This is a genomic window from Lysobacter soli (genome assembly GCF_009755585.1).
GTDB classification, from domain to species: Bacteria; Pseudomonadota; Gammaproteobacteria; order Xanthomonadales; family Xanthomonadaceae; genus Lysobacter_J; species Lysobacter_J soli.
Genome location: NZ_CP046603.1, coordinates 170944 through 286286 on the forward strand (window position 1 = coordinate 170944; position 115343 = coordinate 286286).

Consider the following 115343-nt stretch of genomic DNA (forward strand, 5'->3'; position numbering starts at 1 on the left):
CGCACGCAGCGGCGATCGCTGGGCGCAGGCGTCCGGCTGCGTGCAGTCGAACTGCGCCGAACGTGCCTGCACCACGCGTTCGGTGGCCGCGTCGCGTTGGGCGTTGGACAGCGATGCGCACGCGCCGAGCGCGAGCGACAGCACGGCCACGCAGAGTCGCACGACCGGCTTCACTGTGCGGTCTCGACCAGGCGGACGCGCAGCATGAAGCGCACGCGATCGGCCAGCGCGAACTGCCAGCCGTCCAAGCCGTAGTCCTCGCGGCTGATGCTGCCGGTGGCGAGCACGTCGCAATCGCGGCCGGGCCGTTCGCAGTCGGCCTGGGACAGCATGAAGGTTTCCATGCGCGTCACGCCGTGCATCGACAAGCGGCCGCGCATGCGTCCGCCGGTGCGGACGAGCGTGTCCGGATGCGGCTCGGAAACGAATTCGATGTAGGGATAGTGCTGTGCATCGAAGAAATTCGGCCCGCGCGCGAGCGCGGTGTAGCGATCGGAGCCGGAGACGACCACGCCGCCGGTGCGCAACACGATGCGCACGCGATGGCGGCCGTCGGCCAGGGTGGAGACTTCACCTTCGTACTGCGGGAACTGCCCCGACACGCGCTGGCCCCAGCGGGTGCGCAGCTCGAAGCCGAAGCGGGTGTGGTGCGGATCGAAGGTGCGGGAAGACGTGGTGGGTACGGGCTCGGGAAGCGCGACCGTTTCCTGCGCCCATGCCGGCCAGATGGCCAGCAGGCACGGCAGCAGGAAGCGGGCGAGGCGCGGTCGGCGTTCCCTCACGGCCACCAGAAGGCGCTGAGCTGCGCCACGCCGGGCTCCAGCCCGGCGTCGGCGGGCACTGACAGCACCGCGATGCCGCCCGGCGGCATCCCGCGGTAATCGCCCGACTGCCCGCTGTGCAGCAGCGCCGCCAGCCGCTCCAGCCCCGGGTTGTGGCCGACCAGCATCAGCCGTTCGGCTTCGCGGTGGGTGTCGGCCAGCGAGATCAGCGTGCCGGGCGTGGCTTCGTAGATCGACGGCTCGATGCGCTGGTCGACGTAGCCGATGGCGGCGAGCACCGCTTCCAGCGTCTCGCGCGTGCGGCGCGAGGGCGAGCAGAGGATGCAGTCGGGGACCAGCTTGTTTTCTGCCAGCCAGCGACCGGCGGCTTCGGCCTCGGCGAGGCCTTCGGCCGAGAGCGGGCGGTCCAGGTCGGCCTGTCCGGTGGCGGCGGGCTCCGCGTGGGCGTGGCGTAGCAGGATCAGTTCACGCATGCGCGGGCGACTCCGGTTTGGCGAGGGCGGGCAGGATCATGGGCGCCATTATCACGTAACGACGTGATGGCTCAGGCTTTCCTCAGCCATTTGAGCAAAGGCTGCCAATCGTCCTGGTGGTCGCGCACCTGCGCGGAGTGGTAGTCGAACAGGCTCTTCCCCAGCCCGGTCAGCACCACGTAGGCCTGGCTGTCGCGCAGTTGCGCCACCACGGGATACGGCCAGGCGGCGAGCAGCTCCAGCGCCTGCTGTGACGCGTTCGTCCACGGCTTGAGCTTGTTGCCGACCAGCCCGACGCGCAGCTGGCCCTTGCGCACGCGCGGGTGCCTGGCGAGCGAATCGAGGAACGGCACCGTCGCCTCGATGTCCAGCGCCGACGGCTGGACCGGCACGACGACGGCGTCGGCTTCCTCGAGGAAGGCGTCGAGGTCGTCGGCCATCGCGCCCGCGGCGGCGTCGATCACCAGCCGCTGCGCGTCGTCGGGCAATTGCTTGCGCCATGCCTTTCGACGGGTGCCGTCGAGCGGAAGGACGGCGCTGTCCAGCCCGGCCCGGCGCTGCGCCCAGCGGGTGGAGGATTCCTGCGGATCGGCATCGACCAGCGCGGTGCGCAGGCCGTCGAGCGCCGACTGTGCGGCGAGGTGCGTGGCGATCGTGGTCTTGCCCACGCCGCCCTTGGAACTGGCCACCAGCACGGTCTTCATGCGGACTCCCTGTGGATGGAAGCCGCAGCGTACACGGGGCCGGGCGACGGAACCATGCGCCCGGCGCTTGCGTCGCGATGGCCGGTTGCCGCGTCCGCCCGTCGGCGAAACCCGGCTCGCGGGGTCAGCTTCCGCCGCCCCAGGCGGCCCAGAGCGGCAGGGTCGCCAGCGACAGCAGCAACCCGTAGCCGACCATCGCCGCCGCCAGCCGCGGCGCCAGCCCGTGGGCGATGGCGAGTGCGCCAGCCGTGACCATCGAGGGCATCGCGGCTTCGAGCACGGTGACGCGCGCCATTGGCCCGTGCAGGTTCAATACCGGCACCAGCAGCAGGGCCAGCGCGGGCATCACGGCGAGCTTCAGCACCAGCCCGGCGGCCAGCGGCTTGAGTTCGTCGCGCGGCAGGGCGAAACGCACCGACAGGCCGATGGTCAGCATCGCCAGCGGCAGCAGGGCGTCGGACAGTCGCTGCAGTCCTCCGTCGATCCAGGCCGGCGGATCGGCCGGCATCAGCGTGAACCCCGCCACCAGCGCCCACAGCGGCGGAAACTTCGCCGCGCGCAGCGCCATCTCACGCGCGGACGGCGCGTGTTCGCCCCCGTAGCGCGCCAGCGCCCACAGGCCGAACGTCGACAGGATCAGGAACGTACCGAACTGGTCGTAGACCACCGCGTACGGCAGCGCGTCATCGCCGACGAGCGCGCGCGTCAGCGGATAGCCGAGGAAGCTGGTGTTGCCGAGCGCGACGGTCAGCATCAACACGGCGGTCTCGTCGCGCCGGAACTTCAGCCAGCGCGACAGCGCGCCGACCAGCACGACCGTCGCGCCGAGCAGCAGCCACGGAACGGCGATCACGCCCAGCAGCGCGGCTTCAAGATGCAGTCGCGGCACGTAACGCAGCACCGCCGCCGGCAGGCAGACGTACAGCACGACGAGGTTGAGCGTGCGCGCCGCGTCGCCGGGCAGCACGCGCAGCCGCTGGAAAAGATAGCCCAGCGCCAGCATCGCCAGCACGAGGGCGAAGGCGTCGAAAGCCATGCGTGATCCCGTGTTCGAACCGCCATGGTGGCCACTGCACGGCGGCGGCTCAAGCTCGACCATTGGGTATGATCGCCGCTCCGACACGGACGCCGCCGAGCACGATGACCGACCTGCAGGACCTCACCGCGCTCATCCGCGCCAACACCCCGCTCATCGTCATCGAAACGCGCGACGAAGGCCGCGTCGTCGAACTCTTCCGCCAGGCGCTGATGCACGTGTGGCGCGCGCTGCATCGATGGTCGATCACCGAAGGCCTGCGCCGCATCGACCTGGACCGCGAGGATCCGGCCGAAATCGCACCCGATGCGTCCAACACGCTGCAGGCGATCCGCAACGCCGAGCAGCGCGGCATCTACCTGCTGCTCGATTTCCATCCCTACCTCGGCTACGCCGGCACGCAGCGGCAGCTGCGCGACATCCTGCAGCGCCGCGACTGCGAACCGCACGTGCTGGTGCTGGTCGGCCACAAGGTCGAACTGCCGGCCGAACTCGAATCGCTCGCAGTGCGTTACACGCCGCGCCTGCCGGACGCGAATGCGCTGCTCAAGCTGGTACGCGAGGAAGCGGCGAACTACGCGAAGGAGCACGGCGGTCGTCGCGTCGAAGCCGACGGCGAGGCGGTGCAGCAGATCGTGCGCAACCTGCGCGGGCTCGATCCGATCGACGCGCGTCGCATCGCCCGCCAGCTGATCTTCAACGACGGTGCGCTTGGCCCGGGCGATCTGCCGGAGCTGGCCAAGCTCAAGTTCGAACTGCTCAACCGCAGCGGGCATCTTCATTACGAGTACGACACCGCACGCATGGACGACGTCGCCGGCGCGTCGCGCTTCAAACGCTGGGTGCAGCAGCGGCGCGACGTGTTCGTCAGCGGCGAGGCGCCGGTGGGGCTCGATCCGCCGAAGGGCGTGCTGCTGCTCGGCGTGCAGGGTTGCGGAAAGTCCATGCTCGCCAAGGCGGTCGCGGCCGGCTTCGGCGTGCCGCTGGTGCGACTGGATTTCGGCACGCTGTACGACAAGTTCCATGGCGAGACCGAGAAGAACCTGCGTGACGCGTTGTCGTCGGCAGAACAGCTCGAGCCGTGCGTGCTGTGGATCGACGAGATCGAGAAGGGCCTGGCGAGCGACGGCGGCGACAGCGATGGCGGCGTGTCGCGTCGCGTGCTCGGCTACCTGCTGACGTGGATGGCCGAACGCAAGTCGCGCGTGTTCCTGGTCGCCACCGCGAACCAGATCGACGCGCTGCCGCCGGAGCTGTTGCGCAAGGGCAGGTTCGACGAGATCTTCTTCGTCGACCTGCCCGGTGCTGGCACGCGCGAGGCGCTGTTCGCGTTGCACCTGCGCCGTCGCCAGCTCGATCCGGCGACGTTCGACCTTGCCGGTCTTTCGGCCGCGAGCGACGGCTTCTCCGGCGCCGAAATCGAGCAGGCCATCGTCGCCGCGCTGTACGCCGCGCATGCAGCGAAGGCGCCGCTCAACGATTTCATGCTGCGCGCCGAGCTGAAGCAGACGCGCCCGCTCTCGGTGCTGATGGCCGAACGCGTGCAGGGCCTGCGCGAATGGGCGCAGGGGCGCACGGTCCCGGCGGACTGACGCGATCGCCGCAAGCGTGACCTCCGGGCCACGCGCGCGGCACGCACTGGCAGGAACATGCGGCGAACTCCCGCGGAGCTTCGCCATGGCGCGCGTCGTCCATCGTGTCCTCGTCGCCGTGCTGGCGGTCTGCATCGGCCTGTCCGCTGTCGCGCGAGGCAGCGAACCCGCGCCGCTGCCGACGCTGCAGGACGGCTACTTCCAGACCATCACGCGAGTCGTCGACGGCGTATGGCTGATCGCGCAGCCGCAGCCGTTCCAGGTGCAACCCATCGGCAACGTGGTCGTGATCGAGCAGTCCGACGGCCTCGTCCTCATCGACGGCGGCGGTTCGCCCGGCGCGGGACGTCGCATCGTCGAACTCGTGCGTTCGGCCAGCGGCAAGCCGGTGAAGGCCGTCGCGATCACGCACTGGCATGGCGACCACGTGCTCGGCCTGTCGGCGATCGTGCAGGCGTGGCCGGCGGCGGAGATCATCGCGACCGACATCACCGACGCGCATCTACGCGGGCGTTCGATGAAGGCGTATCCGAAAGGCGCGCCGGACGCGACGCTGCAGACCGCGTTCGACCAGCGCCTCGATGGTGCGGATGGATTCGTGCACGATTCGCTCGCAAAGAGCGATCTCTCCGCGCGCGAACGCGAAGGCTTCGAGGCAGCGCAGCGACTCTTCGCGCAATACCGCAAGGACACGCGCGACATCGTGCTCGCGCTGCCCACGCGCACGTTCGTCGATGCGTTGAAGCTCGACGATGCGACGCGTCCGGTCGAACTTCGCCACTTCGGTCGTGGCAACACCGACGGCGACCTCGTAGCGTGGCTGCCGCGCCAGCGCGTGATGGCGACGGGCGACCTGCTCGTCGCGCCGATCCCGTTCGGCTTCAATGCGTATCCGGCGGACTGGCAACGCACGTTGCGCGCGATGCAGGCGCTGCGTCCGGCTGTGTGGCTTCCCGGTCACGGCGCGGCGATGCGGGGCGACGCCTACGTGTCGCGCGTGATCGACCTCATCGGCCACATGCGCGAGGCGGTCGCGCCGCTGGTGAAGCAGGGCGTCACGCTGGACGAAGCGAAGAAACGCGTCGACCTGTCCGCCGATCGCGCGCGCTTCGTCGGCGACGATCCGTGGCTGGTGCGCTGGTTCGATCGCTACTGGACGCAGCCTTTCACCGACGCCGCCTGGCGCGAAACGAAGGGCGAGCCGATCGAACAGGGCGAGGGTTGATCAGATCGCCGCGAGGTCGAAGGAAATGCTGATGCGCTCGCCCGCGCCCGCGTACGGCAGCGTGCGATGGAACAGGTACGACGGGAACAGCAACAGGGTGCCGACCTTCGGGCACACGCGACGCAATGCGGCGTCCGGTGGCTGCGGCAGGCTCGCGAAGGGACGTCCGAATTCGATCCAGCCGGCATGCGTGTCGTCGTCGTCGCGGATCGCGGGTGGAAGTTCGACGTAATACGCGCCGGACAACCACGAGTCCTCGTGGATGTGTGTGTCGATGAAACCGCGCTCCGCGGCCTGCGTCGCCCACACGTGCACGCGATAGCGCTCGGGCACGTTGCGGAGGAAGACATCGCCCGAGAGCGCGTCGTCGTCGAGCGACGCTTCGGCAACATGCGCATCGCGCGCTTGTGCGAGGAAGGCGTCGATCGCCTCGCGCAGACGCTGCTCGAAGCCGACGATGGCCAGCGTGCGATCGGCCAGCAGGTCGCCACTGAGGTACGCATTGCGCGCCGCCAGCCCGGCCGGTTCCCAGCGTTGCTGGCTGTGGCGGCGGATGTCGTCGGCGAGTGCGGCATTGAACGCATGCGCATCGGCGAAGCCGTCCGGCGTCGGCAGATCGATTGCGTGCACGTGTCGATGCAGGCCAAGCCACTGCGTCGCGCGGTCGGCATCATGTTGCGCGACCGCGACGCCGAGGTGCGCGATGGTCCGCTGGTCGCCCGGCGCGCGTCGCAATGCATCACGCAGCTCGTCGCGTGCGGCGGCGACCCGGTCGTCGTGCAACAGCGCGATGCCGTGCTGTCGATGCAGCGTCGGCGATTCCACGCCAGCGGCTAGCGCTCGCGCGTAAACGTCGACCGCTTCGTGTGGCTTTCGATTGAGCTGCAATTGCTCGCCGAGCGTATCGATGATGTCGATGTCGCGCGGCGCGAGTTCCAGCGCACGCCGCGCATGCGCTTCAGCACCGGCGTGGTCGTCGAGCTTGCGCGACAGGATCGCCGCATCGCGATGCGCCTGGGCGAGCGACGGATCCAGCTGCAACGCGCGCAGCGCGTGTTGCAGGCCTTCCTGCAGCGAGGCGCGATCGAACAGGTTCGACAGCAAGGCTGCCAACGCCTGGTGCGCGTGCGCATCGGGATTGAGCTGCAACGCGTTGCGTGCGGCCGCGATCGCGGCGACGTAGTCCTGTTGCTTGCCGTGCGCGGCGGCGAGGTTGTTCCAGGCCTCTGCCCAGTCGGGTTTCAGGCGCGCGGCGGTATCGAAACCCGACGCCGCCTGCACATAGTCGCCCGCGTTGAAGGCAGCGGTGCCGTAGCGAAACGCGGCGCGGGGCTCCTGCGGCAGGCGCTGCATCGCCAGCGCCAGCGACGCGAGCGCGGCGTCGAACTCGCCCGCGTTCAACTGCATGGTGCCGAGGTCCAGCGCGGTCGCGCCGTCGTCCGGACGTAGCGCCAGCGCTTGCTGCAAGGCGTGGCGCGATGCCGCCGGATCACCCAGCGCCTGCAGCGTCATCGCGTACAGGCGCCACGCGTCGAACGATTGCGGCGCCTGTTGCAGCGCGGCTTCGCAATCGGCCCTGGCGGGCGCCGGTTGTCCCTGCTGCAACGCCGCCCATGCGCGGCGCAGCAAGGGGACGACGTCGGCGCCGCTCATCTCAGTAACCTGCGGCCTGGCCGTCCTTGCGCGACTCGCTGGCGCCCACGTAGCCGCCGTTCGGATTGACCATGATCGCCTGGTAGCCGCCGTACGGGCCGTCGGCGAAACGCACGCTGTGGCCCTTGCGCATCAGTGCGCGGACGGTTTCGTACGGGAAGCCCGATTCCAGATCGAGCTCGCCGCCGTCGTTCATGGCGGTGACCTGACCGGTCGGCTCGGTGCTGCCGTCGTGCTGGATGCGCGGCGCGTCGCCGGCTTCCTGCAGGTTCATGCCGAAATCGACCAGGTTCATGATGATCTGCGCGTGGCCCTGCGGCTGCATCGCGCCGCCCATCACGCCGAAGCTCAGCCACGGCTTGCCGTCCTTCGTCGCGAAGGCCGGAATGATGGTGTGGAACGGACGCTTGCCCGGCGCGAACGAGTTCGGGTGGCCTTCCTTCAGCACGAACTGCTCGCCGCGGTCCTGGAAGATGAAGCCCAGGCCCGGAGGCGCCATGCCGCTGCCCATGCCGCGGTAGTTCGACTGGATGAGCGAGACCATCATCCCGTCCGCATCGGCCACGGTCATGTAGATCGTGTCGCCTTCGTTGAGCTGCGTGATCACGCCCGGCTCGACGGCCTTGGCGGCCTTGTCCATCGAGATCAGCTTGCCGCGCTCGCGCGCGTAGGGCTTGGAGATGAGCTTGGCCGTCGGCGTCCTGTAGAAATCCGGGTCGGCGTACGACGCGGCGCGGTCGGCGAAGGCGAGCTTCTTGGCCTCGGTGAACAGGTGCACGTGCTCGGGGCTGCCGAAGCCGTAGGACTTCAGGTCGTAGGGTTCGAGCAGGTTGAGGATCTGCAGCGCGGCGATGCCCTGGCCGTTGGGCGGCAGTTCCCACACGTCGACGCCGCGATAGTTGGTGCTGACCGGCTCGACCCAGTCGCCGTGGTGCGAGGCGAGGTCGTCGTAGCTCAGGAAGCCGCCGTTCGCCTTGAAGTACGCGTCGATCGTGCGTGCGATGTCGCCCTTGTAGAACGCGTCGCGGCCGCCGTTGGCGATCATCGAAAGCGTGTTGGCGAGGTTGGGGTTCTTCCACATCTCGCCGGTGCGCGGACCACGCCTTTGCCCAGGCACGTCGCCGGCGACGGTGAACTGCTCGGCGAACCCCGGCCACTTCGACAGCGTCGGCACGCTGCGGCCCCAGTAGTAAGCGATCACCTCATGCACCGGATGGCCTTCGCGCGCGTAGCGGATGGCCGGCGCCAGGTCGTCCTTCATCGGTTTGCGGCCGAAGCGCTCGTGCAGCGCGAACCACGCATCGACCGTGCCCGGCACCGTCACCGGCAGCGGGCCGTGCGAGGGAACGTCCTTCAGGCCGCGGCGCTGGAATTCGGCCAGCGTCAGCGACTTCGGCGAACGGCCCGAGCCGTTGTAGCCGTAGAGCTTCTTCGTCTTCGGATCCCAGACGATGGCGAACAGGTCGCCGCCGATGCCGTTGCCCGTCGGCTCCATCAGGCCCAGCGCCGCGTTGGCGGCAATGGCCGCGTCCACCGCGCTGCCGCCCTGTTTCATCACGTCCAGCGCGATCTGCGTCGTCAGCGGATGCGAGGTTGCGGCGATCGCGTGCGGGGCGTAGACCTCGCTGCGGGTGGCGAAGGGCAGGCCGGTGATGCGGTCGGCGCACATGGCGGTGAAAGGCAGGCTCAGCAGGACGGAGGCGAACAGCAGGCGCATGAGGTACGGACATCCCCGGGACGAAGTCGCATCCTATCGCGACCGCCCGTGCGGGATTTGCCGGTTCGGCACCGGTGGCCCGGTGCGATACGCGTGCTGGTAGCCGGTGTCCGGCGACGGCCTGGACCGGGACCATCACGGCATCCGCGCGAATGCGCGGATGCGTGGTCGTGCAGCGAAGGGGCCCTCCCGCTGCGAGAGGGCGGATCGCTTACGGCCAGGCGGGCGGGTTCGCTGCCCAGGCGGCCTGCACTTCGGCCAGCGCCGAGCGCTCGGCGTCGGTCCAGTCGGGCAGCAGGCTGGCGAACTTCGATGCGGAGTTCCACTGCTGCGGCTCGGTACGCACGGCGGCCGAGTACCACACCACCGCCTCTTCCTTGCGACCCAGCGACCACAGCGACAGCGCCAGGGTCGGCGGCATCCACGAGGCGGTCACCGCACGTGCTTCGACCAGCGAGCGCCACTGCGCGAATGCGCCTTCGAAATCCCCGGTGCGATACAGATCCCAGCCGTAGTTCCATACGACCGAGCGCCACAATGCGTCGCTGCGATCAATTGCACCGAGCGCGCGCGCATAGAGCTGCTTGCCGAGGTCCGTGCGGCCGGCGGCCATCGCGAGGTGCGCGAGCTGGGCGACTTCGCCCTTCGCGCGCGGATTGCGCTCGATGGCCTTGACCAGTTTCTCGGTGGCGGCGTCCCCGGTTTCGCGCACGGCGACAACCGGTCGGACGGTGTTGGCGTCGGCGTCGAAGTAGAACTCCGCCGGACGCGGCAGGCTTTGCGCCGACACGGCGCTGGAGACGGCCAGAAGGGCCGTCGCGAAAAGAGTGCGACCAAGCATGTGTGAATCCCCCTGTGCAACGCAGCAATCCTAACCCGTACTGGGCCGGGATCGCGGCGTTCTGGCGTCCCAGACCGGGTTATCGGCAGGGCGAGGGCAAGCCGGAGCGCCATTTCGGCAAGATGGGACGGCCGTCGCCCTGGTCCACCCCTCTCCCGTCGGCGGGAGAGGGGCTTCACGGCACCGCTCAGTGCGCCGCGGGCAGCAGCGCGACCTCGTCCACGACCCACATCGGGTTGTACTCGCCCGAGGCGAAGGTGAAGCACAGGTCGTGACGACCGGCCTGCGCCGGCAGCGGTGCGGTCAGCGTGGTCAGGCCGTCGGACTTGCGCGCCGGGGCCAGCGGCAGCACGGCGATGGGCTCGCCTTCGCAGCTGCCGAGCCGGACTTCGAGCGCGCCGCCGGGGATCTTCGCCGGGCGCGTCACGACCTTGCTGGCGTCCTTCCACAGGGCGTAGTTGTGCGGCAGCTGGCCGACGCGGACCTCCACCGTGGCGATACCGTCCAGCTGCGCGGCGTCGTAGATCCAGCACGGATCGAACACGTCGGCGAGCAGCAGCCGGCGATCGCCATCCTTGCCGTCGGACGGTGCGTCGTCCTCCATGCGCAGCATCAGGTCGGTCTTGCACGAACGCAGCGCGTTGCTGCTGCGCGCACGCAGGCTGTGCAGGTTCAGTTCGAACGCGCGCGTCGCGGCCAGCGCGTGATCGTCGGCGAACGCGTTGGCCTTCACCGTCGTCGGCAGCGGCAGTTCGAGCGGATGCACGTACGCCTGCGACGTTGCCGTCGGTTCCGTGCCATCCAGCGTGTAGCGGATCGTGCCGAAGCCGCTCTGGTTGTTCAGCGCCAGCGACGTCTTGCCGCCTTCCAGCGCCTGCGGCGTGAAGCGCACGGCGAACGCGCTGTCGGCGGCATCGAAGCCGGTCAGGCGATAGCGTTCCATCTGGAATGCCATGCGCTGCAGGAAGTCGTTCCAGTCCAGGCGCGATTCCGGCGACCACGTGACTTCGGCCAGCGCCGCGCCGCGCGGGAACAGCGAACGCTGCATGCGCTCGAAGGTGCGCTGGTGTTCGGTCCACAGGTTGGCCTGCACGCCGAGCACATGCTTTGCCTGATCGGCATTCAACTGCACCGGCACGGCCTTGAAGTCGTACACGTCCTTCAGCGAGATCACCTTCAACCGCCCCGGCGTTTCATCCGGGCCATCGCTCTGCACGTGGTCGAGGTAGAGGTCGGGCGAGGGCGCCATCACGACGTCGTGTCCGGCGCGCGCGGCCTCGATCGCGCCGTCCGTACCGCGCCACGACATCACCGTCGCGTCGGCCGGCGGGCCGCCTTCGAGGATCTCGTCCCAGCCGATCAGCCGCTTGCCGTGCGCCTCGATGTACTTGCCCAGCCGGCCCATGAACCAGCTCTGCAGCTGCATCTCGTCCTTGAGGCCGAGTTCCTTCTTCTTCGCCTGCACCGCCGCCGACTGCTCCCACTGATCCTTCGCGGCCTCGTCGCCGCCCAGGTGGAAGTACTGCCCCGGGAACAGCGGCATCATTTCGTCGAGCACGTTTTCCAGGAACGTGAACGTCTTGTCGTCCACGTTGAACAGCCACGTGTTGACGCCCCAGTCGGGCGACACGGGAGGCTTGGTGCCGGGAACGCCGAATTCGGGATAGGAGGCGATCGCGGCCTGCGCATGGCCGGGCAGATCGAACTCGGGCACGACCGTGATGTAACGCTCTGCGGCGTACTTCACGATGTCGCGGATTTCGTCCTGCGTGTAGAAGCCGCAATACGGCTTCGGCTTGCCCTTCGCATCGCGACCGGCCGCGCCGGCGGGAATGCGGCAGCCGCCGACTTCGGTCAGCTTCGGGTACTGCTTGATCTCGACACGCCAGCCCTGGTCGTCGGTGAGATGCCAGTGGAAGGTGTTGAGCTTGTGGAGCGCCATCTGGTCCAGCAGCGCCTTCACTTCGTCGGGCGTGCGGAAGTGGCGTGCGACGTCGAGCATCAGCCCGCGCCAGCCGAAACGCGGCGCGTCCTCGATGCGCTGCGTCGCGATCGACGCCTCGCCCTGCGCGCCGTCGGCCAGCAATTGCCACAGCGTCACCGCGCCGTAGAACAGGCCGGCCGGCTTGCGCGCGCTGATCTTCGCGCCCTGCGGCGTGATGTCGACGACGTAGGCCTCGTCGCCGGCGGGCGCGATGTTCGCGTCGATCGCGAACACAACCGCTGCACCGTCGGCAGCGCCACCGACCTGCGGCGCGAAGCCGCGCGCCTTCTGCACGCGCGAGGCGAAATCCTGAGCGATGCGCGTGGCTTCGGCGTCGTTGCCGATCAAAGCTACGCGCGACTGCGGGCCGAACGCGAAGCGGCCATCGCGCAACTCCACCTTCGCGGGGCGCGGTATCACCGGCGTGGCGGCCGCGCTGGCGGAAATGAGCGTGGTCGCGGTCGTCGTTTCCGCCGGCTTAGCGGCAGTGGTACCTGCTGCGTCAGCCTTCGGCGCGTCCTCGCGCTGGCAGGCCGACAGCCCCATCGCCAGCGCCACGGCGGCGATGCTCGTTACGAAATGCCGTTTCATCGTTCCCTCACTCTCCTGTCGCGTGCGCCACGCGGGCGCCGGAAACAAGCGGGCCCGGCATGACCGGGCCCGCTGTCTTGCTTACACCCTGGACCAGCGGCGTATCAGTACTTGAAGCGGAAGTTCAGATAGTACTGGCGACCGTTGTTGTAGAACGCCTGCGGGTGGCCGTCGGCCACGTAGTAGCTGAGCGTGGGGTCGTTGAGGTTGAGCGCGTCGAGCGTGATCGACATCCAGTCCGTCGCCTTCCAGCCGAACGACGCCGACAGCGTGCCGAAGTCGTCCTGGAAGTACTCGTTCGCACGCAGCATGCCGTGGTAGAACGAGGAGCGGTACGTGTAGGCCACGCGCGCGTTGAAGCGGTCGTTCTCGAAGAACGCCGACAGGTTCCAGGTGTCCTTCGACGTGCCCACCAGTGCGTCGGTGGCATCGTCGCCCGCCGGGACGTCGGCCTCGCCATCGGCGTAGGTGTAGTTGGCCGAGATGCCGAAGTAGTCGCCGATCGGCTGCTCGTACGTCAGCTCGATGCCGCGCACCTTGCCGTCGCTGTTGATCGGCAGCGTGACCTCATACGGTTCGACCTGGCCGTTCTGGTCGTTCACGTAGTTGCGGGTCTCGGTGGCGTAGCGGACGTAGTTGTCCAGGTCCATCGAGAACAGGCTCGCGGCCAGCAGGCCACGTTCGGTGAAGTACCACTCCAGCGACGCGTCGAAGTTGGTCGAGATGATCGGCTCGAGGTCCGGGTTGCCCGCCGTACCCGTGTGCGTCAGGTTCGACAGCGACACGGCGCCGGCCAGCGCGGAGTAATCCGGCAGTGTCATCGTCTGCGACGCGGCCAGGCGCAGGATCAGGTCGTCGGCGAAGTTGTAGCGGAAGTTGACGCTCGGCAGGACGCGGTCGTGCTTGTTGTTCTGGCGTACGTTGACGAAGTTGCCGAACAGGCTCGACACGTCCGGCGTGATCGTCGCGTCGCTACCCAGTCCGCGCCAGAACTGGATGTCCTGCTGGATGTCGACGTAACGCAGGCCGGCGTTGCCGCTCCACTTGTCGCCCGAGAAGTTCGCCTGCACGTAGAGCGCGGTGTTCTCCTCGTTGATGTTGAACTCGCTGCCGTAGTTGTGGCGGGCGCCGTCCTTGCGGACGGTGGAGTTGTTCTTGACCGCCTGCTCGAGCGCGCTCTGCGTGAAGTACCACACGCCCGGGCCCGGGAACGAGCCGCCGAGGCCGCTGCCGAAGTCGCCCGGATAGAAGCCCGGCGAAGTGCCCTCCAGCGCGCCGGCGATGTCGCCCGGGTCGGAACCGTACGGGCTGTTCACTTCGCGGGTGTGGTCGGCGTAGCGCACGCCGAAGTCCACCGACGACAGCACGCCGTTGTTGCTGAACCAGGTCGCGTCGGAGGTGATCCAGGTTTCCTTGTCGATCACGTCGTAGTACTGGATGCCCCACGTGCCGAAGCCGTCGGTGGTCGGGCCGGACGGATTGTTGAGGTACCAGTTGACGGTGTTGTCGGTGCCGCGAACCTGCCAGCCGCCGCCGCTGCGGCCGGTGACGACCTCGGCAATGTTCTGCGTCGGCGTCTCGCCCTGGCCCTTCGTGTAGCCGATCTGGGTCTTCAGCGAGAAGGACTCGTTGATGTCCCATGCGGCGTCGAAGGTGGTGTAGCCGGTCTTAGCGGCCGATTCCGGACGCGAGATCATGTCGTAGATGCCGTAGCCCGGCGCCGACGGATCGGCGGCGTAGTCGGCCTTCACCAGCGTGCCGTTCTCGATCACGTAACCCGGCAGCGGTGCCTGGTTCGGCACGAAGTTGCCGGTCCACAACATGTAGTTGCGGTTGTAGTTCTTCGCGTCCATGTCGGAGTAGAACGCGCTCAGGCCCAGCGTCAGATCGTCGCTCGGCTTGGCCTGCAGTTCGATCAGGCCACCCATGCGCTCGCGCGTCTGGGTGAAGTAGGCCGAACCCGGAAGGTTCGGGTACATCACGCCGGCGAGGTCCGGGTTGGTCGCCACGACCGGCGCGTCCGGCGCGATCGTCGAGAAGCCGCCGACGATTTCCTGGCCGTCGCGACGCAGCTCGCGTTCCTGGTAGAACGCCTGCGCCATGAAGCCGAAGGTGTTGGCGTCGTTCTTGTAGTTGAACAGGCCGCTGACCTGCGGCTTGGTGCTGCTCGGCAGGTCGGAGTAGACGTCACCGATCGAGCCTTCGGCCGAGATCTGGTTCGCGAAGTCCAGCGGCTTGCGGGTGATCACGTTCACCGAGCCGGCGGCGCCGCCTTCGACGAACTTGGCCTGCGAGGTCTTGTTCACCACCGCCTGGCTGACGATTTCGGACGGCAGCAGCGAATAGCTGACGCTGCGGCCCACGGTTTCGGTCTGGCTGAGGATGAACCAGTCGGCGCTGCCGATTGTGTGGCCGTTGACCAGCGTCTGGGTCAGGCTCGGGCTGGTGCCGCGCAGGCTGACGCGGTCGTTCTCGTCGAAGCCGCCTTCGTTCGCACTGGAGGAGCTGATGCTCACGCCCGGCAGGCGCTGCAGGGTGTCGGCGACGTTGTGCGCCGGCAGCTTGCCGACGTCTTCGGCCGTGACCACTTCGATGTGCGACTGCGCGTCGCGCTTGGTGTCCAGCGACTTTTCCTGGGCGCCGCGGATGCCGGTGACGACCACCGTGTCCAGGTCGGTCGCTTCCTGGCTGGAAGCCGGCGCGGTCTGCGCGGCCACGTTGCCGCCGATGCTCAGCGCGAAGACGATGCTGGCCGATAGTGCTGTTTTGCGAAGCTTCATTGCTCTCCCTCCCACGGGTTGATGTACGACCCCGCAGTGCCGGTTCTTGCTTGCCGACGTCTGCGGAGCCCGTTTCCTGACCGACGCGCACGGACGCGTGGCCGTATTCCTGCGTGCTTCGCGGTGGCGCTCGCGCGCCGCCGCACATGGACGAATCGCGTTACGACTGGCTGCTTTGAGACAGATGTTCCAGGTACCAGCTGGCGGCGCCGATGACGCCCAGCCGGTCGTTCTCGATCAATCGCACCGGCACGCGTTCCAGCGCGGCGTGCATCACGCCCTTGTCCAGCAATCGCGCATGGAACTGGCTGTGCGGCAGGAAATCCTTCAGCTGCGGCAGGATGCCGCCGGCGATGAACACCGACTTGGCGCTGCTGACGGTGATGAGGTCGCCGATCGTGCTGCCCAGCAGTGCGCAGAAGGTCAGCACGGCTTCGCGCGCGGGTGCGTCCAGGCGGCGGGCGGCTTCGGTGATGGCGGCGGGCGCGCGCAGCTCCGGCTCGATGCCGTCGATCGCGCAGATCGCCTCGTACAGGTTCACAAGGCCGGGACCCGAAACGAAACGCTCGGTCGGCACATGCGAGAAACCGCGCTGGCGGGTCCATTCGAGGATCGCCGTCTCGCGCGCGTTGCCCGGCGCGAAAGCGATGTGGCCGGCTTCGGTCGGCAGCACGACGGTGCCGCCGCGATGCGGGATGCGCACCGCCGCGCCCAGGCCGGTGCCGGGGCCGACGACCAGCACGGGACCGGTCGCCGCCGCGCTCACGCCGGGCGTGAGCAGCAGCGAATCGGCCGGGTCCATGCATTGCGCGGCATGCGCGGCGGCCTGGAAATCGTTGATGTAGTGCAACTCGCTCAGGCGCAGCTGGCTGCGCAGCTCCGACAGCGAGATGCGCCAGGGCAGGTTGGCGTTGATGACCACGTCGTCCAGCACGACGCCGGCGGAAGCGATCGTGACGCGGTCGATGCCCGCACACGCGCTGTGGCTGGAAATGAACTCGGCGAGGATCGCGCCCAGGCTTGGGTAATCGGCGCACACGTACTTGTGGTGTGCCAGGACGACGACGTCGGACTCGTCCGCTCCGCCCGGACGGACCAGGCCGACGCGGGTGTGCGTACCGCCGACATCGGCGGCGAGGAAGCGGGGTTCGACCTGCGTCAGCGGCGGCACGGCGCTCATCCGCGAACGGCGCGCAGGCGCTGCGCGTTCGCGTGGCATGACCGGGCTCGTGCTTCCTTCGTATCCCACCGCATGGTTCCTCCGCTCGCACCGGCTCCCAGCCGGCGCGGCCGAGATTGGCGCGGCCCTGACAACGTTGTCAACCGGAAGTTACGAAATTGTCAGAAACACCGGTGTCAGATCCGACGAACGGCCATTTTTGCTGCGTCGCAGCAGGTCGAAACGCCTTCCGCGCCGCACCAACAGGACTTTGTAGGGGTTCTCTGGCTTGCGGACAGAACTTGTGACAACGTTGCGCCACCGGATGTCGTCCAGGTCAACCGGCGCCATCCTCGAACGCATTCCTTGGGAGGGGAATCCGCATGTCCACGTCCACGCCCACCGCGTCGCGCAGCCACTACGGGTCCATCGCGATCATCGGCGCGCTGTTCTTCATCTTCGGCTTCGTCACCTGGCTCAACGGCCCGCTGATCACCTTCGCCAAGCTCGCGTTCAACGTGAGCGAGTCGGCGGCGTTCCTGATTCCGTTCGCGTTCTACATCTCGTACTTCGTGCTCGCGTTGCCCTCGTCGGTGATCTTGAAATTCACCGGCATGAAGAAGGGCATGGCGCTCGGCCTGTTCCTGATGGCGATCGGCGCAGCGGTGTTCGGCCAGTACACGACGGCGCGCGTCTACGGCGGCGCGATCACCGGCATCTTCGTGATCGGCGCGGGCCTGGCGATCCTGCAGACGGCGTCGAACCCGTACATCAGCATCCTCGGGCCGATCGAAGGCGCGGCGCAGCGCATCGCGGTGATGGGCATCTGCAACAAGGTCGCCGGCATCCTCGCGCCGCTGGTGATCGGCACGCTGGTGATGCACGGCATGGGCGACCTGTCCGCGCAGGTGGCCAACGCCGATGCCGCGACGAAGGAGCAGCTGCTCAACGAGTTCGCCGCGCGCATCCACGATCCGTACATGGTGATGGCGGGCCTGCTCGCGCTGCTGGCGGTGGGCATCGTGTTTTCGCCGCTGCCGGAGATCAAGGCCGAAGACGTCAACGCCGATGGCGACACCGGCGCCACGCGCAAGACGAGCCTGTTCCAGTTCCCGCACGTGTGGCTGGGCGCGCTGTGCATCTTCGTGTACGTCGGCGTGGAAGTGATGGCGGGCGATGCCATCGGCACCTACGGACAGGGCTTCGGCCTGCCCGTGGACGCGACCAAGTTCTTCACCTCGTTCACCCTGTTCGGCATGTTGCTGGGCTACGTGGTGGGTTTGATCGCGATCCCGCGCTTCGTCTCGCAGGAACGATATCTCACCTTCTCGGCGGTGCTGGGCGCGCTGCTGGCGATCGGCGCGTTCCTGACGAAGGGTTACGTGTCGGTCGGCTTCGTCGCCGCGCTCGGCTTCGCGCACGCGATGATGTGGCCGGCGATCTTCCCGCTGGCGATCCAGGGCCTGGGCCGTTTCACCGAATACGGTTCGGCGCTGCTGATCATGGGCATCGCCGGCGGCGCGGTGATCCCGCAGCTGTTCGTGCACCTCAAGCAGGCCTACGACTTCCAGCTGGTGTTCGTCGTGCTGATGGTGCCGTGCTACCTGTACATCCTGTACTTCGCACTGCGCGGCCACAAAGCCGGTCAGCGGCACGACGTGGTGAACGGCGCGACGGCCTCGCAGCACGGCTGATCGTTCGATCAACGAATGACGCCACGTACCAGACGCCACCGCACGTGATTCACATCACCGGTGGCGCTGGTTAGGCTAGTCGTTCTCATTGGACCGCCATGAAGACGGGACCACGCGAGGCTACGGTGCGCAGACCCACGATCAAAGACGTTGCAGAGCGCGCCGAGGTGTCGCTCAAGACGGTCTCTCGCGTCATCAACGACGAACCCAGCGTGCAGGCGCGCACGCGCGAACGCGTGCGGCAGGCCATCGCCGAACTCGGCTACCAGCCCGATCCGTCGGCGCGCAGCCTGCGCAGCGCGCAGCCGTACGCGCTGGGCCTTGTGTACGACAACCCCAATCCCTACTACGTCATCGCCGTGCAGAACGGCGTGCTGTCGGTGTGCCGCGAAACCGGCTACGGCCTGCAGATCCATCCCTGCGATTCGTCGTCGCCGAACCTGGCGAACGAGCTCATCGAACTGGTGCAGCATTCGCGCCTGGCCGGCCTGGTGCTCGCGCCGCCGATGTCAGAGCGCAACGAGCTGGTGACCGAACTCATCGCGCACGGCGTGAACCTGGTGCGCATCGTGTCGGCGGCCGCCGATCCGCAGGACGGCAGCGCCTGCGTCTACGTCGACGACCGCGACGCGGCGTACGACATCACCGAGCACTTGATCCAGCTCGGCCACAGCCGCATCGGCTTCCTGTGGGGCGGCAAGTCGCACGGTTCGTCGTGGGAGCGCTACAAGGGCTACGAGGACGCGCTGCGCGAGTACGGCATCCCGCTCGATGCGGAGCTGGTGGTCGAAGGCGACTACTCCTTCGATGACGGCTTCCGCGGCGCGCGCCGCCTGCTCGCGCTGCCCGATCGCCCGACCGCGATCTTCGGCAGCAACGACGAGATCGCCGCCGGCGTGCTGGCAGCCGCCAAGTCCAGCGGCATGAACGTGCCCTACGACCTGTCCATCGCCGGCTTCGAGGACAGCCCGTTCTCCAAGCAGAGCTGGCCGGCGCTGACGACGGCGAAGCAGGCAACGCAGGACATCGCGCGGCACGCCGCGCACCGGCTGCTGCAGGAAATCCGCGAACACGCTCCCAAGGCGTCGCCGAACGAAGGCTTCAGCCCGGAGCTGGTCGTGCGCGGTTCGACGGCCCCGCCGCGGCCGAAGGCGTAAAACGTCCCCGCAATGCTTGAGCCCCTCTCCCATCGGGAGGGGGGTGGGGTGCCCCAAAGCCCTAGCCGAAAGATGCCCGAATCTCACGGCCGCGAAACGATCCCGGTGCTCTGCTACGCAGCTGGGCGCATCGATCGGGGTCGACCATGAATGCGAGTCTGAAGCCTTCCGTGCTGGACGAGCCGGGGATCGCCCGGTTGCTGGAACAGGACCGTGCGCTGGTCGCGCTGGGGCGCCAGGTCTGCGTGCTCAAGGCGATCGGCTGGCCGGCCTCGCTGGAGACGAAGTTCCTCGAACAATGGCGCCGCGGCCAGCCCGAACTGCCGCAGCCGCCGACGGTGCCCGTCGACCTGTCCTCCACGATCGAGGGCCTGCGCGCGCTGATGCGCGAGATCGACCGCCGCCATCCCGTCGGCCGCTGGCTCTACAAAACCGCGTGGAGCTACAACGTCGCCGCGCAGATGCTCGGCGCGATCGGCTCGCCGGAATTCACGCGCTGCTCGGCGCTGCTCTACGGGCGGCCGGATTTCCGCTATCGCAGCCAGGACATCACCAACGTCGACAGCGCACGCGAGGTGCTGGCGATCACCGACGAACTCATCGCCGACCGCCTGCTGCCCGACGTGCCGGCCGACATCCCGGCCGAGGACTTCGCGCGCCTGCTGCGCGGGCACATCGATCCGTTCTTCCACCACGACAAGGTCGAGGTGGTGCTCGATCCGGAACTGCCGTCGAAGGCGACCGCCGGCAGCCGCCGCATCAAGCTGCGTTCCAGCGCGATGTTCTCCGAACGCGACCTGCACCAGCTCGTCGAGCACGAAGCCTTCATCCATACCGCGACGCTGCTCAACGGCATCCACCAGCCGTACGTGCATTCGCTCGGCATCGGCGCGCCGCGCACCACGCGCGTGCAGGAAGGCCTGGCGACGTTCTCCGAGATCATTACCGGCGCGCTCGACATCGCGCGCCTGCGTCGCATCGCGCTGCGCGTGGTGATGGTAAAGCAGGCGCTGGATGGTGCGGATTTCATCGAGGTGTTCAAGGGCTTCCTCGACGCCGGGCAGAGCGAGAAGGAAAGCTTCTGCAGCGCCGCACGCGTGTTCCGCGGGGGCGACGTGCGCGGGCGCGTGGCCTTCACCAAGGACGGCGCGTACCTGGAAGGCGTGATGCTGGTGCACGTGTTCGTGCGCAAGGCGTTGCAGGAAGGTCGCGGCGAACTGCTGCCGATGCTGTTTGCCGGCCGGCTCACGACGGCGGATGTGATCGAACTGGCGCCGTACCGCGAGAACGGCCTGATCGCGCCACCGTTGTACGTGCCGGCCTGGGCGCGCGACCCGCAGCGCGTGCTGGCGACGATGGCGTTCTCCACCGCGACGCAGCGCCTGCGCCTGGACCGGCTGGACCTGCAGCGGTTCGTGGCGTTCGAGGACGAGCTGATCGAGGAATCCGGAATCGAGTGATCGACGTGGCCGGTTACGCAGGCCACGCGCGTTTGCATCGAAGCCCGTGCGGCCACCCGACCCGCGCGGGGATCCTTTCGTCGGGCCTTATGGCGAGCGCCCGACGGCCGAGCTTGCGACACATGCTCCCCGACATGCCCCGCGACATGCCCTGAAGCCGGACGCCCCGCTCGCCATGAGCAGGGAGGTTCCATCATGAAACGCCTTACCCCGCCGTGCATCGCGCTGTGCGCGCTGCTGTTGCCGGCCTTCGCCCCCGCGCAGGACCTGGTGCAGTCCGCCGGCAAGCACGCCAAGGTCGTGCTGGACAACGCCGACGTCCGCGTCATCGAGTTGAACATGCCGCCGGGTGCGAGCACCGGCATGCATGAGCACACCACCGATCAGCTGGTCGTCTTCCTCACTGGCGGTACCGCCAAGCAGGTGGGTGCCGACGGCGCGACGAAGGAACTCACGCGCAAGGCGGGCGACGTCGCCTGGAGCGCGCCGGTGAAACACGACACGACGAACGAGAGCAAGACGCCGGTGCGGACGCTCGTGATCGAGTTGAAGAAGAAGTAGGGACGATGTTGTGCGTGAAGCATGAAAAGCCCCTCTCCCGACGGGAGAGGGGTTGGGGTGAGGGGTGACGGAGCGATAGTGGAAAACCCGCAGTGCAGTACCGCACTACGGTTCTGCCTTGCCGCTCCGTTGCCCCTCATCCGCCCTTCGGGCACCTTCTCCCGAAGGGAGAAGGAAGCGCAGCAGAGCGCTTACGCCCGAAGCAGCGTCGCCGCGCGCGCCAGCGCTTCGATCGCGCCCCATTCCCCCGCCGCGACCAGGCGCGACGGCGTCAGCCACGAGCCGCCGACGCAGGCGACGTTCGGGGTGGCCAGGTAATCGCGCGCGTTGTGCGCGCCGATGCCGCCGGTGGCGCAGAAGCGGATCTCCGGAAGCGGGCCGTGCAGCGAGCGCAGCGCGGGCGCGCCACCGGCGGCTTCGGCCGGGAAGAATTTCTGGAAGATGAAACCGTGTTCGGACAGCGTCATCGCCTCGCTTGCCGTGCCCGCACCCGGCAGCCACGGCAGCGCGGAATCCTTCGCGGCGGCGATCAGGTCCGGCGTCGAACCAGGCGAGACCGCGAAGCGCGCGCCGGCGGCCTCGGCGTCCCTCAGATCCTGCGGCTTGCGCACGGTGCCGACGCCGACGATCGCGCCGTCGACTTCATTGGCGATCGCGCGCACCGCGTCGAGTGCGGCGCGGGTGCGCAGCGTGATCTCGATGGCGGGAATGCCGCCGGCCACGAGTGCGCGCGCAAGCGACACCGCGTGCTTGGCATCTTCGATCACCACCACCGGCATCACCGGCGCAACGTGCAGTACGGATTCGAGCAGGCCCATCTTGTTCTCCGAATGAAACTGTTTCTGTAGCCAGGGCGTCAGGCGACCGGGTTGAAGATCCCGCCGCCCATGTGCGCCGGCGCCGCCGCGTTGCGGAACACCGCGAACAGCTCGCGCCCCATGCCGAAGTGGCTGGGCGTGAGGTCCGTCGTCGCGTTCTCGCGCGTATCCCATTCCTCTGCCGGCACGTGCACCCGCAGCGTTCCCGCCACGGCATCCACACGGACGATGTCGCCATCGCGCACCTTCGCCAGCGGGCCGCCCACCGCCGCTTCGGGGCTGACGTGGATCGCCGCCGGCACCTGACCCGATGCGCCCGACATGCGGCCGTCGGTCACCAGTGCGACGCGATGGCCGCGCTTCTGCAGCACGGTGAGCGTCGGCGTGAGCTGGTGCAGCTCCGGCATGCCGTTCGCGTGCGGGCCCTGGAATCGCACCACCACGACGACATCGCGATCGAGTTCGCCGCGATCGAACGCGCCCTTCACCTGCGTCTGGTCGGAGAACACGCGCGCCGGCGCTTCGATGACCCAGCGATCTTCCGGCACCGCGGAGACCTTGATTGCCGCCGTGCCGAGCGGGCCGTGCAGCACGCGCAGGCCGCCGTCGGGGCGGAACGGCTCGGCCACCGGACGCAGGACCGTGGGATCGCCACTGCGTCCGGTAGCCGGCACGTATTCGATGCGCTGTTCCGGCGCCAGGCGCGCTTCGACGCGATAACGCGCAAGGCCCGGGCCGGCGATGGTTTCGACGTCGCCATGCAGCAGGCCTGCGTCGAGCAGTTCGCCGATCATGAAACCCAGGCCGCCGGCCGCGTGGAAATGGTTCACGTCGGCGCTGCCGTTGGGATACACGCGCGCCAGCAGCGGGACGATCGACGACAGCGCGTCGAAGTCCTCAAGCCGCAGTTCGATCCCGGCGGCCGCGGCGATCGCGATGAGATGCAGCAGGTGGTTCGTCGAACCGCCCGTTGCATGCAGGCCGACGACGCCGTTGACGATCGCGCGCTCGTCGATGATGCGGCCGACGGGGCGGTAATCGTCACCGAGTGCGGTGATCTCCGCGGCGCGTCGCGCGGCCTCGGCGGTGAGCGCATCGCGCAGCGGGTTGTCGGGATTGACGAAGCTCGAACCCGGCAGGTGCAGGCCCATCAGCTCCATCAGCATCTGGTTGGAATTGGCCGTGCCGTAGAACGTGCACGTGCCCGGGCCGTGGTAGCTCTGCGCCTCGGCTTCCAGCAGTTCCTCGCGCGTGGCTTCGCCCACCGCATAGCGCTGGCGGACGCGGGATTTCTCGTCGTTCGGCAGCCCCGACGTCATCGGCCCGGCCGGCACGAAGATCGCCGGCAGATGCCCGAAGCTCAGTGCGCCGATCAGCAGGCCCGGCACGATCTTGTCGCACACGCCCAGGTAGAGCGCGGCGTCGAACATGTCGTGCGACAGCGAAACGGCGGTGGACAGCGCGATCACCTCGCGCGAGAACAGCGACAGCTCCATGCCCGCGCGGCCCTGCGTCACGCCGTCGCACATCGCGGGCACGCCGCCCGCAACCTGCGCGGTCGCGCCGACGTTGCGCGCGGCGTTCTTGATCAGGAACGGAAAGCGCTCCAGCGGCTGGTGCGCGGACAGCATGTCGTTGTACGCGTTGACGATCGCGATGTTCGGCGACACGCCGCCGCGCAGCGCGGCCTTGTCGGTACCGCACGCGGCGAAACCGTGGGCGAGGTTGCCGCACGACAGCGTCGCGCGGTGCGGGCCGCGACCGCAGGCGGCGTCGATGCGCGCCAGGTACGCGGCGCGTCGGTCGGCGCTGCGCGAGCGGATGCGCTGCGTGACCTCGGCGAGGACGGGATGCAGGTTCGACATGATCGTGTCTACGGACTCCAGTACAGCATCGGTGCGGCCGGCGCGCCGGACAGCACCGAACGGATCGGCAACGTCGAACGCGGGTCGCGCGCGGCGTTGTCGAGGACTTCGCGCTTCTTCGCGCCTTCGATATGCAGGTACAGCGACGGTGCGGTGAAGATCGCGCTGAGCGTGAGCGTCATGCGCGGCTCGGGCTGCGACGCCGTGCGGATGGCGAGCACCGGCGCGCGACCGCGCGGTTGCAGGCCGATGTCGCGACGCACGAGGTCGGGGAACAGCGACGCGACGTGGCCGTCATCGCCCATGCCGAGCACGACGACGTCCAGCGGCAGCGCTTCGTTCGCCACCTGCGTGAGCACCGGCAGCAGCGCGGCTTCCGGCGTCGCGGTCGGACGACGCAGCGGCAGCAGCGTTGCCTGCGCCGCAGCGCCCTGGAAGAGCGTTTCGCGCAGCAGCCGCTCGTTCGAACGCGGATGGTCCGGTGCGACCCAGCGATCGTCCACCGGCACCACCGTGACGTGCGCCCAGTCGAGCGTCTGCTTCGACAGTTCGGTCAGGAACGCGCGCGGCGTGGTGCCGCCGGACACGGCCAGCCGCGCCGCACCACGGCGCGCGATCGCGCCGCGCAGATCGGCGGCGACCGCTTTCGCGAGCGCGGTGGCGAGCTGCGCCTTGTCGTCGAACAGATGCTCGCGCACGGGCAACGGATCGGGTGTCAGCACGGTCAATCGCTCCGTAAGTGCGGATTTGAAGGGCATGGTGTTAGACCGCATCCTCATGCCACGTCCTTCCGTCGCGTTCGATCAGGGCCACGGCCGCGCTGGGACCCCAGCTGCCCGCGGTGTATGCCTTGGGTGATTCGTTGCTCGACTGCCACGCCGCCAGGATCGGATCGATCCACGACCACGCCGCTTCCACTTCGTCGCGACGCATGAACAGCATCGGATTGCCGCGCACGACGTCCATCAGCAGGCGCTCGTACGCTTCGGGCTGACGCCCGCCGAAGGTCTCGGCGAAGCTCAGGTCCATCGGCACGCGGCGCAGCCGCAGCCCGCCGGGGCCGGGGATCTTGTTGACGATCCACAGCTTCACGCCCTCGTCGGGCTGCAGGCGGATCACCAGCTGGTTCTGCGCGACCGGCTCATCGCCGAAGATCGAATGCGGCACCTTGCGGAAGGTCAGCACGATTTCCGACATGCGATCGGCCAGCCGCTTGCCCGTGCGCAGGTAGAACGGCACGCCGGCCCAGCGCCAGTTGCTGACTTCGGCCTTCAGCGCGACGAAGGTTTCGGTGCGCGAGGTGTTGGTGCCGAGCTCTTCGAGATAACCCGGCACCGGGCGGCCTTCGACCGCACCGGCGCGGTACTGGCCGCGCACGGTGAGGTGCGAGGTCGCGCCGTCGGCGATGGGCTTGAGCGAATGCAGCACCTTGAGCTTCTCGTCGCGGATCGCGTCGGCGGCGAGCGAGGACGGCGGTTCCATCGCGACCAGGCACAGCAGCTGCAACATGTGGTTCTGCACCATGTCGCGCAGCGCGCCCGACTTGTCGTAGTAGCTCGCGCGGCGTTCCAGGCCGACGGTCTCGGCCACGGTGATCTGCACGTGGTCGATGTGCTCGGCGCGCCACAGCGGCTCGAACAGCGCGTTGCCGAAGCGCAGCGCCGTGAGGTTCTGGACCGTTTCCTTGCCCAGGTAATGGTCGATTCGATAGATCTGCGATTCGGCGAACACCTGGCCGAGCGCATCGTTGATTGCCGCGGCGCTGGCGCGATCGTGGCCGATGGGCTTTTCGACGACCACGCGCGTGTTGGCGCCGGTCAGCCCGTGCGCCTGCAGCTTCGCGCCGACGCTGCCGAACAGGTCCGGACCGACGGCGAGGTAGAACACGCGGACGCGCGATTCGTCAGCCAGCTCGGCGGCGAGTTCGCCCCAGCCATCTTCCGCCTGCAGGTCGATGCGGCGGTACGACAACAACTGGAGGAAAGGCTCCAGCATCGACGGCGCACGCATGTCGAAGGCGAGGTGCTTCTGCAGCGCCTCGCGGACGCGCTCGCGGTAGGCCTCGTCGGTCTGGCTGTCGCGCGCGAGGCCGAAGATGCGCGTGCCGGCGACGATCTGGCCGTCGACGTAGCGATGGAACAGGGCCGGCAGCAGTTTGCGCAGGGCCAGGTCGCCCGTGCCGCCGAAGATGATCAGGTCGAAAGGCGCCATCGGCGCGATGGGGGCGGTCACGGAGCGCTCCAGCGGAATGAGGTTTTGAAGACCACAGGCATACCAGTGAAGATACCAGTCAGATACCACTGGTGCAAACCCGCCCGACAAGGCCGGACGCAGGCCCGGGCGGGCGCCGTTTTCCCGCTCCTGTCCAACAATTTCAGCGACTTGGGGTTACGCGAGCGCGAAATCGGGCGCTTGACCCCCGATTCGGACGGGTGATGCGACTTTCGTCGTAGACGGGGCGGCCATGCCGGGCCATCGCCACCCGGCCCGGTTTGCCCGAACTGGTATCTGACTGGTATTCTCGCCCGATGCAGGACTATCTGGTCAACGAGTTCCGCCGCCAGGCCGACGCGCGACGCGCCCCGGCCTATCAGCACCTGCGCCGGACGCTCCAGCACGCCATCGAGAACGGCGAACTCACGCCGGGCCAGGCGCTGCCCAGCGAGCGCGAGCTGACCAAGCTGCTGGACCTGTCGCGCGTGACGGTCCGCAAGGCCATTTCCGGCCTCGTCGCCGACGGCCTGCTGATGCAGCGCCAGGGCTCGGGCACGTTCGTTTCCGAACGCATCGTCAAGTCGTTCTCCAAGCTCACCAGCTTCACCGACGACCTGCGCGCGCGCGGGCTGGATCCGAAATCGCGCTTCATCGAACGCGGCGTCGGCGAGGTCACGCCGGACGAGGCGATGGCGCTGAACCTGTCGCCTGGCGCGCAGGTCGTGCGCTATTACCGGCTGCGCATCGCCGACGACATGGCGCTCGCGCTGGAGCGCACCGTGGTGCCGCAGGCCGTGCTGGCCGATCCGTCGCTGGTCGAGAATTCGCTGTACGAAACCTTCCAGAAAATGGGCCTGCGCCCGACCCGCGCGCTGCAGCGATTGCGCGCGATCGCATTCGATGCCGAACAGGCACGGCTGATGAACCTGCCCGAAGGCAGCCCCGGCCTGTTCATCGAACGCCGCACCTTCCTCGACGACGGCCGCGTCGTCGAATACACCCGATCCTTCTACCGCGGCGATGCGTACGACTTCGTCGCCGAACTCCAGAGCGAGTAATCCCTTGAGCGATCCGAACCAGAGCGCACTCGTCGCCACCGACACGCGGATGCACGCCGAAGCGGCCGAAACCGCCGACGCCGTCGCGCGGCAGTTCGAAGCGAACGCGCCGATCATCGACGCGCTGGTGCAGCGCCTGAAGGCGCAGCCGCCCGCGTTCATCGTCACCTGCGCGCGCGGCAGTTCCGATCACGCCGCGACCTACGGCAAGTACCTGTTCGAAACCACGCTCGGCCTGGTGACCGCGTCCGCGTCGCCGTCGGTGGGCTCGGTGTACGCGGTGCGTCCGCACCTGAAGGGCGCGCTGTTCGTGGCGATCTCGCAGTCGGGCAAGAGCCCGGATCTGGTGCGCAACGCGGAAATCGCGCGCGCGGCCGGTGCGCTGGTAGTCGCGCTGGTGAACGTCGAGGATTCGCCGCTGGCGCAGATCGCCGACACCGTGATCCCGCTGCGCGCCGGCCCCGAAAAGAGCGTCGCGGCGACGAAGAGCTACCTGTGCTCGCTGGCCGCGCTGCTGCAGCTGGCCGCGCGCTGGAGCGGCGACGCGAAGCTGCTCGCCGCCGTCGACGCGCTGCCCGCCGCGCTGCGCGAGGCGTGGAAGATGGACTGGTCGCCGGTCGTGGATGGTTTGAAGGACGCGCGCAACCTCTTCGTCGTCGGTCGCGGCCTCGGCCTCGGCGCGGCGCAGGAAGCGGCGTTGAAGTTCAAGGAAACCTGCGGCCTGCACGCCGAAGCGTTCTCGTCGGCCGAGGTGAAGCACGGACCGATGGCGATCGTGGGCCCGGGCTTCCCGGTACTCGCCTTCGCGCAGGACGACGACACGTGCAGCAGCACGATGTCGGTCGCCGAGGAATTCCACCAGCGCGGCGCGCCGGTGTGGATCGCGCTGCCCGGCGCGCAGGGTCCGGACGTGCTGCCGATGCCGGCCTCGCCGCATCCGGCGTGCACGCCGCTGCTCACCGTGCAGTGTTTCTACAAGGCGGTGAACGCGCTGGCCGTCGCGCGCGGCCACAACCCGGACGTGCCACCGCATCTGAACAAGGTCACCGAGACGGTTTGACGATCACCATGACCACCATCGCCTTCACCAACGGCCGCATCCTCACCGACAACGGGTTCGAGACGAACGTCAGCGTGCTCGTCGAGGACGGCCACATCGTCGCCGTCGTGCCGGGCGAGCCGCCGAAGGGCGCGCAGGTGGTCGACCTCGCCGGACGTTATCTCGTGCCCGGTTTCATCGACACGCAGGTGAACGGTGGCGGCGACGTGCTGTTCAACGACGAACCCACCGCCGACGGACTGCGCCGCATCGCCAGCGCGCACCGCAAGTACGGCACGACCGGCATGCTGCCGACGCTGATCAGCGACGACGTCGACGTGATGCGTCGCGCGATCGACGCCACGCGCGAGGCGATCGCGCAGCGCGTGCCGGGCGTGCTCGGCGTGCATCTGGAAGGTCCGTATCTCAATGCCGCGCGCAAGGGCGTGCACGATCCGTCGAAGTTCCACACGCCCGACGCGGCCGAGCTTGACCTCGTCGCCTCGCTGGGCAAGGACGGCGTGACGCTCGTGACGCTCGCACCAGAGCGTTTCGAAGCGGCCACGCTGCGCGCGCTGGCCGAACGCGGCGTCATCATCGCCGCCGGCCATACCGCCGCGACGTACGAACAACTGCGCGACGGTTTCGCCAACGGCATCACCGGCATCACGCACCTGTTCAACGCGATGACGCCGATGAATTCGCGCGAGCCCGGCGCGGTCGGTGCGGCGCTGGAAAACCCCGACGCGTGGTGCGGACTCATCGTCGACGGCTACCACGTGCACGACGCATCGCTGCGCGTGGCGATCAACGCACGCCCTCGCGGGAAGATGATGCTGGTCACCGACGCCATGCCGCCGGTCGGCGGCGAGCGCGAGGCGTTCTCGCTCTACGGCGTGGAGATGATCTGCCGCGACGGGCAATGCACCACGGCGGACGGCACGCTGGCAGGTTCGGCGCTCGACATGGCCTCGGCCGTGCGCAACACCGTGCAGCGCCTCGGCCTGCCGCTCGACGAAGCCTGCCGCATGGCCTCGCAGTACCCGGCGCAGTTCATCGGCCTGGGCGGCGAGCTCGGGCGCATCGCACCGGGTTATCGCGCCGACCTCGTGGTGCTGGACGACGCCCTGGACGTGCAGGGCACCTGGATCGCCGGCGAATAGGCGAAAGCGGGAGCGGCGTTAAGCCTGAACGGGGCGCCCCGCGTCACCTCCGGACCCTTCCCGGCACCCGCCGGGCGGTCGAAGCGTGCCCAACTGCTACAATTCCGAGTCTTTGCTCGGGATTCCGACCTCGCGGCCACGTGCCGTGAGGCGTGATGCCGGGCGTCCGCAGCCACCCCCGCGACCCCCATCGCGCCGGAGCCACGCATGACCAGCACCGCCGAACTCAGCTCGCCGTCCTCGGCGAACACCGCGCTCACCAACTCGGTGCTCGACACCGACTACTCGCTGGAGCACAAGTACAGCCGCGAGAAGGGACGCATCTACCTGTCCGGCGTGCAGGCGCTGGTGCGCCTGCCGCTGATGCAGCGCCTGCGCGACGAAGCCGCGGGCCTGAACACCGGCGGTTTCATCTCCGGCTATCGCGGCTCGCCCTTGGGCGGTTTCGACCTGGAGCTGTGGCGCGCGCGCAAGTTCCTCGAGAACGCCGGCGTGAAGTTCACCCCGGGCCTCAACGAGGACCTCGGCGCGACGATGGTCTGGGGCACGCAGCAGACCAACCTGTTCCCCGGCGCGAAAGTGCAGGGCGTGTACGGCATGTGGTACGGCAAGGGCCCGGGCGTGGATCGCACCGGCGACGTGTTCAAGCACGCCAATGCCGCCGGCACCTCGCAGTACGGCGGCGTGCTCGCGCTCGCGGCCGACGACCATGCCTGCCGTTCCTCGACGCTGCCGCACGGTTCGGAAGACGAATTCGTCAGCGCGATGATGCCGATCCTCAACCCGGCCGGCGTGCAGGACATCCTCGACATGGGCCTGGTCGGCTGGGCGATGTCGCGTTACACCGGCCGCTGGGTGGGCTTCAAGACGATCGCCGAAACGGTGGAATCGTCGGCCTCCGTCGACGTCGATCCGATGGCCACGCGCATCGTGCTGCCGGAAGACTTCGAGATGCCGGAAGGCGGGCTCAACATCCGCTGGCCGGATCCGCCGATGAACCAGGAAATGCGCCTGCACAAGTACGCGGTGAAGGCCGCGCAGGCGTTCGCGCGCGCCAACGGCATCGACCGCGTCGTCATCGACTCGCCGCGTGCGCGCCTGGGCATCGTCACCACCGGCAAGTCCTACCTCGACGTGCTGCAGGCGCTGGAATACCTCGGCCTGGACGAGCAGGCCTGCGCCGACCTCGGCATCCGCGTCTACAAGGTCGGCATGACCTGGCCGCTGGAGCCGGTGGGCATCACGCGTTTCGCGCAGGGCCTGGAGGACATCGTCGTCGTCGAGGAAAAGCGCGCCTTCATCGAGCGCCAGATGAAGGAGTACATGTACAACTGGAGCGGCCAGCGCCCGTCCATCGTCGGCAAGTACGACGAGAACGGCGAATGGATCCTGCCTTCGACCGGCGAACTCACGCCGGCGACCATCGCCGGCGTCATCGGCCGCCGCATCCAGCGCTTCCACGATTCCGAGCACATCCGCAACGTCATGGCGTGGATGGCCGAGAAGGAATCCGAACTCGCCCTGCCGCGCGCCGTGTTCCCGCGCGTGCCGCACTACTGCTCGGGCTGCCCGCACAACACCTCGACCGTCGTGCCGGAAGGTTCGCGCGCGCTGGGCGGCATCGGCTGCCACTACATGGTCACGTGGATGGACCGCAGCACCGACACCTTCACGCACATGGGCGGCGAAGGCGTGACGTGGTCGGGGCAGGCGCCGTTCACCGATACGCCGCACGTGTTCCAGAACCTGGGCGACGGCACGTACTTCCACTCCGGTTCGCTGGCGATCCGCCAGTCGGTCGCCACCGGCGTGAACATCACCTACAAGATCCTCTACAACGACGCCGTCGCGATGACCGGCGGCCAGCCCGTCGACGGCACGCTGTCGGTGCCGCAGATCGCGCACCAGGTGCGCAGCGAAGGCGTGCAGACGATCATCCTGGTGTCCGACGACATCGCGAAGTGGAGCAAGCGCGAGATCTTCCCCGGCGACATGGAATTCCATGACCGCAAGGAACTCGACGCCATCCAGAAGCGCCTGCGCGAGACCAAAGGCACGTCGGTCCTCATCTACGACCAGACCTGCGCGACCGAGAAGCGTCGTCGCCGCAAGCGCGGCAAGATGGTCGATCCGCAGAAGCGCGTGATGGTCAATTCGCTCGTGTGCGAAGGCTGCGGCGATTGCGGCAAGAAGTCGTTCTGCGTCTCGGTGCTGCCGAAGGAAACCGAGTTCGGCCGCAAGCGCGAGATCGACCAGAGCAACTGCAACAAGGACTACAGCTGCGTCAACGGCTTCTGCCCGAGCTTCGTGACGGTGGAAGGCGGCGGCCTGCGCAAGAAGAAGGGTTCGAGCGCGAAGGATCGCCTTGCTGATCTTCCGATGCCGAAGATCGCCAGCGACCTCTCGCAGCCCTGGAACATCCTCATCACCGGCGTCGGCGGCACGGGCGTGGTGACGATCGGCGCGCTGCTCGGCATGGCCGGCCACCTGGAAGGCAAGGGTGCGACGGTGCTCGACCAGACGGGCCTGGCGCAGAAGGGCGGCGCGGTGACCACGCACATCCGCATCGCGCGCACGCCGGACGACATCCACGCCGTGCGCATCGCCGCGGGCGAAGCCGACCTCGTGCTCGGCTGCGACATGGTGGTCGTCAACGATTACTGGGCGCTGTCGAAGGTGCGCGCGGGCCGCTCGAACGTCGTGCTCAACAGTTATGAAGCGATGCCCGGCACGTTCACCACTCGTCCGGACATGCAGTTCCCCGCGGCCGACATCATCTCGGCGGTGAAGGTCGCGCTCGGCGGCAACGACCCGCACGTCGTCGATGCGACGCAGCTGGCCACCGCGCTGATGGGCGACGCGATCGCGACGAACCTGTTCATCCTCGGCTACGCGTGGCAGCACGGCCTGGTGCCGCTGTCGATGGAGTCGCTGATGCGCGCCATCGAGCTCAACGGCGCCGCCATCGAAATGAACAAGACCGCGTTCGCGTGGGGCCGCCTGGCGGTGATCGATCCCAACGCCGTGATGGAAGCGGCGGGCCTGATCCGCAACGCGCCGACGCTCGCCGAAGCGACGCCGGGCGCGCTGCCGATGCTGTCCCCGGGTGCGTGGGAAGGCAACGAGTGGGGTGCCACCTCCGCACCGCGCACGACGCGTCGCGAGGACGAACTGCGCCACGTGCCGGCCCATGGCGGCGACAACGTGGCCTTCATGCCGCTGGACGACGAGCGCCTGTCGCGTTCGCTGGACGAAATCGTCGAGCGTCGCGTGAAGTTCCTCACCGACTACCAGGACGCGGCCTACGCCAAGCGCTACAACGACCTCGTCGCGCGAGTGCACGCCGCCGAGCGCAACGTCGCCGGCACGACCGACCTGACCGAAGCCGTCGCGCGTTATGCGTTCAAGCTGATGGCCTACAAGGACGAGTACGAAGTCGCGCGCCTGTACACCAGCGGCGAGTTCCAGCGCCGCCTGGAGCAGCAGTTCGATGGCGACTACAAGCTGAAGTTCCACCTCGCCCCGCCGCTGCTGGCGAAGAAGGACGCGCAGGGCCGCCTGATCAAGCAGGAATTCGGCCCGTGGGTGTTCACCGCGTTCAAGTGGCTCGCGAAGCTGCGCTTCCTGCGCGGCGGCACGTTCGACATCTTCGGCAAGACCGAGGAGCGCAAGATGGAGCGCCAGCTGATCGAGGACTACTTCCGCACGGTGGAAGGCCTGCTCGGCAAGCTGGATCGTTCGAACGTGGACCTCGCGGCGGAAATCGCGAGCATCCCGGAACACATCCGCGGCTACGGCCACGTCAAGGAAGCGCACCTGCACAAGGCCAAGGAGCGCGAGGCGGAGCTGCTGAAGGAATGGAGCAACCCACTGCGGATCGTGAAGGTGGCTTGATCGCCGGCACGATCGTGCAAGTGTGAAGCGACGAACCCCGCTCCGGCGGGGTTTTTCGTGAGTGCGTCCTCTGCTGACAACGCGCTGTCAGCAGAGCGCGCGACAATGCGCGGATGGATACCGCGCGCCTCAAACGCTACTGCGCTTCCTTCCCCGCGGCGAAGGACGTGCTGCATGGCGAACCGTCGAACATCCTCGTCTATTCGGTCGGCGGAAAGACCTTCGCGTACTTCAAGACGAGCGAGCCGGAGCGCTGGCGTTTCAGCATCCGCGTCACGCCTGAACGCTTTGTCGAACTCACCGACCAGCCCGGCATCAAGCCGGCGCGCTGGATGGGGCGCTGGTACTGGGTGACGGTCGTCGACGTACGCCGCATGCCGGAGGATTACCTGCGCGAACTGGTGACGTGGTCGTACGGGCGCGCGCTGGGTTCGTTGAGCGGGAAGCGGCGGCGGGAGCTGGTTGGCGAATGACGCTGCGGGGCTCAACGAGTGCAGCGCGTTTTTCCTGCCGTCATTCCTGCGAAGGCGGGAATCCAACTATCCGATGTATCACGCCTTCCGGAAGTTGATGCTTCTGCGAGATGGATTCCCGCCTTCGCGGGAATGACAGCAACAAGCGAAGCGCAATCAAGCTGCAATCACCACAAACAACAACGCCGGCACAAGGCCGGCGTTGTCGCATCACCAAGTCACGCCTGCATCAGTCGTACTGCGTGATGTCCACGTCCTTCGTCTCGCGCAGGAACAGCGAGCCGATCACGAAGGTCATCAGCGCGATGATGATCGGATACCACAGGCCGTAGTACATATTGCCCGTGGCCGCGACCAGCGCGAAGGCGATCGTCGGCAGGAAACCGCCGAACCAGCCGTTGCCGATGTGGTACGGCAGCGACATCGAGGTGTAGCGGATGCGCGTGGGGAACAGCTCGACCAGCCATGCGGCGATCGGGCCGTAGACCATCGTCACGTAGAGCACCAGGATCACGAGGATCAACAACACCATCGGCTTGTTGATGCGTTCCGGGTCGGCCTTCTCGGGATAGCCACCAGCCGTCAGCGCCTTCTTCAGCTCACCCGTGAACGCCTCGCCCTTGGCCTTGCTGTCGTCCTTCGACAGCCCCGCGCCTTCGAAGCTCTGCACTTCGACGTCGCCCACCGTCACGCGCGCCAGGCTGCCCGCGGGCGCCGCCTGGATCGTGTACGGAATGCCCGCCTTGGCCAGCGCGGCGGTGGCGATGTCGCACGAGTTGGTGAAGACCTTCTTGCCCACCGGGTCGAACTGGAACGAACACGTGCGCGGATCGGCGTGCACAACGGCCGGCGCGTTGGCGCTGGCTTCGGCGATGGCCGGGTTGGCGTAGTGCGTGAGCGCCTTGAACAGCGGGAAGTAGGTGAGCGCCGCGATGAGGCAGCCGGCCATGATGATCTTCTTGCGGCCGATCCTGTCGCTGAGCCAGCCGAACACGATGAAGAACGGCGTGCCGATCGCCAGTGCCGCGGCGATGAGCAGCCAGGTCGTCGTCGCATCGACCTTCAGCGATTGCGTCAGGAAGTACATCGCGTAGAACTGGCCCGCATACCAGACGACGGCCTGGCCGGCGGTGGCGCCCAGCAGCGCGAGCAGCACGATCTTGCCGTTCTTCGTGAAGAAGCTTTCGGTGATCGGCGCCTTGGACTGCTTGCCCTCGGCCTTCATCTGCTGGAACAGCGGCGACTCGTTGAGCTGCATGCGGATCCACACCGACACGCCGAGCAGCACGATCGACAGCAGGAACGGAATGCGCCAGCCCCACGCCTCGAACGCTTCGGTGCCCAGGTACGTGCGCACGCCCAGGATCACCAGCAGCGACAGGAACAGGCCGATCGTCGCGGTGGTCTGGATGAAGCTGGTGTACAGACCGCGCTTTCCGTGCGGTGCGTGTTCGGCCACGTACGTCGCCGCGCCGCCGTACTCGCCACCCAGCGCCAGGCCCTGCAGCAATCGCAGGATGATCAGGATCGCCGGTGCGGCGAAACCGATCGACGCGTAGTTGGGCAGGATGCCGACCAGGAACGTCGACAGGCCCATGATCACGATGGTGACCAGGAACGTGTACTTGCGACCGATCATGTCGCCCAGGCGCCCGAACACGATCGCGCCGAACGGACGCACCGCGAAGCCGGCGGCGAAGGCGAGCAGCGCGAAGATGAAGGCGCTGGTTTCGTTCAACCCGCTGAAGAACTGCTTGGCGATGATCGCCGCGAGCGATCCGTACAGATAGAAGTCGTACCACTCGAACACGGTGCCCAGGCTGGAGGCGAAGATGACCTTCTTGTGCCCCTGGCTGAGGGTGCCCTCTTTCGTATTTGCGGTGATGGTGGACACGATCTGGCCCCTTAGAAGTTGTACTTCACATGCGTCTGCAGGCGGTTGAGCTCGCCGCGGTCGCCGTTTTCGAGTTCACGCTGGCCCCAGATCAGCTCCGCGCCGAGGTCGAGCTTCGGAAGCGGCGTATAGATCAGGTTCAAGTGCGCCGACTGCGCGCCCTTGGTGATGCCAAGGCCGGTGAAGTCCGTGTTCTGGTCGTAATCGGCGCGCGAGTAGAACAGGTTCGTGCGCAGCTTCGGACTGAACACGTGGCGCCAGCCGACGAAGCCGGCGATGACGTCGATGTTGTCCAGGTCGCCCGTCGAATCGAGCACGGCGTCGTTGTTCAACGCCAGGCCGATGTAGCGGCCGATGCCGCTGCCGCCGGTGACCATGTAGCGGATATCGTCGTTCTTGCCGAGGTTGAACTTGCCCGACACGCTGATGCCGTAACCGGTGGTGTCGTCTTCCACCGCCGGACGCGCCGGCGCGGTCGGCGTCGCCGCGACGCCCGCGGTCTGGTATTTCAGCTGCCGCACCAGGCCGGCGATGCCGAAGTGGCCCCAGTCGCCCTTCATCGTGTAGCGCGCGGTGAGGTCGGGCATCGGGCCGTCGTCGCCGGCGATCTGCGCCATGTTGCCGTTGAACGGCGTGTAGACCGTTTCCGGGTTCTCCATCGAGAACGACCACGGGCCGTTGGTGTAGCGCAACTGCGCCTGGCGCACGAACACCGTGCCTTCGGTCGGGCCGAGGAAGTCGACAGTGTCCGGCAGCGCCGCGGTGTCCTGGAAGTTCGTCCAGGCCTGGCCGGCCAGCCAGTTGTTCCACTGCACGTACGCCTGTCGCAGCGTCAGCGCGTAGGTGTTGGTGGCGATCTCGTTGCCGGTGAAGGCCGTGCTGCCGCCGCCGAACAGGTCGAACTCCAGGTACGCCTTCAGCTTGTCGCCGTTGTCGGTGTCGCTGTCCACGCCGAACCAGAAGCGCGAGAAGTTGGCGCCCATGTCGGTGTCGGTGCCGCCTTCGCGAAGATGGCCCTGGCCGACCGGGATCGCCTTGGGTACGTAGAACAGGCGGCCGACGGTGCCGTCGGGAATGTCGCCGTCGTTGGTCGAAGTGACCGATGCATCGAGCTTGATGAAGCCGCCGTAGTAGAACTTCGAGTTCGGATTGGCGGTCGGCGTGATCGTCGTGCCCTGGATCGGCGAGACCTTCGGCGCGCCGGCTGTGGCCGTGGCGGGCGCCGTGGCCGCAGCGGGTGCGGCAGGCGCGGTCGCCTGGGCCGTCTTCACTTCGCTGATCTGGGTCTGTTGCTGCTGCTGTTGAGCCACCAATTGCTGGACCATCGCTTCGAGCTGGGCGACGCGCGCTTCCAGCTCCTTCTCCTTCGCGGTCTGCGCGAAGGCTACCCCCGGCAGCGCGAGCGCGATGAGCAATGCGGCGGCGAGCGGGCGGCGACGCACGGTCGCGGCCTTCGACGTCGAGGCAATGCTTGCGGACATGATTCCCTCCCACGGAAAACGCCGGACCGGATGCCCGACATGTCCCGAGCCTGCGGCGCCATCGCGCTGCACAACCATTCCCCATTGGTCGTAAGCGGACGCGACTACGACCATCGTCTAAACCGGCTCGGATGAGGCCCGACACCTTATGCGGCACACTGGCGGTTCCGGCCGTCCTCGACGGCCGAATGCCTTCCGCCAAGCCGTTCCGGAGCCCGCCATGAACCACCCCGCCGCCGTCTATCCGATCGATCCGGACTTCGCCGCGAACGCGCGCGTGACGCGCGAGGACTACGAGCGCCAGTACGCCGAATCGGTGAACGATCCGGCGGGTTTCTGGGGCAAGGTCGCCGACCGGCTCGACTGGTTCACCAAGCCGACGAAGATCAAGGACGTCAGCTACGACCTCGCCGATTTCCGCATCCGCTGGTACGAGGACGGCGAGCTCAACGCGAGCGTGAACTGCCTCGACCGCCACCTGGACGAGCGCGGCGACAAGACCGCGCTGATCTTCGAGCACGACGATCCGTCGCAGCCGGCCGAACGCATCACCTATCGCGAACTGCATGCGCGCGTGTGCAAGCTCGCCAACGCGCTGCGCTCCCTCGGCGTGCGCAAGGGCGATCGCGTCACGATCTACCTGCCGATGATCCCGGAAGCCGTCGTCGCGATGCTTGCCTGTGCGCGCGTCGGCGCGATCCATTCGGTGGTCTTCGGTGGCTTCGCGCCGCAGTCCATCGCCGATCGCGTGGCCGACTGCCAGAGCAAGCTCATCATCACCGCCGACGAAGGCCTGCGCGGCGGCAAGAAGGTGCTGCTGAAGGCGAACGTCGATGCCGCGCTGAAGCTCGGCGGCACCAACACCGTCGAGACCGTGCTCGTCGTGCGTCACACCGGTTCGGCGGTGGACATGCAGATGCCGCGCGACCGCTGGTACGACGCCGTCGTCGACGAGCAACCGACGCAATGCGCGCCCGAGCGCATGAACGCGGAGGATCCGCTCTTCATCCTCTACACCTCCGGTTCGACCGGCAAACCGAAGGGCGTGCTGCACACGACCGGCGGTTACCTCGTCTACGCGAGCTACACGCACGAAGTCGTGTTCGACCTGCGCGAGGACGACGTCTACTGGTGCACCGCCGACGTCGGATGGGTCACCGGGCACAGCTACATCGTCTACGGCCCGCTCGCCAACGGCGCGACCGCGCTGGTGTTCGAAGGCGTGCCGAACTACCCGACCGTGTCGCGCTTCTGGGAAGTGATCGACAAGCACCAGGTCACGCTGTTCTACACCGCGCCGACCGCGATCCGCGCGTTGATGCGCGATGGCGACGAACCGGTGAAGAAGACTTCGCGCGCGTCGCTTCGACTGCTGGGCACCGTCGGCGAACCGATCAATCCCGAGGCGTGGCGCTGGTACTACGAAGTCGTCGGCGACTCGCGTTCGCCCATCGTCGACACGTGGTGGCAGACCGAAACCGGCGGCATCCTCATCACGCCGCTCGCGGGTGCGATCGACCTCAAGCCCGGGTCGGCGACCAAGCCCTTCTTCGGCATCCAGCCGGCGCTGGTCGATGCGAACGGCGGCCGGCTCGAAGGCGAGGCCGAAGGCAACCTGGTGCTGCTCGACTCCTGGCCCGGCCAGATGCGCACCGTGTACGGCGACCACGCGCGTTTCATCGACACGTACTTCCGCACGTATCCGGGCACGTACTTCACCGGCGACGGCTGCCGCCGCGACGCCGACGGCTATTACTGGATCACCGGCCGCGTGGACGACGTCATCAACGTCTCGGGCCATCGCATCGGCACGGCGGAAGTCGAGAGCGCGCTGGTCTCGCATCCGAAGGTCGCCGAGGCCGCGGTCGTCGGCTTCCCGCACGACATCAAGGGTCAGGGCATCTACGCCTACGTGACGCTGATCGCCGGAGAGGCGCCGACCGACGAATTGCACAAGGAACTCGTCGCGCACGTGCGCAAGGAGATCGGGCCGATCGCCACGCCCGACCACCTGCAATGGGCGCCGGGCCTGCCGAAGACGCGTTCGGGCAAGATCATGCGCCGCATCCTGCGCAAGATCGCCGAGAACGCGCCGGACCAGCTCGGCGACACGAGCACGCTCGCCGACCCGGCGGTGGTCGAGTCGCTCGTGCGCGAGCGGCGTGTGCCGTAGAAGGCGATCCGCGAACCTTCACCTGCTCCACTGCACCATGCGTCATCCCCGCGAAGGCGGGGATCCAGCTCAACCCGCGGTCACTCCCGCCGAAGGGCGGAATCGCATCTGATACTTGGATTCCCGCCTCGCGGGAATGACGAGCCCCAGTCCTCATGCCCACGCTCCTCATCGCCGACGACCACCCGCTCTTCCGCGAAGCCCTGCGCGGAGCGGTCGCGCGCGTGCTGCCGGACGCGCAGCTGCGCGAGGCCGACAGCGTCGAGGCGCTGTACACGCTCGTGGAAGCCGAGCCCGACGCCGACCTGCTGCTGCTCGACCTCAACATGCCGGGCGCGCAAGGCTTCAGCGCGCTGGTGCACCTGCGCGCGTTGCATCCGCAGCTGCCCATCGTCGTCGTCTCCGCGCGCGAGGAACCCACGGTGATGCGGCGCGCGCTCGATCACGGCGCGGTCGGCTTCATTCCCAAATCCGCCGATGCCGCGACGCTGGGCGAGGCGATCACGCGCGTGCTCGATGGTGATCGCTGGGCGCCTTCGAGCGCGTTGTCCGCACCGGCCGCGCACGCTGACGAGCATGATGCCGCGCAGCGCCTGCGCGATCTCACGCCTCAGCAGTTCCGCGTGTTGCAGATGCTTGGCGCTGGCCTGCTCAACAAGCAGATCGGCTACGAGCTCGGCGTCTCCGAAGCGACCGTGAAGGCGCACGTCACCGCGATCCTCCGCAAGCTCGGCGCGAGCAACCGCACGCAGGCGGTGCTCATCGCCGGCCGTCTCGCGCTGGATCCCGGCGCGATCGTGCCGCCGCCCGAAGAGGCTGACTGACGGCCGCAGACGGACCGCCGAACGCACCGGACTGAACGGTGGGTTCACCGATCACGCCTGTTCCACGCCGCCCGGCGTACTGCTGCGTGCATTCCGCAGCGGAGCCGGCCTTGTGAATGTCGCGTCCAGATCGATCGTCATCGCAGTCGCCGTCGCGCTGTGCGCCTGCGGCGGCCAGGCGAAACTGCGCGAAGGACAGGACACCGGCGCGAAGCCGGAGATCGTGCCGCCCGAGACGTCCGCCATTCCCGTGCTGAAGATCGCGCCCGCGGTCGGCTGGAATGGCGTCGATACGCCCACGCCCGCGGCCGGACTCGCGGTGAAGGCATTCGCTACTGGCCTGGATCATCCGCGCTGGCTGTACGTGCTGCCCAACGGCGACGTGCTCGTCGCCGAGAGCAACGCACCGCCGGGCAAGCGCGGCATCAAGGGCATCAAGGGCAAGATCATGGGCGCGGTGATGAAGAAGGCCGGCTCCGGCGTGCCCAGCGCCAACCGCATCACGCTGCTGCGCGATGCCGACGGCGATGGCGTCGCCGAAGTGCGCAGCGTGTTCGCGCAGAACCTCACCTCGCCCTTGGGCATGGCGCTGGTCGGCGACACGCTGTTCGTCGCGAATGCCGATTCGATCGTGAAATTCCCCTATGTCGCGGGCGAGCTGAAGGCGGGCGCGGCACCGCAGAAAGTCGTCGATCTGCCCGGCGCGGGGGACCAGCTCAACCATCACTGGACCAAGAGCCTGGTCGCGTCGCCCGATGGAAAGCGCCTGTTCGTCGGCGTGGGCTCCAACAGCAACATCGCCGACAACGGCATGGAGGCCGAGGTCAATCGCGCCAACATCCTCGAGATCGATCCGGCAACCGGCGCGCAACGCGTGTTCGCGAGCGGATTGCGCAACCCGGTCGGCATCGCGTGGGAACCGGGCAGCGGTTCGCTGTGGGCGGTCGTCAACGAGCGCGACGAACTCGGCAACGACCTGGTTCCGGATTACCTCACGCGCGTGGACGCCGGCGCGTTCTACGGCTGGCCGTACAGTTACTGGGGCCAGCACGTCGACACGCGCGTGAAGCCGCAGAAGCCCGAGCTCGTCGCCACCACGCGCGTGCCGGATTTCGCGCTGGGTTCGCACGTCGCGCCGCTCGGGCTGACGTTCGCGAGCGGGCAGAGGCTCGGCGACGGTTACGCCGACGGCGCGTTCGTCGGCCTGCACGGGTCATGGAACCGCGAGCCGCTGTCGGGTTACAAGGTCGTGTTCGTGCCGTTCCGTGGCGGCCGTCCGACGGGTTCGATGGTGGACGTGCTCGGCGGCTTCCTCGACGCCGACCGCAACGCACGCGGCCGTCCTGTCGGCGTCACCATCGCGCGCGATGGCGCGCTGCTGGTCGCCGACGACGTCGGCAACACCGTGTGGCGCGTCAGCGCCGCAGCGCCTGCGCCCTGACGTTCACGCGTGCGCGGCCTGCCGCTGCGCCGCGAGGAAAGCACGCAGCGACGCCGGCTTCACCGGCTTGGTGAGCACGCGGCAATCGTGTTCGCGCGCGGCCAGCTTCAGTGCGTCGCTGCCATCGCCCGTCAACAGGGCGGCCGGCAATGGGCGCGCGTAGTGCGCACGCAACTCGTCGATCACGCCGAGGCCGTCGAGTCGATCGTGCAGGTGGTAATCGACCAGCGCGACGTCGGGCATTTCATCCAGCAACGCGAGCGCCTCATCGGCATTGGCCGCGGTGAGCGGCACCACGCCCCAGCGCTGCAGCAGGCTGCGCATGCCGTCCAGGATCTCGCGGTCGTTGTCCACGCACAGCACGCGCAGGCCGGCGAGCGAATCGCCGCCCATCATCAGGTGTGGCGCCGGCAACGGCGCGGCGTACATCGCGCGTCCGAAGGGCACGGTGATCGAGAACACGCTGCCGACGTTCACGCGCGAACGCACGCGTAGCGGATGTTCCAGCGTGCGCGCGATGCGCTGGCAGATCGACAGGCCGAGGCCGAGGCCACGTTCGCCCGCGCTCGCGGACGTATCGAAGCGGCGGAACTCGTCGAAGATCTGCTCGAGGTGGTGCTTCGAGATGCCGGGCCCGGTGTCCCACACCTGCAGTTCGACCGCGCCGTCACGCACGCGCGCCGCGATCAGCACGCCGCCTTCGCGCGTGTAGCGAAGCGCGTTGGCGAGGAAGTTCTGCAACGCACGACGCAGCAGGCGGCGGTCGCTGCGCACGGGGCGCGGCGTGTCGGGCGCGCGCACGCGCAGCTGCAACCCGCGCGCGGCGGCGACCGGCGCGTACTGCGCGACGAGTTCGCGCAGCAGTTCGTTGACGTCGAAGTCGATGATCGCGATGCGCAGCGCGCCCGCGTCGAGGCGCGAGATGTCGAGCAGCCCGTCGAGCAGGTCTTCCGCCGCGCGCAGCGACGCGTCGACGCGTTCGGCCAGACGCGCCTGCTCGGTCGTGTCGCTGGTCTCGCGCAACGCGCTCGCGAACAGGCGCGCGGCATTGAGCGGTTGCAGCACGTCGTGGCTGATCGCCGCGAGGAAGCGCGTCTTCGACTGTTGCGCGGCCTCGGCTTCACGCGTGCGCAGTTCGACGCGCTGCTCCAGCGTTTCGTTCACTTCGCGCAGGCCCTGTTCCGCGCGCTTGTAATCGGTCACGTCCGAATAGGTCGTGACGTAGCCGCCCGGCAGCGGCCGGCCGCGCATTTCGATCACCTGTCCGTTCGCGCGCACGCGTTCGAACACGTGCGGCGCGCCGGCGCGAAGGTGCGCGAGTCGGCGGCTCACCTGCTCCTCGACCTCCGCTTCGCTCAGCGGGCCGGAACCCATCTCACCGCGCTCGGCGTTCCAGCGGATCAGGTCGCTCACCGGCCGGCCGACGTAGAGCATGCCGTCGGGGTACTCGAACAGTTCCTGGTAGCGGCGATTCCACGCGACCAGGCGCATCTCCGCATCGACGACGCTGACGCCCTGGCTGATGTTCTCCAGCGTGGTGGAGAGAATCTGGCGGTTGAAGCGCAGCTCCTGGTTCGCCTCGTCGAGCAGCGCCACCACTTCGCCCAGTTCCATGCCCGAGCCGCGCAGCGCGGTGGTGAGCGTGAGGCGCGCCGACGCGGCGCCGATCGCCGACGCAAGCAGGCGTTCGGTGAACTGCGCGAGTGCGCGGTCGGCGGGCTGCTCTGGCTGCCACGTACGGCCCTGCTGTTGTGCGTATTCCTCGAAGGCGCGACGGGCATGGCGTTCGCCGACGATGCGTTCGGCCAGCGCCAGCAGTTCGCCGCCGCGAACGCTGCCGGCCCAGCCGCCGGGACCGAGCGCGGGACGCTGCACGTAGGGATCGAGGAACGGCGCGGCGAGCAGTTGTTCCTGCAAACGCGGCCGCTGCCGCACCGAGACGAACAGGAACACGCCGACGTTGAACAGCAGCGCCCAGAAGGTGCCGTGCGTGAGCGGGTCCCAGCCGTGCAGGCCGAACAGCTGTTCCGGTCGCAACCAGTCCACGCCGAGCGGCCCGCGCTCGATCCACCCGGTCGCAAGCCAGCCGCCGCGCGCGAGCGCCGGCAGCAGCAAGGTGTACAGCCACAGCACCGTGCCGGCGAACAGCCCCGCGAAGGCGCCGGCGCGGCTCGCGCCACGCCAGTAGAGGCCGCCGATCAACGCCGGCGCGAACTGCGCGACCGCCGCGAACGCGAGCAGGCCGTGCTGCGCGAGCGTGTCCTCGCCGGCGCCGTAGTACGCCGAGCCGCGGTGGTAGCCGTAGGCCATCATCGCCAGCACGAAGATGGTGATGCGGCGCACCCATAGCACCTGCTTGTCGATGCCTTGGCTTTCGTGCAGCGCGCCGCTGCGCAGCAGCAGCGGCATGATCAGGTCGTTGCTGACCATGGTCGACAACGCGACGCTGGCGACGATCACCATGCCCGTCGCGGCGGAGAACCCGCCGATGTACACGATCAATGCGAGCGTTTCGTGCTGCAGCGCCAGCGGCAGCGCGAGCACGTAGGTGTCCGGCGACGCGCCGGTGCCGGCGAGCAGCGACTGCCCCGCCAGCGTGATCGGGACCACCAGCAGCGAGATCAGCACGAGATACCCGCCGAAGAACCAGCGTGCCGATCGCAGGTCGGCCGGGTCCTGGCATTCGACGACGGCGACGTGAAACTGGCGCGGGAGGCAGACGATCGCCGTGAACGCCAGCAGCGTCTGCGCGACGAAGCCCGTCGGCACGCCCTGCGCGGTGACCACCGGCGCCGCCTGCACCATGCGCTCGACCAGGTTGCCGGTGCCGGGCAGGTGCGCCAGCGCAAACAGGCCGATCGCGACGAAGGCGAGCAGCTTCACCAGCGATTCCAGCGCGATGGCGAGCACCATGCCGCGATGGTGTTCGGTGGCGTCGATCTGTCGCGTGCCGAACAGGATCGCGAACGCGGCCAGCATCATCGCCACGTAGAACGCCGGGTCCGACAGCATCCCGGCGTCGCCGCGCACGTCGGCCAGCACCTCCACGCTCATCGCCACCGCCTTGAACTGCAGTGCGACGTATGGGACGGCCGCGGTCAGGGCGACCGCCGCCACCAGCGCCGCCAGGCCCGGTGCGCGCCCGTAGCGCGAGGAGAGGAAGTCGGCGATGGAGACGATGCGGTGCTCGCCGGAAATCAACACCAGCCGTTCGAGGATGCGCCAGCCGAAGACGAGCATCAGCAGCGGGCCGAGGTAGATCGGCAGGAAGCCCAGTCCCGTGCGTGCCGCCGTGCCGACCGCGCCGTAGAACGTCCACGACGAGCAGTACACGGCCAGCGCCAGCGAATACACCGCCGGCCGCAGCCAGCGCGCGCGGGGCGTGGTTTCGCGCTGGTCGCCGAAATAGGCCACTGCGAACAGCACGCCGACGTAGGCCGCCGACACCAGCAGCAGGATCCAGCCTGGGATCACGTGACGCCTCGCCTTCGGAACATGGGTCGAGTGTAAATCGCGACCGGCCGCGCGGCTCGGCCGGCCCCGGTGCGACCGGCTGAACGGGCAGGGCTACATCAGCGAATCGGCCAGCCGCGCCATGCCCTCCACGCTTCGGTGCCAGCGCGGGCGGCGGCGCCATTGGTGCAGTTCGAGCTGCTGCGAATCGCGGAGGTAATCGGACTCGACCTCGTGCAGCGGCGCTACCACGGCTGGATCGAAACACACCAGTCCGGCTTCGGCGTTGAGCGCGAAGGAGCGGATGTCGAGATTGATCGAGCCGATCAGCGCGACCTCGTCGTCCACGCTCAGGTGCTTGGCGTGCAGGAAGTGTGGCCGGTACAGCGCGATGCGAACGCCGGCCTTCAGCAGCTCGTCGTAATAGGAGCGCTGCGCCCAGCGCGTGAGCCGCTGGTTGTTGCTCATCGACAGCACGAGCTGCACGTCGACGCCCGACAGCGCGGCCACGCGCAGCGCGCCGAGCGTCATGTCGTCGGGAACGAAGTAGGGCGTGACCAGCACCACGCGACGCCGCGCGCGCTGCACCAGCGCGACGACGAGGTTGCGCGCATTCTCGAACGGATATGCCGGCCCGCTTGGCAGCATCTGCGCGGGTGTGCTGCCTTCGGCGTTCGTCGGGAACTCGCCGATGACCAGGCGCTCGCCGGTCTCGATGAGCCAGTCGCTGGCGAACAGCGCGGCGATCTGCCGCACCACCGGGCCGCGCACGCGCGCAACGAGCTCGCGATTCGGATAGCCCGGAACGAACGCGGCATCGGCGAGATTCTGCGAGCCGACGTAGCCGATGCGCCGGTCGATCAGCGCGAGCTTGCGGTGGTTGCGAAGGTCCATGCGCGAGAGGCTGCGCCACTTCAAACCGCCGGCAAGCATCGCGTGCACTTCCACGCCCGCGTCGCGGAGTGGTCTGGAGAACGCGCGCAGTCCTGGTTTTGCGCCGACCGCATCGAGCAGCAACCGGCATCGCACGCCACGCGCGCTCGCACGTTGCAGCGCGTCGCAGACGGCGCGACCGACCGCGTCGTCGAACATCAGGTAGTACAGCAGGTGCACTTCCTCGCGCGCCGCATCGATGTCGGCGACAAGCGCGGCGATGGAATCGTCGTAGTCGTCCAGCAGTTCGACTGCGTTGCCGTGCACCGGCATGAAATCGCCCAAGCGCTCGGCCAGCCGCGTGATATCGGCGGACATGCCGTGCGCGGTTGGCGTCCAGCGCAGCATGGCGAGGTTCGCCTGGCGATCGCGAATGAGCTGCGACGCCAGCGCCTGCCGCTGCCGGCGCTGTTTCGCGAGCCAAGGGTGCCCAAGCAGCAGATAGAGCGGCAGTCCGAACAAGGGGACGAACCCGACCAGCAGCAACCAGCTGCGTGCGGCGGCAGGCGGACAACGCACCGGGATCCACGCCAGCGCCGCAAGACGTATCAGCCAGTCGAACAGGAACAGCAGGTAGCCAAGATGGGTTTCGGCATTCATCGAAACGCTCCTTGCGGATCCCGACACGTGCCTGAGGAACCTCCGGCACCAACAGTCAACGGCGAATCAATCCTATAGAGGCGCACGCGACCGTCCTCATAGCCTGCCTTCACCAGACATTGGAATGAACAATCATGGATAAGGCAAAGTGGGCCGACCGGGGACAACTATTGCGCATCGGGTCGGCGCAAGGACAGTGGGCACGATGCATCGGTACCTCCCGGCTGGGCAGCGTCGAATTCCACGGGCAGGAGCTTTCCATCTGGATCCAGATGCGCGGTGGCGCATGGATCGAGGCCAAGGAGGGGCGGTTCTACCTCCGCGCCGGCGACTGGATCGCCTTCGCCCGCGATTCAGCGCCGCTGGTGCAGGCCGATGCGCAGGGCCTCTGCATCGGCATGGGGATTTCCGACGAAGCGCTGAAGGCCATGACGCGCTTCGGCACCTTCGACCTGCACGTCGGGCTGGGCCGGATCGCACCGGACAAGGCGCGCGACATCGCACGGCAGTGGTATCGCATCGCCTGCCAGCATGAGGGTGCGATGGGGACGGGGCACCAGGCGCGCGTCCGTTCGCTGCTGCTGAAGCTGGAAGACATGCAGGCCGATGATCGCAGCCGCATCCCGCTGTGCCCGGGGGCATCGCTCGCGCGCAAGCGGCAGGTGTTCGAACGCATGCAGCGCGCACGGCTGTTCATGGAGGGCAATTGCGATCGGATCATCCGCATCGCCGAACTCGCCGATCGCACGCAGTTCTCGATGTGGTACTTCTCGAAGGTATTCCACCGCCTTTATGGCGAAAGCCCGCAGGCCGCGTGCGCGAACCTCCGGTTGAAACACGCCGCGAACCTGCTCTCGACCACGCCGATGACCATTGGCGAGGTCGCCATCGCGAGCGGTTTCGACAACAACTGCAGCTTCGCGCGAAGCTTCCGCGCGCATTTCGGCATGACCGCGTCCGACTACCGAAGCGGTGCGCCGCGCGATGAAGGACAAAGCGCGCAAATGTGCGCTCCCACTCGCGCAAACCACATTGCCGCAGGCCGCGAATCTCTCCGCATCGACCGGGAAACAGGCTCGGCGCACCCGGGCCATAAGGTTTTGCAGCGCTCTTAACGCGCTCATAACAGATATCTGGAGAGAGAAATGAAGCATCGCAACATGCGCACGGCCGTGCGCGTCGGCCTGCTGCCGGCGGGCATCGCCGTTGCGCTCGCGCCGGCATTCGCCTTCGCGCAGGATTCCGGCAAGGACGCGACCACGCTGGACAAGATCGAGGTGACGGGCTCGCGTATCCGCAGTTCCGACATCGAAACGCAGCAGCCTGTGATCAGCCTGTCCCGCGCGGATATCCAGCGCCAGGGTTTCACGAGCGTCGCGGATATCGTCCAGAACATCAGCGCTGCCGGCTCTCCCGCGATCAGCCGCGCCGACGCGCTATCGTCGGGTGAGGAAACCGGCGGCCAGTACGTGGATCTGCGCAACCTTGGGCCGGAGCGCACGCTGGTGCTCATCGACGGCAAGCGCATGGGCATCACGTCGGGCGGCTACTCCGACCTGGCCTCGATCCCGACCTCGATCGTCGAGCGCGTCGAGGTGCTTACGGACGGCGCATCGGCCATCTACGGTTCCGATGCGATCGCGGGCGTGATCAACATCATCACCCGCAAGAACTTCGAGGGCGCCGAGGCGAGCGCATACCTGGGTCAGTACGGCCAGGGCGATGGCACCAAGCAGGTCTACAACTTCCTGCTCGGCAGTGCAGGCGATCGCAGCGCGGTGGCGCTGGGCGTCGAGTACAGCAAGGAAGATCCGGTGCTCGCCAAGGACCGGCCGTTCAGTGCATCCGGCATGGGCCCGAGCCATCCGGTGCCGGACGTCTACCAGGGGCGATACCGCGCCAATGGCTGGAGCGCGACGACGCAGAAGGGTCGGCTGATCGACGGCGATGCCGTCAGCTGGACGGTGAACCCGGATGGCGATCCGAGGAACTTCGCGGACTTCCACGTCACCGATCCGCTAAATGACTACGCCAACACGAACCAGCAGATGTTCGTCCAGACGGGCCTGGAGCGCACGTCGCTGTTCGCGAATGGCCGCTTCGACCTGACCGACTCGGTGCACTTCAAGGCCGATGCGCTCTATACGCACCGGGAGACGCTGCAACAGATCGCAGGCTACCCGTTCCAGTCCGCGGCGTACGGCACGCCCCTCGCAGCTGACAGCTACTTCAACCCGATCGGCGAGGACGCCGATTTCCTGCGTCGCACGTGGGAAGTGCCGCGCCAGACGCTTTCGGAGCTCACCACGTTCCGGTTCACGGGCGGATTCGAAGGCTCCTTCGATATCGCGGACAAGCCGTGGGACTGGGACGTCGGCTATCTCTACAACCAGAACAAGGGCGTGAAGACGGGCACGGGCAACCTGTTCCTTCCTCGCGTCGCCGATGCCGTGGGCCCGTCCTTCCTCGGTTCCGATGGCGTGGTCCATTGCGGCACCCCGGGCGCGGTGATCGATGGCTGCATTCCGTGGAATCCGCTCGCCGCTTACGGCATGAGCGCGCCCGGTTCGCTCACCTCCGACGCCGCGTTGCGCGACTATCTGTTCCCGACGAGCCATGGCACGTCGGATACGGACACCACGGTGTACTCGGCGAACCTGTCGGGCGTGCTTGCAACGCTGCCGGCCGGCGACCTGAGTCTGGCGACCGGCTTCGAGCATCGTCGCGAACGCGCACTCTACTCACCGGATGCGATGGATCAGTCGGGCCTGACGACCGATCTGGCCGGCGCGTCCACGAGCGGCTCGTACTCGCTGGATGAGGTCTATCTCGAGTTCCTGGTGCCGGTGCTGTCCGATCTTCCGGGTGCGAAGGAGCTGACGTTCGACGTCGCGGGTCGGTATTCGGACTACAGCACCTTCGGCGACACGGTGAACGGCAAGTTCGGCCTGAAGTGGAAGCCCACCGACGACCTGCTGGTCCGTGGCACCTACGCGACCGGATTCCGCGCACCAACCGTGTCGGATCTGTACGGCGGCACGTCCGACACGTTCGACAACCTGACCGATCCGTGCGACAGCAGCTTCGGTTCGGCGAAGTCGAACGCGGACGTGGCTGCGCGCTGTGCCGCCGATGGCATCCCGTCGACGTTCCGCCAGGAAGCATCGGGCGGCGTCCCGGCGACGGGCCCGGGTACCCAGACGAACTACACGTATCTCTCCGGCTCCAATCCGAACCTCATGCCTGAAACGTCCCAGAGCTACACGTTCGGCGTGGTGTGGAGCCCCAGCTTCGTCGAAGGGCTGAACATGAGCCTGGACTGGTGGAAGATCCGCATCGATGATGTCATCGCCGCGGAAACCGTCACCTCGATCCTCAACCAGTGCTACGTGCTGGGTATCGACGCATCCTGTGATCGATTCGAACGCGCGGGTGGCACGAGCAAGAACGTCCTGAAGCGCTACCAGGTCATCGATGCGACGCGCACGCTGATCAACGGTGGTTATCAGGAAACGGCGGGTTACGACTTCGCCGTCAGCTATCGTCTGCCGGAAACTTCGATCGGTCAGTTCAAGATCGACTGGAAGTCGACGTACGTCGACTACCTCGAGTACAAGCGTGACAACGAGGCGGTGACGCCGGTCGAACAGCTCAATGGCTGGGCGGACGACGACGGTGCGAACTTCCGTCTTCGGTCGAATCTCGGCCTGGCATGGACGTACGGCGATTGGAGCGCGAACTGGAACATGCGCTACTACTCCGGCGTGAAGGAGGCCTGCGCCTATGACGAGTCCTGCGACGAGCCGGATTTCGTCTCGCCGTACACGCGCGCGCTGGAAGTACGCAACGTCGGATCGAACACCTTCCACGACATGCAGGTGGCCTATCGCACGCCGTGGAATGCCACGGTGGCCGTCGGCGCGAACAACGTGTTCGACCATGAAGGCCCGATCATGTACAGCAAGCCGGACAGCAGCTTCGTGTACAACGGTGGTTTCGACATCGGGCGCTTCTGGTACCTGAAGTACCAGCAGAGTTTCTGAGTCCGATTGCGCGTTGCAACTACGGCCCCGAAAGGGGCCGTAGTTTTTTGATGCTGTTCCGAGGGTTGCCGAGCCGCGCGCAAGCGACCGCAGCGCTTGCCACTCGCCTGGTATAGAAGCAGGCAAACAAAAACCCCGCCTTTCGGCGGGGTTTCTGTTTGTTGCTTCGAACAAGCGGAAGGCGCTGGATCCCCGCTTTCGCGGGGATGACGTTCCGGCAAAGCCGATCGCGCGCAGCGCGATCGGGCCGTCACGTCACTTGATCTTGCCTTCCTTGTAGATCACGTGCTTGCGAACGACGGGGTCGTACTTCTTGACCTCCATTTTGTTCGGCGTGTTCTTCTTGTTCTTGTCGGTGGTGTAGAAGTGGCCGGTGCCGGCCGAGGAGATCAGGCGGATCTTGTCGCGCTTGGAAGCCATGGGTCAGTTCTCCTCAGATCTTCTCGCCGCGGGCGCGCAGGTCGGCGAGGACGGCATCGATGCCGTTCTTGTCGATGGTGCGCAGGGCGGCACTGGAAACACGCAGCTTGATCCAACGGTTCTCCGAAGCCACCCAGAAGCGGCGCTCGTGAAGGTTGGGAAGGAAGCGGCGACGGGTCTTGTTCATTGCATGCGAGACGTTGTTGCCGGTCGTCGTTCGCTTGCCGGTTACTTGGCAGATACGGGCCATACGCACCTCGAAAGGTATTGGGGTGTCGCCCTTGGCCAGGGCGGCGGCGGCCCCTCCGCGCCCGGACATCCGGAGGCGGCGCACGATACGGGTAGTGAAATCCTGGCTGCCGGCGGCGGGACGGAATCGTGCTTCCGGACCCCGCCCGGTCGAGTCCTGATGGACAGACCGGACGCAGCGAGCCGCGCATTATGCCGGGGATCGGCGTCCCGGGCAAGCACTTATCCACAGCGGCCCAAGCCGGGAAGGGCCGACCTTGGGCCCTCCGGGGCCTCAGTAGACCTCGTCGATCTGGTAGACCTTGCCGTCCCGGATCGTCACCAGCAGCGTCTTGTCGTCGCGGCGGAACTCCCAGCGCTCCGCCTCGTGGGCGCCGAACTTGTTCTCCACCGGCTCCTTGTGGACCGGAGAACCGGCCAGCTCGACCAGCTTGCCGGCGGTGTCGCCGACGGTCAGCACCCGGTTCCCGAAGGCGTACGATTCGGCGGCCTGCGCGCTCGCGGCGGCGATCAGGGTGAAGGCGAACATCGTGGCAGTTGCGATACGCATGGATCCCTCCTTGATGACGGCCACTGTCGTAGGTGACCCGTCCCGCGTCAACGCAGGCCCGTGGCGCCGGTTGACGTGCCCGCATCGGGCTGGACGGTCGCCGACTTCGCAATGAACGCCCGCACCTGCTGCTCCAGCACCGGCAGCGGCACCGAACCTTCGCTCAGCAGCGCATCGTGGAACGCCTTCACGTCGAACTTCGGGCCCAGCGCCTTTTCGGCCTCCTCGCGCAGGCGGACGATGGTGATCTCGCCCAGCTTGTAGCTCAGCGCCTGCGCCGGCCAGGAGATGTAGCGGTCGACCTCGGTCGTCACTTCATGCTCGCTCAGTGCGGTGCGGTCGCGCAGGTAGGCGATGGCCTGGTCGCGGGTCCAGCCCTTGTGGTGCACGCCGGTGTCGATGACCAGACGGCAGGCGCGCCACATCTCGTAGGTCAGGCGGCCGAAATCCTCGTACGGCGTCTGGTAGATGCCCATCTCGACGCCGAGCTTCTCGCTGTACAGCCCCCAGCCTTCGCCGTAGGCCGAGATGTAGGTCTCGCGGCGGAACGCCGGCAGCTCGCCCTGTTCCTTCGCGAGCGAACCCTGCAACGCGTGGCCCGGTGCGGACTCGTGCAGCGTCAGCGCGGGCAGGTTGTAGAGCGGGCGCGAAGGCAGGTCGTAGGTGTTGACCCAGTACGTGCCCGCGCCGCCGCGACCGCTGGTCCAGAACGGCGCGATGTCCGGCGGCACCGGCACGATGGTGAAGCGCCCGCGCGGCAGTGTGCCGATGAACTTGCCGATCTCGCCGTCCACGCGCTTGGAGATCCACGCGGCGCGATCGAGCAGCTCCTGCGGCGTGTTCGCGTAGAACTGCTTGTCGGTGCGAAGGAACTTCAGGAAGTCGGCGAAGCTGCCCTTGAAGCCGACCTGCTCGATGATCGCGTCCATCTCGGCCTGGATGCGCGCGACTTCCTTCAGGCCGATCTGGTGGATCTCTTCCGGACCAAGGTCCAGCGTGGTGTATTCGCGGATCTGCTGGCGGTAGAACGCCTTGCCGTCCGGCATCTGCTCGGCGCCCAGCGTCTTGCGCGCGTGCGGCACGTAGTCGTTGCGGAAGAACGTGAGCAGCTTCGCGTAGGCAGGAACGACCTGCTCGCGGATGGCGGCTGCACCCGCGTCGCGCAGGCGTGCCTGCTCGGCGGGGGAGATGCCCGCCGGCATCTTCTTGAAGGGCTCGTAGAAATTCGACTGCGTCGGATCCTTCACCTCGGCGACGGAGGCGATGGAGACGTCGCGGCCATCGAGCACGGCGCGCGGCACGCTGAAGCCGCGCGCAAGGCCGGCCCGCATGTTGACGATGTTCTGGTCGAAGTAGCGCGGCACGTCGCGCAGGCGGGCGATGTAGGCCTCGTAATCGGCGACGGTGCGCATCGGACGACGCGTCATGAAGCCCAGGTTCGACCAGAACGAGGAGTCGGAGTTGAACGGCATCTCGTACGAACGCAGGCGCACCTCGGCGGCGAGGTTCTCCACCTGCGCTCGGTAGACGGCGTAGTTCACCTGGTTCTGCGCGTCGAGCTGGGCGACGTCGATCGTGCCGAGCTGCTTCAGTACGTCGTCCCACACCTTCAGCCGCGCCTTCTGGCTGGCGGCGTCGACGGAGGGCAAGGTGTGGCGGTCGCTGGAGCCGTCGTTGTCCTCGTCGGCGCTACCGGTCTGCTCCTGACGCCACTGCCATTCCTTCGTATAGATGGACTGGAAGCGGTCGTCGACGGGGCCCGCCAACGCAGCGGACGAGACGAGGGCGAGGTGCGCCGACAGCGCGGCGGTCAGGAGCAGTCGTTTCACGGGATCCCCGGTGCGATCAAAACCGGCCGATCATCGCATCCCGGCGAGGCCTCGCGCGTGGGCCCAAGGGCATGGATTCTGGCGGTTTGCAGGCGGGGCGTGACGTGGGTCGCGGTGCTTTGGCCCCTCTCCCGCCGGGAGAAGGGTTGGGGCGAGCGTCAACGCTCGGGAGGCGAGGTGGCTTGGCGGCGTTGGAGTGCCGTGCGCTACGAACCTGGATCCCGGCCTTCGCCGGCTGCTTTCCCGAATCCCGAAGAATCAGTGCGTCGCCCGGTCCCGTTTCCAGCCGCGGTGCTTGATGTCCAGGTACAGGCTGTATGCGGCGGTGAAGGCCGGGAACAGGTTCTGGATCACGCCGACGGAGTCCTGCTTCTGCGAGAACACGAAGTACGCCAGCGTCATCGCGCTGCCGACCAGGCTCATGTACCAGAACAACCGCGGGATCACCGGCTTTCCGTGCTTGCGCGAGGCGACGAACTGCACCAGCCAGCGGCCGCCGAACATCAGCGCGCCGGTCAGGCCGATGATCTTCCACGGCGACATGTGCAGCCCGGTCCATTCGAGCCACGCGATGGGGGCGTTCATGAAGTCGTATTCCATGGAAACCCCGCTCTACAGTTCTTCGGTGCGCGTGACCTTGCCGCGGCGGATCAACCACGCGACGCCACGCAGGTCGGCGATGCCCACCAGCGCGCGGTTGAGGTTGTTGTACTTGGACACGCCGGTCGAACGCGCGCGGTGGTTCACCGGCACGCTCACCGTGCGGTAGCCCGCGCGCTGCATCAGCGCGGGCAGGTAACGATGCATGTGGTTGAAGTGCGGCAGTTCCAGGAACGCCGCGCGCTCGAACAGCTTGATGCCGCAACCGGTGTCGGGCGTGTCGTCGCGCAGCATGCGTGCGCGGATCGCGTTGGCCCATTTCGACGCCCAGCGCTTGGAACCGCTGTCCTGCCGGTTAACGCGCCAGCCGGCGAACATCTTCACGTCGGCGGGCGAGCTGCCGCGCATGGCGATCAGCTTCGGGATGTCGGCCGGATCGTTCTGGCCGTCGCCGTCGAGCGTGGCGATCCACTCGCCGCGCGCGGCCTTCACGCCGTTGCGGATCGCGGTGCTCTGGCCGCTCTGGGTGACGTGATGGACCACGCGCAGTTCCGGCACCTCGGCCTTCAGCGCCTGCAGGACCGCAAGCGTGTCGTCGCGCGAGTTGTCGTCGACATAGACGATCTCGAAATCGCCGCCGTCGCGCGGTTCGCGGCCTCGCAGCGCGGCGGTGATCTCGTGCACCAGCGGCGCGACGTTGTCGCGCTCGTTGAACACCGGTACGACGACCGAAAGGTGCGGGGACGTGCTCATGGCGTCAGGCGTTCTCGCCGAAGTAGTCGCGGCACCACGCCACGACCTGGGGCAGGCCGGCCTCGATCGACGTCGCCGGCTCGAAGCCGAACGCATCGTGCGCGCGCTGCGTGTCGGCCATGGTTTCGATCATGTCGCCGGGTTGCATCGGCTTGTAGACCTTCTGGGCCGGCTGTCCGGCGGCCTGTTCGATGACCGCGATGAAGCGCTCGAGTTCCACCGGCGTGTGATTGCCGAGGTTGAAGACGCGGTGCGGCACTTCGCCTTCCGGCGGGTTTTCCAGCGCACCCAGCACGCCGGCGACGATGTCGTCGACGAAGGTGAAGTCGCGGCGCATCTTCCCGTGGTTGAACACGTCGATCGGCCGGCCGGCGAGCACCGCGCGCGAGAACAGCAGCGGTGCCATGTCCGGTCGGCCCCACGGGCCGTACACGGTGAAGAAGCGCAGGCCCGTCGAACGCAGGCCGTAGAGGTGCGCGTAGGTGTGCGCCATCAGCTCGTTGGCGGCCTTGGTCGCCGCGTAGAGCGAACGCGGCTGGTCGATGCGCTGGTCTTCGGAGAACGGCGGCGTCGCCGAATCGCCGTACACCGACGACGAACTCGCGTACGCCAGGTGCTGCACGCCGCGATGGCGGCACAGCTCGAGCATGTTTACGAAGCCGACGAGATTGCTGTCGACGTACGCGTGCGGGTTGGTCAGCGAATAGCGCACGCCGGCCTGCGCGGCGAGATGGATCACGTGCGTCGGCGCGACCTCGTCGAACAACGTGGCGAGCCCATCGCGATCGGTCAGGTCGAGCGCGCGGATGTCCGTGTCCGGGCACAGCGCGGCGACGCGGTCGCGCTTGAGCTGCGGATCGTAGTAGTCGTTGAAGTTGTCCAGCCCGACGACGCGGGCGCCGCGGGCCTTGAGCGCGCGGCAGGTGTAGGCGCCGATGAAGCCGGCTGCGCCAGTGACGAGGATGGTGCCGGGGGAGGTGTCAGCCATCGGAGCTCGCGTTGCAGTGGGAGATCAGTCGGGTTCGGCGTGGAAGTCGAAGCCCAGTGTGAGTTTGAGGTCCGCCAGTCCGGCGCCGAGCGAGGGATCCAGTTCGAATCCGAATCCGCTCTCGCCGCTCAGGCCGATCGACAGGCCGCAGCGTCCGCCGCGGATGTAGAACGTCTGCAGCGTGTCGCGATGCATCGCCAGCCGCTGCTGGATGCCGCGGAGATAGTCCTGCAGATCCTCATCCGACCAGTTTCGCGATCCATGTGTCAGATTCGTGTAGGCGTAGCTTTCGCGATACACGCCGTCCAGCGGGATGCCCGCCGGCGAGGTCCGCCGTTCGCCGGCGCGCCACGTGCGTTCCGGCGAGATGCCGAGCTGGTCGAACAGGGGCCGCAGGTCGTCGCGCGGATGGATCGCGCGAAGGGCGACGCGGTAGCGGTACGGGTTCATGCCGGCCGCTCCGGTGGTTACTCAGTGACGGAACCGCGCAGCTTTTCCAGCACGCCGTCGAGCGAATCGAGGTCGGTGTAGTGGATCACCAGACGACCCTTGCCGCCGCGGCCGTGCAGCACGTTGACCTTGGTGTTGAGCGACTCGGACAGCTCGCGCTCCAGCGCCACGATGTCGGCCTGCGGCTTGGCCTTGGCGGCCTTCGGCTTCGCGCTGCCGCTGGTCGGGATCTGCCCGGCGGCGAGCTGCTGCACGCGGTGTTCGACCTCGCGCACCGACCAGCCGTGCTCGGCGGCCTGGCGCGCCAGCGCGATCGCCGCCTGCGGCGTCAGTGCGAGCAGTGCGCGGGCATGGCCCATTTCCAGCGCGTGCGTTTCCAGCAGCACGCGGATTTCCGGCGGCAGTTCCAGCAGGCGCAGCAGGTTCGACACGGCGGCGCGCGAACGGCCGACGGCCTCGGCGGCCTGCGCGTGGGTCAGGTCGAATTCGTCGATGAGCCGCTGCAGCGCGTTGGCTTCTTCCAGCGGATTGAGGTCTTCGCGCTGGATGTTCTCGATCAGCGCCATCGCCACGACCGTGCGGTCGTCGACTTCGCGGATGACGACCGGGATCTGGTCCAGCCCCGCGAGCTGCGAGGCGCGCCAGCGGCGTTCGCCGGCGATGATCTCGTAACGCTTGCCGCCCAGGTCGCGCACGACGATGGGCTGGATCACGCCCTGGGCCTTGATCGACTCGGCCAGTTCCTCGAGCTTTTCCTGGTCCCAGTGCTTTCGCGGCTGGTACTTGCCGGGCGTCAGGGCGTCGACCGGAAGGTGGCGCAGCACGTCGCCTTCGACGGCCTCCAGCACCGGCGCCTCGGCGGCCGCCTTGGGTCCCAGCAGGGCTTCGAGGCCGCGGCCCAGGCCGCGCTTCTTGGCTACTGTCATGCCGTGGTCTCCTTCGGTTGCGGAGCACGGGCACGGGCCTGGTCGCGCTCGCGCTGGCGGCGCAGCACTTCGCCCGCCAGCCCCATGTAGGCGATGCCGCCGCGGCTGGCGCGGTCGTAGCCGACGATGCTCTGGCCATGGCTGGGCGCCTCGGCCAGGCGCACGTTGCGCGGCACGATCGTGCGGAACACGCGGTCGCCGAAATGGTTGATCAGTTCCGCCGACACCGCGTTGGCGAGGTTGTTGCGCACGTCGAACATGGTGCGCAGCACGCCCTCGACTTCCAGCTTCGGATTGAGGTTGGCCTTCAGCGCCTCGATGGTGTCGATCAGCGCGCTGATGCCTTCCAGCGCGTAGTACTCGCACTGCATCGGCACGACGATGGAATCGGCCGCCGTGAGCGCGTTGAGCGTGAGCAGCGACAGCGCCGGCGGGCAGTCGATCAGGATGAAATCGTAGTTCTCGCGCAGCGGCGCCAGCGCGCGCTTCAGGCGCTGCTCGCGGTCGGATTCGCCCATCAGGGTGATCTCGGCCGCGGTCAGCTCGATGTTCGCCGGCAGCAGGTCGAAGTCTTCGGCGGTGCGCTTGACGATCGAGGCGACGTCGGCTTCGCCCAAGAGGACGTCGCAGATCGTGGTGTCGATCTCGCGCTTGTCCAGGCCGCTGCCCATCGTCGCGTTGCCCTGCGGGTCCAGGTCGACCAGCAGCACGCGCTTGGGCGTCCGCGCGAGCGCGGCGGCCAGGTTGACGGCGGTGGTGGTCTTGCCGACTCCGCCTTTCTGGTTGGCGACGGCGATGATGCGGGCCATGCGGCTCGTCCTGGTCTAGGGTTTAGTGATGGAAGCGCGGAAGTAGGGCCGGCGTGGGGCCGGACCGGGGATTATGCCCGGATGGGAAGACGCGTGCCCCGTCGCCGGTAGCTGTATGGGCCATCGGTACGGACCGTCCGGCGGCGGCTGCGCCGGATCAAGCACTTGCGCCGGTTTTGCGCGGACGGGCGGTTCCGCCCCGTTTACGCAGTTGCGCGCGGCGTCACGGCTTGGGCGAACGACACCGCCTCACTGGCGGGCGATCACCACCATGTGGCGCTCGGCGTCCAGGCCTGGAACGCGCATCGGATGCGACGCCTCGACCGTCCAGCCGGTCGGCAGCGCGGCGATCTCGTCGGCCGGATGCACGCCCTTCATCGCCAGCAGGCGGCCGTCGGGCTTGAGCAGGTGGCCGCCCAGTTCGAGGATCAGCGGCAGCGTCGCGAGCGCGCGCGCGGTGATGGCGTCATACGCGCCCGGCTCGTCGACCGCCTCGATGCGCGATTCGGCGACGCGGGCATCCCGGAGCCCTAGCTGGCGGATCGCCTCGCGCATGAAGCGCGCCTTCTTGCCGTTGCTTTCCACCAGCGTGACCTTCAGGCCCGGCTTGACGATCGACAGCGGAATGCCCGGCAGCCCCGGGCCCGTGCCGAGGTCCGCGAGCGAACCGCCGCGCGCGGCGAGATCGTCCACGTACGGGTGCATCGCCAGCGAATCGAGCAGGTGCTTGACCACCATCTCGTGCGGCTCGCGCACGGCGGTGAGGTTGTAGGTCTTGTTCCACCGCACCAGCAGGGCGAGGTAGTCCAGCAGCGGCGCGGAGACGGCGGCCGGGTCCAGGCCGAGCGCAAGCAGGCCGTCGTCCAGCGTGCGGCGAAGCGCGGCGTCGAAGGGGGCGGGGGTGTTCATGCGGCGCGCAGTATCGCCGATGTGGGCGCCTGATTCCGGAGGCTCGGTCAGGTCGAACGCCACGCGAGCGCGCCCAGATACTCCGGCGCGGGCCGCAGCTCCATCAGCGACCAGTCGCCGGCGTCGCCGAGTTCCGCGTCGCATTCGACCAGGCGCAGGCCGTCGGGGCTGTCGGCGAAGCGCAGCCGGTGCAGGCCGAACGAAATGCCATGGCCGTGGGCCTTCAGCACGGCTTCCTTCGCGCACCACAGGCGCAGGAAACCATGGTCGCGCACCGCCGCCGACGGCGCGGCGTGCAGCCACGCCAGCTCCGGCGCGGTAAAGAAGCGCCGGGCGAGGTCGAGGGCCCGGCCGCGCGGGCGCACGCGCTCCAGGTCGATGCCGATCCGCACGTCGCGGCCCAGCGCGACCAGCAAGCCGTCGCCGCTGTGGCTCCAGTTGCAGTCCCAGTCGGCGAAGGCGCCTTCAAGGCGGGGTCGGCCGCGCGGATCGCGGGACAGCGGCAGGGCGTCGACCCCGGTTCCCAGCTCCGCGGCCAGCCACCGGCGCGCCAGCGGCTCGGCCGGCTGCCGGGGCGCATGCGGCTGCCAGCTCCAGCGCGGGACCGGCTCGGCGGTTGGGGCAGCGGACAGGGACATGAACCACGATTGGGATCGACGACGGCCGCCAGCGTAAAGTACGGGCAGGGGAAGCGGCGTTCGCCGCAGGAATCACGTGCCATCCATGTCCGCGGTCGTCGAAGTACCCAGTCCTGTTCCGACCTCGCCCGTGCCGCTCATCCACGGCACCGGCGCGCTCGCCATCGCCTTCGACGAAGGCGGGCATGCGATCGACCGAGCGACCTTCGCCCGCCACGTGCGGGCGTTGGCGGCCACGCTGCCGGCCGCACGCTTCGCTCTGAACCTGTGCGAGGACCGCTACCGCTACCTCGTCGCCTTCTGCGCCGCCGCGGTGCGAGGGCAGACCACGCTGATGCCGCCCTCGCGCGCGCCCGGCGTGGTCGAACAGGTGCTCGCGCAGCATCCGGACGGCTACTGCCTGACCGACATCGACCTCGCCCCGATGCCGCCGCATTGCATGCGCATCCCGGATCGCCTGGACGAACTCGAAGGCGATGAACTCATCGTCGATGCGAACGCGCGCGTCGCGATCGGCTTCACGTCCGGCAGCACCGGCCAGCCGCGCGCCTACGGCAAGACGTGGACCAGCTTCCGCACGAGCACCGCGCAGAACCTCGCCGCGCTCGACGGCCTGCTTCGCGACGACCTGACGCACGTCATCGCCACGGTGCCGCCGCAGCACATGTATGGCATGGAGATGTCGGTGCTGATGCCGCTGCTCGGGCCGGTCGCGGTGCACGCGGCGCGGCCGTTGTTCCCGGCCGACGTCGCGCGTGCGCTGCACGATTCGCCCGCGCCGCCGCTGCTGGTCACCACGCCGGTGCACCTGCGTGCGCTGGTGGCGTCCGGGCTTTCGCTGCCGCCGCTGGCGGGCATCGTCTCGGCGACCGCGCCGATGCCGCCGGAACTCGCCGCGCAGGCCGAAGCGCGCTTCGGCTGCGAAGTGCGCGAAGTGTTCGGTTCGACCGAAACCTGCGTCTTCGCCCGCCGCCGCACCGCGCGCGACGACGCCTGGACGCCGCTGCCCGGCGTTCGCCTGGCGCCCCAGCCCGACGGCACCGCGGTGCACGCGCCGCACCTGCCAGAACCCATCGTGCTGGCCGACCTGATGGAAGTGCATGCCGACGGCCGCTTCGAACTGCGCGGCCGCAACGCCGACCTACTCGACATCGCCGGTAAGCGCGCCTCGCTGGGCGATCTCACGCGCAAGCTGCTCGCGGTGCCTGGCGTGGAGGATGGCGTGATGTTCCAGCTCGATGCCGAAGACGCCATCGGCGTGCGCCGCATCGCCGCGCTCGTGGTCGCGCCGACGGTGGACGAGCACGACATCCTGCATGCGTTGCGCCAGCAGCTCGATCCGGTCTTCCTTCCGCGTCCGCTGCGCCGCGTCGACACGCTCCCGCGCAACGAGACGGGCAAGCTGCCGCGGCATGCGCTGGAGGCGCTGCTGCATGGGCATGAGGGTGTGGCGGCGGGTTGATGCAACCGGCAGTGCGCCGGAGCACCACGCCAACGTCTTCCCGGCGAAAGCCGGGACCCAGGCTGTCACGTCATCCGTAGCCGGAGTTGGCCCAACCTCGTGGCGTCCTGGGACTTGCCGAACGCAAAGGCATCGCTTCGATCGTCCCTGAAGGCCTGGATCCCGGCCTTCGCCGGGACGACGATGACGGCGAAGCGGCCTTGCAGCGGATAGACCCTACTTCAACTCCACCCACGCCGGCGCATGGTCGCTCGGTCGATCCCACGTGCGCGGTTCGCGATCGATGCCCGACGCCGCGGTGTGCGGGCGCAGGGCTTCCGACACCAGCGTGAGGTCGATGCGCAGGCCGAGGTTCCGGCGGAAGCCGCCCTGGCGGTAATCCCACCAGCTGAACTGCGATTCCTCGGGATTGAGCGCGCGATACGCATCGTGCAGTCCCAGCGAGTACAGCCGCTGCAGGGCATCGCGTTCGGCGCGCGAAGTGAGGATGTGCCCGTCGTTCCACACGACCGGATCGTGCACGTCGCGGTCGTCCGGCGCGATGTTGAAGTCGCCCAGCACGATCATGCGCGGGTGCGTCACCAGCTCCTGCGCGAGCCAGTCGTGCACGGCGTCCAGCCAGCGCAGCTTGTAGGCGTACTTGTCGCTGCCGACCGACTGCCCGTTCACCACGTACAGGTTGACGATGCGCAGGTCGCCGACGGTCGCGGCGAGCACGCGCTTCTGTTCGTCCTCGAAGCCGGGCACACCGATCTGCACGTCGGTGGCACGCTCGCGCGAGAGCACGGCCACGCCGTTGTAGGTCTTCTGCCCGGCGAACATGCTGCGATAGCCCATCGCGATCAGCGGATCGTCGGGGAACTTCTCGTCCTCCAGCTTGGTTTCCTGCAGCGCGACGATGTCCGGCGAGGACGTGGCGAGCCACTGTTCCAGGTGCGGCAGGCGCACGTTGAGCGAGTTGACGTTCCAGCTGGCGATTTTCATGGGGCGCAGTGTAGCGAGCCGATGCGCCCTTCGCAGGCCGCGACCGCACCGCTTGCGCAATGCCGGACGCCCGCGCCGCGCGGCATACTCGGCGTTCATTCCCAGCAAGCCGCCGCCATGCAGTGGATCGATCTTCGCAGCGACACCGTCACCCAGCCCACCGATGCCATGCGCGAGGCGATGATGCGCGCGCCCGTCGGCGACGACGTCTACGGCGAGGACCCGTCCGTCAACGCGCTGCAGGCGCGGCTGGCCGATGAACTCGGCTTCGAGGCGGGCCTGTTCGTGCCCAGCGGCACGCAGTCGAACCTGATCGGCCTGATGGCGCATTGCGCACGCGGCGACGAGTACATCGTCGGCATGGACGCGCACACCTACAAGTACGAAGGTGGCGGCGCGGCGGTGCTCGGCTCAATCCAGCCGCAGCCGATCGTGCATGCGCCCGACGGCACGCTTCCGCTGGATGCGGTGGAACGCGCGATCAAGCCGGTCGATCCGCACTTCGCGCGCACGCGCCTGCTGTGCCTGGAAAACACCTGGCACGGCCGCGTCCTGCCGCTGCAGTACCTCGCCGATGCGCGCGCGCTGTGCGACCGCCGTGGCCTCGCGCTGCATCTGGACGGCGCGCGCATGTTCAACGCGATCGTCGCCCTGGGTGTCGCGCCGCGAGAGGTGACGAAGCATTTCGACAGCGTGTCGGTGTGCCTGTCGAAGGGACTTGGCGCTCCGGTCGGCTCGGTGCTGCTCGGCACGCGGGAACTCATCGAAACCGCGAAGCGCTGGCGCAAGGTCGTCGGCGGCGGCATGCGCCAGGCCGGCATGCTCGCGGCTGCGGCGTCGTTCGCGCTGGACCATCACGTCGCGCGACTGGCCGAAGACCACGCGCGCGCCGCGCGTCTGGCCGAAGGGTTGCAGGGGCTGGACGACGTGAAGGTCGTCGCGCAGCACACCAACATGGTGTTCATCGACGTGCCGGTGGAGCGCCTGGACGCGCTGCGCCGCACGCTCGACGACGCGCGCATCCGGATGTCGATCGGCTACACGCCGTCGATCCGGATGGTCACGCATTTGGATGTCGACGACGAGGCCGTCGCGCGCACCGTGCAGGTGCTGCGCGCGTTCGCTTCGTCCTGACGCATCACTTCGACAGCATGCGCACCATGCGATCGACGAAGCCGCGATAGGGCGGCTTGAGCAGGTCGCTGCCGGCGAAGCTGCGCTGGCGGAACACCGGCAGCAGCTTGCTGAAGGTGTCGAAGCCGGTGCGGCCGTGGATCGCGCCGATGCCGCTGGGGCCGACGCCGCCGAACGGCAGGTCGTGCGCGCCGAAATGCAGCAGCGTGTCGTTCACGGTGACGCCGCCGGCCAGCGTGCCCGACACGATCCTGTCGATGCTGCGCGCATCGTTGCTGAAGGGATACAGCGCGAGCGGGCGATCCATCGAGCGGATGCGTTCGATCGCCTCGTCCAGCGTGCGATACGTGAGGACCGGCAGGATCGGCCCGAAGATTTCGTTGCGCATCACCTCGCTGTCGAGCGGCGGTTCGGCCAGCAGCGTCGGCGGGAAGAGGCGTTCGCGTTGCAGGCGCTCGCGCGCCGCCGCATCGAGCGTGTCGGTCAATGGTTCGACGACGACCGTGCCGCGTGCGCGCGCGTCGTCGACATAGCCGCGAAGACGCGCGTACTGCGCGTCGTTGATGATGCGGGTGTAGTCGGTGGTGGTATCGAAGCCGGGGTAACGCGCGAGCAGTTCGTCGCGGATCGCCTCGACGAACGCGCCGCCGCGGGCTTCGTCGACGAGCACGTAATCCACGCCGATGCAGGTTTGCCCGGCGTTGAACCATTTGCCGGTGGCGATGCGCGCGGCGGCCTTGCGCAGGTCGAAATCCGCGCACACCACCGCCGGCGCCTTGCCGCCCAGTTCGAGCGTGACCGGCGTGAGGTTCGGCGCGGCCGCGGCCATCACCTTGCGGCCGACGGCGGTCGAACCGGTGAACAGCAGGTGGTCGAACGGCAGCGCGGCGAAGGCGGCGCCGAGTTCCGGCCCGCCCAGTGCGACGGCGACGCGGTCGGCCGGGAACACCTCCGACAGCAACTCGCGCAGCCACTGGCTCGTGCGCGGCGTGTGTTCGGACGGCTTGAGGTAGACGTGGTTGCCGGCGGCAATCGCCGACACCAGCGGCACCAGCGCGAGGTTCACCGGGTAATTCCACGGCGACAGGATGCCGACGACGCCGACCGGCTCCGGCACGATGCGCGCGCTCGCCGGCCAGAAGCGCCAGCCCACCGCCGCGCGGCGCGGCTTCATCCAGCGGCGCAGGTGCCTGAGCGCGTGGTCGAGTTCGGCCAGCACGATCATCGCTTCCGACAGCAGGTTCTCGTGCTGGCTGCGATGGCCGAAGTCGGCGCGGATCGCCGCGTCCATCGAATCGATGCGCGAACGGAAGACGTCGCGCAGCCGCACCAGGTCCGCGCGCCGCTGCGGGTAGTCGGGCTTGCGCGCCTGCCACGCGGCGCGCAGGCGCTCGCGGGTGGCGGTCAGTTCGTTCAGCGGCGTATCGGCGGTGATGTCCATGCGGTCGAGTGTAGTCCGCGCCGATGGCCGGCCGGAGGGGCGAAAGCGGCGCGCGCCGGGGGGCGACGCGGCCGACTGAATGGGGCGCCGGGCGCCGCGCGCGCTAGACTCGGCGGATGAGCCTGCGTCCTTACCTCGACACCTTTCCCGCCCTCGGCGAACGCGTCTACGTCGATCCAGCCGCCACGATCATCGGCGATGTCGCGCTGGGCGACGACGTGTCGGTCTGGCCGGGCTGCGTGATCCGCGGCGACGTCAATTCGATCCACATCGGCGCGCGCACGAACGTGCAGGACGGGACCATCGTCCACGTCACGCACGAGGGGCCGTACACGCGTCCGGGCGGCGTGCCGACGATCGTCGGCAACGACGTCACCATCGGCCACGGCGTGATCCTGCATGCCTGCACGCTCGACGATTTCTGCCTGATCGGCATGGGCGCGCGCATCCTCGACGGCGCGCGCGTGCACCGGCACGGCTTCGTCGGCGCCGGGGCGGTGGTCGCGCCGGGCAAGCAGGTCGGCGAGGGCGAGCTGTGGCTGGGCAATCCGGCGCGGCTGGTCCGCCGGCTCGACGACCGCGAGATCGAACAGTTGCACTACAGCGCCGCGCACTATGTACGATTGAAGGACCGCTACCTCGGCACGACCGGGTAGCGGGCGGCAGGACGCGGCAGGGGGCCGCAGCCACCGCATCAACCGACGCCCGGGATGGCGTCGCGAACGCAATGGGGACCACATGGAAGGTTTCGAGTATCGCAATCCCTACGCGGCGCCCGCCGCGCAGGTCGTCGCCGCACCCGTGGATCATGACGACGGCCTGGAGCCGGCCGATCGTGGCCGCCGCCTGCTGGCCTATCTGATCGACTGCGGCATCTACTTCGCCGCGATGTTGCCGGCGGTGATCGGTGCGCTGCGGTTCAAGCCCGAACGCGGCATCGGCGCGCTCGGCGGTTCGCTGATCCTGTTCTCGCTGGTGTGCATCATCGCGCTGTTCGTCTACTGGTGCGTGCTGATGCACCGCGACGGCCAGAGCATCGGCAAGCGCGTGATGGGCATGCGCATCGTGCGCACCGACGGCAGCCGCGCGAGCCTGCGCCGCATGCTCGTGCTGCGCTACTTCGTGCCCGGGCTGGTCGGCGCGATTCCGTACGTGGGGTGGGCGTTCTCGCTCGCCAATCCGCTGTGGATCTTCGGCGAGGAACGCCGCTGCCTGCACGACCTGTTCTGCGACACGATGGTCGTCAACGCCTGACCGCGGCGTGCGCCGGCGCGCGGAGCGTCTTCCGGCCGCGCCGGCCGAATGCGGATCATCCGAAGCAGCATCCCGTTGAAGCACGCCACTGGCGCGCCCGGATCCCGGGCGTGCCGCAACCGAAGGTAATGGAGCCGAACGTGAGCGAAGTCAGCAACAATCCGTATGCCGCACCGAGCGCAACCCTCGTCGAGACCACCGTCGACAACCCCGCCCGAAAGGCCGAACGCAGCACGCGCCTGCTCGCGGCATTGGCGGATGGCTTCATCGGCGTCCCGCTGTGGCTTCCGCTCTTCTTCGGCGCCGCGATGGCGTCCGCGCCGGACGGCAACCGCATGGCCGGCATCGTGCTGATCGCCATCGGCGTCATCGGCCTGATCGCGCTGGTCGTGGTTCAGCTGGTGATGCTGGCCCGCCACGGCCAGACCATCGGCAAGCGCTGGCAGGGCATCCGCATCGTGCGCAGCAACGGCGAGCGCATCGGCTTCGGCCGCATCCTCGGCCTGCGCATGATCGCGCCGGCGGTGGTGGGCGCGATCCCGTTCCTCGGCGCGATCTTTTCCCTCGCGAACATCCTGTGGATCTTCGGCGAGGAGCGCCGCTGCCTGCACGACTACTTCGCCGACACGATCGTCGTGAACGCCTGATGCTCGACACGTACCGGGAAGTCGTGACGCCGGAGGGCGTGGCCCTCCACCTGCCCGCCGCCGGCCCCGTGCCGCGCGCGCTGGCATGGCTGATCGACTTCCTGGTGCGCGCCGGCGTGATGATGGCGATGGGGACGTTCCTCGGCGCCTTCGGCCGCGGTGGCGCGGGCTTCTATGCCGTGGCGATGTTCCTGGTGTACTGGTTCTACCCGATCGTCTTCGAGGCGATGTGGAACGGGCGCACGCCCGGCAAGCGCTCGATGGGCCTGCGCGTGATCGCCGCCAACGGGGCGCCGGTCGGCTGGCTCGCGGCATTCACCCGCAACCTGCTGCGCGTGGTCGACATGCTGCCGCTGGCCTACGCGGCCGGCCTGGTGTCGAGCCTGGTCGATCCCTGGGGCCGGCGACTGGGCGACATGGTCGCCGGCACGCTGGTCGTGCATGAGGCCCGCCCGCGCGATCCGCAACCGGCCGCCGTCGACACCGCGCTGGCGCCGTCGATCGCATTGCGTCCGTACGAACAGGTCGCGCTGGTCGCCTTCGCCGAACGTGCCCCGCGCCTGAGCGAAGCGCGCCAGGCCGAACTCGCCGACCTCGCCGAACCGCTTACGGGCGCGCGCGGCACCGCCGCGGTGACGCGCCTGTACCGCATGGCGAACTGGCTGCTGGGGCGGCGCTGACGCATGAAGCAGGAACACTTCGTCCAGCGCCACCAGCCCGAATGGATTGCGTTCGAGCACTGGCTCGACGCGCGTGGCGAAAGCGCGCGCAAGGCCCGCGCGGAACGTCGCAACTGGCACGGCCTGTCCGATGCCGACATGCCCTCGCGCTATCGCCGGCTGTGCCAGCAGCTCGCGCTGGCGCGCCGCCGCGGCTACAGCCCGGTGGTGACCGATCGCCTGCAGGCGCTGATGCATCGCGGGCACGGCCTGCTGTACCGCACGCCGGTGCCGCACTGGCGGCGCGCGGCGCAGTTCCTGATCGCCGGCTTCCCGCGCCTGGTGCGCGCCGAGCGCGGCTGCATGCTCGCGTCCTTCGCGCTGTTCTGGATCCCGCTGGTGGTGATCTTCGCCGCGATCCAGTGGCAGCCGGAATTGTCGTCGTCGTTGTTCGATCCCGCGCAGCTGATGCAGTTCGAACGCATGTACGACCCCGCCGATCCCGCGCGCAAACTCGGCCGCGACAGCGGCACCGACGTGGCGATGTTCGGCCACTACGTGTGGAACAACGTGAGCATCGGCTTCCGCACCTTCGCCAGCGGACTGATCGCCGGCATCGGTTCGATCGTCGTGCTGATCGTCAACGGCGTGATGATCGGCGGCGTCGCGGGCCATCTGCAGGCGGTGGGGCATGGCGATCCGTTCTGGCGCTTCGTGGCCGCGCATTCGGCGCCTGAACTGACGGCGATAGTGGTTGCCGGCGGCGCCGGCCTGCGTCTGGGCCTGTCGTTGATCGCGCCCGGCCAGCGGCGTCGCGCCGATGCGCTGGTCGAAGGCGGTCGTCGCGGCGCGCTGCTGTGCGTGGGCGTACTGGCGATGCTGGTGTTCGCCGCGTTCGTCGAGGCGTTCTGGTCGTCGATCGCGTGGATGCCGGCGTGGATCAAGTACACCGTCGGCGGCGTGCTGTGGACGCTGACGGCGGGGTGGCTGCTGCTCGGCGGACGCAACCTGCCGCCGGAGGACGCGGCGCCATGAGGATCGAATCGCTCACCGTCGCGCTGCGCCCGCGCACGGCGTGGGAAGCGGTCGAGCTCGGCACCGCGCTCGTGCGCCGGCACGCGGCGGCGATCTGGAAACCGTGGCTGCTGCTCACGCTGCCCGTGTTCGTGCTGTTCAACGCGCTGGCGTGGACGATCGACGCGCTGTGGCTCGCGGGGCTGCTGATGTGGTGGCTCAAGCCGGTGTTCGACCGCATCCCGCTGTTCGTGCTCTCGCGCGCGGTGTTCGGCGACGTGCCGACGACGCGGCAGACGATCGCGGCGCAGCGGAACTGGGGGCTGTCGTGGCTGCCGGGCTATCTGCTCTGGCGCCGGTTGAGCCCGCTGCGTTCGTTGAATCTTCCCGTCGACTTCCTCGAAGGCGCGCGCGGCAGCGATGCGCGCGAACGCCGCCGCGCGCTCGGCGCGCCGGTGCACGGCGTCGGCGTGCTGGTCACCACGGTGTGCCTGCATTTCGAGCTGGCCGTGTACCTGGGCCTGGCGTCGATGGCGATCGTGTTCGTGCCGGACGAATACCTGCGGGAAGTGTTCGAACGCGCGTGGGCCACGCTGAAGGAAGCGCCGGCCTGGCTCAGCCTGTTGTCGAATGCCCTCGCGTGGATCGCCTCGGGTCTGATCGAACCGTTCTACGTCGGCGCGGGCTTCGGCCTGTACCTCAACCGGCGTACCGAGGTGGAGGCGTGGGACATCGAACTCGCGTTCCGCCGCCTGCGCGATCGCCTGCTGCGTGGCGCGACGCCGCTGCTGCTCCTGTGCGCACTGGGCATCGCATTCGCGCCGGGCATGGTGCGTGCGCAGGACGCGGACGACTCGCAGGACACCGAAAGCGTCGCCGATCAAACGGACGACGCGGAGCAGGACGAAGACGAAGCTCCGCGCGTCACGCTGGAACAGGTGTTCGGTCGCGTGGCAGACGAAAGCGGCCTGCGCGACGGCGTGAATGCGCAGATGACGCCGCAGCCCGCGCCGCCGCCGACCGTGGTGACGCCCGGCGGTGAGGGTTCTGGCGGCGCAGCGGGCGGCTCGGGTGCCGGTCGTCCGCTCGCGGGCGACGGCGGCCTGCGTCGCGCGGTGGGCAAGGCCTACGAGGATCCGACCGTCTCGCCCAAGCGCAAGGTCGTCACCTGGAAGAAGCGCGACGCGAAGAAGCCCGAGCCGAAGAAGATCGACCCACCGCCGCTGGGCTGGCTCGGCGAAACGATCGCGACGGTCGGCGAGTTCGGCCTGTGGATCGTGTTCGCCGCGCTGCTGGTGGTGCTCGCCATCACCGCGCCGAAGTGGCTGGGATGGTTCCGCGGCGGGCTTGCGCGCGCCGGTCGCGAGGAGGGCGAAATCCGCCGCGACCGCGCCGACGAACCGCCCCCGCCGTTGCCCGAAGACATTCCGAGCGCCATTCGCCGGCTCTGGCGCGAAGGCCGGGAGCGCGAGGCGCTCGCGTTGCTCTATCGCGCCAGCGTCGAGACGATGGTCGCGCGCACGCAGGCGGTGCTCGTGCCGGGCGCGACGGAGGCCGAAGTGTTGCGTGCCTCGCGCAAGCTGCCGCGCGGCGAGGATCGCGACGCCTTCGCGCGCGCCGTGCGCACCTGGCAGTACGCGGCGTACGCCCACAGCTTCCCGGCGGGCGACGATTTCGAATCGCTGTTGGCCGATCTCGCCTCGCGCTTCGGCTGGTCGCCGTCCGCGCGTAATGAATCGAGCGTGCCCGCATGACGTTCACGCGCCGGCACGGCCTCATCGCGCTGCTCGTGCTCGCCGTCGCCGGTGCGCTGGCCGGCGGCTATGCGTGGTGGCAGCACAACTTCGTGCGCGCCGAGGAGTGGGTCGACCTGCCGCGCACCGGCGAAGCGCGTCGCAATCCGCTGTACGTGCTCAAGCTCGCGCTGATCGGCGATGGTGTGAAGGCGCAGGCGCGTCCGCGACTGCAACTGGACAGCATCGCGCTCGGCCCGCGCGACACGGTGCTGCTCTACAACGACCCGCGCACGATCTCCGACAAGGAAGAAGCCGCGCTGCTGGACTGGGTCGAACGCGGCGGCCACCTGCTGCTGCGCACGCCGCCGCCGGGGCCGCTGGACGTCGAGCTGCCGCTGCCGGTGATGAGCGCGTTCGGCGTGCATCCGCGTTCTGACCGGCTTTGCGCCGGGCTCGACGTCGCCGGCGAAGACCCGCACGTCGAGTTCTGCCGCGGCCGGCGCCTGGACGTGGACAACCTCGAATCCACCGCATCGCTGCACTGGGGCGAGCCGGAGATCGGCTACGTCTTCGCGCGTATCCCGCACGGGCGCGGGCACGTCGACGTGCTGTCGGATTTCGATTTCCTCGACAACGATTCGCTGAAGGACGGGCCGCATATCGCGCTGACGCGGCAGCTGCTCGATCCGAACTATCGCGCCGGCACCGTGCACCTCATCTACGAAGCGCAGATGCCGTCGTTCTGGATGACGCTGGTGCGCGAACACTGGCGCGTGTGGCTGCCGCTGCTGCTGGCGCTGATGGCGTGGCTGTGGCGGCGTTCGCAGCGCTTCGGGCCGCTGCTGGCCTCGCCGGCGGTGGAGCGGCGCTCGCTGCTGGAGCACGTTACCGCCAGCGGCGAACACGTCTACCGCTACGGCTACGCGCACCTGCTGCACGAAGCCGCGCGCAAGGCCTTCCTCGCGCGGCTGCGTCGTCGCGATCCGCAAGCCGCCGCGCTCGACGGCGATGCGCAGGCCTCGATGCTCGCCGAGCGTTTCGGCCTGTCGCAGAACGACGTCCGCGATGCGCTTTCAACGCCGATCGCGCGCGACCACGCCGCGTTCCGCAGCCGCATCGCGCTGCTCATGCGCATGCGCAATTCCCTTTGACCGAATCGAAACAGAGACCACGCCATGAACGCCGACGCCGCTCCCGCTCCCCTCGTTCCGATCACCGGCGAAGCCCTGGCCGCACGCGCCGCCGCGGTGCGCGAGGAAGTCGGCAAGGCCTTCATCGGGCAGGAGGCGGTGCTCGACCAGATCCTGATCGCGCTGCTTGCCGGCGGCCACGTTCTGATCGAAGGCGTGCCGGGCCTGGGCAAGACGCTGCTGGTGCGCGCGCTGTCGCGGGCGATCGATTGCAGCTTCGCGCGCGTGCAGTTCACGCCGGACCTGATGCCCAGCGACATCAGCGGCCACGCCGTGTGGAACCCGAAGACCGAGACGTTCAACATCCGCCGCGGCCCGGTGTTCACCAACCTGCTGCTGGCCGACGAAATCAACCGCGCGCCGGCGAAGACGCAGTCGGCGCTGCTGGAAGCGATGCAGGAGCTGCAGGTCACCATCGAAGGCCACAGCTTCCAGCTGACGCCGCCGTTCCTCACGCTCGCCACGCAGAACCCGGTCGAGCAGGAAGGCACGTACCCGCTGCCCGAAGCGCAGCTGGACCGCTTCCTGCTGAAGGTGCTGATCGGCTATCCCACGCGCGCCGACGAGAAGCGCATGGTCGCCGCGGTGAGCCAGGGTCGCGCGGCGTCGGACTTCGACCTGTCGCAGGTGGCGCGCGTGCTCGGCCCGCAGGAGATCGTCGCGATGCAGGCCGGAACCGCGCTGGTCGCCGTGGACGATGCGGTGATCGACTACGCGGTGCGCATCGTCGCCGCAACGCGCGACTGGGCCGGCATCTCGCTCGGCGCGGGCCCGCGAGGCAGCCTCGCGCTGGTGCGTGCGGCGCGCGCGCAGGCGGTGCTGTCGGGCCGGGATTTCGTCACGCCCGACGACGTCCGCGAAATCGCCAAGCCCGCGCTGCGCCACCGCATCGCGCTGGCGCCGGAGCTGCAGATCGAAGGCCAGTCGCCGGATGACGTGCTGCACGCGCTGCTGGCCAAGGTCGAGGCGCCGCGGAAGTAATCCCGATGAACGCCGTCGCCAGCCCACGCGCCTTCCCGCGGCCTGCGCCCTTCGTGCTGGCGTTGCTGGTGCTGTGGTCGTTGCTGGGCATCGCGGTGGCGTTCGGGTTTGCCACCACCACCCAGTGGCAGATCGCGGGCCTGGCGTTCGCGGCGCTGCTGCTGCTCGACTTCGCGCTGTTGTGGCGCGCGCCGACGCCGCAGGTCGAACGCCGCCTCGCCGACACCTGGCCCATCGGCATCGAACGGCCGGTGACGCTGTCGCTGGAAACGCCCCAGCGCGGGCAGACGCTCGACGTGTTCGATCTGCACCCGGGCGGCTGGTCGATGCAGGGCCTGCCACGCCGCCTGCGCCTGAAGCGCGGGGAGACCGCATCGGTCGACTACCAGCTGCGCGCGAAGGCGCGCGGCGATTTCCGCTTCGACGGCGTGCAGCTGCGCCTGCATTCGCCGCTGCGGTTGTGGTGGCAGTCGCGCGTGGCGGGCGGGGCGCAGGACGTGCGCGTGTTCCCGAACTTCGCGCCGCTGGCGAAGTTCGCGATGTTCAGCGCGGACCAAGCCTCGCGTCTGGTGGGCGCGCACCTGCGTCGTCGTCGCGGCGAAGGCACCGACTTCCACCAGATGCGCGAATACCGCATCGGCGACAGCTTGCGTCAGATCGACTGGAAGGCAACGGCGCGTGCGCGTCGCCTGATCTCGCGCGAATACCAGGACGAGAAGAACCAGCAGCTGGTGCTGCTGCTCGACACCGGCCGCCGCCTGCTCGCGCGTGACGGCGAACTGGCGCATTTCGACCACGTGCTCGATGCGGCGCTCGTGGTGGCGTATCTCGCGTTGCGGCAGGGCGATGCGGTGGGCCTGCTCGCCAGCGGCGGCGCGAACGCGTGGGTACCGCCGCGACGCGGCGTCGGCGCGATCGACGAACTGCTGCGCGCGACCTACGCGCTGCAGCCGCAGCCGGTGGCGACGGACTTCCTCGCCGCGGCGACGGACCTGTCGGTGCGCCAGCGCCGGCGTTCGCTGGTGATGCTGGTGACGAATCTTCGCGACGAGGACATGGACGACCTGCTCGCCGCGATCACGATGCTGCGTAAACGCCACCTCGTCTGCGTGGCGAGCCTGCGCGAGGGTTCGCTCGACGCCGCATTGTCCGAACCAGTGAACGACCTGCCCGGTGCGATCCGCGCGGGCGCGACGGCGCAGTACCTCGACCAGCGCAACGCGGCGCACGAAGCGCTGCGGAATCACGGGGTGATGGTGCTCGACGTGGCGTGCGACCAGCTAGCGGCGTCGCTGGTGGAGCGGTATCTGGCGGTGAAGCGGGACGGGTTGTTGTAGCAGGTCGATCACGACGCGGCAGGTTTCCGGTCGCACCATAGAGACTCTTGCAAAGGCCGATCGGGATGAGCGATCCGTACAAGACGCCGGCAGTCCGACCGGCGGCATCTGTGAGCAGTCTTGTCGCGTACGGGAAGCGGCTCGCGATCGCCTGGACGTCGTCCTTCGTTGTCGTCGCAGGCTATGCCTTGGCGCTTCAGATGGACTCGGAGATCAGCTCGGACGTCCTGCTGGCGATTGCACTGGTTGCGGCGGTCACGTCGCTGCTCGCCGGCAGCGTAGCGGCTGCCGTGTTCAGGTCGCGGCCCGTCGTGATGGTGGTCGCCACGCAACTGGCGTCTATCGCGGCGATCGGCGCGCTGTGGGCGTTGTAGGTCAGTCCGCGGTCACCAGCTCCGCGCGATGCTCGCGCAGCGTTTCGTACACCTCGTCGGTTTCCGGGCGCACGCCGTGCCAGCGCAGGAAGCTCTCCGCCGCCTGTTCCACCAGCATGCCCAGCCCGTCGATGCCGTCGTGCACGCCGGCGGCGCGCGCCCACGCGAGGAACGGGATCGCCACTTCGCCGTAGCTCAGGTCCACCGCGGCGGTGCGCGGATTCGCCAGCGCCATCGGCAGCGACGGCAGGCCGTCGGCGCGCGCGGCGGAGGTGGCGTTCACGATCAGGTCGAACGTGCCCAGGGTGTCGATGTCGCGCAGGTAGCGCGGATGCACGCGGCCGGGCATCGCCAGCGCATCGGCCAGTGCGTCGGCGCGCTCGGGCGTGCGGTTGACGATGTAGAGATCGCCGATGCCCGCGTCCAGCAGCGCCGGGGCGACGCCGCGCGCGGCACCGCCGGCGCCGATCAGCAGTGTGCGGCGCGAGCGCAGGTCCAGGCCTTGGCGTTCGGTGAGGTCGCGCACCAGGCCGACACCGTCGGTGTTGTCGCCTTCCCAGCCGGTGGCGGTGCGCACCAGCGTGTTCACCGCGCCGGCGCGGCGCGCTCGCTCGCTCAGCGTCGTGCACACGCTGACCGCGCGGTTCTTGTGCGGCAGCGTGACGTTCGCGCCGAGGCCGCCTTCGGCCGCGAACTCGGCGACGATCGCGTCGAACAGCTCCGGCGGCGCGTCCATCGCGACGTAGTCCAGCGCGATCCCGAGCTGGCGGCCGAACGCGGCGTGGATGCGCGGCGACAGCGAGTGCGCAACCGGATGGCCGATCACCGCGAAACGCTTGACCAGGGCGGGATTTGCGACGGAGGCGAAGTCGGACACGGGGGACCCTCGCATAGACTGGAGTTCACACACCAAGGAGACGCACGATGCGACGCAGCCCCGCCTCGTTCAGCAGGTACCGCGTGGGCAGTGTAGTGGCGGCGCTCATCGTGGGCGGCGTTGCGTTGTCCGGCCCGGCGTCGGCCTTCCTTTCCGAATTCGGAATCGAAGGCATGGGCGTGGTGTCGACCAAGGCCAGCGAAATCCGCGGCAGCGTCAGCCCGGATGGCCAGCATATCGTCTGGGGCAGCACCGATCGTGAAGGCGGCGCCGGCGGCTGGGACCTGTGGCAGGCGCGCCTGAAGGACGGCCGCTGGCAGGACGCGCGCCCGCTCGACGTGAATTCGTCCGCCAACGATTTCGATCCGCTGTTCAGCGCCGACGGTCGCTGGTTGTACTTCTTCTCCAACCGGCCCGGTGGCATCGGCGGCGACGACCTGTACCGCGCCGCGGTGAAGCCCGACGGCAGCCTCGGCACGGCCGAGAACCTTGGCCGCGGCGTCAACACGCGCGGCGACGAATGGGCGCCCACGCCCAGCCGCGACGGCAGGCACCTGCTGTTCGCCAGCGACGGTCATGGCGGCGCCGGTCGGCACGACCTGTTCGTCGCGCGCTGGGATGGCACGGCGTTCGTCGAGCCCAAGCCCGTGCCGGGCATCAACACGAAGGCGGACGAATTCGATGCCGCGTGGCTCGGCGACGGCCGCACGCTGGTGTACGCGCGTTCGCAGGATCCGGCGAGCACGCCGGTACGATTGTTCGTCGCGCATTGCGATGGCGCGCGCTACGACGACGCGGGACCGCTGACGCTGTCCTTCAACACGGACGATGCGACCACGCTTGGCCCGACGATCGACTGGAACAAGCCGGGCGAACTGCTCGTCAGCGGCGCGGCGAAGTCGCCGCGCGCGGGGAAGCTGGACATCTACCGGATGAAGGCGCCGGCGGTGGCGAGGAAGGACGGGTGCGTGCAGTGAGTTCCAGCCCCTCTCCCCGAGCGGGATCGGGGAGGGTCGGGTAGAGCTTCGCCGGGATGACGACGTGCCTTGAGCCCCTCTCCCACCGGGAGAGGGGTTGGGGTGAGGGGCAACGAAGGGGAAGCATCGAGTCGCGGCTATCGAACAGCGCTGCGGTGTTGCGCGTGACGGCGAAAGTCAGAATGCATTTCAGCTTTCGCTGGAATGACGGTGCGGATGTTCGCCGGGCGGCGCAGTGCCCGAGCGTTACGGGCCTGGATCCCGGCTTTCGCCGGGATGACGGTTCATCCAGGCGCACACGAATGATGCGGCCCACGCCCGTCGCCGCTACAACCCGCCCGCCACATCCACCAGGCTGCCCGTCATGTACGACGCCTCGTCCGACAGCAGCCACACGATCGCCCGCGCGATCTCGTCGGCTTCGCCGCCGCGCTGCATCGGGATGCGGGACTTCACGCGATCCACGCGGCCCGGCTCGCCGCCGCTGGCGTGGATCTCGGTGTAGATCGAGCCCGGGCGCACGCAGTTCACGCGGATGCCTTCGGCGGCGACTTCCTTCGCCAGGCCGACGGTGAGCGTGTCGATGGCCGCCTTCGATGCCGCGTAGTCAATGTACTCGTTCGGCGAACCCAGCCGCGCGGCGACCGAGGACACGTTGACGATCGCGCCGCCGTGGCCGCCATGCCGCGTCGACATGCGACGCACGGCTTCGCGCGCGCACAGGAAACTGCCGACGACGTTCGCGTTGAACACGCGCGTGAGGCGCTCGGCGTCCATCTCCTCCACGCGCATCTGGCGTTCGAGGATGCCCGCGTTGTTCACCAGTGCAGTGACTTCGCCGAAGCGGCGATCCACCGCGTCGAACAACCGCATCACGTCGGCCTCGCGCCCGACATCGGCGCCGACCGCCATCGCCTCGCCGCCGTCGCGTTCGATGGCGGACACGACATCATCGGCCTCCTTCTGGCGATGGCGATACGCGATGCACACGCGATAGCCCGCCTGCGCGGCGAGTTTGGCCGTCGCCGCGCCGATGCCGCGGCTGCCTCCGGTGACGATGGCGATCCGGTTGCGTTCCATGCGTCTCCCGTCTGGATGGAAGGAAGTGGGCGGCGTCGCTCAGCGGTCCACGCGCCTGCGATACACGTGCTGCGTCTTGATGCGCTCGAATCCCGCGCCTTCGTAGAACGGATGCGACTCGTCGCGTGCGATGTTCGAACGCACGATCACCTCGCCGACGCCGATGTCGCGCGCCCAGTCGAGCGCGGCATCCACCAGCTGCTGGCCGATCCCGCGACGCCGGGCCGCATCGTCGACGACGAGGCCGACGATCTCGACGCGATCGCCCGTTTCCAGCATCAGCCGGTGTTCGATCGCGATGAAGCCGAGCAATGTTGCGTCGTCGTCGGTCGCGACGAGCACCGGATGATCGGCCGAAATCAGCAGCCGGCGCAGGCGGCGTTCGAATGCATCGGTCGCCTGCGGATAGCCCAGTTGCGCCGACAGGCGCGCCAGCTCGGCGGCATCACCGATGCGCGCGCGTCGCAGCGTCGCGGTCGTCGGGGCGTCGCCCATGCTCAGCCTTCGCGCAGCCAGCGCGCCGCATCGAGCGCGTAGTACGTCAGCACGCCGTCGGCGCCGGCGCGCTTGAACGCGAGCAACGCTTCCATCGCGGTGGCGCGCTCGTCGAGCCAGCCGTTCTGCGCGGCGGCCTTCAGCATCGCGTACTCGCCGCTCACCTGGTACACGTACGTCGGCACGCGGAACTCGTCCTTTACGCGGCGCACGATGTCCAGGTACGGCATGCCCGGCTTCACCATCACCATGTCGGCGCCTTCTTCCAGGTCGAGCGCGACTTCGTGCAGCGCTTCGTCCGAATTGGCCGGGTCCATCTGGTAGGTGTACTTGTTGCCCTTGCCCAGCGCCGCGGCCGAACCCACCGCCGCGCGGAACGGGCCGTAGAAGGCGCTGGCGTACTTCGCGCTGTAGGCGAGGATGCGCGTGTTGACGAGCCCCGCATCTTCGAGCGCGCCGCGGATCGCGGCGATGCGGCCGTCCATCATGTCGCTGGGGGCGACGACGTCGGCGCCGGCCTGCGCGTGCGAGATGGACTGGCGCACCAGCGCCTCCACCGTGACGTCGTTGAGGATGTAGCCGCTCTCGTCGATCAGCCCGTCCTGTCCGTGCGTGGTGTACGGATCGAGCGCGACGTCGGTGATCACGCCCAGCTGCGGGAACCGTTCCTTTAGCGCACGCACCGCGCGCTGCACGATGCCGTCCTCGGACCAGGCGATCGCGCCGTCGTGCGTCTTGCGTTCGGTGTCGGGCACGCCGAACAGCGTGATCGCCGGAATGCGCAGCTCGCTGCAGGTGTCCGCGACGCGCAGCAGTTCGTCGATCGACAGGCGCTCAACGCCGGGCATCGAGGCGACCGGATCGCGGCCGTCACGCTCATGCACGAAGACCGGGTAGATGAGGTCGTTGGTGGTGAGGACCGACTCGCGCATCAGGCGGCGCGAGAACTCATCGCGGCGCATCCGCCGCGGACGTGCATGGGGATAGGTGCTCATGGCGCGACATTGTACGCCGCGGCAGGGCTTGCCTTTTCGCCTGGGACGATGTGTCCGGGAGCGTCAGCCCGCGCTCGAATACACCCGATACCGCAAAGGCACCAGCCGCAGCTCGCTGCCGGGCGCGGGCGTGGTCAGGCCCGGCGTCGCGGCGAAATCCAGTTCGACCGGGCGCGACTGGCCTTCTACATGCAATTCCAGCGTGATGCGGTCGGCGAGCCGGTGCGCCGCGACCACGCGCGCGGCGATGCCCTCGTCGTCCTCACCGGGTGCGACATCGTGCGCACGCGCGTACAGTCGCGCCGCGCCTTCGGGCACGCCGTCGGCGCTGAACGTGCGCGCGTGGCCGGGCAGATGGAAACGGCCGCCGCGCACTTCGCCTTCCAGCACGTTCGCGCGGCCGATGAAATCGAACACGTAGGCCGATGCCGGATCGCTGTAGATCTCGTCCGGCGTGCCGACCTGCTCGATGCGGCCTTCGCGCAGCACGACGATGCGATCGGCCAGTTCCAGTGCCTCTTCCTGGTCGTGCGTGACGAACAGCGTCGTCTGGCCCGTGCGTTCGTGCAGTTGTCGCAACCAGCGGCGCAGTTCGACGCGCACCTTCGCGTCGAGCGCGCCGAACGGCTCGTCGAGCAGCAGCACCGTCGGATCGATCGCCAGCGCACGTGCGAGCGCGACGCGCTGTTTCTGTCCGCCGGAAAGCTGTTCGGGATAACGATCGCCGAAGCCCGGCAGCTGGATCAGGCCGAGCAGTTCCTCGACGCGGCGCTTGATCGTCGCCTTGTCCGGGCGCCGGCTGCGCGGACGGCTGCGCAGGCCGAAGGCGATGTTCTCGGCCACCGTCATGTGCTTGAACAGCGCGTAATGCTGGAAGACGAAACCCACGTTGCGTTCGCGCAGGCTGAGGCGCGTCGCGTCGTCGCGTCCGAACAGCACCTGGCCGGCATCGGGATGCAGCAGGCCGGCGATCACGCGCAGCAGCGTGGTCTTGCCCGAACCCGACGGCCCGAGCAGCGCCACCAGTTCGCCCGCTTCGACGTGCAGGTCCACGCCGTCGAGCGCGGCTACGCCGGTGTAGCGCTTGCTGAGCTGGCGCAGGTGCAGGTCCATGCCGCTCCGGGATGGCCGAGGTGCGGGAGTGCCGGCGCCGAGCGTGACAGGTCCGGCCGGCGCGGTCGAATGCGCGGCCGTCACGGGCCGGGCGGACGCCGCGTTCGGCGTGCCGAAGAACTCGGACGGCTCAGTGTCGACGATGGGATTTCGCAAGGGCGTCGCCATGGCGGGACTCCAGCCAGAACTTCAGGATCAGGGTGATCAGGGCGAGGCCGGCCAGCAGCGAGGCGGCCGCGAAGGCGCCGGTGCTGTCGAACTCGTTGTAGAGGATTTCGATGTGCAGCGGCAGCGTGTTGGTGAGCCCGCGGATGTGGCCGGACACCACCGACACCGCGCCGAACTCGCCCATCGCCCGCGCCGAGCACAACAGCACGCCGTACAGCAGGCCCCATTTGATGTTGGGCAGCGTCACGCGACGGAACATCGTCCAGCCGCTGGCGCCGAGCGAACGCGCCGCGAGTTCCTCGTCGGCGCCCTGCTGCTGCATCAGCGGAATCAGTTCGCGCACGACGAACGGAAACGTGATGAACAACGTCGCCAGCACGATGCCCGGCCGCGCGAAGAGGATCTTGATGTCGTGCTCGCGCAGCAATTCCGCGAACCAGCCGTACGAGCCGAACAGCAGGACCAGGCACAGGCCGGCGACGACGGGCGACACGGCGAAGGGAAGGTCGATCAGCGACAGCAGCAACTGCTTGCCGCGGAACTCGAAGCGCGTCACCGCCCAGGCCATGAACGTGCCGAAGATCGCGTTGACCGGCAGCACGATCGCCACCGTGAACAACGTGAGCTTCAACGCGGACACCGCGTCGGGTTGCGTGAGCGAATCGAGCCAGGTGCCGAATCCCTTCGCGAACGCCGCGCCGAGCACCATCAGCAGCGGCAGCACGACCAGCGACAGCATGACCAGCACCGCGAGCGCGATCAGCGCAACGCGCAGCCACGCCGGTTCCTGCAGGTCATCGCGGTGACGGATGTCAGACATCGCGCCTGGCTCCCTTGCGCTCGTGCGCGAACAGCAGCGGGATCGCGTTGATCGCCAGCAGGCACACGAAGGAGGCGGCCAGCAGCAACGCGGCGATCGCGACGGCGCCGCCGTAGTCGTATTCCTCCAGGCGGATCGTGATGAGCAGCGGTGCGATCTCGGTCTTGTACGGCAGGTTGCCGGCGATGAAGATCACCGAGCCGTACTCGCCCAGCGCACGCGCGAACGCGAGCGAGAAACCCGTGAGCAATGCGGGCAACAGTTCCGGCAACACGACGCGGCGCAGCGTCGTCAGGCGCGACGCGCCCAGCGAAGCGGCGGCTTCCTCCTGCTCGCGGCCCAGTGCTTCCAGTACCGGCTGTACCGTGCGCACGGCGAAGGGCAGGCCGATGAAGATCAGCGCGATGGTGATGCCGATGGGCGTGTAGGCGATCTTGATGCCGAGCGGCTCGGTGTAGCGGCCGACCCAGCCATTGGCCGAGTAGATCGCCGTGAGCGCGATGCCGGCGACCGCCGTCGGCAACGCGAACGGCAGGTCGACCAGCGCATCGAGCAGGCGCCGACCCGGAAACCGGTAGCGCACGACGACCCACGCGACCAGCGCGCCGGCGACGGAGGCGATCAACGCCGCGACGAACGATGCGGTGAAGCTCAGCTTCAACGACGCCTGCACGCGCGGATCCTGGATCGCGCGCAGCCAGCCTTCCGCGCCCAGTCCCGCCGCACGGAGCGCGAGCGCCGCGAGCGGCAGCAGCACCACCACGCTCAGCCACGCCAGGCCGAGACCAAGGCTCAGGCCGAAGCCCGGCAGCGGTCGTCGGCCGCGGCGGGTAATCAGGGCGGGAGGGGCGAGGGTGGACATGGGATTTGCGGGGGGCGGGGGTTCGCTTGCGTGTTGGTTTCAATCGACGACGGTTGGCAATACCGGCGCTTTGCCGTCATTCCCGCGAAGGCGGGATCCATGCATCCGATGCATCACCACTCCCGAATGACGTGCCAGTTCGGACAGATGGATCCCCGCCTTCGCGGGGATGACGGCGGGAAAGCGGGGATGACGGCAGAAAGCGCGGTTGACGGCGGAAACGCGGGGAACGGGAGGCGCGCGGGCGGCCCATGCCGGCCCGCGCGCGTTCAAATCACCGCGGCCGATAGATCTTGTCGAAGAACCCGCCGTCGGCGAAATGCTCCGCCTGCGCCTTCTTCCAGCCGCCGAACGCGCTGTCGATCGTCACCTGCTTCACGTTCGGGAAGCGCGACAGTTCCGCCGCCGGCACCTTGTCGGGCTCGGCCGGGCGATAGCCGTGCTTGGCCGCCAGGCGCTGGCCTTCGGGCGTGTAGAGGTAGCGCAGGTATGCCTCGGCGACCTTGCGCGTGCCATGGCGGTCGACGTTCTTGTCGACCCACGCCACCGGCGGCTCGGCCTTGATGCTCAGGCTCGGCACGACGATCTCGAACTTGTCGCGCGTGTCTGCATCGCCGAGCGTCAGCAGCGCCTCGTTTTCCCACGCTAGCAGCACGTCGCCGATGCCGCGCTCGACGAATGTCGTCGTCGCGCCGCGCGCGCCGGTGTCGAGCACCGGCACGTTCTTGAACAGGCGCGTGAGGTAATCGACAACCTTGTCGCCGTCGCGGTATTCCTGCGATGCCCACGCCCACGCGGCCAGGTAGTTCCAGCGCGCACCGCCGGAGGTCTTCGGGTTCGGCGTGATCACGCCGACGCCCGGCTTCACCAGGTCGGCCCAGTCGCGGATCTGCTTGGGATTTCCCTTGCGAACGAGGAACACGATCGTCGAGGTGTACGGCGCGCTGTTGTGCGGCAGGCGCGCCTGCCAGTTCGCCGGCAGCAGCTTGCCGTTGGTGGCGATGGCATCGATGTCCGCGGCGAGCGCGAGGGTCACCACATCGGCTTCCAGGCCGTCGATCACCGCGCGCGCCTGCTTGCCGGAGCCGCCGTGCGAGGCGCGGATGTTGAGCGTTTCGCCGGTCTGCTGTTTCCATTGCGCCGCGAATTTCTGGTTGACCTCGGCGTAGAACTCGCGCGTCGGGTCGTACGACACGTTCAGCAGCTGCACGTCCTTCGCGTGCGCCAGGCCCGTGGCGAGCACCATGGCCAGACCGAGCGCCGCGTTGCGGATCAGGGTTTTCATGAGTGGGGTTCCTGAAGGGCGGTGAGGGTCAGAACGAGAACTGCGCGCGGGTGAAGAACGCCTTCTCGTCCTCGCGATCGGCGCCGGCGGCGGCACCGCCGTCGAAATCGGTCTGCGTGTAGTTGGCGACGAGCTTGAAGTTGCCGGTGAGATACCAGTTCACGCCCAGCGCCCAGCTCTTCGCGCGCTGCGCCACGGCATTGGGATCGGCGAACACGGGGAAGGCGTCCTCGTCGATCTCCAGCTCACCGTACCTCGCCACCAGTTCCCATGCGCCCCAGCCTGCACCGCCGACCGTAAAGGGATGGTTAGGCCGCGCGACGCCGCGATATCCCGCGTCCTCGCCGGTGAGCACGTAGCCGGCGAGCAGCTGCCACGCGGTGTTCTCGATCTTCGCGTTCGCGCCCGTGGTGGGCAGCCGCACTTCCTGTTCGGAGCTGATGTATTCGCCGAGCAGGCCGAACGCGTTGCGGTAGTAGTACGCCTGCGGCGACCAGCGCGTCTGTTCGCCGTCGGCGATCACCGCACTGCGATAGTTGAAGAACTGCACCTGTCCGGGCGTGCGATAGCGCGGCAGGAAATTGTTGCCGGTGCCTTCCTTGTCGCCCTGGCTGCCGGCGATGCCGAAGCCCAGGCCCGACAGCGCGCTGGCGTCGTTCTTCCACGGCTCGACGAACACGCGCGCGGCCACTTCGAAATTGTTGTCGGGGTTGGTCGTGGTCGCATCGCGGCCATCGACCGTGCCGTTGTACACGCCGACGACGTAGTTGACGGTGCTCTTCGCGACTTCGCCCTGCAGCTGCACGCCGATGTCGCGGCCCGGCGCGAGTTCGCTCGGGAAACCGAGCTCGATCGCTTCGGTCGCGTTGCTGGCCTGCAGGCGTTCGAGCCCGACGGGCGCCTTCGTCTTGCCGATGCGCAGCGTCGCCGCGGGACTGAAGCGCAGGTCGGCCCATGCATCGAGCAGCGTGACGCTGTCGCCGGCCAGCTCCGGCGTGATGCGGAACGCCAGCAGCGGGCCCCAGCTGCCTTCCAGCGTTAGCTGCGCGCGGCGCCACAGGAAGGTGTCGTTCTGCGGGATGGCGTCGTCGTCGATGTAGAAGCGACCGTCGGCCTGCGCGAGGCCGCGGAACTTCAGTTCGACGTCGCCCGGCGGCGGCGACTTGATCGACAGGCCCTTGTTCGCGGTCAGGCTCACGACCGGCGTGCTCGCGACGCGGGCCTCGGCCTCCTCGGCCTGGAGGTCCAGCTTGCGTTCGATCACGCGCAGGCGCTGGTCGAGATCGGCCAGGCCGTTCGCGTCGACGGTTTCGCCCGCCGCGGGCGCCGTGCCCAGGCGCTGCTCGATTGCCTGCAGGCGTCGCGCGAGTTCCTCGACGGTGAGCGGCGCCTTGGACTGCGCGTGGACGGGCGAGGCGAGCAGGGCACACGCCAGCGCGCTGCCGGCAAGCGCGGGGACGGACGATCTTCGCGTTCGATAGCTGGGCATGGCGGGTTTCCGTGAAGGGGAGGGTGGGCCTCCGAAGGTTATCCGGCGACACGGCGCGACTGTCGCCGGCCATCCCGCGCCGCACAAAGGCGGGTGCGTCATGCGGTCATGCCGAAGCGGTATGAGCGGGGAGCGGGCGCTAAAGGCGCGTGAAGCACGTGACGCGTCAGTCCGGTGCGCGCGTCGTTTCCTGCTCCCTCCCCTGCATGCAGGGGAGGGTTGGGGAGGGGTGTGAGCTCCGAAGCAGCGAGCGGGACATCAGGTTCCCGGCGCTAGAGCCGGGAACCGCCCCAACCTCACCCTGTCAGCAAGGGGGAGCAGGAGGACACGACCGTCGCAGACAAAAAACCGGCGCCTTTCGGCGCCGGTTTCGAATTACACAGCGGACGCGACCGTTACGGACGCAGGTTCGTCGCCGTGCACACCAGGATCCCCGCACCCTGCAGCGGATGGATCAGGTGCGCATTGCGCAGGCGCTGCTGCAGATCGACCATGCACTGCACGTACTTGCCCGGGTTCTTCGCGGACGTCTTGCACAGGTTGTTCCAGGCCTGCACGTTCGCGCCGACGATGAAACCACCCGGCTCGAGCACGTCGACGGTGGTGTTGCACTTGCCGATGCGCGCATCGCCCGTGTTCACCTTCCAGCCCATGTCGCGATACAGCGCCGGCGAGAGGTCGACGTTGTACTGCGCCTGCACCGTCGGCGTGTCGAACGGCTCCATCAGCGCGTTCGGCGACAGCGCGGTGTCGTAGTGCGAGAACGTCGAACCGGCCGCGACGACCGACGGTGCGTACAGCCGCACGCGGCCGGTGTCGTCGGCGCCCTGCAGCAGCACCGGATCGACCTGGAAGGTCACGTTCACCGGCAGGTTCGCCTTGAACGTGTTGCCATCGGCCAGCGTGATGCGGATCGCCGGAATCGTGATGTTCGGATCCGAACCGCCCAGATCCGGCGGCGGGCTGCCCGCGACGTTGTCGGCCACGACCATGCCGATGCCGCCGGCGGCCTGCACGTTCGCGGCCTTCACCACGAAACCGCAGGTGCCGCGATCGACCAGCACGATCTTGCCGGCCACCGCCGCGGCGTTGGTCAGCGGCGTGCACGCATCGCCCGTGGTCGGGCCCGCGGCGTTGGCTTCATCCACGCCGAGCACGACCTGCCCGGTGAAGTTCGCCGGCGACGCGACCGGGCCGAAGCTCGCCGTGCCGTACAGGTAACGCCCGGCGATGCCCGCCGGCGCCGTCACGGTGAAGTATTGGCGGTTGTCGAGCACCAGCGCCGCTTCGTTCTTCACGCGCTGGCCGGACCACACCAGGCGACCGGAGGTCTTCATCACTTCGGCGCGCTGCGCCGCCGTGCTGGCCGGATCGTTGAAGCCGATGTTCAGCACGTTGTCGTACGCGTTCTGCGTGTACGCGTCCGAACGCGGACCGGTGCCGTCGAAATCGCCGAACTGGCCGGTGAACTTGTCCAGGAAACCCTGGAAGCCCAGGCCGTGGCCGATCTCGTGCATCACCACGTTGAGGAAGTTGATCGAGCCGGCGGGCGTCTTGCCGTCCAGGCCGTAGTACCACGTCGTGCCGGCGAGGCAGTCGGGCTTGCCGAGATCGCCGTTGAAGCGCGACACGATGTCGGCCGGATCTTCGGGAATCGGATCCAGGTCGACGCCGGCGAGCGAATCGGCGAGCGCGGAGTGGTACCAGATGCCCGGACGCGGCGCGTTCGGGAAATCGCGATCGATCCAGTTCGCGCCGGCCGAGCCGAGCGTCGCGCCGGTGGCGGTGCAGTTCAGTCGCTGGAACGAGGCGCCGACCTTGATCGGCACGTCGCTCTTTAGCACCGCGCCCCACAGGTCCATCGCGAAGCGATAGACGATCTGGCGCTGCTGGCCGACCGTGGTGCCGGGATTGAGGCCGACGGGCGCGGCGGCGGTGGGATCGTCCAGTCCGAGGCCGGTGCCCGCGTCGCCGTTGAGCAGCACGAGTTGCGCGGCGGACGCGTTGAAGGCGAATGCGCTGCCGAGGGCGAGCGCGCAGGCGAGAAGGTGCTTTCTCATTTCAGCAGCTCCTCGTTGTGGGCTTCGGTCGACTCGGACGGATCGGTGTGTTCGACGACGAGCTGGCCCGATGCATCGCGATGCGCGACGACGGAACTCATCATCGATTCGGGCACCTTCACCGACACGCCGCCGTGCGCGGACTTGCGCGCGGTTGCGCGAGCGGCGGCGGCATCGCGCGGCGCGGCGAACGTCTTCGCCATCGCCGGAGCGACCTTCGCCTGCTGGCCTTGCGTGAGCGCCTGGTCGAGCTGCGCGCTTTCGCCGGCGGTGAGCGGACGCAGACGCCCGGTTTCCGCGTCGATGCCGACCTTCACGCCGGCGACCATTACATGTTGCGTGGACTGGGATTCAGCGGCCTGGACACTGAAGCACAGTCCAAGCGCTACACCTGACAACCAAAGCGCGGATCCGATCCTTTTCATGGGTCACGTCCCGATCTGAAGGTGATATGCCCCCGGTCGATTCCGCCCTCGCGATGGCCATCGCGAAGAATCGACAGTGGGGATTGGGTGTGGGCTTCCCCCTTCAGCCCAGGCCGACTATGCGCCTGCTTCCACGCACGCGACAAGCTTGCGCCGCAACATCGCGCGGCCTACGTATTCAGCGGGAAAATGCGGCCATGCATGCGTGCGCGTACGGATCGCGCATGTGAAGAAGATCATCACGCGCGCATCGTTGCGACGCGCGCACACGGCTTCAGATGATGCCGCCGCCGATGCCCAGGCGGACGATGCCGACGACGATCACGATGCCGTTGAGCACCAGTCCCGTCTTCGCGCGACCGCGATTGCCCGGACTGGTGAAGGCGATGCCGATGGCGGCGATGATCGCGCCCACCGCGGCGAACGGGATGAGCAGCCAGTTGCCCCATCCCAGCAGCGGAATCAGCGCGATGACCATCCAGACCATGGCGACGATGCCCCAGAGCAGGCTGATCAGACCCATTGCGACGACTCCTTCGGTTGACGGCGCGCACCTGGCGCGAGCGAGGTGGAGCTTAGGGTGTGCGGCGGCCCGGGAACAGCGTCATCCGACGAAGCGGCTGTTTTCGCTCGTGAAATACCCGACGCGTGGGGCGGAAGCGCCAAGCTAGAGCCAAAGTGGGGTGAGGGATGACGGCTTTCAGCCCCTCTCCCATCGGGAGAGGGGTTGGGGTGAGGGGCAACGAAGCGGATGCGGTGACTGGCCGCTGCGCTACAGCGCTGCGCTGTTGCTTCGAACCAGCGTGAACGCAGGCTTCGAAAATCAAAATGGATTCCAGCGTTCGCTGGAGTGACGGCTTGAAGCCCCTCTCCCATCGGGAGAGGGGTTGGGGTGAGGGGCAACGAAGCGGGAGCGGTGGACGGCGGTTGCGTTACAGCGCTGCGCTCTTGCTTCGAACCAGGGCGACCGTTGGCTTCGAAAATCAAAATGGATTCCAGCTTTCGCTGGAATGACGATGAGGTGGTTCGCCATGGCGAGAGTGCCCGAACGTTACGGGCCTGGATCCCGGCCTTCGCCGGGATGACGGCTTGAAGCCCCTCTCCCCTGCGGGAGAGGGGTTGGGGTGAGGGGCAACGGAGCGGATGCGGTAACCGATCGCTGAGTTACAGCGCTGCGCTGTTGCTTCGAACCAGAGCGACCGTTGGCTTCGAAAATCAAAATGGCTTCCAGCGTTCGCTGGAATGACGATGAGGTGGTTCGCCATGGTGGGAGTGCCCGAACGTGACAGGCCTGGATCCCGGCTTTCGCCGGGATGACGGCTTGAAGCCCCTCTCCCCTGCGGGAGAGGGGTTGGGGTGAGGGGCAACGAAGCGGATGCGATGACCGACGGTTGCGTTACAGCGCTGCGCAGTTGCTTCGAACCAGAGCGACCGTTGGCTTCGAAAATCAAAATGGATTCCAGCGTTCGCTGGAATGACGATGAAGTGGTTCGCCGTATAGGAAGTGCCCGAACGTTACGGGCCTGGATCCCGGCTTTCGCCGGGATGACGGCTTCGGGAAAGCTGCTGCGAATCCCGAATCCCGAATCCCGAATCCCGAATCCCGAACTACCCGTGCACCCCGTCGATCTCCACGCGCAACTCGCGACGGCAAACCGCCGCGTGCAGTACCACGCGCGGCACCTCCGGCGGCAGGCGCGTTTCGAGCGCGCGCGCCACCACGTCGAGTTCGTCGCGATCGCGCACGTACACCTTCAACGGTGAGTGCGCGCCGAAGCGCGTCGGCAGCGACGGCCACTGCGCGCGCGCGGCGGCGATGAGGCTGTCGAAATTCGCGAGGGTTTCGTCGAGCTGAGTCGCGACCGAATCGGCGTGCTGCGATTCGTGGCCGACGATGGCCGCGGTGCCCGACAGCATCAACGGCATCGCGCTACCGGCCGGCGGCAGCATCGCGCGCGCGAAGCTCGGCGGCTGCGGGCCGTACTGGCGCGGGTAGCGATAGGCGCTGATCTGGCGCGGGTTTTCCAGCGGCGTGCCCGGCACGCGCGAGGCGAGCCAGTACACCTGCAGGCGACGCGGCGCGCCATCAGGATTCACCTGGCCGATCGCGGTGGCTGCCGGCAGCGTGTTCGGATCGACCTGGCCCAGCCCGCGCGCGCGGCCGACGCAGAACTGCCGGTAGCGCTCCATGTCGCCTTCGCCGACGGTGATGCCGTCCAGGTAATTCCACACGCGCAGCAGGTGCGGCGTGCCGCGCTGCTGCACGAATTCCATCAGCCGGCGGTACAGGCGATCGGCCGTGGCCTCGATGTCGCTGATGCGGCCCGTCGGATCGGCCTCGCCTTCGTCCAGTTCGATCGCGCCGAACAGCAGCGCGCCATCGTCGGCCCACGCGACGTCGCCATCGCGCCCGAACTGCACGGCGCCGCCGGCGCGCCAGACTTCCAGCGGCGCGTCGCCGTGCGGTTCCAGCGCCACGCGCAGGTAACGCGGATCGTCAACGTGCGGCGCGTTCGCCCCGAAGGCGATGACGGCGAGCACGTCGGATTGCGTGAGCACGGACTCCGGCGTGTCGTGCACGTAGTCCACCGACCAGCGCGGCTCGTGGAAGGGCATCGGATGCACCGCGCTCACTGCGCGCGCTCCGGACCCGGCTGCAGCGTGTCGGCCGCGCCCTGCAGGCCGACGTCCACGCCGACCTGACGTCGCCGCTTCAGCCAGCCGCGAAGCGCGAGCGGGGCCATGCGTATCGCCGTCACGTTGTAGATGAAACGGAACAGGCGCAGGCGCTTGAGCACTTCCGGGTTGTCGAACACGTCGCCGGCGAGCATCGAGATCACCGCCTGTTCCACCTGCCACACGTTGCGTGGATGGTTGAACAGGTGGCGCATCACCGGCGTGGTGAAGCGGTAGATGAACCACTGAAAATGCTTCAGGCCGCGCTTGAGGCGCGTGTCCATCTCGCGTTGCAGCGCGGCTTCGCGCGACGGGTCGCGCAGCGCGCCGTCGACGACCTGCGCGGCCTGCTCGGCGCTGTTCATGCCCAGGTAGACGCCCGATGAGAACACCGGATCGACGAACGCGTAGGCGTCGCCAACCATCACCCAGCCCGGCCCGTGCATGCGCTCGCAGGTGTAGGAGTAGTTGCCGGTGACGTGGACCGGCGCGACGCGCTGCGCATTGGCCATGCGCTTTTTCACCTGCGGCTCGGACTCCAGCGTCTTCATCAGGAACGCTTCGTTTTCGCCGCGGCGCTGCTTGAGGTATTCCGGGAAACACACCGCGCCCACGCTCATCACGCCATCGCGCAGCGGGATCAGCCACATCCAGCCATGCGCGAAACGCTGCACGGTGATGTTGCCGGCGTCCTCGCCGGCGCGGCGTTCCACGCCGGTGAAATGGCTGAAGATCGCCGCCGACTGGTGCAGCGGGTTCTTCTTCTTCAGCTTGAGCTGGTTGCCGAACACCGTGTCGCGACCGCTCGCGTCGACGATGTAGCGCGCCTGCACCGTGAACGTATTGCCCTGCGCATCGCGTGCGCGAACGACCGACGGACGCCCGTCGCTGCCGAACTCCACGCGTTCGACCTTGTGGCGTTCGCGCGCATCCACGCCGTTCGCCTGCGCGTTGCGGAACAGCAGCTGGTCGAACTCCTCGCGCTTGACCTGGTAGGCGTAGCCGAAGGCGGGATTGAGCGCGCGCTCGAAGCGGAAGGTGTTGTACTGGTCGGCGCCTTCGTTGTCCGGCGCCATCGGCGTGCCGTCGTCGTTGACGATGGGGAACTCCGCGCCCGGCTTGAAAGTGCCGATGGCCTTCACCTGCTCGAGCACGCCCAGGCGTTCGAGGATCGGCAGGTTCATCGGCAGCAGCGATTCGCCGATGTGGAAGCGCGGGTGCGCGTCCTTCTCCAGCAGCAGGACCTTCCAGCCCTTGCGGGCCAGCATCGTCGCGGCGGTGGTGCCGGCGGGGCCGCCGCCGATCACCAGCACGTCGGGCTGGAGGACTGCAGGGGGGGCAGTGGGCGTGTTCAGCTCGGCCGGCGAGGCGCTCGCTCGGCCGGATTCGGCGACGGTATCGGTCATGCGCCCATCATAAGGGAAGGCCCGCGTGCGCCCGGTGCGCGAGGCGGCCTTCCGGGGCCGGCGCCGCCCGGCCGCCCCGGCGCCGGGCCGACGGTTGCACCGGGCGCGCCGATGCCGGATCGTGGCGTCCCTCGATACGCCTTGTGCTGGAAATCCCGATGTCTGAACAAAGTCCCGTCGAACGCGAACTGGCGGAGCTGCTGGTCGAAAGCCTGAACCTCGAGGACGTCGCCCCGGGCGACATCGACCCGGAAAGCCCGCTGTTCGGCGAAGGCCTGGGGCTGGATTCGATCGACGCGCTGGAACTGGCGCTGGCGATTTCCGGCAAATATGGCTTCCAGCTGCGTTCGGACAGCGACGAGAACCGCCGCATCTTCGCGTCGCTGCGCGCGCTCGCCGCGCACATCGAACAGCGCCGCGCGGCGTGAGCGCCGCCTGGGCGCGCACGGGCATGGCAACGGCCGTCGTTCGCGCGATTCCCGCCATCGCACTGGCCGTCGCCTACCCGCTGCTGGCGCACTGGGCCACGCACGACGGCGGCGGCGTGCCGGCGGCGATCGCGATGGCCGACCTGGTCGCGCTGTGCCTCATCGCGCCGCTGATGCAGGGGCAGGGCTGGGCGTGGGGCGTGCTGGCCGTGTCCGGCGCCGCGCTGGCCTGGCTGGCGCAGACCCCGTACGCGCAGATGCTGCTGCTGGCGCCACCGATGCTGTTCGTCGGCTTCGTCGCGTGGATGTTCTGGCGCAGCCTGCGGCCGCCACGCGAGCCGCTGATCACCCGCATCGTGGCCGCGATGGAAGGCTGCGAGCCGGCCACGCTGCCGGCGCCGCTGTACCGCTATTCGCGAAAGCTGACCGCCGCGTGGGCCTATGTGATGGCCGCGCTGGCGGTCGCCAACGGCGTGCTGGCGCTGATCGCCGTGCCCGACGGCGTGCTGGCGCGGCTGGGCGTCGCCTCGCCGGTGACGATCGGGCAGGAGGCGTGGTCGCTGTTCGCCAATTTGCTCAATTACGGCATCGTCGGCGGCTTCTTCGTGGGCGAATACATGCTGCGGCGCTGGCTGTTCCCGCACCGCCCGTACCGGCATTTCTTCGATTTCCTGCGGCAGATGGCGGCGCTGGGCCCGCGGTTCTGGCGCGGCTTGTTCGACTAGCCCGGTATCCTGAGCGCACCTTCGCGCAGCCGCCGCCACGCATGGACTTCACGATCCGCACCGACCATCCGAGCCTGCCCGGGCACTTTCCCGGCCGGCCGCTGGTGCCCGGCGTGGTCGTGCTGGAGCGCGTGATGGAGGCGATCGAGGCCGCGCACGGGCCGCTGCCCGCATTGCGCCTGCCGCAGGTGAAGTTCCTGCAACCGCTGCTTCCCGGCGAACGCGCGTGCATCGAGCTGGCGCGCATCGAACCCGACGGCGCCGCGCCGCGCTGGCGCTTCCGCGTGCTGCGCGAGGCGACGCTGATCGCCAGCGGCGAGATTCATGGCGGCGCGATTCATGGCGGCGTGAGCCAGGCCACGCCATGAACGCGCACTGGAAGCAGCGCCCCGAAGGCGGCGGCTATGTCGCGCTGTGGATCATCCGCAGCATCGCGCGTTACGGCGGGCGCGCCGTGGGTCGCGCGTGCCTGTATCCGATCACGCTGTATTTCCTGATCGTGCGCGGCCCGGAGCGTCGCGCCTCGCGCGCCTACCTGTCGCGCGTGCTCGATCGCACGCCCACGCTGTGGGATGTCGCGCGTCATATCCACACGTTCGCCGCGACGATCCTCGACCGCGTTTTTTTGCTCAGCGGTCAGCTGTCGCGATTCGACATCGCCACCGTCGGGCTGCCCGCGCTGGCCGCGCGCGTGGATCGCGGCGAAGGCGTGCTCATCTTCGGCTCGCACCACGGCAGTTTCGACGCGCTGCGCGTGCTGTCGCTCACGCGCCCGGCGCTGCGCGTGCGGATCGTGCTCGACATCGCGCACAACCAGGCGATCACGCGCCTGCTCGACGCCCTCAATCCGCAGCTCGCGCGCGACGTCATCGACGCGGGGCAGGACGGCGTGTCGATCGTGCTCGCGATACAGGAAGCGCTCGCGCGCGGCGAGCTGGTCGCGCTGCTGGTCGATCGCGCCGAGGCCGGCGATGCCGCCGTGCGCGTACCGTTCCTCGGGCGCGACGCGGCATTGCCCTCCGGCCCGTGGTCGCTCGCGGCGACGCTGAAGGTGCCGGTCATGCTGGCCTTCGGCCTGTATCGCGGCGGCAACCGCTACGAGCTGGTGTTCGAGGAATTCAGCGACGGCCTGGACATCCCGCGTCGCCAGCGCAGCGAACGCATCGCCGCGCTGGTTCGCGACTATTCCGCGCGGCTGCAGCACCACGTGCGCCGCGCACCCTACAACTGGTTCAACTTCTACGATTTCTGGCAGGGCGACGATGCAGCGGACGACACCTCCCTCAAGCACCTGGGCGAGGCGACTGGCGCCGGCGCTGCTGCTGACGCTCGCCAGCGCGGCGACCTTCGCCGCGCCGGCTGAGTCGCCGGTCGAGGCGGACTGGATCCTCGCGAAGATCGCGCGCCCCGCGCCGGCGCGGACGCCCTTCGTCGAAGTGCGCGGCTCAAAATTGCTCAAGGCGCCGCTGCGTCTCACCGGCGAATACCGTCGCCCCGACGCGGACACGCTCGTGCGCGAAGTGCGCTCGCCGTACGCCGAAACCACGACGCTGCGTGCCGGTGAAGCCACCATCGAGCGCGCCGGCCAGCCGCCGCGCAGATTCTCGCTGTCGCGCGTGCCCGAACTCGCCGGCCTGCAGAACAGCTTCGGCGCGCTGCTCGGTGGCGATCACGCCGCCATCGAGGCCCACTATCGCCTGCAGGCCGACGGCACGCGCCAGCGCTGGACGCTGACGATGACGCCGAAAGACGCGGCGCTCGCGTCGAAGGTGCAGGCCATCGTGCTGAACGGTCGCGGCTCGGAGCTGCGCTGCATCCAGACGCGCGCGGCCGGCAACGGCGACACGCAGCGCACGCTGCTCGCCGGTGCTGCACAGGAAGCCGCGAAGGCCGCCGATGCCGCGGCGCTGGTCGCGCTGTGCGAAGGCGCGCCCGCGCGATGAGCCACGACGCGGCGGGCGAACGCCCGATGAGCGCGACGCGGCGGCTCGCGCTCGCGCTGCTGTGGCTGGCGCTGCTCGGGTTGCTGGCGCTGTTCGTCGCGCCGCGCGTGCAGCTCAGCGGCGACCTGCGCAAGTTCATGCCGGCGCCGCAGACGCCGGCGCAGAAGCTGCTGATCGACGAACTCGGCGAAGGCCCGGGTTCGCGGCTGCTGCTGCTTTCGTTGTCGGGCGAAGCGCCGGAGACGCTCGCGACACAGTCGCAGGCCCTGCGCGAGCGGCTGCTCGCCACGCGTGTCGGCGTGGACGTGCCGTTCAAGCTCGTCGCCAACGGGTCCGACCTCGGCCTCGACGCGATTCCGCCGCGCCTGCGTCCGTATCGCTACCTGCTGTCGCCGACGCTCGACACGCAGCGTTTCGATGCCGACTTCCTGCGCCGCGAGCTCGACGCACGCGTGCAGGACCTCGGCTCGCCGGCCGCGGCGATGATCGAGCCGCTGCTGCCATCCGACCCGACGCTGGAAACGCTGAAGCTCGCGCAGGCCTGGCAACCGGCGAACGCGCCGCAGCGCCTGCATGGGGCGTGGTTCGACCGCGCCGGCCGCGAAGCGCTGCTCGCGATCGAAACGCATGCGGCCGGCTTCGATCCGGAAGGCCAGCAGGCCGCGGTCGATGCGATCCACGCCGCGTTCGATGCCGTCAGCGCGAACACGAAGACGAAGCTCACGCTGACCGGCCCGGGCGCGTTCTCGGTCGAGATCGGCGGCCGCACGGCGCGCGAGGCGAGCCTGATCGGCACCATCGATTCGCTCGTGTTCGTGCTGCTGCTGTGGGTTGCGTACCGCAGCTGGAAGGCGCCGCTGCTCGGCGGCCTGCCGCTGGCGAGCGCGGGCCTCGCCGGCCTGGGCGCGGTGGCGCTCGCCTTCGACGGCGTGCATGGCATCACGGTCGCGTTCGGCTTCACGCTCATTGGCGTGGTGCAGGACTATCCGATCCATCTTTTCAGCCACCAGCGTGCCGGCGTGTCGCCGTGGGCGAGTGCGCGCGCGCTGTGGCCGACGCTGGGCACCGGTGTCGCCTCGACGTGCATCGCGTATGCGACGTTCCTCGTCTCCGGCGTCGATGGCCTGCAACAGCTCGCGGTCTTCACCGTCGTCGGACTCGCGACGGCAGCGCTGGCGACGCGCTTCCTGCTGCCGGCGCTGATCGATCCGTCGCCGCGCGACGCCGCCGATTCGCGCTGGCTGGCGCGGTGCTGGAACGCGCTGGCGCGCTGGCCGCGCATGAACGCGACGGCTGCGTGCATCGTCGCCGCCATCGCCGCCGCCGTCGTCGCCTTCGTGCCCGGCACGTTCTGGCAGAACGACCTCGCGCGCCTGACGCCTGTGCCGCCGGCCGCGCTCGCGCAGGATGCACGGCTGCGCGGCGAGCTCGGCGCGCCCGACGTGCGCTACGTGATCGCGCTGGAAGCGCGCGATGCCGAACATGCGTTGCAGTCCTCCGAACGCTTGATCGCCGCGCTGGAAGGCCTGCGCGCGCAAGGCGTCGTCGGCGGCTTCGATCTCGCCGCGCGCTATCTGCCAAGTGCCGCGACGCAGCGCGCACGTCAGGCGAAGCTGCCGGACGACGACGAACTTCGCGCGGCATTGCGCGGTGCGATGAGCGGCGGCGCGTTCAACGACGACGCCTTCGACGACTTCATGCGCGATGTCGCCGCGGCGCGCAGTGCGGCCCCGCTAACGACGGCCGACCTCGCCGGCACGCCGCTCGCCGCCAGCACCGAAGGCCTGCTGCTGCAGCGCGAAGGCCACGCGACCGCGCTCGTCGCGCTGTCGAACCTGCGCGATCCCGCTGCGGTGGCGCGCGTCGCGCAGGCGCACGGCGCACAGCTGCTCGACCTGAAGCAGGCGTCCGAGTCGCTGGTCGCGCAGTACCGCGAACGCGTGCTGTGGGCGCTTGCGCTCGCGGCCGTGCTGCTCGCCGCGGCGGTGTGGTTCGCGCTGCGCTCGCGGCGCCGCGTACTTCGGGTGCTCGCGCCGATGGCGCTGACGACGCTGCTGATCCTCGCGGTGCTGCGTGGTTTCGGCGTCGAACTGAACCTGTTCCACCTGGTGTCGCTGATCCTCGCCGCGGGGCTCGGACTCGATTACGCACTGTTCTTCGACCACGCCGGCGACGATCGCGCCGAACAGTTGCGCACGCTGCACGCGGTGATCGTGTGCAGCCTCACGACGCTGCTCGTGTTCGCGCTGCTGGCGACGTCGAGCATCCCGGTGCTGCGGGCGATCGGCGGCACGGTCGCGCTCGGCGTCGCGTTCAACTTCGTGCTGGCGCTGCTGATCGTTCGCGAGCCGGTGAAGGAGATCGCATGAGCGTCGGCATGATCGCGCGCGACGAGATCCTCACGCTCGTTCCGCATGGCGGCGCGATGTGCCTGTGGGACGAAGTCGTCGAGTTCGACGCGCAGTCGATCCGCCTGCGCGCGTTCAACCATCGCGATGCCGCACATCCGTTGCGTCATCGCGACCGGCTCCACGCCGTGCACCTGGGCGAATACGGCGCGCAGGCGATGGCCGTCCACGGCGGGTTGCTGGCGCGCGCGGCAGGCGAGGGCGTCAGGCCCGGCATGCTGGTCGCGCTGCGCGATGTCACGCTGAATGTCGCGCGCATCGACGACCTGCCCGGCGCGCTGGACGTGCACGCGCAATGCCTGATGGCCGACGCGTCCGGCAGCCAGTACCGTTTCGTCATCACGCACGACCGCGCGACGCTCGCGAGCGGGCGCGCCGCCGTCCTGCATTCGCTTCCGGGAGACGCCGCATGAGCGCACGCAAGCACACCGGTCCACGTCGCGCCCTCGTCACCGGCGGCAGCGGCGACATCGGCGGCGCCATCTGCCAACGCCTGGCGGCCGACGGCTGCGAGGTGATCGTGCACGCCAACCGCAATGTCGAGCGCGCGCAGGCCGTGGTCGACGCCATCCGGGCGGCCGGCGGATCGGCGCAGGCGGTCGCGTTCGACGTGGCCGACGCCGAGGCCACGCAGGCGGCGATCGCGACCTTGCTCGAAGCCGGCCCGATCCAGGTCGTCGTCAACAACGCCGGCGTGCACGACGACGGCCCGATGGCCGGCATGAGCGAGGCGAAGTGGAAGCGCGTCATCGACGTTTCCCTTCACGGTTTCTTCCATGTGACGCAGCCGCTGCTGCTGCCGATGGCGCGGACGCGCTGGGGCCGCGTGGTCAGCGTGTCGTCGGTGGCGGCGGTGCTGGGCAATCGCGGGCAGGCGAACTACGCCGCGGCCAAGGCGGCGCTGCACGGCGCGACCAAGTCGCTCGCGCGCGAGATGGGCAGCCGCGGCATCACCTGCAACGTGGTGGCGCCTGGCGTGGTCGAAGGCCGCATGGCCGACGCCGCGTTCCCGGCCGAGGCCATCAAGCAGCTGGTCCCCGCCGGCCGTGCCGGGCGGCCAGGCGAGGTCGCGGCGCTGATCGGATTCCTGTGCTCGGACGCCGCCGGCTACATCAACGGGCAGGTCATCGGCGTCGACGGCGGGATGACCTGAACGGACGGCGACTTTGTTCGCTTCGGCGCGACCGCCACTGTCGTAGGATCGCCGCAACCCAACACGGAGGCGCCGCCATGCGCCGCATCGCCACGACGCTCGCAGCACTCGCACTGGCCGCGCTGGCCGGTTGTTCGTCCACCTCGCAGCTGGTGACCGGTACGCCGCGCACGCCGATCGATCCGGCGCAGGTCCGCGTCTACTACACGCCGCCGCCGGGCGGATTCGAGGAAATCGCCCGCCTGGAGACGGCCAGCGGCAGCTTCACCTACGGCGAGCAGAACAAGCTGAACGACGTGATCGCCAAGCTGCGCACCGAGGCCGCCAAGCTCGGCGCCAACGGCGTGCTGTTCATGGGCACGCAGGACACCGGCGGCGGCAGCAGCGTCGGCCTCGGCGTGGGCGGCGGCAGCTCCAGCGGCTACCACGGCGGCAGTTTCAGCGGCGGCGGCATCGGCGTGAACATCTCGCCGACCAAGAAGTTCGCGCAGGCCGTGGCGATCTACGTCGCCAACCCGCCGCCGGCGACCGCCCCCCAGACGCCTGCCACGGTGCCGCCGGCGCAGCCGGTGAAGTGATCTATTGGTGTCATCCCCGCGAAGGCGGGGATCCATCCGTCCGAACCAACACGTCGTCCGCAGATTGACGCGCCGGATCGATGGATTCCCGCCTTCGCGGGAATGACGGCACAAAAGCAGTAACGACGACTCCTACGACGATCGCGTCTGCACCACGCCCATCGGCGGCGGTGCGAACTCGCCCGACGGATCGTCGATCAACGCCGGATTCGCCTGGATCCGGCGGTACATCTCGGGGATGCCACCCTTCCGCAGCACACCCAGCACCACGTGCGAGGTGATGCGCGAGAAATCGCGCAGCGGCTTGAAATGGCTCGGGCGGAACTGCTCGTCGCTGTGCACGCACTTGTAGCGCGATTCGATCGGCACCGAGACGCAGCGCGTGCCCAGCTGCTGCGCGGCGGAAATCAGGATCTGCGCCTCGAACACGAAATCCTCGCCGGGCACGTCGGTCAGCGCGGCGACCGCCGCCGGATACAGGCGCTGCCCGCTCTGCGTGTCGGCGATCTGGTAGCCCGTGCCCCACGCGATGCCCCAGTCGGCGAACTCGTTGGCGAGGCGTCGATAGACCGGTTGCTGCGAGCGGCGACGCAGGCGCGCGCCGATCACGATGTGGCCCGGATGGCGGTTCGCCGCCCCGAGCAGGCGCGGGATGTCGCTGGGAAGATGCTGTCCGTCGCCGTCCATGCTGACGATGGCGCGGGCGCCCATGCGCAGCGCGTGCGCGAAACCATCGCGCAGGCTCGCGCCCTTGCCCATGCGCTGCGCGTGCCGGATCACGGTGACCGGCAAGTCGGCGATGCGGTCGGCGGTGCCGTCGTCGGAACCGTCGTCGATCACCAGCACGCGCGGGCATTCGGCCAGCGCGCCCTCGACGACGTCGCGGATGCGCAGCGCTTCGTTCAGGGCGGGGATCACGACGATGACGTCGTCGCGGCTCAGGTACGGATGGATCATGGGTTCACCTCCACCAACAGGTCGTGCGCGGCGCTGGCGGGCAGCACCGCCGTGCCGGCGCCATGCGCGAGCACGTCGAACAACGGGAGCATCGGCGCCATCGCATTGGCCGACGCGAAGCGCGCGAGCGGGCCGCTGGCCGGCTCGCGGGTCGAAACCGGCACCAGGCGTGCCGAAAGGCGCGGGCCGGCACCGTCGCGCGACAGCACCAGCGCGCCGCCGAGCAGGCCTTCGCTCGGCGCCATCTTCGCCAGAGGGCCGGCGGACTGGCCGTCGTAGGCCACCAGCAGCACCGCGTCGGCGTCGTCGTGCAGCTGCGTCAGCGCCTCGATCAGGCCCTGCGCGAAGCTCGCCGTGTACGCGCTGATCGCATTGGCCGGCTGCATCGCGCCGGTGCCGATGGTCCAGTAGCCGGCTGCGGCGTTGTGCACGGAATTGTGGAAACGCGTGGGCGACAACGCGCGCGGATCGGCCGCGAGCGTCGTGCACATGTAGTCGGTGATCGACAGCTCACCGTGCGTCGATGCGAACACCGACGGCAGCGACGCGGGATCGCGCGCCGCGGCTTCGCATGCGGCCATCGCGACTTCCAGCGCGATGGCGACGGTCTCCGGCGCGCGACGGCGTTCGTTCGCCGGCAGCAACTGCGGCGACGGTCGGGCCGGCGCATCGGTGGGTTGCGCGCCGCTGGATGCGAACTCGCGCGCTGCCGGCCACGAGGGCAAGCCCCGCGTCCAGAAACCGATGCCTTCGATCTTCGCTTCCAGACGGCTCATGCGCGGCCAAACACCAGCGAGCAGTTGTTGCCGCCGAAACCGAAGGAGTTGTTCATCGAGTAACGGATGTCGGCGCGCTGCGGCGCGAAGCGGATCTGCGGGCCGCAGGCGGCATCGGGCGTGTCGCTGTTCAGCGTGCCGGGCAGTTCGCCGCGTTCCAGCGCGATCAAGGCGATCGTCGATTCGACGATGCCCGCCGCGCCGAGCGTGTGGCCGGTCCAGCCCTTGGTCGAACTGGCATGCAGCGCGTCGGGAAAAAGCGACGCGACGGCCGCGGCTTCGATCGAATCGTTGGCCGGCGTGGCCGTGCCGTGCAGGTTGAGGTAACCGACCTCGTCGGCATCGATGCCGGCGCGTGCGAGCGCATCTCGCATCGCAAGCCGCGCGCCGAGGCCTTCCGGATGCGGCGAGGACATGTGGTGCGCGTCGCTGGATTCGCCGTAGCCGCGCAGCTGCAGGCCGGTGTCGCCGTCGTTGGCGCGTTCGAGCAGCGCGAAACCGCCGGCTTCGCCGAGCGACAAACCATTGCGCGTCGCATCGAACGGACGGCAGGGCTCGCTCGATACCAACTGCAGCGAGTTGAAACCGAACAGCACGCTGCCGCAGAGCGTATCCACGCCGCCGACGAGCGCGGCGTCGACGAGGCCGGCGTCGATCATGCGCGCGGCCTGCGCGAACACCTTCGCGCTCGACGAGCACGCGGTCGCCACCGTGATGCACGGGCCGCGAAGGCCGGTCGCCTGCTGCACGAACTCGCCGAGCGAATGCGGCGTGTGCACGTGCGGGCGGGCGAACCGCTCGGCGAACTCGCCGTCTTCCAGCGCGGTGTAGGCCGCTTCGGTGCTGCCGATGCTGGAAGTCGAGGTGCCGACGATCACCGCGACGCGCTCGGCGCCATGGCGCGCGACGGCGTCGTCGATCGCCGCGCGCAGGCCGTCCTGCGCCAGCGCCAGCCAGGCCAGGCGGTTGTTGCGCGAATCCCAGGGCTGGAGCGATGCGGGAAGCTCGACGGTTTCAAGCCCGTCGACGCGGCCGATCCAGCAGTCCAGGCGTGCGTCGTCGCCGAAATCGTTCTGGCGCAGCCCGGTGCGGCCTTCGGCCAACGCCTTCGCCAACGCATCCCGTCCGCGGCCGACGGCACTGGTGGCGGTGCAGGCGCGGATCGCAAGGGGCGCCATGCGGCGGGCAGTGGACGGCGGAAGCGTGGACGGCACGAAACATTCCCGGACAACGTTCGCGGAAGTATAGCGATCGCGGTGTCAGTGCCTCCTGCACGGGCCGCTGACGCCGCGGGAATTCACGGGGTGTGGAGGGGGTGTCGGAATTGGGTGAAGCGGACCTGCCGATAGCAGCGCTGCGCCCCATGAGGCCTGAAGGCCATCTTGCACCGTCATCCGGCGAAAGCCGGGACCCAGGCCGTAGCGCTAGGGAATTGGGGGAAGGTGAACCACCACGTCCCCGTCATTCCAGCGGAACCTGGAATCCACTTTGATCTTCGAAGCTCCCTGCGCGTTGGAACGAAGCGAGAGCCCAGCGCTGTAAGGCGTCAATGGGCCAACGCCCCCGCTCCGTTACCCCTCACCCCAACCCCTCTCCCGTCGGGAGAGGGGCTAGAGCCGCGAGAGGGGCTCGAAGGCGCCTTACTTCTTCAACTGCGCCGGAATGAACTGCTCGCGCACGGCCTTGGCCAGCAGGTCCGGCGGGAGCAGGCCCTGGTCGAGGAGGAAGTTGTTGAAGGCGAGGCGATCGAACTTGTCGCCCAGCGCGATCTCCGTCTCCATGCGCAGTTCGAGGATGCGGGTGTAGCCGTAGAAATAGCTGCCCGCCTGGCCAGGCGCGTTGAAGGTGTACCGGTCCAACTCCTGCTTCGTCATCGCCTCCGACAGCCCGACCTTCTCGCGCAGGATGCGGCCGGCCGCCTCGCGGTCGATCAGCCCCAGGTTCAGCATCGGATCGAGCATCGCGCGCGCGGCGCGCATCAGCCGGAACTGCAGCGCGATCAGCTGACCGTCCAGCGGCTCGTACGGCACCATTTCGGCTTCGGCGTACAGCGCCCAGCCTTCCACGTTGACCGAATTGAACGCGAACATCGTGCGCGCCAGCGAGATGCCGCGCTCGACCATCGCGGTGAACTGCAGTTCGTGGCCCGGGCGGCCTTCATGCGCCGACAGCGTCCAGCGCACCGCATCGAAGTTGAAGTCGTCGTATTCCAGCGCCTTGCCCTCGGCGGTCGGCACCGACACCGGCAGCACGAACTGGCCCTGCTGCCCGGTGTTGCCGATCAGCGGCGCCGGCAGGAAATGCGGCGCGGGCTGCGCGGCCGATTCGGCTTCGCTGCCCAGACGCATCACCATCGGACGGTTCGGCACGTCGACGATGCGCTCCTTGCGGATGATCGGATCGATCTGGTCGATCACCGTGCGATAGCGCGCCTCGAGCTGGTCGTTGGGCATGTTGCGCTTCTTCAGCGCATTGATGACGGCGACGTAATCGTGCGGATCGGCGACGGCGAGGTTGTTCGCCTTCGCCACCAGCGGCGCGAGCTGCTGCATCGCCGCGCGCGTTTCCATGAACTCCACCTGCGCGCGGCGGATCAGCAACTGCGGGTCGATGTCGATGCCGTACTGCTTGAGGCTGTTGGCGTACAGCTCCGGCGGCAGCTTCGTGTCGGTGCGTGAAGTCGGCAGCACGTTGGCGCGTGCCCACGTGCCGTAATCCTTCAGCTGCGTTTCCATCGCGGCGAGCGCGGGCTCGGCGCCTTCGATCTTGTACTTGGCGAACAGCTTGCGGATGCCGTCGACGTAGGTGTCGACATTGCCCAGCGCCTGCTCGACCTCGAGCTTCGTCGGATGCACGAGCTGAGCATTCGCCGCGGCTTCGGTGTAACGCGCCTTCGCCAGTTCGGTGATCGGCGTCTTCTCGGTGCCCATGCCGACGTAGTTCTTCAGGCGGTCGAGCGCCTTGGCGCGGCGCTCCGGCGGGGTCTGGTCCGACAACAGCGACTGCAGGCCGCCGAACACCGTCTGCGGCACGTCGCTCCACGGCAGCGTCAGGCGCTGCGTGAGTTCGCTGGTGGCGATGTTGTCGTTGGCGGCCTGGATCATGATTTCCAGATCCTGGCGCACGTTCGGATCGCGCTCGACGGCGAGCTTGGCCTTGAGCTCGTCGCGCGCCTTCGCGGTCGCGGCACGGAAGCGCTCGGCGTTCTGGGGCTTGAAGTCGGCGACGCGCTCGTCGTAGCCCGGCACGCCGAGGAAGGACATGCCCTCCGGCGCGAACTCCGCCTGCGCCTTGACCAGGATGTTCGCGTATTCGTTGCTGGTTGCGACCCATGCTGGCGCGGGCTTCGCCAGGGGCTTGGCGGCCGTCGATTTCGCGGCAGGCTGCGCGGCCTGCGCGAGCATCGGCGCGCCGGTGGCGAGGGTGAGGGACAGGGCAATCGCGAGGGTCAGCGGCTTGGTCATGGCGTCGGCAGGAATGGGTCCGACGGCGAGCATGGCGGCTGCGGCGGCCGGGCACCATGCCCCGAAGGTCACTGCGCGCCGGTCGGGGCAGGAATCAACGGACGGTCGTCCCGGCATTCGCCGGGATGATGGTTGCTCTGTACCGCTCCCGGTCTTCCCGGTCGACGCGAGCCGCGGTTAAAAAGAAAGCCCGGCGAATGCCGGGCTCTCTCGTTCCTGCGTCCAGCCGGGATTACGGCTTCAGGCAACGGTCGAAGAAGTTCTCCGTCAGCTTCAGGCGGTGCAGGTTGTCCGCGCCCTTCAGGCCGTGCTTCGCACCGGGGTAGGTCATCAGCTCGAACGGCTGGCCGCGCTTCTGCAACGCGCTCATCAGTGCGGTGGAGTTGGTGAACAGCACGTTGTCGTCGGCCATGCCGTGAATCAGCAGCAGCTTCGACGTCAGGCCGTCGATGTGCTCCAGCACGCGCGCTTCCTGGTAGCCGGCGACGTTGGCCTTCGGCAGGCCCATGTAGCGCTCGGTGTAATGCGTGTCGTAAAGCGCCCAGTCGGTGACCGGCGCGCCGGCGGCGCCGCAGGCGTACTGGTTCGACGCCTTCGCCAGCAGCATCAGCGTCATGTAGCCGCCGTTGGACCAGCCGTACACGCCGATACGCGAGCTGTCGATCCACGGCTGCGACTTCAGCCACTCCACGCCCTTCAGCTGGTCGGCCACTTCCACCGTGCCCTGCTTCCCGTACAACGCGCCGCCGAAGGCCGCGCCGCGACGCGGGGTGCCTCGGTTGTCGAGCGAGAACACCACATAGCCGTGCTGCGCGAGGTACTGGTTGAAGTCCGGCGCCCATGCGCGCTTGACCGTCTGCGACGCCGGTCCGCCGTACACCATCACCACCACGGGATAGCGCTTGTTCGCGTCGAAACCGGCGGGCTTGATGAGGCTGTACTGCAGCGGCGTCGCGCCATCGGCGGCCTTGAGCGTGCCGAACTCGATCGGACGATGCGCGCCGGCGTACTTCGCGTACGGATGCTGCGGATCGGCGAGGTCGTTCTTCAGCAGCGCGGCAATGCGCGTGCCGTCGTTGCGGAACAGCTCCAGCTGCGGCGGCGTGGTCGGGTTCGACCAGTTGTCGACGTACACGCTCGCATTGGCGGCGAAGCTCGCCGCGTGCGTGCCGTCGGTCCTGGACAGACGCTCGATCGCGCCGCCCGCGAGCGGCACGCGGTACACCTGCGCGTCCATCGGCGAATCCTTGCCGGCGGCGAAGTAGACGAAGCCGGCGGCTTCATCGACCGCGAGCACGCCATCCACCGGCCAGTCGCCGGAGGTCAGCGCGGTCGCCTTCGAGCCGTCTTCGCTCAATACGTACAGATGTTCGAAACCGCTGCGCTCGCTGTTCCAGAGGATGCGGCCGTCCTTGAGGAAGCGCAGGTCGTCGTGCAGCGGAACCCAGGTCTTGCTCGTCTCGGTCTGCAGCACGCGCTGGCCGCCGCCGGCGAGATCGGCCTCGATCAGTTCCAGCCGATGCTGGTCGCGCGACTGACGCTGGAACGTCAGGCGCTGCGGATCGCGCCAATCGACGCGCGCGAGGTAGATGTCCTGTTCCTTGCCAAGGTCCACCCACTTCGGCGCGGCACCGGCTTTCGGCGCGATCACGCCGAGTTTCACCAGCACGTTGCGATCGCCTGCGGCGGGATAACGCTGTTCGACCACCTCGGTGCGATCCGGATACACCTCGTAGCGCTTCTGCACCGGCACCGGCGTTTCGTCGATGCGCGCGAAGGCGATGGCCGAGTCGTCCGGCGCCCACCAGTAGCCGGTGTGGCGGTTCATTTCCTCGTCGGCGACGAATTCCGCCACGCCGTTGCCGATGACGTCGCTGCCATCGCGCGTGAGCTGGATCGACTTGCCGCTCGCAAGGTCGATGACCCACAGGTTGCGGTTGCGCACGAAGCTGACGAAGCCGCCGCGCGGCGACAGCTTCGGATCGGTGGCGAACCCTTCGCCATTGGTGAGCTTGCGCACGGCCGACTTGCCGGTCTTCGCCAGGTCGTAGAGGTACAGCTCGCCGCCGAGCGGGAACAGCAACGAACGGCCATCCGGCGCCCACTGGTAATCGACGATGCCGCTGAGCGCGGCGATGCGCTGGCGCTCGCGGCGCGCCTTCTCCTCGTCGCTGAGCACTTCGTCGCCCGGCAGGATGTCGTCGGCGTCCACCAGCTTCGCCGTCTGGCCGCTGGCGATGTCGTACGCCCACAGGTCCAGCCGGTTCTTGTTGCTGTCCTTGCCGCGCAGGAACGTCACGCGCTTGCCGTCCGGCGAGACCTTCGCCTTCATCAGGCTGGGGCCCGACAGCGGCGCGTCGCCGGCCAGCGCTTCGAGCGTGAGCTTGATCGGCGTGGACGCGGCCTGGGCGGGAGCGGCGAGGGTGGGAAGGGCGACGGTCATGGCGAGCAGGCAGGCGGCGAGGCCGCGGACGTTGAGGTTCTTCATGCGTTGGAGTTGGCGGGCGTTCCGAAGAGGATCTTGTGCATTTCCGGCGTCATCTCGCGCTTGGCGCCGTAGCGCTCGGCCAGCGCGTAGGCGCGCTGCACGGCAGGGCGCTGGGCGACGGCTTCGTGCCATCGGCGGACGTTGGCGAATTCGGCCAGGTCCAGCGGCGCCTTCGTGTAGGGATTGACCCACGGGTGCGCGGCCATGTCGGCGATGGAGTAGTCGCCGGCGATGAAGTCGCGGCCTTCCAGCTGGCGGTCGAGCACGCCCAGCAGGCGCAGCACTTCGCGCTTGTAGCGGTCCTTTGCGTAGGCGATGTCTTCCGGCGCGTAGACGTGGAAATGACCGTACTGGCCGGTCATGGGGCCTAGGCCGCCGATCTGCCAGTGCAACCACTGGCTTACCAGCGTGCGCCCGCGCAGGTCCTGCGGTACGAAACGGCCGGTCTTGTTGGCGAGGTAGGCGAGGATCGCGCCGGACTCGAACACGCTGACGTGCATGCCCTCGTCGCCGGGGTCGCGATCGACGATGGCCGGCATCTTGTTGTTCGGGGAGATCTTGAGGAACTCCGCCTTGAACTGGTCGCCGGCGCCTATGTCGACCGGGTGGATCGTGTATTCCAGCCCGGCTTCCTCGAGGAAGATCGTGATCTTGTGGCCGTTGGGGGTGGGCCAGTAATGCAGGTCGATCATGGGGGCGGAACTCCGCGGGCTGGGGGCCGTCCAGTGTAAGGGCAGGGGCGGTGTGCCCGGTCCGGCCGGACGCAATGCTGAATTCCAACGTCCTTCAGGCGCGCATTGGCGGCTGTCATGGCCGGCCGGTACCCTAGCCGGCCCCCCGATCCCGAACCGAGCGCCGCCGCATGTCCGACCCGCGTCCCGCCCCGATGAACCCGCTTCCCGCCCTGATCTTCTCCTCGCGCTGGCTGCAGTTGCCGCTGTACCTGGGGCTGATCGTCGCGCAGGGCGTGTACGTGGTGCTGTTCCTGAAGGAACTGTGGCACCTGATGCTCCACGCCACGGAGTGGACCGAGCAGCAGATCATGCTGATGGTGCTCGGCCTCATCGACGTGGTGATGATTTCCAACCTGCTCGTGATGGTGATCGTCGGCGGTTACGAGACCTTCGTCTCGCGCCTGCGCCTGGAAGGCCATCCCGACCAGCCCGAATGGCTGAGCCACGTCAACGCAAGCGTGCTGAAGGTGAAGCTGGCGATGGCGATCATCGGCATCTCCTCGATCCACCTGCTGAAGACCTTCATCGCGATCGGCAGCCTCGGTTCGGCCAACAGCACCTACACCGCCGAAGGCGTGATGTGGCAGACGATCATCCACTGCGTCTTCATCCTGTCTGCCATCGGCATCGCCTACACCGACAAGCTGATGGCGCAGGCCGTCGTGAAGCACAAGGCGCATTGACCGCTACGGCGCCGCCGGTCGCGCGGCGCCATTGGCCGTGATCGAACGACGCACTGCCGTGCCGGGTGCACCGTCATCGAACGCGAGCGCATCGCCGCGCCGCGTAATGCCAAGCTCGCGATACACCGCATCCAGCGACGGGAACGCGCGCGATTCCACCAGTCGCGCGTAGTTCGACGAGAACACGTTCGTGCCGGAGAGCCGGTCGAGTTCGGCGATGAACTGCGTCGGCGCCGTCTCGCCGGTGCCGCTGAGGCAGCAGTCCGCATACTTCGACAGGACCGCATCCAGGCTCTTTGCGTGGTCGCGTCGCAGCGCGACGTCGGCCTGCAGCCAGAACGCCGCGCCCGCCCAGTACACGCGCATCGTGCCTTCGTGCGTGCGGCTGAGTTCGACCAGCGGCATGCCGCTGGTTTCGCGGCGGCCACGACCGAAGCCGGCGTCGAGCAGCGTCCACGCTTGTTCCGGCGAAAGCAGCCCGGCGCGGGCGCGCAGCACGTTCTGGTAATAGCTCGCGAGTCCTTCCGACAGCCAGCGGCCGTCGCGCCCCATGTACGGGTGGAACAGGTGCGAGAGCTCGTGGATCGCCGTCCAGTCGGCGCGAAGTTCCGCCGGGGTCGCGTCGTCGCGCACGAACAGCAGCACCGCCGTGTCGCCGCGCCGCAGCGTCTGGCCCCACGGCACCGGGCTTTCGTCGTCGCGGGCGGCTTCGCGCGCGACCTGCTCGATGCGCACGCGCGCGCTGTGCAGCGGGTATCGGCCGAACGCGGTCAGCTGCGCCTGCGCGACTTCGGCCAGCCAGTCCTGCAACTGCGCGCGGCGGCGTGCGTCGTCCACGCCGATGACGCTGACCTGCAGCGCGCTGTCGCCGGCACGCAGGGTGCGTTCGGCGTCGGGGGCGGCATCGGAAGCCGCCTGCGCGGCGCTGCCGGCCGAGGTGGTGGCGAAGATCAGCCCGGCCGCGATCCGCAGCGTTTTCGACGTCGGACGCATTCAGCTCCCTCCGCGATGGCCCGCGACGCGGGCGATGAGACCGCCGCCGCTACAATACCCGCATGGATGTCTCCCACCTGCTCGACGCGCTGAATCCAGCGCAGCGCGAGGCCGTCAGCGCCCCGCCCGGTCATTACCTCGTCCTCGCCGGCGCCGGTTCCGGCAAGACCCGCGTGCTCACGCACCGCATCGCCTGGATGAACGAAGTCCACGGCGTGCCGACCCACGGCATCCTCGCGGTGACCTTCACCAACAAGGCCGCCGGCGAGATGCGCCACCGCGTCGACGGCCAGCTGCGCCACGGCGCGCGCGGCATGTGGATCGGCACCTTCCACGGACTCGCGCATCGCCTGCTGCGCCTGCACTGGCAGGAAGCGAAGTTGCCCGAAGGCTTCCAGGTGCTCGATTCGGACGACCAGCTGCGCCTGGTCAAGCGCGTCGTGCAGGCGCTGGAATTCGACGAAACGCGCTTTCCGCCGCGACAGATCGTGTGGTGGATCAACGCGCAGAAGGACGAAGGCCGCCGCCCGCACAACCTGCAACCGACGTCCGGCGATCCGTGGGCCGATGTCATGCACAAATGCTACGAGGCCTACCAGGAGCGCTGCGAACGCGCGGGCCTGGTCGATTTCGCCGAGCTCCTGCTGCGCGCGCACGAACTGCTGCGCGACAACCCGGCGCTGCTGGCGCATTACCGGCATCGCTTCCGCGAGATCCTTGTCGACGAGTTCCAGGACACCAACGCGATCCAGTACGCGTTCGTGCGCGTGCTCGCGGGCGACACCGGGCACGTGTTCGTCGTCGGCGACGACGACCAGTCGATCTACGGCTGGCGCGGCGCGAAAGTCGAGAACATGCAGCGGTTCCTGAAGGATTTCTCCGGCACGCACACGATCCGGCTGGAGCAGAACTACCGCTCCAGCGCGAACATCCTGGAAGCGGCGAACGCGGTCATCGCGCACAACCCGGATCGGCTGGGCAAGAACCTCTGGACCGACAGCGGCACGGGCGAGCCGATCGACCTGTACGCCGCGTACAACGAGATGGACGAGGCGCGCTTCGTCGTCGAACGCCTGCGCCAGTGGGTGCGCGACGGCGGCAGCTATGGCGAAGTCGCCATCCTCTACCGCAGCAACGCGCAATCGCGCGCGTTCGAAGAGTCGCTGCTGTCCGAACAGGTGCCGTACCGTGTGTACGGTGGCCTGCGCTTCTTCGAGCGAGCCGAAATCAAGGACACGCTGGCGTACCTGCGCCTCATCGCCTCGCGCCTGGACGACGCCGCCTTCGAGCGCGCGGTGAATACGCCCACGCGCGGCATCGGCGAGCGCACGCTTGACGAAGTGCGGCGCCGCGCGCGTGCCGATGGCGTGTCGCTGTGGGAGGCGTCGCGTCGGATCGTCGGCGAGAACGGCCTGGCGGCTCGCGCGCGCAATGCAGTCGCGGGCTTCCTCGCGATGATCGACGACCTCGACAACGAACTGGCGTCGATGACGCTGCCGGAGAAGATCGACCACGTGTTGATCCGCTCGGGCCTTCGCGAGCATTACTTCAACGAATCGCGCGGCCAGCTGGATTCGCGCGTGGACAACCTCGACGAACTGGTCTCCGTCGCTTCGCGCTTCACGCGCAGCGACGACGAGGACGCGGCGGCGATGCCGGAACTGGTGGCCTTCCTCAGCTACGCCGCGCTTGAAGCCGGCGAAGGCCAGGCGCAGGCCGGCGAGGAAGGCGTGCAGCTGATGACGCTGCACAGCGCGAAGGGGCTGGAATTCCCGCTGGTGTTCCTCGCCGGCATGGAAGAGGGCGTGTTCCCGAGCGGTCGCTCCACGGAAGAGTCCGGTCGCCTCGAAGAGGAGCGGCGCCTGGCGTACGTCGGCATCACGCGCGCGCGGCAGAAGCTCGTGCTCAGCTATGCCGAATCGCGCCGCATCCACGGCGCGGACATGTACGGCGTGCCGTCGCGCTTCCTGCGCGAGATCCCGGCGCCGCTGCTCAACGAAGTGCGTCCGAAGGTGCAGGTCTCGCGCCCGTACAGCGGCGGCGTGCAACGCGGCGTGCTGGGCGCCAGTCGCGGCCACGCGCCGCTGGAGCAGCCGGCGGTGCGGTTGGGCTCGCAGGTGAAGCATCCGTCGTTCGGCATGGGAACCGTGACCGATTACGAAGGCAGCGGCGCGCACGCCCGCGTGCAGGTGAACTTCGACGATGCCGGCAGCAAGTGGCTGGTGCTGGCGTATGCGAATCTGCAGCCGGCGTGAGGCAGCAGCCGTTAGATGGCAACGCTTGCGTCTGTGGGAACGTCATCCCGGCGAAAGCCGGGATCCAGGCTGATCGCGCGTCAGATTGCGATGCGGGGACTGCGGATGAGCTTCCAGCCTGGGTCCCGGCTTTCGCCGGGATGACCGCGGAAAGAAGGCCGGCAAGTGGTTCGACCCGTTCGGCTCGAGGTGGAAACGGGCTCGAACGCCCGCCTCACTTCCTCAACTTCACCGTCTCATCGAGCGAGCCATCGGGCAGCAGCGCCACGCAGCGCTTGCGGTCGCGGTCGAACAGCACCGGCATCGGGTCCTGGAACAGCGGTCGGCGGACGAACTCCAGCGTCCACTGGAAATGCTCCAGCTGCTCCAGCGTGCGCGTCTGCTCGGGCGTGAGGCCGGCCCGCAGCGCGGCGGCGTCGGGTGTCGGCTTGGGCGTGCGTCGTTCTTTCCCGGACACTCCGGTCGTTCCTCCGTTGCGCCGCATGAAGACGGTGCGGCGACCCGTTAACGGCGTCGCGCGAGGAAACTTGAGCCCGCGGACATCGATCGACGCGAAGACTATGGCGCAGGCTTACAGCGCGTCGTGAAACACGATGCCCAAAGTGTGACGTCGACCTGAACGCACGCGGCTGACGCCGTGCCGCAGGTTCACGCGGTACGTCCCGCGCGTTCCCTTCACGGGCCGGTGATGCACGGCGAACACGACCGCATTGCCACGTCGCAGCGGCACCACCTCGGCGCGCGACTGCATGCGCGGTCGCTGCTCCGTGAGCACGAATTCGCCGCCATCGAAGTCGACATCCGGCTCCGACAACAGCACCGCCATCTGCAGCGGAAAGACGTGTTCGCCGTACAGGTCCTGATGCAGGCAGTTGTAGTCGCCGGCGTCGTAGCGCAACAGCAGCGGCGTCGGCCGCGTCTGTCCGGCGTCATGGCAGCGTTGCAGGAAATCGGCGTGGGCCTCGGGATAGCGCATGTCGAGCCCCATCGTCTGGTTCCACCGGTTCGCCACGGGCGACAGGTGCGGATACACCGCCGTGCGCAGCATCGTGACCGTGTCCGGCAGCGGGTACGCGAAGTAGCGGTACTCGCCGCTGCCGAAGCCGTGGCGCGCCATCACGACACGGCTGCGGAATCCGTCCGGCCGGTCGTAGAGCGCGGCGATCGCGCGGCATTCGGTTTCGTCGAGCAGGCCCGGCAGGATCGCGTGGCCGCAGGCGTCGAGCGACGCGGCGACGCGATCCCAGTCCTGCCATGCGATGCGCTGGGCGAGCGCCTTCGCGTCGCGACGCAGGGCGACGGCGGCGCTCATGCGTGCGCCTCGCGCTGCAGCAGCGCCCGCTTGCGTGCGACGCCCCAGCGGTAGCCGGAGAGGCCGCCGTCGGCTGCCACCACGCGATGGCACGGCACGACCACGGCCAGCGGGTTCGCCGCGCATGCGGCCGCGACGGCCCGCGCCGAATCCGGCACGCCGAGACGCCGCGCCAGCTCGCCGTAGCTCACGGTCGAGCCCGCCGGAATGCGGCGCAGCGCCTGCCAGACCTTCACCTGGAACGGCGTGCCCTGCAGGTCGACGGGCACGCCGAACCCGAGGTGTGGCGCCTCGATGCAGTCGACGACCGCTTCCAGCACCGCCTGCACGCCCCCCGCGTCCACCGCGAGCGCCACGCCGGGAAGCCGCGATTGCAGATCGCGCACCAGACCGTCGGCGTCATCGCCGAACAGCACCGCCCGCAATCCCGCATCGCCCTGCGCGACCAGCGCGAGCCCGAGCGAGGTGTCGCCGATGGCGAAGCGGATGGTCTGGCGCACGTTATCGCGGCGCGGATGGCAACGCCGGCATGCGCGGAAACCGGCGCGTTCGGCGTCGTCCGGCGTTGCGTGAAAGTCTACGTTCCGCGGCAGCGGCCGGCGCGCGGCGCACGAGGGCCGGCAGTACACGCCGGTGGTCTTCACCGAATAGACGAAGCGCCCGTCGGCGGCGCGATCGCGTGCGCACAGCGCGAGCCAGCGCGGGTCGCGTTCGATGTCGAAGGAAAGTGTCTGGAGCGTCATCGCGTTCTCCCGTGGGAAGTCACGCGATGGAGTCTGTACGGCGCGCCGCACGCCCGATATCCGGATCGTGCAGCGGCTTTGCGGCGCGGATTACCAGCTCAGCAACTTGTACTGCACCGGCGAGATCGGACCTTCGCCCTTGCTGCTGTCGAGGATGCCGTCGGCGTTGTTGTCGACGAGGTAGTACACCGGACCACGTGTGGGCGTGATGCGCACCACGCGCAGCTGGCCGGCGACGTAGTACTCGTCGATGGTGTCGCCGCCGCTGACGGTGCGCGAGCGCACTTCGGGATCCTGGAGCCCGACCGTCGGATCGTCGCTGCCCATCGTCGCGCAGCCGATCAGGGTCAACGGGAGCAGCAGGGCGAGCAGAGCGTGGCGCATGGCGGACTCCTTGCCGGTCGGCGGGATGCGGATGGCGATGCCGCAAGGATACGCGCCGGGGCCGCTGCGAGGGGTGACGGGCCGGCCTGCACGGTCGCCAAAGCCGTGCAGCGTAGAATTCCGGCCATGACCGACACGCCCCGCCTCGTCCTCATCGACGGCTCCAGCTATCTCTATCGCGCCTTCCACGCGCTCCCGCCGCTCACCAACGACGCCGGCGAACCCACCGGCGCCTTGTTCGGCGTGGTCAACATGCTGCGCGCGACGCTGAAGGAGCAGCCCGCGTATGTGGCCTTCGTCGTGGACGCGCCGGGCAAGACCTTCCGCGACGACCTGTATCCCGAGTACAAGGCCAACCGCGCCGCGATGCCCGATGAACTGCGCGCGCAGGTGCAGCCGATGTGCGACATCGTCAACGCGCTGGGCATGACGATCCTGCGCATCGAAGGCGTCGAAGCCGACGACGTCATCGGCACGCTCGCCGTGCGCGCGGCCGAGCAGGGCATCGACGTCACCATTTCGACCAGCGACAAGGACTTCGCGCAACTCGTGCGTCCCGGCATCGCGCTGGTCAACACGATGAGCGGCAGCCGGCTCGATTCGGAAGCCGGCGTGATCGACAAGTTCGGCGTGCGGCCGGACCAGATCATCGACCTGCTCGCGCTCATGGGCGACAGCGTCGACAACATCCCCGGCGTCGAGAAGTGCGGCCCGAAGACCGCGGCGAAATGGCTCGGCGAATACGGCACGCTCGACAACGTCATCGCGCATGCGGAGTCGATCAAAGGCAAGATCGGCGAGAACCTCCGCGCCGCGCTGCCGCGCCTGCCGCTCAACCGCACGCTGACGACCATCCGCACCGACGTCGATCTCGATCGCGGCCCGACCGACCTCGCGCTGCGCGATCGCCACGTTGATGAATTGCGCGAACTCTACGCGCGCTATGGCTTCAAGCAGGCGCTGCGCGAGCTCGAAGGCCCGGGCGCGGTGGTCGAGGATCACGCGAACAGCCCGACGGGCCTTCGCAACACGGCCGCTGGCCACGCGCGTTCGGGCGCGCCGGCGGAAGCGGTCGACCCATCGCTGTCGGCCAAGGGCGATTACGAGGCGATCCTGACGCCGGAGCAGTTCGACGACCTGCTTACGCGACTGCGGGATTCGGAGGAGTTTGCGTTCGACACCGAAACCGACTCGCTGGATCCCATGCAGGCCAACCTCATCGGCCTGAGTCTCGCGGCGGAACCGGGCCGCGGCGCGTACCTGCCGCTCGGCCACGATTATCCGGGCGCGCCTAAGCAGCTCGACCGCACCGAGACGCTGGCCGCGCTGCGCACGCTGTTCGAGGACCCCACGCGCAAGAAGATGGGCCAGCACGGCAAGTACGACCTGCATGTGCTGCGTCGAAACGGCATCGAAGTTCGCAATTACGCCGACGACACGATGCTGCAGAGCTTCGTCTACAACGCGACGGCGACGCGTCACGACATGGATTCGCTGGCCAAACGCTATCTCGGCTACGACACCGTGCGCTACGAGGACGTCGCCGGAAAGGGCGCGAAATCGATTCCGTTCTCGCAGGTGTCCATCGAGGACGCGATGCGTTACGCCGCCGAGGACGCCGACGTCACGCTGCGCCTGCATCGCGTGCTTTCGCCGAAGGTCGAAGCGGTGCCGGGCCTGGCGCACGTGTACCACGAGATCGAAATGCCGCTGGTGCAGGTGCTGGAACGCGTCGAAGCCAACGGCGTGATGGTCGATGCCGATGAACTGCGCCGGCAATCGGCCGACCTCGGCAAGCGCATGCTCGCCGCGCAGCAGAAGGCGACGGAGCTGGCCGGTCGCACCTTCAACCTGGATTCGCCCAAGCAGCTCGGGCAATTGCTGTTCGACGAACTGAAACTGCCGGCGCTGGTGAAGACGCCGTCCGGTGCGCCGTCGACCAATGAGGAAGCGCTGGAAGCGATCGCCGACCAGCACGAATTGCCGCGGGTGATCCTGGAATACCGCGGCTTGTCGAAGCTGCGCAGCACGTACACCGACAAGTTGCCGGAGATGGTGAACCGCGACACCGGCCGCGTGCACACCAGCTACCACCAGGCCGGCGCGGCGACGGGACGTCTCGCGTCGAGCGATCCGAACCTGCAGAACATCCCCATCCGCACCGACGACGGCCGCCGCATCCGGCAGGCGTTCGTTGCGCCGGAAGGCCGCTGCATCGTGGCGTGCGACTACTCGCAGATCGAGCTGCGGATCATGGCGCACCTGTCGGAGGATCCGAGCCTGCTGCGTGCGTTCGAATCCGGCGCCGACATCCATCGCGCGACGGCGGCGGAAGTCTTCGGCAAGCCGTTCGACGAGGTCAGCAACAACGAGCGCCGCGCCGCGAAGGCCATCAACTTCGGCCTGATGTACGGCATGGGCGCGTTTGGCCTGGCGCGGCAGCTGAACATCTCGCGCGGCGAGGCGCAGGACTACATCGCGC

Annotated in this window: 99 protein-coding genes (2 of these 99 only partly in view); 41 read left to right on the forward strand and 58 right to left on the reverse strand. The window is 68.4% G+C overall.

Going from position 1 to position 115343, the window contains the following annotated elements; all coding sequences use genetic code 11:
- From GOY17_RS00750 to GOY17_RS00770, 5 genes are all read right to left on the reverse strand, one after another.
- Positions 1–162, reverse strand: partial view of a phospholipase D family protein gene (locus GOY17_RS00750; protein WP_157028892.1) — the beginning only. Its footprint begins 1884 nt before the window's first position; the window shows 162 of its 2046 coding nt (coding positions 1–162); its start codon is at positions 160–162; its stop codon lies off the left edge, out of view.
- Between the two features lie 8 nt (positions 163–170).
- Complete coding sequence (locus tag GOY17_RS00755; RefSeq protein ID WP_181902816.1) at positions 171–782, reverse strand: YceI family protein; 612 nt, start codon at positions 780–782, stop codon at positions 171–173.
- Positions 779–1255 (reverse strand): SixA phosphatase family protein, encoded by a 477-nt coding sequence (locus tag GOY17_RS00760; RefSeq protein WP_115842798.1) that lies wholly within the window; start codon positions 1253–1255, stop codon positions 779–781. The genes GOY17_RS00755 and GOY17_RS00760 overlap by 4 nt, the downstream gene beginning before the upstream one ends.
- A 71-nt stretch (positions 1256–1326) precedes the next feature.
- Positions 1327–1959 (reverse strand): nucleotide-binding protein, encoded by a 633-nt coding sequence (locus GOY17_RS00765; protein WP_157028893.1) that lies wholly within the window; start codon positions 1957–1959, stop codon positions 1327–1329.
- A gap of 124 nt (positions 1960–2083) precedes the next feature.
- Positions 2084–2995 (reverse strand): AEC family transporter, encoded by a 912-nt coding sequence (locus tag GOY17_RS00770; protein ID WP_157028894.1) that lies wholly within the window; start codon positions 2993–2995, stop codon positions 2084–2086.
- Between the two features lie 104 nt (positions 2996–3099).
- On the opposite strand from GOY17_RS00770, the gene GOY17_RS00775 reads away from it, so the two are divergent.
- Positions 3100–4587 (forward strand): AAA family ATPase, encoded by a 1488-nt coding sequence (locus tag GOY17_RS00775; protein ID WP_157028895.1) that lies wholly within the window; start codon positions 3100–3102, stop codon positions 4585–4587.
- Between the two features lie 85 nt (positions 4588–4672).
- Entirely contained in the window at positions 4673–5812 is a 1140-nt protein-coding gene (locus GOY17_RS00780; RefSeq protein WP_157028896.1) for an MBL fold metallo-hydrolase, read from the forward strand.
- Here GOY17_RS00780 and GOY17_RS00785 read toward each other — a convergent pair whose 3' ends face one another.
- The 6 genes from GOY17_RS00785 to GOY17_RS00810 form a co-directional block, all read right to left on the reverse strand.
- The gene (locus tag GOY17_RS00785; RefSeq protein ID WP_157028897.1) at positions 5813–7465 is read right to left on the reverse strand and encodes a tetratricopeptide repeat protein; all 1653 of its coding nucleotides are present in this window, start codon (positions 7463–7465) and stop codon (positions 5813–5815) included. It abuts the gene before it with no gap.
- Position 7466: 1 nt separating this feature from the next.
- Positions 7467–9182 carry a gamma-glutamyltransferase gene (ggt, locus tag GOY17_RS00790; RefSeq protein WP_157028898.1) on the reverse strand — a complete coding sequence of 572 codons (1716 nt, stop codon included), beginning with the start codon at positions 9180–9182 and terminating at the stop codon, positions 7467–7469.
- Between the two features lie 211 nt (positions 9183–9393).
- Positions 9394–10023: a tetratricopeptide repeat protein gene (locus GOY17_RS00795; protein ID WP_157028899.1), complete on the reverse strand. Its 630-nt coding sequence runs from the start codon at positions 10021–10023 to the stop codon at positions 9394–9396.
- A 187-nt stretch (positions 10024–10210) separates the two neighbouring features.
- Complete coding sequence (locus GOY17_RS00800; RefSeq protein WP_157028900.1) at positions 10211–12598, reverse strand: family 20 glycosylhydrolase; 2388 nt, start codon at positions 12596–12598, stop codon at positions 10211–10213.
- A gap of 104 nt (positions 12599–12702) precedes the next feature.
- Complete coding sequence (locus tag GOY17_RS00805) at positions 12703–15378, reverse strand: TonB-dependent receptor (RefSeq protein ID WP_157028901.1); 2676 nt, start codon at positions 15376–15378, stop codon at positions 12703–12705.
- A gap of 160 nt (positions 15379–15538) precedes the next feature.
- The gene (locus GOY17_RS00810) at positions 15539–16597 is read right to left on the reverse strand and encodes a glucokinase (protein ID WP_232338494.1); all 1059 of its coding nucleotides are present in this window, start codon (positions 16595–16597) and stop codon (positions 15539–15541) included.
- A 323-nt stretch (positions 16598–16920) separates the two neighbouring features.
- On the opposite strand from GOY17_RS00810, the gene GOY17_RS00815 reads away from it, so the two are divergent.
- The 4 genes from GOY17_RS00815 (at position 16921) to GOY17_RS00830 (ending at position 21409) form a co-directional block, all read left to right on the forward strand.
- A complete protein-coding gene (locus GOY17_RS00815; RefSeq protein WP_157028902.1) occupies positions 16921–18231 on the forward strand; it encodes a sugar MFS transporter in 1311 nt (436 codons plus the stop codon).
- Positions 18232–18356: 125 nt separating this feature from the next.
- The gene (locus tag GOY17_RS00820) at positions 18357–19388 is read left to right on the forward strand and encodes a LacI family DNA-binding transcriptional regulator (RefSeq protein WP_115842785.1); all 1032 of its coding nucleotides are present in this window, start codon (positions 18357–18359) and stop codon (positions 19386–19388) included.
- Between the two features lie 146 nt (positions 19389–19534).
- Positions 19535–20848, forward strand: coding sequence for a peptidase MATCAP family protein (locus GOY17_RS00825; RefSeq protein WP_115842784.1), 1314 nt, complete (start codon positions 19535–19537; stop codon positions 20846–20848).
- A 195-nt stretch (positions 20849–21043) separates the two neighbouring features.
- Entirely contained in the window at positions 21044–21409 is a 366-nt protein-coding gene (locus GOY17_RS00830; RefSeq protein ID WP_115842783.1) for a cupin domain-containing protein, read from the forward strand.
- Between the two features lie 191 nt (positions 21410–21600).
- On the opposite strand, the gene eda is transcribed toward GOY17_RS00830, so the two are convergent.
- From eda to zwf, 4 genes are read right to left on the reverse strand one after another with little or no spacing between them, the layout of a single operon-like run.
- Entirely contained in the window at positions 21601–22227 is a 627-nt protein-coding gene (gene eda, locus GOY17_RS00835; RefSeq protein WP_157028903.1) for a bifunctional 4-hydroxy-2-oxoglutarate aldolase/2-dehydro-3-deoxy-phosphogluconate aldolase, read from the reverse strand.
- Between the two features lie 38 nt (positions 22228–22265).
- Positions 22266–24092, reverse strand: a complete 1827-nt coding sequence (gene edd, locus GOY17_RS00840; protein WP_157028904.1) for a phosphogluconate dehydratase — start codon at positions 24090–24092, stop codon at positions 22266–22268.
- Between the two features lie 8 nt (positions 24093–24100).
- Entirely contained in the window at positions 24101–24850 is a 750-nt protein-coding gene (pgl, locus tag GOY17_RS00845; RefSeq protein ID WP_115842780.1) for a 6-phosphogluconolactonase, read from the reverse strand.
- A gap of 4 nt (positions 24851–24854) precedes the next feature.
- Positions 24855–26324: a glucose-6-phosphate dehydrogenase gene (zwf, locus tag GOY17_RS00850; RefSeq protein ID WP_425477945.1), complete on the reverse strand. Its 1470-nt coding sequence runs from the start codon at positions 26322–26324 to the stop codon at positions 24855–24857.
- 296 nt (positions 26325–26620) lie between these two features.
- Between zwf and GOY17_RS00855 the strand changes: the two genes are divergently transcribed.
- The 5 genes from GOY17_RS00855 (at position 26621) to GOY17_RS00875 (ending at position 33933) form a co-directional block, all read left to right on the forward strand.
- On the forward strand, positions 26621–27364 hold the full coding sequence (locus GOY17_RS00855) for a GntR family transcriptional regulator (RefSeq protein ID WP_157028905.1): 744 nt from the start codon (positions 26621–26623) through the stop codon (positions 27362–27364).
- A 49-nt stretch (positions 27365–27413) separates the two neighbouring features.
- Complete coding sequence (locus GOY17_RS00860; RefSeq protein ID WP_157031539.1) at positions 27414–28424, forward strand: SIS domain-containing protein; 1011 nt, start codon at positions 27414–27416, stop codon at positions 28422–28424.
- A gap of 8 nt (positions 28425–28432) precedes the next feature.
- Positions 28433–29566, forward strand: coding sequence for an N-acetylglucosamine-6-phosphate deacetylase (gene nagA, locus GOY17_RS00865; RefSeq protein WP_157028906.1), 1134 nt, complete (start codon positions 28433–28435; stop codon positions 29564–29566).
- Positions 29567–29773: 207 nt separating this feature from the next.
- A complete protein-coding gene (locus GOY17_RS00870) occupies positions 29774–33460 on the forward strand; it encodes an indolepyruvate ferredoxin oxidoreductase family protein (protein WP_157028907.1) in 3687 nt (1228 codons plus the stop codon).
- Positions 33461–33573: 113 nt separating this feature from the next.
- Positions 33574–33933 (forward strand): MmcQ/YjbR family DNA-binding protein, encoded by a 360-nt coding sequence (locus GOY17_RS00875; RefSeq protein WP_157028908.1) that lies wholly within the window; start codon positions 33574–33576, stop codon positions 33931–33933.
- 229 nt (positions 33934–34162) lie between these two features.
- Here GOY17_RS00875 and GOY17_RS00880 read toward each other — a convergent pair whose 3' ends face one another.
- Together GOY17_RS00880 and GOY17_RS00885 are read right to left on the reverse strand one after the other, a co-directional pair.
- Positions 34163–35827 (reverse strand): MFS transporter, encoded by a 1665-nt coding sequence (locus tag GOY17_RS00880; protein WP_425482278.1) that lies wholly within the window; start codon positions 35825–35827, stop codon positions 34163–34165.
- A gap of 11 nt (positions 35828–35838) precedes the next feature.
- Positions 35839–37308, reverse strand: a complete 1470-nt coding sequence (locus GOY17_RS00885) for a DcaP family trimeric outer membrane transporter (protein ID WP_157028910.1) — start codon at positions 37306–37308, stop codon at positions 35839–35841.
- A 220-nt stretch (positions 37309–37528) separates the two neighbouring features.
- Between GOY17_RS00885 and acs the strand changes: the two genes are divergently transcribed.
- The 3 genes from acs (at position 37529) to GOY17_RS00900 (ending at position 41746) form a co-directional block, all read left to right on the forward strand.
- Entirely contained in the window at positions 37529–39481 is a 1953-nt protein-coding gene (gene acs, locus GOY17_RS00890) for an acetate--CoA ligase (RefSeq protein WP_157028911.1), read from the forward strand.
- A gap of 155 nt (positions 39482–39636) precedes the next feature.
- Positions 39637–40305 carry a response regulator transcription factor gene (locus GOY17_RS00895; protein WP_115842771.1) on the forward strand — a complete coding sequence of 223 codons (669 nt, stop codon included), beginning with the start codon at positions 39637–39639 and terminating at the stop codon, positions 40303–40305.
- Positions 40306–40417: 112 nt separating this feature from the next.
- On the forward strand, positions 40418–41746 hold the full coding sequence (locus GOY17_RS00900) for a PQQ-dependent sugar dehydrogenase (RefSeq protein ID WP_157028912.1): 1329 nt from the start codon (positions 40418–40420) through the stop codon (positions 41744–41746).
- Positions 41747–41749: 3 nt separating this feature from the next.
- On the opposite strand, the gene GOY17_RS00905 is transcribed toward GOY17_RS00900, so the two are convergent.
- Together GOY17_RS00905 and cls are read right to left on the reverse strand one after the other, a co-directional pair.
- The gene (locus tag GOY17_RS00905; protein WP_157028913.1) at positions 41750–45220 is read right to left on the reverse strand and encodes a PAS domain-containing hybrid sensor histidine kinase/response regulator; all 3471 of its coding nucleotides are present in this window, start codon (positions 45218–45220) and stop codon (positions 41750–41752) included.
- Between the two features lie 93 nt (positions 45221–45313).
- Positions 45314–46732: a cardiolipin synthase gene (gene cls / locus GOY17_RS00910; RefSeq protein ID WP_157028914.1), complete on the reverse strand. Its 1419-nt coding sequence runs from the start codon at positions 46730–46732 to the stop codon at positions 45314–45316.
- A gap of 134 nt (positions 46733–46866) precedes the next feature.
- Here cls and GOY17_RS00915 point away from each other — a divergent pair, with 134 nt between their 5' ends.
- Positions 46867–47847, forward strand: coding sequence for a helix-turn-helix transcriptional regulator (locus tag GOY17_RS00915; protein WP_157028915.1), 981 nt, complete (start codon positions 46867–46869; stop codon positions 47845–47847).
- Between the two features lie 30 nt (positions 47848–47877).
- Entirely contained in the window at positions 47878–50775 is a 2898-nt protein-coding gene (locus GOY17_RS00920; RefSeq protein ID WP_232338495.1) for a TonB-dependent receptor plug domain-containing protein, read from the forward strand.
- 255 nt (positions 50776–51030) lie between these two features.
- On the opposite strand, the gene rpmG is transcribed toward GOY17_RS00920, so the two are convergent.
- The 12 genes from rpmG to GOY17_RS00980 all read right to left on the reverse strand — a co-directional run bounded on the left by rpmG (position 51031) and on the right by GOY17_RS00980 (position 59896).
- On the reverse strand, positions 51031–51195 hold the full coding sequence (gene rpmG / locus GOY17_RS00925; protein ID WP_115842766.1) for a 50S ribosomal protein L33: 165 nt from the start codon (positions 51193–51195) through the stop codon (positions 51031–51033).
- A gap of 13 nt (positions 51196–51208) precedes the next feature.
- A complete protein-coding gene (rpmB, locus tag GOY17_RS00930) occupies positions 51209–51445 on the reverse strand; it encodes a 50S ribosomal protein L28 (protein ID WP_115842765.1) in 237 nt (78 codons plus the stop codon).
- 273 nt (positions 51446–51718) lie between these two features.
- Positions 51719–51994 carry a DUF2845 domain-containing protein gene (locus GOY17_RS00935; protein ID WP_157028916.1) on the reverse strand — a complete coding sequence of 92 codons (276 nt, stop codon included), beginning with the start codon at positions 51992–51994 and terminating at the stop codon, positions 51719–51721.
- A 47-nt stretch (positions 51995–52041) separates the two neighbouring features.
- Complete coding sequence (locus GOY17_RS00940) at positions 52042–53808, reverse strand: DUF885 domain-containing protein (protein WP_232338633.1); 1767 nt, start codon at positions 53806–53808, stop codon at positions 52042–52044.
- A 273-nt stretch (positions 53809–54081) separates the two neighbouring features.
- Positions 54082–54408, reverse strand: a complete 327-nt coding sequence (locus GOY17_RS00945) for a lipid-A-disaccharide synthase N-terminal domain-containing protein (protein WP_386839253.1) — start codon at positions 54406–54408, stop codon at positions 54082–54084.
- Positions 54409–54435: 27 nt separating this feature from the next.
- Positions 54436–55176 (reverse strand): glycosyltransferase family 2 protein, encoded by a 741-nt coding sequence (locus tag GOY17_RS00950; protein ID WP_157028917.1) that lies wholly within the window; start codon positions 55174–55176, stop codon positions 54436–54438.
- 4 nt (positions 55177–55180) lie between these two features.
- A complete protein-coding gene (locus GOY17_RS00955) occupies positions 55181–56164 on the reverse strand; it encodes an NAD-dependent epimerase/dehydratase family protein (protein ID WP_157028918.1) in 984 nt (327 codons plus the stop codon).
- Positions 56165–56188: 24 nt separating this feature from the next.
- Positions 56189–56614: a DUF4279 domain-containing protein gene (locus tag GOY17_RS00960; RefSeq protein ID WP_157028919.1), complete on the reverse strand. Its 426-nt coding sequence runs from the start codon at positions 56612–56614 to the stop codon at positions 56189–56191.
- A 17-nt stretch (positions 56615–56631) separates the two neighbouring features.
- The gene (locus GOY17_RS00965; RefSeq protein WP_115842759.1) at positions 56632–57540 is read right to left on the reverse strand and encodes a ParB/RepB/Spo0J family partition protein; all 909 of its coding nucleotides are present in this window, start codon (positions 57538–57540) and stop codon (positions 56632–56634) included.
- Positions 57537–58349, reverse strand: coding sequence for a ParA family protein (locus tag GOY17_RS00970; RefSeq protein WP_115842758.1), 813 nt, complete (start codon positions 58347–58349; stop codon positions 57537–57539). The genes GOY17_RS00965 and GOY17_RS00970 overlap by 4 nt, the downstream gene beginning before the upstream one ends.
- Before the next feature lie 249 nt (positions 58350–58598).
- Positions 58599–59258, reverse strand: coding sequence for a 16S rRNA (guanine(527)-N(7))-methyltransferase RsmG (gene rsmG, locus GOY17_RS00975; protein WP_157028920.1), 660 nt, complete (start codon positions 59256–59258; stop codon positions 58599–58601).
- Positions 59259–59305: 47 nt separating this feature from the next.
- Positions 59306–59896, reverse strand: coding sequence for a 4'-phosphopantetheinyl transferase family protein (locus GOY17_RS00980; protein ID WP_157028921.1), 591 nt, complete (start codon positions 59894–59896; stop codon positions 59306–59308).
- 85 nt (positions 59897–59981) lie between these two features.
- Here GOY17_RS00980 and GOY17_RS00985 point away from each other — a divergent pair, with 85 nt between their 5' ends.
- The gene (locus tag GOY17_RS00985; protein WP_157028922.1) at positions 59982–61358 is read left to right on the forward strand and encodes an AMP-binding protein; all 1377 of its coding nucleotides are present in this window, start codon (positions 59982–59984) and stop codon (positions 61356–61358) included.
- 216 nt (positions 61359–61574) lie between these two features.
- On the opposite strand, the gene xth is transcribed toward GOY17_RS00985, so the two are convergent.
- Complete coding sequence (gene xth, locus GOY17_RS00990; protein WP_157028923.1) at positions 61575–62342, reverse strand: exodeoxyribonuclease III; 768 nt, start codon at positions 62340–62342, stop codon at positions 61575–61577.
- A gap of 117 nt (positions 62343–62459) precedes the next feature.
- Here xth and ltaE point away from each other — a divergent pair, with 117 nt between their 5' ends.
- Positions 62460–63476 (forward strand): low-specificity L-threonine aldolase, encoded by a 1017-nt coding sequence (gene ltaE, locus GOY17_RS00995; RefSeq protein WP_157028924.1) that lies wholly within the window; start codon positions 62460–62462, stop codon positions 63474–63476.
- Between the two features lie 4 nt (positions 63477–63480).
- Here the strand turns inward: ltaE and GOY17_RS01000 are convergent, their stop codons facing one another.
- Entirely contained in the window at positions 63481–64917 is a 1437-nt protein-coding gene (locus tag GOY17_RS01000; protein ID WP_157028925.1) for a coniferyl aldehyde dehydrogenase, read from the reverse strand.
- A gap of 116 nt (positions 64918–65033) precedes the next feature.
- Between GOY17_RS01000 and GOY17_RS01005 the strand changes: the two genes are divergently transcribed.
- The 10 genes from GOY17_RS01005 (at position 65034) to GOY17_RS01050 (ending at position 74109) form a co-directional block, all read left to right on the forward strand.
- Positions 65034–65573, forward strand: a complete 540-nt coding sequence (locus GOY17_RS01005; RefSeq protein ID WP_157028926.1) for a gamma carbonic anhydrase family protein — start codon at positions 65034–65036, stop codon at positions 65571–65573.
- Positions 65574–65655: 82 nt separating this feature from the next.
- A complete protein-coding gene (locus GOY17_RS01010; protein ID WP_115842751.1) occupies positions 65656–66171 on the forward strand; it encodes an RDD family protein in 516 nt (171 codons plus the stop codon).
- Between the two features lie 140 nt (positions 66172–66311).
- Complete coding sequence (locus tag GOY17_RS01015; protein WP_198173763.1) at positions 66312–66818, forward strand: RDD family protein; 507 nt, start codon at positions 66312–66314, stop codon at positions 66816–66818.
- Complete coding sequence (locus GOY17_RS01020) at positions 66818–67498, forward strand: RDD family protein (protein ID WP_157028928.1); 681 nt, start codon at positions 66818–66820, stop codon at positions 67496–67498. Before GOY17_RS01015 ends, GOY17_RS01020 begins: the two co-directional genes overlap by 1 nt.
- A gap of 3 nt (positions 67499–67501) precedes the next feature.
- Positions 67502–68512 (forward strand): stage II sporulation protein M, encoded by a 1011-nt coding sequence (locus GOY17_RS01025; RefSeq protein WP_157028929.1) that lies wholly within the window; start codon positions 67502–67504, stop codon positions 68510–68512.
- Positions 68509–70245 (forward strand): DUF4129 domain-containing protein, encoded by a 1737-nt coding sequence (locus tag GOY17_RS01030; RefSeq protein ID WP_157028930.1) that lies wholly within the window; start codon positions 68509–68511, stop codon positions 70243–70245. The genes GOY17_RS01025 and GOY17_RS01030 overlap by 4 nt, the downstream gene beginning before the upstream one ends.
- Positions 70242–71378, forward strand: a complete 1137-nt coding sequence (locus GOY17_RS01035) for a DUF4350 domain-containing protein (RefSeq protein WP_157028931.1) — start codon at positions 70242–70244, stop codon at positions 71376–71378. Before GOY17_RS01030 ends, GOY17_RS01035 begins: the two co-directional genes overlap by 4 nt.
- Positions 71379–71402: 24 nt before the next feature.
- Positions 71403–72398 carry an AAA family ATPase gene (locus GOY17_RS01040; protein ID WP_157028932.1) on the forward strand — a complete coding sequence of 332 codons (996 nt, stop codon included), beginning with the start codon at positions 71403–71405 and terminating at the stop codon, positions 72396–72398.
- A gap of 5 nt (positions 72399–72403) precedes the next feature.
- Positions 72404–73735: a DUF58 domain-containing protein gene (locus GOY17_RS01045; RefSeq protein WP_157028933.1), complete on the forward strand. Its 1332-nt coding sequence runs from the start codon at positions 72404–72406 to the stop codon at positions 73733–73735.
- A 65-nt stretch (positions 73736–73800) separates the two neighbouring features.
- Positions 73801–74109 (forward strand): hypothetical protein, encoded by a 309-nt coding sequence (locus GOY17_RS01050; RefSeq protein ID WP_157028934.1) that lies wholly within the window; start codon positions 73801–73803, stop codon positions 74107–74109.
- Position 74110: 1 nt separating this feature from the next.
- Here GOY17_RS01050 and aroE read toward each other — a convergent pair whose 3' ends face one another.
- Positions 74111–74953, reverse strand: coding sequence for a shikimate dehydrogenase (gene aroE / locus GOY17_RS01055; RefSeq protein ID WP_232338634.1), 843 nt, complete (start codon positions 74951–74953; stop codon positions 74111–74113).
- Between the two features lie 80 nt (positions 74954–75033).
- Here aroE and GOY17_RS01060 point away from each other — a divergent pair, with 80 nt between their 5' ends.
- Entirely contained in the window at positions 75034–75963 is a 930-nt protein-coding gene (locus tag GOY17_RS01060; RefSeq protein ID WP_157028936.1) for a TolB family protein, read from the forward strand.
- A gap of 327 nt (positions 75964–76290) precedes the next feature.
- Here the strand turns inward: GOY17_RS01060 and GOY17_RS01065 are convergent, their stop codons facing one another.
- The 13 genes from GOY17_RS01065 to GOY17_RS01125 all read right to left on the reverse strand — a co-directional run bounded on the left by GOY17_RS01065 (position 76291) and on the right by GOY17_RS01125 (position 90837).
- Entirely contained in the window at positions 76291–77043 is a 753-nt protein-coding gene (locus GOY17_RS01065; RefSeq protein WP_115842741.1) for an SDR family oxidoreductase, read from the reverse strand.
- 39 nt (positions 77044–77082) lie between these two features.
- Positions 77083–77538, reverse strand: coding sequence for a GNAT family N-acetyltransferase (locus GOY17_RS01070; RefSeq protein WP_157028937.1), 456 nt, complete (start codon positions 77536–77538; stop codon positions 77083–77085).
- A gap of 2 nt (positions 77539–77540) precedes the next feature.
- Complete coding sequence (gene hemB, locus GOY17_RS01075) at positions 77541–78533, reverse strand: porphobilinogen synthase (protein ID WP_157028938.1); 993 nt, start codon at positions 78531–78533, stop codon at positions 77541–77543.
- Positions 78534–78596: 63 nt separating this feature from the next.
- A complete protein-coding gene (locus GOY17_RS01080) occupies positions 78597–79646 on the reverse strand; it encodes a sulfate/molybdate ABC transporter ATP-binding protein (protein ID WP_157028939.1) in 1050 nt (349 codons plus the stop codon).
- 130 nt (positions 79647–79776) lie between these two features.
- Positions 79777–80634 carry a sulfate ABC transporter permease subunit CysW gene (gene cysW, locus GOY17_RS01085; RefSeq protein WP_157028940.1) on the reverse strand — a complete coding sequence of 286 codons (858 nt, stop codon included), beginning with the start codon at positions 80632–80634 and terminating at the stop codon, positions 79777–79779.
- The gene (cysT, locus tag GOY17_RS01090) at positions 80627–81496 is read right to left on the reverse strand and encodes a sulfate ABC transporter permease subunit CysT (RefSeq protein WP_157028941.1); all 870 of its coding nucleotides are present in this window, start codon (positions 81494–81496) and stop codon (positions 80627–80629) included. The genes cysW and cysT overlap by 8 nt, the downstream gene beginning before the upstream one ends.
- 274 nt (positions 81497–81770) lie before the next feature.
- Positions 81771–82781, reverse strand: coding sequence for a sulfate ABC transporter substrate-binding protein (locus GOY17_RS01095; protein WP_157028942.1), 1011 nt, complete (start codon positions 82779–82781; stop codon positions 81771–81773).
- Positions 82782–82809: 28 nt separating this feature from the next.
- Positions 82810–84270: an OprO/OprP family phosphate-selective porin gene (locus GOY17_RS01100; protein ID WP_157028943.1), complete on the reverse strand. Its 1461-nt coding sequence runs from the start codon at positions 84268–84270 to the stop codon at positions 82810–82812.
- 395 nt (positions 84271–84665) lie between these two features.
- The gene (locus GOY17_RS01105) at positions 84666–86330 is read right to left on the reverse strand and encodes a PA domain-containing protein (RefSeq protein ID WP_157028944.1); all 1665 of its coding nucleotides are present in this window, start codon (positions 86328–86330) and stop codon (positions 84666–84668) included.
- Positions 86327–86659 carry a post-PEP-CTERM-1 domain-containing protein gene (locus GOY17_RS01110; protein ID WP_157028945.1) on the reverse strand — a complete coding sequence of 111 codons (333 nt, stop codon included), beginning with the start codon at positions 86657–86659 and terminating at the stop codon, positions 86327–86329. Before GOY17_RS01110 ends, GOY17_RS01105 begins: the two co-directional genes overlap by 4 nt.
- Before the next feature lie 370 nt (positions 86660–87029).
- Entirely contained in the window at positions 87030–87278 is a 249-nt protein-coding gene (locus GOY17_RS01115) for a hypothetical protein (RefSeq protein WP_115842731.1), read from the reverse strand.
- Between the two features lie 1085 nt (positions 87279–88363).
- A complete protein-coding gene (locus GOY17_RS01120; RefSeq protein ID WP_157031542.1) occupies positions 88364–89371 on the reverse strand; it encodes a chorismate transformation FkbO/Hyg5 family protein in 1008 nt (335 codons plus the stop codon).
- Between the two features lie 14 nt (positions 89372–89385).
- Complete coding sequence (locus GOY17_RS01125) at positions 89386–90837, reverse strand: NAD(P)/FAD-dependent oxidoreductase (RefSeq protein ID WP_157028946.1); 1452 nt, start codon at positions 90835–90837, stop codon at positions 89386–89388.
- A 158-nt stretch (positions 90838–90995) separates the two neighbouring features.
- Between GOY17_RS01125 and GOY17_RS01130 the strand changes: the two genes are divergently transcribed.
- The 9 genes from GOY17_RS01130 to GOY17_RS01170 all read left to right on the forward strand — a co-directional run bounded on the left by GOY17_RS01130 (position 90996) and on the right by GOY17_RS01170 (position 98072).
- The gene (locus GOY17_RS01130) at positions 90996–91265 is read left to right on the forward strand and encodes a phosphopantetheine-binding protein (protein ID WP_115842728.1); all 270 of its coding nucleotides are present in this window, start codon (positions 90996–90998) and stop codon (positions 91263–91265) included.
- A gap of 23 nt (positions 91266–91288) precedes the next feature.
- Entirely contained in the window at positions 91289–91990 is a 702-nt protein-coding gene (locus GOY17_RS01135; protein ID WP_157031543.1) for a COG4648 family protein, read from the forward strand.
- A 41-nt stretch (positions 91991–92031) separates the two neighbouring features.
- Positions 92032–92358: an ApeI family dehydratase gene (locus GOY17_RS01140; RefSeq protein ID WP_157028947.1), complete on the forward strand. Its 327-nt coding sequence runs from the start codon at positions 92032–92034 to the stop codon at positions 92356–92358.
- Positions 92355–93353 (forward strand): lysophospholipid acyltransferase family protein, encoded by a 999-nt coding sequence (locus tag GOY17_RS01145; protein ID WP_115842726.1) that lies wholly within the window; start codon positions 92355–92357, stop codon positions 93351–93353. Before GOY17_RS01140 ends, GOY17_RS01145 begins: the two co-directional genes overlap by 4 nt.
- Positions 93253–93933 (forward strand): LolA-related protein, encoded by a 681-nt coding sequence (locus tag GOY17_RS01150; RefSeq protein WP_157028948.1) that lies wholly within the window; start codon positions 93253–93255, stop codon positions 93931–93933. Before GOY17_RS01145 ends, GOY17_RS01150 begins: the two co-directional genes overlap by 101 nt.
- Positions 93930–96302, forward strand: coding sequence for an MMPL family transporter (locus GOY17_RS01155; protein WP_232338496.1), 2373 nt, complete (start codon positions 93930–93932; stop codon positions 96300–96302). Before GOY17_RS01150 ends, GOY17_RS01155 begins: the two co-directional genes overlap by 4 nt.
- An 8-nt stretch (positions 96303–96310) precedes the next feature.
- A complete protein-coding gene (locus GOY17_RS01160; protein WP_157031545.1) occupies positions 96311–96754 on the forward strand; it encodes a hotdog family protein in 444 nt (147 codons plus the stop codon).
- Positions 96751–97494: a 3-oxoacyl-ACP reductase FabG gene (gene fabG / locus GOY17_RS01165; protein ID WP_157028949.1), complete on the forward strand. Its 744-nt coding sequence runs from the start codon at positions 96751–96753 to the stop codon at positions 97492–97494. Before GOY17_RS01160 ends, fabG begins: the two co-directional genes overlap by 4 nt.
- A gap of 77 nt (positions 97495–97571) precedes the next feature.
- Positions 97572–98072, forward strand: coding sequence for a DUF4156 domain-containing protein (locus GOY17_RS01170; protein WP_115842723.1), 501 nt, complete (start codon positions 97572–97574; stop codon positions 98070–98072).
- Positions 98073–98204: 132 nt separating this feature from the next.
- Here GOY17_RS01170 and GOY17_RS01175 read toward each other — a convergent pair whose 3' ends face one another.
- The 6 genes from GOY17_RS01175 to GOY17_RS01200 form a co-directional block, all read right to left on the reverse strand.
- Positions 98205–99029 (reverse strand): glycosyltransferase family 2 protein, encoded by an 825-nt coding sequence (locus tag GOY17_RS01175; RefSeq protein WP_157028950.1) that lies wholly within the window; start codon positions 99027–99029, stop codon positions 98205–98207.
- Entirely contained in the window at positions 99026–99805 is a 780-nt protein-coding gene (locus tag GOY17_RS01180) for a beta-ketoacyl synthase chain length factor (protein ID WP_157028951.1), read from the reverse strand. The genes GOY17_RS01175 and GOY17_RS01180 overlap by 4 nt, the downstream gene beginning before the upstream one ends.
- Entirely contained in the window at positions 99802–100983 is a 1182-nt protein-coding gene (locus GOY17_RS01185; RefSeq protein ID WP_157031546.1) for a beta-ketoacyl-[acyl-carrier-protein] synthase family protein, read from the reverse strand. Before GOY17_RS01185 ends, GOY17_RS01180 begins: the two co-directional genes overlap by 4 nt.
- Positions 100984–101445: 462 nt before the next feature.
- A complete protein-coding gene (locus GOY17_RS01190; protein WP_425482279.1) occupies positions 101446–103302 on the reverse strand; it encodes a DUF885 domain-containing protein in 1857 nt (618 codons plus the stop codon).
- A 199-nt stretch (positions 103303–103501) separates the two neighbouring features.
- Entirely contained in the window at positions 103502–105712 is a 2211-nt protein-coding gene (locus tag GOY17_RS01195; RefSeq protein WP_157031548.1) for a dipeptidyl aminopeptidase 4, read from the reverse strand.
- A 41-nt stretch (positions 105713–105753) separates the two neighbouring features.
- Positions 105754–106449 (reverse strand): glutathione S-transferase N-terminal domain-containing protein, encoded by a 696-nt coding sequence (locus GOY17_RS01200; protein WP_157028952.1) that lies wholly within the window; start codon positions 106447–106449, stop codon positions 105754–105756.
- Between the two features lie 170 nt (positions 106450–106619).
- Between GOY17_RS01200 and GOY17_RS01205 the strand changes: the two genes are divergently transcribed.
- Positions 106620–107174, forward strand: a complete 555-nt coding sequence (locus tag GOY17_RS01205) for a TIGR00645 family protein (protein ID WP_157028953.1) — start codon at positions 106620–106622, stop codon at positions 107172–107174.
- Positions 107175–107177: 3 nt separating this feature from the next.
- Here the strand turns inward: GOY17_RS01205 and GOY17_RS01210 are convergent, their stop codons facing one another.
- Positions 107178–108167 (reverse strand): M61 family metallopeptidase, encoded by a 990-nt coding sequence (locus tag GOY17_RS01210; RefSeq protein WP_157028954.1) that lies wholly within the window; start codon positions 108165–108167, stop codon positions 107178–107180.
- Between the two features lie 62 nt (positions 108168–108229).
- Here GOY17_RS01210 and uvrD point away from each other — a divergent pair, with 62 nt between their 5' ends.
- Complete coding sequence (uvrD, locus tag GOY17_RS01215; protein ID WP_157028955.1) at positions 108230–110422, forward strand: DNA helicase II; 2193 nt, start codon at positions 108230–108232, stop codon at positions 110420–110422.
- Positions 110423–110636: 214 nt separating this feature from the next.
- Here uvrD and GOY17_RS01220 read toward each other — a convergent pair whose 3' ends face one another.
- The 4 genes from GOY17_RS01220 to GOY17_RS01235 all read right to left on the reverse strand — a co-directional run bounded on the left by GOY17_RS01220 (position 110637) and on the right by GOY17_RS01235 (position 112861).
- On the reverse strand, positions 110637–110879 hold the full coding sequence (locus GOY17_RS01220) for a hypothetical protein (protein WP_115842713.1): 243 nt from the start codon (positions 110877–110879) through the stop codon (positions 110637–110639).
- A 114-nt stretch (positions 110880–110993) separates the two neighbouring features.
- Positions 110994–111734 carry a 2OG-Fe(II) oxygenase gene (locus tag GOY17_RS01225; protein WP_157028956.1) on the reverse strand — a complete coding sequence of 247 codons (741 nt, stop codon included), beginning with the start codon at positions 111732–111734 and terminating at the stop codon, positions 110994–110996.
- On the reverse strand, positions 111731–112477 hold the full coding sequence (locus GOY17_RS01230; RefSeq protein ID WP_157028957.1) for a bifunctional transcriptional activator/DNA repair enzyme AdaA: 747 nt from the start codon (positions 112475–112477) through the stop codon (positions 111731–111733). Before GOY17_RS01230 ends, GOY17_RS01225 begins: the two co-directional genes overlap by 4 nt.
- Before the next feature lie 90 nt (positions 112478–112567).
- Complete coding sequence (locus tag GOY17_RS01235) at positions 112568–112861, reverse strand: DUF2782 domain-containing protein (RefSeq protein WP_198173764.1); 294 nt, start codon at positions 112859–112861, stop codon at positions 112568–112570.
- A gap of 126 nt (positions 112862–112987) precedes the next feature.
- Here GOY17_RS01235 and polA point away from each other — a divergent pair, with 126 nt between their 5' ends.
- On the forward strand, positions 112988–115343 hold the 5' portion of the coding sequence (gene polA / locus GOY17_RS01240) for a DNA polymerase I (protein ID WP_157028958.1). It continues 419 nt past the right edge of the window; the window shows 2356 of its 2775 coding nt (coding positions 1–2356); its start codon is at positions 112988–112990; its stop codon lies beyond the right edge, outside the window.

What these genes read in the sequence shown, in the direction of transcription:
- GOY17_RS00760 (WP_115842798.1), bottom strand. Translation starts at nt 1,255, where the DNA reads ATGCGTGAACTGATCCTGCTACGCCACGCCCACGCGGAGCCCGCCGCC.
- GOY17_RS00765 (WP_157028893.1), bottom strand. Translation starts at nt 1,959, where the DNA reads ATGAAGACCGTGCTGGTGGCCAGTTCCAAGGGCGGCGTGGGCAAGACC.
- GOY17_RS00770 (WP_157028894.1), bottom strand. Translation starts at nt 2,995, where the DNA reads ATGGCTTTCGACGCCTTCGCCCTCGTGCTGGCGATGCTGGCGCTGGGC.
- GOY17_RS00775 (WP_157028895.1), top strand. Translation starts at nt 3,100, where the DNA reads ATGACCGACCTGCAGGACCTCACCGCGCTCATCCGCGCCAACACCCCG.
- GOY17_RS00780 (WP_157028896.1), top strand. Translation starts at nt 4,673, where the DNA reads ATGGCGCGCGTCGTCCATCGTGTCCTCGTCGCCGTGCTGGCGGTCTGC.
- GOY17_RS00785 (WP_157028897.1), bottom strand. Translation starts at nt 7,465, where the DNA reads ATGAGCGGCGCCGACGTCGTCCCCTTGCTGCGCCGCGCATGGGCGGCG.
- ggt (WP_157028898.1), bottom strand. Translation starts at nt 9,182, where the DNA reads ATGCGCCTGCTGTTCGCCTCCGTCCTGCTGAGCCTGCCTTTCACCGCC.
- GOY17_RS00795 (WP_157028899.1), bottom strand. Translation starts at nt 10,023, where the DNA reads ATGCTTGGTCGCACTCTTTTCGCGACGGCCCTTCTGGCCGTCTCCAGC.
- GOY17_RS00800 (WP_157028900.1), bottom strand. Translation starts at nt 12,598, where the DNA reads ATGAAACGGCATTTCGTAACGAGCATCGCCGCCGTGGCGCTGGCGATG.
- GOY17_RS00805 (WP_157028901.1), bottom strand. Translation starts at nt 15,378, where the DNA reads ATGAAGCTTCGCAAAACAGCACTATCGGCCAGCATCGTCTTCGCGCTG.
- GOY17_RS00810 (WP_232338494.1), bottom strand. Translation starts at nt 16,597, where the DNA reads ATGCCACGCGAACGCGCAGCGCCTGCGCGCCGTTCGCGGATGAGCGCC.
- GOY17_RS00815 (WP_157028902.1), top strand. Translation starts at nt 16,921, where the DNA reads ATGTCCACGTCCACGCCCACCGCGTCGCGCAGCCACTACGGGTCCATC.
- GOY17_RS00825 (WP_115842784.1), top strand. Translation starts at nt 19,535, where the DNA reads ATGAATGCGAGTCTGAAGCCTTCCGTGCTGGACGAGCCGGGGATCGCC.
- GOY17_RS00830 (WP_115842783.1), top strand. Translation starts at nt 21,044, where the DNA reads ATGAAACGCCTTACCCCGCCGTGCATCGCGCTGTGCGCGCTGCTGTTG.
- eda (WP_157028903.1), bottom strand. Translation starts at nt 22,227, where the DNA reads ATGGGCCTGCTCGAATCCGTACTGCACGTTGCGCCGGTGATGCCGGTG.
- edd (WP_157028904.1), bottom strand. Translation starts at nt 24,092, where the DNA reads ATGTCGAACCTGCATCCCGTCCTCGCCGAGGTCACGCAGCGCATCCGC.
- pgl (WP_115842780.1), bottom strand. Translation starts at nt 24,850, where the DNA reads ATGCCCTTCAAATCCGCACTTACGGAGCGATTGACCGTGCTGACACCC.
- GOY17_RS00855 (WP_157028905.1), top strand. Translation starts at nt 26,621, where the DNA reads ATGCAGGACTATCTGGTCAACGAGTTCCGCCGCCAGGCCGACGCGCGA.
- GOY17_RS00860 (WP_157031539.1), top strand. Translation starts at nt 27,414, where the DNA reads ATGCACGCCGAAGCGGCCGAAACCGCCGACGCCGTCGCGCGGCAGTTC.
- nagA (WP_157028906.1), top strand. Translation starts at nt 28,433, where the DNA reads ATGACCACCATCGCCTTCACCAACGGCCGCATCCTCACCGACAACGGG.
- GOY17_RS00870 (WP_157028907.1), top strand. Translation starts at nt 29,774, where the DNA reads ATGACCAGCACCGCCGAACTCAGCTCGCCGTCCTCGGCGAACACCGCG.
- GOY17_RS00875 (WP_157028908.1), top strand. Translation starts at nt 33,574, where the DNA reads ATGGATACCGCGCGCCTCAAACGCTACTGCGCTTCCTTCCCCGCGGCG.
- GOY17_RS00885 (WP_157028910.1), bottom strand. Translation starts at nt 37,308, where the DNA reads ATGTCCGCAAGCATTGCCTCGACGTCGAAGGCCGCGACCGTGCGTCGC.
- acs (WP_157028911.1), top strand. Translation starts at nt 37,529, where the DNA reads ATGAACCACCCCGCCGCCGTCTATCCGATCGATCCGGACTTCGCCGCG.
- GOY17_RS00895 (WP_115842771.1), top strand. Translation starts at nt 39,637, where the DNA reads ATGCCCACGCTCCTCATCGCCGACGACCACCCGCTCTTCCGCGAAGCC.
- cls (WP_157028914.1), bottom strand. Translation starts at nt 46,732, where the DNA reads ATGAATGCCGAAACCCATCTTGGCTACCTGCTGTTCCTGTTCGACTGG.
- GOY17_RS00915 (WP_157028915.1), top strand. Translation starts at nt 46,867, where the DNA reads ATGGATAAGGCAAAGTGGGCCGACCGGGGACAACTATTGCGCATCGGG.
- GOY17_RS00920 (WP_232338495.1), top strand. Translation starts at nt 47,878, where the DNA reads ATGAAGCATCGCAACATGCGCACGGCCGTGCGCGTCGGCCTGCTGCCG.
- rpmG (WP_115842766.1), bottom strand. Translation starts at nt 51,195, where the DNA reads ATGGCTTCCAAGCGCGACAAGATCCGCCTGATCTCCTCGGCCGGCACC.
- rpmB (WP_115842765.1), bottom strand. Translation starts at nt 51,445, where the DNA reads ATGGCCCGTATCTGCCAAGTAACCGGCAAGCGAACGACGACCGGCAAC.
- GOY17_RS00935 (WP_157028916.1), bottom strand. Translation starts at nt 51,994, where the DNA reads ATGCGTATCGCAACTGCCACGATGTTCGCCTTCACCCTGATCGCCGCC.
- GOY17_RS00945 (WP_386839253.1), bottom strand. Translation starts at nt 54,408, where the DNA reads ATGAACGCCCCCATCGCGTGGCTCGAATGGACCGGGCTGCACATGTCG.
- GOY17_RS00950 (WP_157028917.1), bottom strand. Translation starts at nt 55,176, where the DNA reads ATGAGCACGTCCCCGCACCTTTCGGTCGTCGTACCGGTGTTCAACGAG.
- GOY17_RS00955 (WP_157028918.1), bottom strand. Translation starts at nt 56,164, where the DNA reads ATGGCTGACACCTCCCCCGGCACCATCCTCGTCACTGGCGCAGCCGGC.
- GOY17_RS00960 (WP_157028919.1), bottom strand. Translation starts at nt 56,614, where the DNA reads ATGAACCCGTACCGCTACCGCGTCGCCCTTCGCGCGATCCATCCGCGC.
- GOY17_RS00965 (WP_115842759.1), bottom strand. Translation starts at nt 57,540, where the DNA reads ATGACAGTAGCCAAGAAGCGCGGCCTGGGCCGCGGCCTCGAAGCCCTG.
- GOY17_RS00970 (WP_115842758.1), bottom strand. Translation starts at nt 58,349, where the DNA reads ATGGCCCGCATCATCGCCGTCGCCAACCAGAAAGGCGGAGTCGGCAAG.
- rsmG (WP_157028920.1), bottom strand. Translation starts at nt 59,258, where the DNA reads ATGAACACCCCCGCCCCCTTCGACGCCGCGCTTCGCCGCACGCTGGAC.
- GOY17_RS00980 (WP_157028921.1), bottom strand. Translation starts at nt 59,896, where the DNA reads ATGTCCCTGTCCGCTGCCCCAACCGCCGAGCCGGTCCCGCGCTGGAGC.
- GOY17_RS00985 (WP_157028922.1), top strand. Translation starts at nt 59,982, where the DNA reads ATGTCCGCGGTCGTCGAAGTACCCAGTCCTGTTCCGACCTCGCCCGTG.
- xth (WP_157028923.1), bottom strand. Translation starts at nt 62,342, where the DNA reads ATGAAAATCGCCAGCTGGAACGTCAACTCGCTCAACGTGCGCCTGCCG.
- ltaE (WP_157028924.1), top strand. Translation starts at nt 62,460, where the DNA reads ATGCAGTGGATCGATCTTCGCAGCGACACCGTCACCCAGCCCACCGAT.
- GOY17_RS01000 (WP_157028925.1), bottom strand. Translation starts at nt 64,917, where the DNA reads ATGGACATCACCGCCGATACGCCGCTGAACGAACTGACCGCCACCCGC.
- GOY17_RS01005 (WP_157028926.1), top strand. Translation starts at nt 65,034, where the DNA reads ATGAGCCTGCGTCCTTACCTCGACACCTTTCCCGCCCTCGGCGAACGC.
- GOY17_RS01010 (WP_115842751.1), top strand. Translation starts at nt 65,656, where the DNA reads ATGGAAGGTTTCGAGTATCGCAATCCCTACGCGGCGCCCGCCGCGCAG.
- GOY17_RS01020 (WP_157028928.1), top strand. Translation starts at nt 66,818, where the DNA reads ATGCTCGACACGTACCGGGAAGTCGTGACGCCGGAGGGCGTGGCCCTC.
- GOY17_RS01025 (WP_157028929.1), top strand. Translation starts at nt 67,502, where the DNA reads ATGAAGCAGGAACACTTCGTCCAGCGCCACCAGCCCGAATGGATTGCG.
- GOY17_RS01030 (WP_157028930.1), top strand. Translation starts at nt 68,509, where the DNA reads ATGAGGATCGAATCGCTCACCGTCGCGCTGCGCCCGCGCACGGCGTGG.
- GOY17_RS01035 (WP_157028931.1), top strand. Translation starts at nt 70,242, where the DNA reads ATGACGTTCACGCGCCGGCACGGCCTCATCGCGCTGCTCGTGCTCGCC.
- GOY17_RS01040 (WP_157028932.1), top strand. Translation starts at nt 71,403, where the DNA reads ATGAACGCCGACGCCGCTCCCGCTCCCCTCGTTCCGATCACCGGCGAA.
- GOY17_RS01045 (WP_157028933.1), top strand. Translation starts at nt 72,404, where the DNA reads ATGAACGCCGTCGCCAGCCCACGCGCCTTCCCGCGGCCTGCGCCCTTC.
- GOY17_RS01050 (WP_157028934.1), top strand. Translation starts at nt 73,801, where the DNA reads ATGAGCGATCCGTACAAGACGCCGGCAGTCCGACCGGCGGCATCTGTG.
- GOY17_RS01060 (WP_157028936.1), top strand. Translation starts at nt 75,034, where the DNA reads ATGCGACGCAGCCCCGCCTCGTTCAGCAGGTACCGCGTGGGCAGTGTA.
- GOY17_RS01065 (WP_115842741.1), bottom strand. Translation starts at nt 77,043, where the DNA reads ATGGAACGCAACCGGATCGCCATCGTCACCGGAGGCAGCCGCGGCATC.
- GOY17_RS01070 (WP_157028937.1), bottom strand. Translation starts at nt 77,538, where the DNA reads ATGGGCGACGCCCCGACGACCGCGACGCTGCGACGCGCGCGCATCGGT.
- hemB (WP_157028938.1), bottom strand. Translation starts at nt 78,533, where the DNA reads ATGAGCACCTATCCCCATGCACGTCCGCGGCGGATGCGCCGCGATGAG.
- GOY17_RS01080 (WP_157028939.1), bottom strand. Translation starts at nt 79,646, where the DNA reads ATGGACCTGCACCTGCGCCAGCTCAGCAAGCGCTACACCGGCGTAGCC.
- cysW (WP_157028940.1), bottom strand. Translation starts at nt 80,634, where the DNA reads ATGTCTGACATCCGTCACCGCGATGACCTGCAGGAACCGGCGTGGCTG.
- cysT (WP_157028941.1), bottom strand. Translation starts at nt 81,496, where the DNA reads ATGTCCACCCTCGCCCCTCCCGCCCTGATTACCCGCCGCGGCCGACGA.
- GOY17_RS01095 (WP_157028942.1), bottom strand. Translation starts at nt 82,781, where the DNA reads ATGAAAACCCTGATCCGCAACGCGGCGCTCGGTCTGGCCATGGTGCTC.
- GOY17_RS01100 (WP_157028943.1), bottom strand. Translation starts at nt 84,270, where the DNA reads ATGCCCAGCTATCGAACGCGAAGATCGTCCGTCCCCGCGCTTGCCGGC.
- GOY17_RS01105 (WP_157028944.1), bottom strand. Translation starts at nt 86,330, where the DNA reads ATGAGAAAGCACCTTCTCGCCTGCGCGCTCGCCCTCGGCAGCGCATTC.
- GOY17_RS01110 (WP_157028945.1), bottom strand. Translation starts at nt 86,659, where the DNA reads ATGGTCGCCGGCGTGAAGGTCGGCATCGACGCGGAAACCGGGCGTCTG.
- GOY17_RS01115 (WP_115842731.1), bottom strand. Translation starts at nt 87,278, where the DNA reads ATGGGTCTGATCAGCCTGCTCTGGGGCATCGTCGCCATGGTCTGGATG.
- GOY17_RS01120 (WP_157031542.1), bottom strand. Translation starts at nt 89,371, where the DNA reads ATGCCCTTCCACGAGCCGCGCTGGTCGGTGGACTACGTGCACGACACG.
- GOY17_RS01125 (WP_157028946.1), bottom strand. Translation starts at nt 90,837, where the DNA reads ATGACCGATACCGTCGCCGAATCCGGCCGAGCGAGCGCCTCGCCGGCC.
- GOY17_RS01130 (WP_115842728.1), top strand. Translation starts at nt 90,996, where the DNA reads ATGTCTGAACAAAGTCCCGTCGAACGCGAACTGGCGGAGCTGCTGGTC.
- GOY17_RS01135 (WP_157031543.1), top strand. Translation starts at nt 91,289, where the DNA reads ATGGCAACGGCCGTCGTTCGCGCGATTCCCGCCATCGCACTGGCCGTC.
- GOY17_RS01140 (WP_157028947.1), top strand. Translation starts at nt 92,032, where the DNA reads ATGGACTTCACGATCCGCACCGACCATCCGAGCCTGCCCGGGCACTTT.
- GOY17_RS01145 (WP_115842726.1), top strand. Translation starts at nt 92,355, where the DNA reads ATGAACGCGCACTGGAAGCAGCGCCCCGAAGGCGGCGGCTATGTCGCG.
- GOY17_RS01150 (WP_157028948.1), top strand. Translation starts at nt 93,253, where the DNA reads ATGCAGCGGACGACACCTCCCTCAAGCACCTGGGCGAGGCGACTGGCG.
- GOY17_RS01155 (WP_232338496.1), top strand. Translation starts at nt 93,930, where the DNA reads ATGAGCCACGACGCGGCGGGCGAACGCCCGATGAGCGCGACGCGGCGG.
- GOY17_RS01160 (WP_157031545.1), top strand. Translation starts at nt 96,311, where the DNA reads ATGATCGCGCGCGACGAGATCCTCACGCTCGTTCCGCATGGCGGCGCG.
- fabG (WP_157028949.1), top strand. Translation starts at nt 96,751, where the DNA reads ATGAGCGCACGCAAGCACACCGGTCCACGTCGCGCCCTCGTCACCGGC.
- GOY17_RS01170 (WP_115842723.1), top strand. Translation starts at nt 97,572, where the DNA reads ATGCGCCGCATCGCCACGACGCTCGCAGCACTCGCACTGGCCGCGCTG.
- GOY17_RS01175 (WP_157028950.1), bottom strand. Translation starts at nt 99,029, where the DNA reads ATGATCCATCCGTACCTGAGCCGCGACGACGTCATCGTCGTGATCCCC.
- GOY17_RS01180 (WP_157028951.1), bottom strand. Translation starts at nt 99,805, where the DNA reads ATGAGCCGTCTGGAAGCGAAGATCGAAGGCATCGGTTTCTGGACGCGG.
- GOY17_RS01185 (WP_157031546.1), bottom strand. Translation starts at nt 100,983, where the DNA reads ATGGCGCCCCTTGCGATCCGCGCCTGCACCGCCACCAGTGCCGTCGGC.
- GOY17_RS01190 (WP_425482279.1), bottom strand. Translation starts at nt 103,302, where the DNA reads ATGCTCGCCGTCGGACCCATTCCTGCCGACGCCATGACCAAGCCGCTG.
- GOY17_RS01195 (WP_157031548.1), bottom strand. Translation starts at nt 105,712, where the DNA reads ATGACCGTCGCCCTTCCCACCCTCGCCGCTCCCGCCCAGGCCGCGTCC.
- GOY17_RS01200 (WP_157028952.1), bottom strand. Translation starts at nt 106,449, where the DNA reads ATGATCGACCTGCATTACTGGCCCACCCCCAACGGCCACAAGATCACG.
- GOY17_RS01205 (WP_157028953.1), top strand. Translation starts at nt 106,620, where the DNA reads ATGTCCGACCCGCGTCCCGCCCCGATGAACCCGCTTCCCGCCCTGATC.
- GOY17_RS01210 (WP_157028954.1), bottom strand. Translation starts at nt 108,167, where the DNA reads ATGCGTCCGACGTCGAAAACGCTGCGGATCGCGGCCGGGCTGATCTTC.
- uvrD (WP_157028955.1), top strand. Translation starts at nt 108,230, where the DNA reads ATGGATGTCTCCCACCTGCTCGACGCGCTGAATCCAGCGCAGCGCGAG.
- GOY17_RS01225 (WP_157028956.1), bottom strand. Translation starts at nt 111,734, where the DNA reads ATGAGCGCCGCCGTCGCCCTGCGTCGCGACGCGAAGGCGCTCGCCCAG.
- GOY17_RS01230 (WP_157028957.1), bottom strand. Translation starts at nt 112,477, where the DNA reads ATGACGCTCCAGACACTTTCCTTCGACATCGAACGCGACCCGCGCTGG.
- GOY17_RS01235 (WP_198173764.1), bottom strand. Translation starts at nt 112,861, where the DNA reads ATGCGCCACGCTCTGCTCGCCCTGCTGCTCCCGTTGACCCTGATCGGC.